Genomic DNA, 115,343 nt, shown 5'->3' with positions numbered 1-115,343 from the left:
GCGTCGTGGCGGTTGAACGCGCCGAGGAAGGCCTCCACTACCTGTCTGGGTTCCAACGGCTCCCCTTTCGTGATCGGTCAGGGGCACCGAGTCGGGCCCCCGGTCAGCACCGCGAGGCTAACCCTCCGCGGGGCGGCGTGCGGGCCGATGGACGGTCTCCGCTCACGGGGCGCCGGCCAGCGACCGCCGCCCCGCGGTCTGATGGCCCTAGCCTCTCCGGACCGCACCCACCCGCACCCGGGAGGCACCGGTTGCCACTGCCGCCGTTCCAGCTCGAGAGGTTCTTCGCTCGCTGGGAGTTCGCCGTCGACCACGTCCTGTGTGCCTCCGATGTCGAGGGCGTCCTCCAGCGCGAGCTGCTCGAGCTCCTCGACGACGAGACACGCACGCTGTGGCAGCAGCTCACCCTGGGTTACACGCAGAGCGCCGGCCATCCCTTGCTGCGGGAGGCCATCGCGGGCCTCTACGACACCCTCCCCGCTGACTCGGTACTGACGTTCGCCGGTGCGCAGGAGGCGATCCTCGCACTCGGGACTGTGCTCGTCGGCCCCGGTGACCACGTGGTCGCGATGGCCCCCGTCTACCAGTCCCTGTACGAGGTGCCCCGCAGCGTCGGCGCGGACCTGTCGTTCGTCCGTCTGGAGCACGACCGCGGCTGGGAGCTCTCGCCGGAGATGCTCGAGTCCGCGGTGAGTCCCCGGACGCGCCTCATCATCCTCAACTACCCGCACAGCCCGACCGGCTCGCATCCTGACGTCGAGACCTTCCACCGCCTCATCGACGTCGCGCGCAGGACGCACGCGTACCTGATCTCGGACGAGGTCTACCGCTTCTTGGCGCACGACCCGGCGAGCGAGCTGCCCGCCGCGGCGGACCTCTACGACCGCGCCATCAGTATCGGGGTGATGTCCAAGGCGTTCGGGCTCGCGGGGCTGAGGATCGGGTGGATGGCATCGCCCGACCGCGACGTGCTCGACCGTGCCGCCGGGTTCAAGGACTACACGACCATCTGCTCGAGCGCCCCGAGCGAGATCCTGGCGATCGGCGCCCTGCGCGCCCGCGAGCACCTCCTCGGACGCTCCCACCGGATCATCGGGACCAACCTCGAGCTGCTCGACGAGTTCTTCGCTGCCTGGCCCGACGTGTTCGAGTGGATCCGTCCCCGCGCCGGAACGACGGCGTTCCCGCGGCTGCACTACTCGGTGCCCATCCACCGGTTCATCGAGGAGCTCATCAGGGAGACCGGCGTGCTGTTGCTCCCCGGCGAGCTGTTCGACCACCCCGGCAACCACTTCCGCCTCGGCTTCGGCCGGACCGACCTACCCGAGGCGCTCGAGAAGCTCGATGGCTTCGCGCGGCTGTGGCTCACCTCGACCGAGCGGCACCGCTGACGCCGCCTCCGCCGGCAACCCCACGCCCCACGGCGGACCGACGACCCCCTTCGTGGAGAGTTGTGCTCACCAGTGAGGCCAGGTCTCCACGGAGCGGGGCGCGACGCCGTCAGCACCAGCCCTGTACCTGCAACAGCAACCGTCGGGGGCGCGCCTGGTCGAGCTCGATGAACATGATGCGCTGCCAGGTCCCGAGGACCAGCCCTCCGTCGATCACCGGTACGTGCTCGGACGACGCCCCGATGAGCATCGCCTTGATGTGAGCGTGGCCGTTGACGGGCTCGGTGTCAGGATCGAGCAGGTTCTCGGTGCGGATGGCGAAGTCGTCGTGGCGGTAGTACGCATCCGGCGGCGCCAGCCGCTCCATGAAGATGCGGAAGTCCTCAAGGAAGCACGTCTCGCGCTCGTTGATCGCGACCGCGCAGGTCGTGTGGGGCGTGTACACCACGAGCGTGCCGTGCTCGATGCCCGAGTCGGCCACCAGTGCCCGTGCCTCGTCGGTGACGTCGACCACGTGGAACGCACGCTCGGTCTCGACCGAGATGGTGGCCCGCGCCATCACCGGCGTCATGCCCGTCAGCTCGACGGTGCCCTCGAAGCGGACGTCGGTCGGTGTCGAGCAGAAGGCGTCACGCGCCGACCCCAGACGGGTGAGGGGTTCCGTGGCGAGATCGGTGAGTGGTGTCATGCCTCCCCCCGGGAGGGGGGAGGGGCCGGCGTTGCCGGCCTGGGGGGTGAGGCCTGGTAGGTCATGGGTCCTCCACGGGGCGCGCACGTGAGCGGACGGGGCGTCGGGACGTCGAGGTCGCGCGGGACGGACAGGGTACCGGAGGCCGTGGGCGTGCTCGGCGATGGCGGCTGTGGCCGTTCAGCCGGTCGCGGGGTCCGCGAGCGTGCGGCGGATCAGCTCGTTCGTCAGACGCGGGTCGGCCTGTCCGCGGGTGGCCTTCATGACCGCTCCGACGATCGCCCCGATGGCCTTGTCGTTGCCCTCCCGGATCGACGCGACCGCGTCGGGGTTGTCGGCGATGGCCTGGTCGACGATGGCCTGCAGCTCGCCCTCGTCGGAGACCTGCTCGAGCCCCTGTTCCGCCGCGACCACCTTGGGGCTCTTGTCCCCCCGTGCGTCGAAGACGCCCTCGAGGACCTGCTTGGCGAGCTTGTTGGACAGCGTGCCGTCCTCGATCAGCGCGACCAGCTCGGCGACGTGGGCGCCGGACAGCCCCGACGTCGCGGGCTCGACGTCGCGGGCGTTGAGGTTGGCCGTCACCTCCCCCGCGAGCCAGTTCGCGGTCGTCGCGGGCGGGGCACCGGCCGCGACCGCATCGTCGTACCAGGGCAACAGGTCGGTTCCGACGATGGTGGCGGCCTGCGGGGCGGGCACGCCGTCATCGACCAGCCGCGCGCGTGCGAGGGCTGGGAGCTCGGGCAGGGACCCGCGCAGTTCCTCGACGTGGTCGGGCGAGGTCGTGATCTCGATCAGGTCGGGGTCGGGGAAGTAGCGGTAGTCGGTCACGGTCTCCTTGCGGCGCAGCGTCTCGGTGACGCCCCGCCCCTCGTCCCAGTGACGGGTCTCCTGCACGACCGTGCCGCCGTCCTCGAGCAGCTCGACCTGGCGTTGCGCCTCGAACGTGATGGCGCGACCGAGGGAGCGGACCGAGTTGAGGTTCTTGATCTCGGCGCGGGTGCCGAGTCCCTCGCCGACACGGTTGACCGACACGTTGGCGTCGCACCGCATCGATCCTTCCTCGAGGCGGCCGTCGGAGACGCCGAGCGCCCGCACGATGCCCTGGAGCTCGCGCAGGTACGCCTGCGCCGTCTCGGGATCGTGGATGTCGGGACGGGAGACGATCTCGAGCAGCGGGATGCCGGCGCGGTTGTAGTCGATCAGGGAACGGTCGGCACCGTGGATGCGGCCGGTCACGCCGACGTGCAGTGACTTGCCCGTGTCCTCCTCCATGTGCAGGCGCTCGATGCGGACGTGTCGCGGTTGGCCGTCCACCTCGAGGTCGAGGGAGCCGTCGCTGCACAGCGGGATGTCGTACTGGCTGATCTGGTAGTTCTTCGGCATGTCGGGGTAGAAGTAGTTCTTGCGGTGGAAGCGGCACGAGTCGATGATCGTGCAGTTCAGCGCGAGACCGAGACGGCGCGCCGCCTCGATCGCCGCCCCGTTCACGACCGGCAGGCTGCCGGGCTGACCGGTGCACACGGGGCAGACGTTGGTGTTGGGCTCGGCACGGAAGTCGGTGCTGCAGCCGCAGAACATCTTGGTGCGCGTCGTCGTGACCTCGACGTGCACCTCGAGGCCGACGACGAGCTCCCAGCCCTCGGGGACGATCGGAGTCATGCCTCCCCCCTTCGGGGGGAGGGGCCGGCGTTGCCGGCCTGGGGGGTAGAAGAACAGGCCTTCACGCGACCACCTCCTCGACCGCACGGTCCCCGCGGGGCGTGGGGTCGAAGCCCAGGTCCTGCTCGAACGCCCACGCGACGCGGTACATCACGGCCTCGCCGAGCAGCGGCGCCATGATCTGCAAGCCCACCGGCAGACCAGCGTCGTCGAGGCCGGCGGGGACCGACATGCCGGGGACACCGGCGAGGTTCGCCGACACCGTCGCGACGTCGTTGAGGTACATGGCCAGCGGGTCCTGCGTCTTCGCCCCGAGCTCGAACGCGGCGCTCGGCGAGGTCGGTGACACCAGTACGTCCGCCTGCTCGAACGCGGTGGCGAAGTCCCGTCCGATCAGCGTGCGTACCTTCGAGGCCTGCAGGTAGTAGGCGTCGTAGTAGCCCGCCGAGAGCGCGTAGGTCCCGATCATGATGCGACGCTTGACCTCCGCCCCGAACCCCGCTGCGCGGGTCGCGGCGTTCATCTCCTCTGTGGTGGCAGCATCGACCCGCAGCCCGTACCGGACGCCGTCGTAGCGGGCCAGGTTGGAGGATGCCTCCGACGGGGCGATGAGGTAGTACGCGGGCAGCCCGTAGGGGGCGTGCGGGAGGGACACCTCGACCAGCTCCGCACCCAGTCGCTCGAAGCGTCCGAGCGCCTCGGAAAACCGCTGCTCCACGCCTGGCTCATAGCCCTCGCCCTGGAGTTCCGTCACCACGCCGATGCGGAGGCCGTCCACTCCGTCACGCAGACCTCCCAGCAGATCGGGGACGGGCTCGGGGATGGACGTGGAGTCGCGGGGGTCGTGCCCGCCGACCGCGAGATGCAGTCGCGCCGCGTCCTCGACGCTCCGCGCGATCGGCCCGGCCTGGTCGAGGCTGGAGGCGAAGGCGATCAGCCCGTAGCGGGACACCTGCCCGTAGGTCGGCTTCACGCCGACGAGCCCCGTCAGCGCCGCGGGCTGGCGGATCGAGCCGCCGGTGTCCGTCCCCAGTGCCAGCGGCGCCATCATGGCGGCGACCGACGCCACCGATCCGGAGGACGACCCGCCCGGCACCCGCGTGAGATCCCAGGGGTTGCGGGTCGGGCCGTACGCGGAGTTCTCGCCGGACGAGCCCATGGCGAACTCGTCCATGTTGGTCTTGCCGAGCGGGATCAGCCCGGCGGCGCGGGCCCGCTCCACGACCGTCGCGTCGTAGGGCGGGATCCAGCCCTCGAGGATGCGTGAGCCACAGGTCGTCGGGATGCCCCGGGTGACCATGACGTCCTTGACCGCCAGCGGCACGCCCGCGAAGGGGAGCAGCTCCTCCCCGGCCGCCTGTCTGCGGTCGACGTCGCGGGCCTCCTCGATGGCAGGTTCTGCGGTGACGTGCAGGAACGCGTGGACGTCGTCCTCGGTCGCGGCGCTCGGGTCCCCATCGATCCGCGCGATGCGGTCGAGGTGGGCCTCGACGACCTCGACGGCTGACACCTCGCCGGCGGCGATGAGCGCGGCCAGGTCCGTCGCGGATCGCGTGACGAGGCTCACTAAGCCTCCTCCGCGACGATCCGCGGCACCGCGAACCGGTCCTCCTCGACCTCGGGGGCCGGAGCGAGAACCGCTGTGCGGTCCAGTGACGGGACCGGGTCGTCGTTGCGTTCCACGTCACGCAGGGGGTAGGCGTGCACGGTCGGTGGCACGTCCCCGGCCGCGACCTCGCCGACCTGCTCGGCGTACTGCAGGATCGCCGACAGCTCAGGGGCGAGGCGGTCGATCTCGTCGTCGACGAGCGCCAGACGCGCGAGCATCGCGACGTGACGGACCTCGTCCGCGGACAGCGACACGGTTCCTCCGGGCGGGGGTGGGCCGCGGAGGTTAGTGCGCCGGGAGTGTCATGCCTCCCCCCTTGAGGGGGGAGGGGCCGGCGTTGCCGGCGTGGGGGGTGAGGCTCGATCGGGGTCATGCCTCCCCCCTTGAGGGGGGAGGGGCCGGCGTTGCCGGCCTTGGGGGGGTGAGGCTCGAGCGGGGTCATGCCTCCCCCCTTGAGGGGGGAGGGGCCGGCGTTGCCGGCGTGGGGGGTGAGGCTCGAGCGGTCGCCTGACCGTCACGACGCGACCAGAGGATGAGCGGGCGAGCGAGGGGCCCGACCCCGTGGAGGAGCCGGGCCCGTTTCCGCGCTGCGTCCCGTCAGCGCGGAGGGATGGTCTGCGCGACGAGGCGGCCGTCCTCCATCTGCTGATCGGCCGGCTCGATCTCCTGGCGCAACTCCGCCGCGCGGGCACGCAGCTCGTGGCGCCGGTCGCGCAACATCGCCGCTTCCTCGCGATCGTCGGAGCCGAGGTCCTCGAGCCGCGTGTCGATCTCGCCGAGCTCGCGCACGATCTCGCTCAACTCGCTCACGTCGTTCCTCCTGCGCGGGGCACGGACGGCCTCGACGCTGGCTCCACGATGACGCAGCGTCGGGGCGTCCGCTGGCGGGTCTCCCGGTCGGAGGACGGGAGGAGTCTGGCCGAGGACCGGCGACCGGGGCCCGTCGTACGGGGCGGCCGAGACGATGCGTGAACGGCGGTCCCGCGCTCAGATACCCGGGGGCCGCTCCCGGGCGGTGATCGCCTCCGCCTCCTCGGGCGGCTCAGGAGGGTGGAAGGCGAGGTCCAAGCCCACCCAGAGCGTCTTGGAGACGGGGTAGAAGACGACCGGGAAGGTGGCGTTCAGGAGCAAGCCGCCGATCAGGAGGCCGGTCCACGGTACGTCCGGCCAGGTGAGGACCATCCCGAGGACGAAGAACGCTCCGAACAGCGCCTCGGTGACCGCGATGTTGATCGCCATCGCCCCGAGCCAGTAGCCCTCCTCGCGGTCGTAGCGGTGCCCGCAGTGCGGGCAGCGCTCGCGCATGGCGAAGAAGCCCGTGAACACGTCCCCGCTGCCGCAGTTCGGACAGCGCCGGAGCAAGCCTCGCGTGAGCAGGCGCACGCGGCCGGGTCGCTGCGGTCGCGCTGCCACCTCGGTCACGTCCCCTTCCAGCGCCCGTCGGCGACGACCGTGCCCGGCGCGATCTCGTCGGCCGCCCACGAGTAGGCGGCCGCCCAGCCGGTCGCGCCGTCCTCGCGCGTGACCCGGACCGAGACCCGGCGGAACAGATCGGGTTCGTCCTCGATCTCGTCGACCCGACGGTACAGCTCGTGGGCCGACGCCGCGTCGCGCGGCCGCAGGACGTAGCCGTGGACGTGTTCCTCGCTGCGTCCCGCCTCGAACCGGGCTGCCGGCCAGCCGTAGAACGTGGCGCGGAGCCACCCCGGCGTCGAGGCCTCCCCGAGGACGTCCACGAGGTCGCGGATGCTGTCCCACCGGCTCATGCGCGGCTTGAGGGTTCCGTAGACGAACAGGTCGAGGTCGTCCAGCGGTGTCGGCGGCCAGACGGACCGGACTGCTCCGGCGAGGGGCACCCCGTGACGGACCGGCGCCCCGGTATCGAGCCGCGCGACCGCGTCGGCCTGCGTGAGTGGGGGCCAGGTCAACTCCTCGTCGGCCTCGTCGAGCAGCACCCGGGTGAGGTCCGTGGGTCCGTACGCGAGCGCCTCGGGCAGCAGGAACCGTCCGGCCAGCGCAACGTGGCCCACCCGGCCGATGTCGTAGTTGCCGCCCCGGCCCTCGCTGCGATCGACGGTCGGCACGTCCGCGGGGTGCACACCCAGGACCCAGGCGTCGAGCACGCTGCCGGGTGAACTCGCCAGCGTCAGGGGAACGGCGCCCGTACTCGTCGAGCGACGGGCCTCCCACACGAGGCGCCACTGGTACAGCCGGGCCGGCAGCAGCAGCGCGCCCCGCAGGTCGAGCACCTTGTCGACGAGCCGGTCGGGACTGGCGTTGGCGCCGTAGGCGACGATCCAGCGCACGTCGTCGGTGGCGAGGACCTCCGCCCCCTGTGCCGCGTCCGGGGCGCTGACTGGGCGTGAGGTGTGGCCGTCGACGCGCACGGGCCACTCATGGCCCTGGTAGACGAGCACGGGTCCGTCGGGGCGACGCCCCGGGTAGGTTGCCGGATCGAACCGGCTCACGGCAGTTCACCCGTCTCCAGGAGCCTGACGAGCTGGGGCTCGTCGAGGACCGGCACGCCGAGGTCGCGCGCCTTGTCCAGCTTCGAGCCGGCGTTCTCGCCCACGATGACCGCGGTGGTCCTGCTCGAGACGCTGCCGGTGACCTTCGCTCCCCGTGCCTCGAGCGCGGCCTTTGCCTCGTCACGGGAGTAGCCCTCGAGCGTCCCGGTCACGACGAGCGTCATGCCCGCCAGTGCGTCGTTCGTCTCGACCCGCTCGGCCCGGGTGTTCACGCCGAGCTGCTCGAGGTCGGCGAGCAGCTGGCGGTTGCGATCGGTGGCGACGTAGTTCGCGATGGCCTCGGCGATGGTCGGGCCGATGCCATCGACCGCGGCGAGCTCGTCCTCGCTGGCCGTCACGATGGCGTCGAGCGAGCCGAAGTGCCGAGCCAGGAGCTTGGCCACGGTCGGTCCGACGTGACGGATGTTCAGCGCGACCAGCAGCCGGTCGAGCGGACGCCCCTTCGCCTCCTCGATCGAGGTCAGGAGGTTGTCGACCGACCTCTCCCCCCAGCCCTCCAACGCGAGCAGGTCCTCGCGGTGCTCGGCGAGTCGGAACACGTCCGCGAGGTCGGCAACGAGGCCCTCGTCGAGCAGCAGCTTGACGGTCTTCTCACCCAGCCCCTCGATGTCCAGCGCCCCGCGGCCGGCGAGGTGGGTGAGCGATTCGAACAGCCGGTTGGGGCAGTCGACGTTCTCGCAGAAGTGGTGAGCCTCGCCCTCGGGTCGGACCAGCGTGCTGCCGCAGAACGGGCACTCGGCGGGCATGTGCCACGGCTCGGCTCCGGCGTGGCGCTTGGAAGCGACCGGGCCGACGACCTCGGGGATCACGTCACCAGCGCGGCGGACCATCACGGTGTCGCCGACGCGCACGTCCTTGGCGTGGACCTGGGTCTCGTTGTGCAAGGTCGCGTAGGTGACGGTCACTCCGCTGACGACGACGGGTTCGAGGACGGCGTAGGGCGTCACCTTGCCCGTCCGTCCGACGTTCACCTCGATCGCCTGCAGGCGCGTCTCCTTCTCGATCGGCGCCATCTTGTAGGCGAGCGCCCAGCGTGGGGCGCGGGCCGTGGTTCCCAGCCTCGCCCGTTGCTCGAGATCGTCGACCTTGATGACGACGCCATCGATCTCGTAGCCCGGGTCGTGGCGGTGTTCGGTCCAGTGCGTGATGTAGCCCCAGACATCGTCGACGTCGTCAGCGAGCTTGGTCTGCTGGGGCGTGGGAAGTCCCACGGACCGCATCCAGGCGAACGCCTCGGACTGGGTCGCGAAGCCCGTCCCCTCCAGCGCCCCCAGGCCGTGGCACCACACCGCCAGGGGACGCCGCCGGGTCACCTGCGGGTCCTTCTGTCGCAGCGCCCCGGACGCGGCGTTGCGGGGGTTCATGAACGCAGCCTCGCCGCGCTCGATGCGCTCCTCGTTGAGTCGTTCGAAGTCGTCCAGCGGGTAGTAGACCTCGCCCCGCACCTCGATCACCTCGGGCGGGGCGTCGGTGTCGAGCCGGTACGGGACGTTGCCGATCGTCATGACCTGGGGCGTGACCTCCTCGCCGACGACCCCGTTCCCCCGCGTCGCTGCGACCGCCAGGACCCCCCGCCGGTAGGTCATCGAGATGGCGACGCCGTCGATCTTCAGCTCGCACAGCAGCCGCGGCATCTTCCCGTCGAGGCCGCGGCTGATCCGTTCCGCCCAGGCATCGAGCTCCTCGCGGCTGAACGCGTTGTCGAGCGACAGCATCGGCTCGAGGTGGGTGTAGGGCGGGAACGCGGTGTCGCGGGGCGCACCCACGAGCTGCGACGGCGAGTCGGGCGTGACCAGCTCGGGGTAGGCGTCCTCGATGGCCTGCAGCTCACGCAACCGCTCGTCGTACTCGGCGTCCGGCATCGCCGGGTCGGAGAGCACGTAGTAGCGGTAGTTGGCGTCCCGCAGCTCCCTGGCCAGCTCGTCGTGCCGCACGCGCGCCTCCGCGAGCGAACTCGGGACGTCGGACAACGAGACGACCTCCGGTCGAGAGGCCCCGATCGTAACGACGCCCCCTGACCGAACTTGAACGGCCGGGGGCACCAGGGTGCACCCAGGTATCCAGGTTCCGAGGAAGTGCGCGTCAGGCGACGGGGAGCTGCGGCGCGCGGTCCGCGGTGCCGATGACACCCCCGCCGAGGCACTCGTCGCCGTGGTAGAGGACGGCGGCCTGTCCGATCGCCACGCCGTACAGCGGCTCATCGACCTCGACGCGGTGGCCGTCAAGACAGGCCGGGACCGGCCTGCCGTGGGCGCGGATCTGGACCGTCAGACCGCCCGTGCCGTCCGTGGGCGGGGCGCCGGAGATCCAGTGGAGGTCGTCGAGTTCGAGCCAGTGGCACGCGAGTGCTTCGCGCGCCCCGACCACCACCCGTCGCTGCCGGGCGTCGAGGTCGACGACGAAGCGTCGCTCGTGATCACCGAGGCCGAGGCCGCGGCGCTGGCCGATCGTGTAGCGCCAGACGCCTCGGTGCTGGCCCAGCACGCGACCGTCGAGGTCGACGATGTCGCCTGGGGCGTCGGAGACACGGCCCTCGAGGTAGCCGGCGGTGTCGCCCGCGGGGATGAAGCAGACGTCGTAGGACTCCGGCTTGGTCGCCGTCCGCAGCCCGCGCTCCCGCGCCATGGACCGCACCTCGACCTTCGTGTACGCCCCGACGGGGAACCGGCTGTGGCGCAGCTGCTCCTGGGATGCGCGGTACAGCACGTAGGTCTGGTCCTTGCGGCGATCCGTGGGGCGCCGGAGCGACACGCGTCCCCGGTTCTCGGTCAGGGCCACGTGGTGGCCGGTCGCGAGCACGTCGAAGCCGAGGGTGCGGGCCCGCTCGAGCAGCGCGGCGTACTTCACGCGGTCGTTGCAGGTGATGCAGGGGTTGGGAGTGCGCCCCGCCGCGTACTCGGTGGCGAAGGGGGCTTGCACCTCACGCCGGAACACGTCGGACAGGTCCCAGACGTAGAAGTCGACGCCGAGGACCTGCGCCACGCGACGGGCGTCCTGGGCGTCATCGAGGGTGCAGCAGCCCTGTCCGGGAACCTGCTCGGCGAGGTCGACGTCGGCGAGCTTGAGGTGCACGCCGGTGACGTCGTGACCCTCGTCGACGAGGAGCGCAGCCGCGAGCGACGAGTCGACCCCTCCGCTCATGGCGACGAGCACGCGGGCCATCAGGTCACCGCCTCGCCGGCACGGAGCTTCGCGATGATCTCGGGCACCAGCGCCGTGGCGCGCTCGACCTCCTCATCGGTCGTGGTCCATCCCAGCGACAGCCGCAGTGCCGCATCGCCGTCGACCCCGGCGGCCTCCAGCACGTGGCTGGCCCGCGCCGAACCCGACGAGCACGCCGCCCCGCCCGATGCCCGCACACCCGCCTGGTCGAGCGCGAACGTGAGGGCTTCGCCCTCCACACCGTCGATGGACAGGTGCAGGTGCGATGCCAGACGGCGGGCCGGGTCGGCGGGACCGTTCCGGCGCACCCCGTGGAGCGTCGTCAACACGGCGGACAGCCGATCGGTCCACCCCGGCAGCCGCGACGCCAGCTCCGCGCGGTCCAACGTCGCCGCTTCAACCGCGGCGGCACAGGCGGCATCGAGCGCGGCCGCGAACGTCCCGGAACGCACGCCCCGGTCCTGACCCCCGCCGTGCGCGATCGGGACGATCGGCACACCGCGTCGCAGGTAGGCGACGCCGACCCCCTGCGGGCCGCCGAACTTGTGCGCCGACAGCGCCAGCGCGTCGACGCGGAGGTGACCGAGGTCCACCGGTAGCGTCGCGAACGCCTGCACGGCATCGGTGTGGAGCGCAGCCGGGTGATCGGCGAGCGCGTCAGCGAGCGTCGCGACGTCGTTCACCGCGCCGAGCTCGTTGTTGGCGGTCATCACCGAGACCACGGCGGTGTCGTCGCGGACGGCGTCGAGGATCGCGTCGACGGGCACGGTGCCGTCGGCGTCAGGGGCGACCCAGGTCACGGTGAACGCCTGCGCGTCGGCCAGCCACGACGCCGCGTCACGGACCGCAGGGTGCTCGACGGCGGACACGACCAGGTGGCGCCGCCCGGACTCGGCACCGGCCCACGCGAGACCCTTCACGGCGAGGTTGTCCGCCTCGGTGCCGCCCGAGGTGAACACGATGTCGTGGGGGTGCGCGCCAAGCGCAGTGGCGACCCGCTCGCGTGCCTCTTCGACGGCGACGCGGGCACGCCGTCCCGCGGCGTGCGACGACGAGGCGTTGCCGACGACCGCACCGTCCTCGCCGAGCCACGACCGCAACGCCGCCCGCGCCTCGGGGCGCAGCGGCGTGCTCGCCGCGTGATCCAGGTACACCTCCACCTTCGGCGACGGCGCATCCGCGCCGTCGATCCTGGCCCCGCGGTCCGGAGGGTTACGAACGATGTCAGCCACGGTCAGCCACGCTCGATCCGGAAGATGGTGCTGACGTTCATGACGTAGAGCTCGCCGTCCGCACCGATGCCGAACGAGCGGGGCGAGCCGACGGCGGCGAGGTCCGCGGTCCAGTCGGTGACCTGGGCCGCGCTGCCGGACTGCGACCGCAGGCTGCCGATCATCCCGCTGCACAGATCGCCGAACAGGAAGTGGCCACGCAGCTCCCCGATGGCGCTGCCGCGGTAGACCTCCCCGCCGATGATGGCGCACTGTCCACCGCTGCGTGCGTACTCGTGGATCGGGCCCGTCAGCGCCTCCTCGCCGGGGCACTTCGTCGACCCGGGTCCCGCGTGCTCGCCCTCACGGCAGGGCCAGCCGTAGTTGATGCCGCCGATGCCGGGAGGCAGCAGGTCGACCTCCTCCCAGCCTCCCTGACCGACATCGGCGATGAACGTCTCGCCCGTGACGGGATCGGAACCGGCCCGGAAGGGGTTGCGCAGGCCCAGCGCCCAGATGCGGTCGTCGCCGTTGCGTCCGACGAAGGGGTTGTCGGACGGGGCGGCTGCGACACCCGGCGTGGCGACGTCGAGCCGCAGCACCGATCCGGGCAGCGTCGTGATGTCCTGGCCGTTGTCGAACGTGTCGTTGCTTCCGCCCTCGTCGCCGAGGAACAGGTACAGCATGCGGTCAGGACCGAACGTCAGGGTGCCTCCGTTGTGGTTGGGCGCCCGCTGGTCGACCCGGAGCAGCTCACGGCGGGAGCCGGGATCGGCACGGGTGCCGTCGCTCGAGGCGCGGTACTCGGCGAGGATCGTGTCGCCGTCGCCAGAGTGGCTGTGGTGGACGAAGACGCGCGGGTCGGAGGGGTAGTCGGGGTGGAACGCGACCCCCAGCAGACCGCGCTCACCGTCGGTGCGGGTGGGGACCTCGAGGAACGGCACGGCGGCCTTCGTGCCGCCGTCGGCCAGCCAGATGCGACCCATGGTCTGCTCGCCGTCGACGGAACGGCCGCGCTCGAACACGAACGTGTGCTCGTCGGCGACGAGCAGCCCGAGTGGGTCGGAGAACACGCCGGCAGTGGCCCACACGGCCGCACGCAGCGTCAGTCCATCGAGGCCGTTAACACGCGCGGTGACCTGGTCGGCGGTCGCCCTCGGGATGGCCCGAGTGCCCCCGGTCAGGGTCAGCTGCGTGATGCTGTCACGACGGGTCCAGAGCACCTCGGCGGTGGCTCGCGCGCGATCGAGATCGTCGGGGTGCACGAGCAGCAGCACACCACCGCGGGCGACGGCGGCGGGCGCGGCCCCGAGGCTGTCGGGGAAGTCGAGGCCGGTCGACAGCAGCGCGACGTCGAGATCAGCGCCCAGGTTCGCTGCCTGCTGTGCGAGGAGCCGCGCGGTGTCGTAACGGTCCGCACCTCCGATGCGGTCGCGCGAGACGCCGGAACCGAGCTGATCCTGTGTGCTGGACGGGATCGCCGCAGGGCCGCCCACGACCGTCACCCGGGACGCTCCGAGATCCTCGATGGCCTGGTTGGTCGCCTCAGGCACCCGGTCGCGCTCGGTGAGCAGCACAGGTCGGTGGCCGTACCCCGCGAGCACGCCAGCCACGAGCGCGTCGGGCCAGGCTCGTGACTCCGACTCCGGGTGGCGCCCGAGCGCGACGAGGACGTGGTCACCGGCATCTGCGTCACCTGCGGCGCGCCACCGCCTCGCTGCCTCGTCCGCAGCCAGCGCTGCGGTCGCGAAGCGATCGTCACCGCCCAAGCGCACCACGTCGTGGTCCCGTTCGAGCGCAGCCTGCACGTCAGGGCCCTGCGCGGCGTCGCCGCCCATGAGGTAGACGGTGTCCACCCCGAGGCGGTCGAGCTCCCGCTCGACCCGGCCGTCGAGCCGATCGCGTTCGTTGAGCAGGACCGGGCCTCGGGCGGCAGCGGCGAGGGGCGCCGCAGCCAGTGCGTCGGCGAAGGTCCAGGCGTCGGCGACGACGGCCACGCTGGCGACGTCGAAGCTCGTGCGTGACAGCTCGACCGCCGTCTCGATCCGGTCCTCGCCGGCGACCCGCTCGACCTCCACAGCCGCGGATGTCGGCGTCGCCAGCAGCGGTAGGAGTCCCACCGCGAGGACCGTCAGGATGGCGAAGGTCCGCCTCGTCATCCGCGCATCCTCAGCCGTCCCACGCGGCGTCCCAGGCTCAGGGCCGCCTCCAGCTGCCGCGCTTGGCCGGGGACCAGGTGCTTGCTACCGAACCTCAACGCGCCCTCCTCGAACCACGCCCACCGGTGGTCGTCGAGGGTGTCGGCGGTCTTGGCTCCGGCGTCCACGAACGGGGTGCACGGCAGCAGACGCACCTCCCATCGCGCTTCGCGGGCGCGGTAGCACAGGTCCGCGTCCTCCCAGTACAGGAAGAAGGACTCATCGAAGCCGTCGAGCTGCTCGAAGCACTCACGCCGCACGAGCATCGTCCCGCTCATGACGTGGCCCTCGACGCGCATGTCGTCCACGACGGTGGACGCGTCCGAGGTCGAGACGCGAGGACGCAGCATCCCGCCAGCCGCGGCGCGGAGGCGGGCCGCGTCGAGTCCCGCCGCGAAGGTCAAGGCCCGCCGGATCGAGGTGGGTCCCCAGGCCGAGGGGATCCGGGTCCCATCGGTCCCGACCACGGGACCGGTCGCGATACCCACTGCGGGGCGGTCGTCGAGCTCGCGCGTCAGCTCGGTGAGCGAGGGACCGGAGATGCGGACGTCGGGGTGGAGGAAGGCCACGTACTCGCAGTCGCGGTCGAACAGGTGCCGTGCCCCGACGTTGGCAGCTGTAGAGAACCCCTTGTTGGCGGCGAGCGCCACCACCTCGTGGTCGCGCCCGTCGGGGGGACCATCGGGGCTGGCGTCGTCGACGATGACGACCGGAGCATCGGGCTCGTGCTCGGCGAGCCCGCGCAGCAGCTTGGGCAGCACGCGCGCCGACCCGTAGGTGACGACGCACACACCCGTACGCCCCGCCTGCACCACCACCTCCTGCGCGTCCGTCCGCGAGGCACGACGCTACCTGGAAGCTCGCGCCACCGCAGCGCACGGCTCGTGTCGGCCGGGACGCCGATCAGCGCAGATCGGCGAACACGCTCCCCGCCGTCTGAGCGTTGCGCTGCACCGCTGCGGCGTCCGCCCCAGCCAGGGTCACGGGCACGCCGACGGCGGCTTCGAGCCGCTCCTCGAGCGCCGCGGAGACGGTCTCGTCGAGGGGGGGTGCGGCCTCGACGAGGACCTGATCGGTCTTCCGGCGACCCTTCGGTGGACGCACCTCGGTCCGCCACGCCGTGATGCCGGGCTCGACACCGAGCACGACCGCAGCGCCACGCAGATCCGCTCGGAAGACACCATCCTCCGTGGTGATCGCCGGTTCCCACGCGCCTTCGATGACCTCGCCGCTGACCCGGGGGACGGTCCGTCCGCAGCCAGGGCAGGCGGCGTCCGTCACGCCCGACACGTACGCGCCGGTCTGGTACCGGACGAGGACGGTGCCGTGCCAGCCGACGTTGGTGAGCGTCAGGTCGCCGTCCTCGCGCGCGGGACGGCCGGAGGAGGGATCGATGACCTCGACGAACTCCAGATCAGGGTAGGTGTGCAGGCCGTTGTCCGCGGAGCACTCGGCCCACAGAGCGCGTGCGCCGGATGGACCCCACAGCGCGAGGACGCGCAGGCCGCGAGCGGTGCCGGCAGCGAGCCAGGCCTCCTCGATCCTGGCGCGCTGGTCCGCCTGCGGTGGCGGCCCGAGCAGCAGGAGTGTGCGGACGGTGCTGAGGTCGACCCCGTGTTCGATCATCGCGGCGGCGAGCGAGATCGCCTCCGCGACAGGCACCGCCACCGCGGTCGCCGGAACCTGGCCGAAGCTCTCGCTCACGGTGTCGGCAGGCTCGCCGCTCCCGCGGGGATGCAGAGCGAGCAGCGACGCACCCAGCGCGAGGTGGTAGGTGCCCCAGAACGCCAAGGTGGGGCTAGCCGGGACCGCAGAGACCACGTAGTCGTCCTCGCTCAGGCCGAGCACGGCGGCGGCCCGTGCCCCGGCGAGGTGCAACCGATCGAGGTCGGAGCGGCTGTAGGCGAGGGTGAGCAAGCCGTCCCGGCCCGTCCGCTGGAGGTGGATGGGCTTGTACTCCTCGAGCAGCGCGCGGCGTTTGCCCTCGGCGCCGGCGGACCGGATGCGCTCCGCGATCGAGCGCAGGACGTCGCCCGAGGCGCGTGCCTTGACCTGGTCCTCGCTCGGTCGCAGGACCAGGTCAGGTCCTCCGGGACCGCCCGCGTGCACGACCTCCGCCTCGCGTGCCGTCGGCAGACGCGTGAGGTCCTCGACCTCCTCGATGCTCGCCACGTCCACGTCGTGGACCCGGAACCACTCGGCCCAGAAGCGACTGGCCGCGGCGACCTCGGGTAGCCAGGTCCGCAGCTTCTCTCCGGCGATGCGCGCGCGGTCGCCCGACGTCCTGCGATCCCACGGCGCCACCATCGTCAGTCGCCCTTGCGCTTCTTGATCTCCTCGATCAAGGCGGGGACGACCTTGTACAGGTCACCGACGACGCCGAAGTCCGCGATGGAGAAGATCGGGGCGTCAGGGTCCTTGTTGATGGGGACGATGTTCTGCGCCGTCTGCATCCCGGCCCGGTGCTGGATCGCGCCGGAGATACCACAGCCGATGTACAGGGACGGCGAGATGGTGCGCCCCGTCTGACCGATCTGGAAGCGGTGCGGGTACCAACCGGCGTCGGTGGCGGCGCGGGACGCACCGACCCCGGCACCGATCGTGTCGGCGAGCTCCTCCATCAACCTGAAGCCCTCCTCCTCGCCCAGGCCGCGGCCACCCGCGACGACGGTGGCGGCTTCGGCGATGTCGGGGCGCTCCCCCGAGACCTGCTTCTCGACCGAGACCACCTTGGTCTTGGTCGCGTCCTCGGACAGCGACACATCGAGGCTGACGACCTCGGGCGCGCCCCCATCGCCCTCCTCGGCGGCGACGGCGTTCGTGTTCAGGCCGAACAGCTGCAGCTTGCCCTCGGCGACCTTGGCCTTGCTGATCATGTCGCCGCCGAAGACCTCCTTCGTGCCGAGGATCCGGCCGCCTTCGACCTCGACGTCGGAGCAGTCGGTGATGATCCCGCCGTCGCAGCGGATGGCGAGGCGCGACGCCACGTCCTTGGTGTGGTTGGTCGACGCGAACAGGATCCCGGCGACGTCGCCGTCCTCGACGATCTTCTGCAGCGCCTCGACCTGGGGCAGGGTGACGTAGCCGTGGGCATCCTCGGAATCCCAGTGGTACAGCTTCTGGGCGCCGAAGCGGCCCAGGGTCTCGGCGTGATCGCCGGCACCGGGTCCGAGCCACACCGCGGCGATCGTGTCCCCGGTCTCGGCCGCGAGCCTGCGGGCCGCGGTCAGTAGCTGCAGCGACACCTTGCGAGGCTTGCCGGCGCCGTGGTCGATGAGGACCAGCAGTTCGCTCATCCGTCTTCCTCGTCTGTCGTTCCGGTCGGGATGTGGCCGCGGATCAGATGAACTTCTTCTCCTGGAGCCAGTCGGCGAGCGCACTGGCTCCGACGCTGCCGCTGCCGTCGTCCTCGACGATGGTCCCCGCCTCCTTCGGAGGCCGCGGCTGCGCGTCCTGGATCTGTGCGGCGGCGTTGGCGAGACCGACCTCGGAGGGATCGACGCCGATGTCGGCGAGCGACTTGGTGTCCAGAGGCTTGGACTTGGCCGCCATGATCCCCTTGAACGACGGGTACCGGGGCTCGTTGATGGCTTCCACGACCGAGACGATGGCTGGCAGCGAGCTCTCGACGACGTCCCAGCCCTCCTCGTGCTCACGGTGGACCGTCACCGTCTCGCCGTCGATCTCGATGTGCCGCGCGAAGGTCAGCGCCTGGCGGTTGAGCAACTCCGCCACCGCGGCAGGGACGATGCAGGTGCGAGCATCCGTGGACTGGCTACCGAAGATCACGAGGTCGGCGTCCAGGTCCTCGAGCGCCTTGGCGAGGATGCGGGCGATGCCCAGCGCGTCGGAACCGTGGACGCCCTCGTCGGTGACCTGCACGGCCGCATCGAGCCCGTAGCTGAGCGCCTTGCGGACCGTCGCCTGCGCCGCTTCGGGTCCGATGCAGAGGGCGACGATCTCGTCGGCCTTGCCGGCTTCCTTCAGCTGCAGCGCGGTCTCGATCGACCACTCGTCGAGCGGGTTCAGGACCGCCTCGACCGACTCGCGGTCGCTGGTCATGTCGTCGCTGAGCTTCTTCTCTCCAGCGGTGTCCGGGACGCGCTTGACGGGGACCACGATCTTCATCGGGACGTTTCCCTTCCTGGGTGCGACGCCGCGCCGGGCATCGGCGACAGGGACGGTGCCGCGGTGACGTCGTGTCGCCTGGCCGGCGACCGCGCCCCGGCAGGTCTGGCGAGCGTAACCGTGCGCTGCAGGCGCCTAGCCCCGGCCGGATGGCCGGTCCGGGAGGGCTTGGTACCGGGCGGTCCGACGCCGAGTCAAGTTGACACCAACGTCAACCGGGCCACGGGGCCCCCTCGCCCCTACGCTTCGCGGCCGTGACGTCACCGCCCCGCCCCCCACTCGCGCTCACCGGCGAGCGCACGCTCCCGGGCATCCCCGACGAGCGCTACTGGTTCGAGCGTCACCTCGTCGCGTACAACCTCGCCGGACGCGACGTCGCCGGCGAGCGTGTGCTCGATGCGGGCTGTGGCGAGGGCTACGGCCTGGCCCACCTGGTCGAGGCCGGCGCCGCCGCCGTCATCGGCGTGGATCTCGAGCCTGCAGTGATCGATCACATCGAGGCCACCTACGCGGCGGATCCCCGGATCGAGGTGCTGCAGGCCGACCTCGGAGCGCTGCCGCTCGAGGACGGCAGTGTCGACCGGGTGGTGTCGTTCCAGGTCATCGAGCACGTCCACGACGTCCCCGCCTACCTCGCCGAGCTGCGCCGCGTGACCTCCCCGGGGGGCCAAGTGCACATCGCGACCCCGAACCGGCTGACCTTCACGCCGGGGTCGGACACGCCGGTCAACCCCTTCCACGTGCGCGAGTTCACCGCCGACGAGCTGGCGGACGAGCTGCGCAGCGCCGGGTTGGAGGTGGATGCGGTCCTCGGGGTCCACCACGGGCGCCGGCTGCGTGCGCTCGAGCGGCTGGCGCGCCGTCCGCTCACGGACGTCCTCACTGCCGGCGAGCCGCCGAGCTGGCCTCGGTGGATCCGCGCGGCCGTGCACCGCGTGCGCCACACCTGGTTCGAGGTGCGCCGCGACGACCCCGAGACGAGCCTCGACCTCATCGCCGTGGCCCGGCCGGCGCCATGAGAGGCGAGGTCGCGTTCGTCCTGCACACCCACCTACCCCACCTGCGTGGCCACGGGGTCTGGCCCGTCGGCGAGGAGTGGTTGTTCCAGGCGTGGGGCGGGGCGTGGCTGCGGGTCACGCAGGTCCTGCTGCGGCTCGCCGAGCGCGGGCACCGGGATGTCCTGACGCTGGGCGTCTCGCCGCTGACCGCGTGGCAGCTGGCCGACCAGCGACTGCGTAACGACCTCGGCACCTGGCTGACGATCCAGATGTGGCGCGCTGAGGAGCAGCGGAGCCTGCCGATCGTGCCGGACCGGCACGTCCGCGAGCTCGGCAGCTACTACTGGCGCCACTACGCCGACCTGCTGCGCACCCACGAGGAGGTCGAAGCGGCCGGTGGGCTGCTCGCGGTGTGGGCCGACCTCGACTCACGCGGCGTCATCGAACTGCTAGGAGGGCCCGCGACCCACCCCTACCTGCCGCTGGTGCGCGATTCCGGCATCATCGACCGCCAGCTCGCCTGCGGCCTGGACGCCCACGAGGCCTGGACGGGGCGGCGACCCCGCGGGATCTGGGCGCCCGAGTGCGCCTACCGGCCGCGGGGCGCCGTCGCGGACGCGACCGCCGTCCCCACCGAGGTGGACGAGCACGGCACGCCGGAGCTACCCAGGACCGGGCCGGAGCGGGCTGGACTCGAGGAGCACTACGCGCGCCACGGCATCGACCATTTCCTCGTCGACGCCCCGACCCTCGTGCGGGCCGCCAGCGGCCCCGACCGCGACTGGACCTCGCGCCCCGCCGTCCCCGATCCGGCGGCCGGAGATCCCTACGAGGTGGTCCACGATGGGGTGCTGGTGGGCGACAGCGACGTCGCGGTGTTCGCGCGCGATCTGTCCGTCGCCTACCACGTGTGGTCGCCGACGGCCGGATACCCCGGCGACGAGTGGTACCGCGACTTCCACGCGCACGGCAGCTTCGGCGTGCACCCGTCCTGGCGGGTGACCGACAAGCGGCTGCCACCGGACGCCAAGGCGGTGTACCTGCCGGAGCGTGCCGTCGCGCGGGCTGCGCGCGATGCCGACCACCTCCACGGGGTCCTGCGCGAGGTGCTCGACCCGCGTCCCGGCGGCCTGGTCGTCGCCGCCTACGACACCGAGCTGTTCGGTCACTGGTGGTTCGAGGGCCCGCTGTGGCTGCAGCTGCTCCTGGAGCGCGTCGCCGATGACCCGGCGGTGACGACCACGACGCTGGCGAGGCGTCTGGAGCGTCGCCCGCCGACGCGCCGGCTCGACCTCCCCGAGTCCTCCTGGGGCTACGCCAAGGGCCACGCGAGCTGGGTGACGCCCGAGACCCGGTGGATCTGGGACGAGATCGCCCGTGCCGACGCACGCTGGAAGGTGTCGGGACCGGGGGGGGAAGCACGGGTGGCCGCACAGGCCGCCCGCGAGCTCGAGCTACTCCGCTGCAGCGACTGGCCATTCATGATCACACGCGGCAAGTCACCGGACTACGCGCGCGACCGTGTGCGCGGTCACGCGGCACGGTTCCACGCGCTGTGCGATCGACTGGAGGGCGGCGCGGAGGCGATCACCGATGGCGAGCTGGCACGGTTCGAGGAACTCGACCCCTATCCCGACGACGTGGGCTCTCTCGTAGCGGTTGCCGCGGAGGCATCGGACGTGAGAGGCTCCTGACCGTGCGCGTCCTGGTGCTGTCGTGGGAGTACCCGCCACGGGTCGTCGGCGGGTTGGGCCGGCACGTCTTCCAGCTGACCCGTGCGCTCGCCGGTCTCGGACACGACGTCCACGCGGTCACGCGCGAGCACCCCGACGCTCCGTCCGAGGAGAACGTCGGCGGGGTTCAGGTCACCCGTGTGAGCGAAGGCCCACCGGTCGTGCCCTTCGACCACCTGATCCCATGGGTGTTGGCGTTCAACAACACCGTGCAGGCCGCGGCCCACCGCGTCATGGAGCAGCACCGCTTCGACGTCGTGCACGCTCACGACTGGCTCGTCGCCTACGCGGCCGCCGGCCTCAAGGGCGCCGAGGACGTGCCGCTGGTCACGACGATCCACGCGACCGAGTACGGCCGTCACCAGGGTTACCTCCCCGGGCCGATGAACAAGCTGATCCACCAGGTCGAGTGGTGGCTGACGTACGAGGCACGCCGCGTCATCACGTGCTCGCGCTACATGCGTGACCAGGTCCGCGACATCTTCCTCCTGCCGTCGGAGAAGGTCGACGTCATCCCCAACGCGGTGAGCGTCGACGACTTCGCGGTCCCGGCCTCGGAGGTCGAAGCGTTCCGGCGCGAGGTGACGCCACGGGGCGAGAAGATGGTGCTGTTCGCGGGGCGCCTGGAGTACGAGAAGGGTGTGCAGACCGTCCTGCACGCCATGGAGCGCCTACTCGACGAGGTCGGACCGGTGCGCTTCTTCGTCGCCGGCGTGGGCACGTACTCGGACGAGCTCAAGCAGCTCGTCACCGAGCTCGACCTCGACGACCACGTCACCTTCACGGGCTTCCTCGAGGACCACGACCTGCGCCTGCACTACGCCGCCGCCGACGTCGCGGTCGCCCCGAGCATCTACGAGCCGTTCGGACTGGTGGCGGTCGAGTCGCTGGCCTGCGGCACGCCCGTCGTGGTCGGGGACACCGGCGGGCTGCGCGAGATCGTGGCGGACGGGAGCGGCCTGCGGTTCCCTCCGGGCGATCCCGAGGGACTGGCGGACTGCATCATCGAGATCCTCACCGACGAGGTGCTGGCCGCCGAGCTCATCGCACGCGGACGTGCACGCATCCGCGAGCGCTTCGACTGGCGGGCTGTCGCGGCCCGCACCGTCGAGGTGTACGGCCGTGCCATCGAGGAGGAGCGCGCGCTGTCCGGCGGTCGGGACGCGCGGCCGCCGCTGCGCCGGATCCTGCACGGCTCCGCGCTGCTCGACCTCGACGGCGCCGCCGGCTGACCTCCCCCGCCCCGCCGGCGTGGGGCGCAAGGTTGAACCGCTGAACCTGTACGTCCGGTTCAACGGTGCAACCTTCCGTCGGGCGGCCGTGCGTCGCGGCTCGTAGGGTGCTGGTGGCCGATCGGGAGGCATGTCGTGCAAATCGGAACCGAGGTCGGCCCGGGCATCTACGTGCTCGGGGCGGAGGTCGTGAACTACCACGTCCTCGAGGACGAGGGGCGGCTCACCGTGATCGATGCTGGAGGCGGGCGCCACTACGGTCAGCTCCGGGGCTTCCTCGACCGTCAGGGCTGGCCGCTCGACGCGCTCGAGGTGGTGCTGCTCACCCACACCCACTCGGATCACATCGGCTTCGCCGAGCAAGCACGGGCGGACGCCGGGGCGCGGGTGATGGTGCACGAGGCAGATGCGGTCATCGCGACCGGCGGGGACGACGGCCGCTCCAACGAGACTGGCGTCACCGGCTACCTGCGCCACCCCGCCGCGTGGAAGACCATCTTCACGTTGCTGCTAGCCGGAGGGGCGAAGATCGTGCCCGTCGCCGAGGTCGCAACGTTCGCCGACGGCGAGGTGCTCGACGTGCCGGGGCGCCCGCAGGTGGTGCACGCCCCGGGCCACACCCTCGGCAACTCCACGTTGCACGTCGCCGACCGCGGGGTGCTCTTCTCGGGCGATGCGCTGGTGACGTGGAACCCGCTCACGGGACGCGATGGCCCGCAGATCATGCCCGCCGCCTTCAACGAGTCGAGCGAGCAGGCCCTGGCGTCGCTCGACCGCCTGGAGGCACTCGACGCCGAGATCGTGCTCCCCGGCCACGGGCCGCCGTGGGGCGGCGGCATCGCGACCGCCGTCGACCGCGCGAGGTCCGCGGGGCGCTCCTGACCCGTCTCGCCGTCCGTGTCCCGCTTCCTGGTGCCGATACGCAACGGGACCGGCACACCGACCGCCTCATCGGCGGCGGCACCCCGTCCGTGTGTAGCTGCGCTCGGTCATGACCGAGCCGAGCTACACACCAACCGTCCCGGGCTCAGCGCCACCACCGCAGCAGCAGGTTGATCACCACGGTCAGCACGATCGACGCCACGATCATCGACACGATCGGCACGTACACCCTCGTCCGCTCCCCCTCGATGCGGACGTCACCCGGCAACCGCCCGAACCACGACAACGCCCCCACCCAGATCAGCGCACCGATGACGACCACCGCGACCCCGATCGCGATGACCGCCAGACCCACGTTCCGGTTCACGAGCTAGAGCGTACGGGGCGCAAGACGAAGGGCCGGCCCTGGGGCCGGCCCCACGTCGGTACTGAGTGGTGTTGCTGAGCGGGCCTCTAGTCGACGACGACGTCCTGAACCTGCTCGTCGTTCTTCATCTTCACCGGCTCGATGATCATCGTCCGCCTTCCGACGACCCCGGTGGCGTCGCCGTCGTTGACGTTGATCTCGGTGTACGTGGCGTAGAGCTTCACCGTGTGGATCCCCTTACCTGCGTTGAGCTGGACCCAGTTGAACGCGTTGGCCGCGCGGGTCTCCATGTAGGTGCGGATGGTCGCGTCCTGGTCATCGAACAGCGTGGTCTCGCGTTCGTACTCGCGGTCGCAGAACACGACGTTGCCGTCGTCCCCGGTGCCGGGCTCGGTCGGGTGCTCGGACGACTGGGTGACGCCGATCGGTTGCTCTGCACCGCCGTCTGTCGAGATAGTCAGGTGGTACCGAAGCTGTCCCTCCGCGGAACTCGTCTCGTTACCCATCGTCGTGACCTCGGTGATGATGGAGCACTCCGACGAGACGTGCAGCAATAGATCGGAGGTCGTTGAGGTCCGGAAGGTCTCCTCGAGGAGCAGCGCGGCGTCACCCGGAGCTACGAACGTGAGGTTGTCGATGCCCGCGCTCGCCACGACCTTGTCGGCGGGTTGGTGGGTGGCATCGGCTTCGCCGGTGAAGTAGGGGACCAGCAGGGCGGTGAGTAGGGCAAGGTAGATGGCGGGGCGCACGAAGCGGCGTGCGCGATCGATTGCATCAGTCATGGGTGGTTCGCTCCCTCTCAGGGTCTCAGGTCGGCTGTCGCCGAGGACGGGGACGGGACCTCTCTCTCCCGCGCGGAGCTTCGCCGCCCCGCGCCCCGACTCCCCCCCGACACCCCGTCCGCCCGGACAGGGCGAGGAACCACCACGCCCCGCAACGCACGCATCACTGCACGTGCTCGACCATGTAGCGCCCCGACCGCCGTAGTCTGTGGGCGTGCCTCGGTTCCTCAAGCGCCTGATCCGGCGCATGATCGTCGTCGGCGGAAGCGCGCTGCTCGCCGCGGGGCTGCTGCTCGCCTTCTTCGCGTGGCTGGCGTTGCAGATCGACTGGCAGATCCCGGACGCCGCCGCGCTCAACAGCCCGTCGGTGCTGCTCGATCGCGACGGCGGGGTCATCGCTCGGTTCACCGGCGAGCAGGACCGACGGCTCGTGACGCTCGAGCAGGTCAGCGACGCGGCCATCGACGCGGTGATCGCCGCCGAGGACGAGCGCTTCTACGAGCACCGCGGCGTCGACCCGGCATCGCTCATCCGCGCGGTCGCTCGCAACGTGGTGACCGGGTCGATCGAGCAGGGCGGCTCGACCCTCACCCAGCAGTACGTGCGCAACGCGTTCCGCGTGGTCGGTCGCGAGCGCACCATCGTCCGCAAGGTCCGCGAGGCGGTCATCTCGATCCAGCTGGAGCGTCGCCACAGCAAGACCGAGATCCTGGAGAACTACCTCAACACGGTGTACTTCGGCGAGGGGGCGTACGGCATCGAGGCGGCGAGCCTGACCTTCTTCCGCAAGCCCGCGCGTCAGCTCGACGTCGCCGAGGCGGCGGCGCTCGCACAGGCGCTGCCCGCGCCTTCGTCCCGCAATCCCCGCGTCGATCCGGAAGGAGCGCGGGAACGACGCGACGCGGTGATCGACAAGATGGCCCGCCACGGGATGATCACGCCGAGCCAGGCTGAGCGTGCCAAGGCGTCGCCTCTGCAGACCCAGCCGCGTCAGCCCTCCGAGTTCCGCTACCCGTACTTCGTCGAGTACGTGCGCAAGCAGCTCGCCCAGAACTACGGCCCCCAGGCGGTGCTGACCGGCGGCCTGCAGGTCACCACGACCATCGATCCCCAGATCCAGCGCATCGTCGACGAGGCGGTCGCGCAGGAGCTGCCTCCGCAGGAAGGCGAGAACGCCGACATCGAAGCGGGTGTGGTGGTCATCGATCCCCGCAACGGCGACATCCTCGCCATCCACGGCGGTCGCAACTTCATCGAGAACCAACTCGACCTCGCGACCCAGGGGCGACGACAGAACGGCTCGGCCTTCAAGCCGTTCGGTTTCGTCGCCGCGTTGGAGGAGGGGGTCGACCCTGACGAGCGCTACCGCGCCCCGGGGTCGATCCGCATCCGGTCGGAGGACTGCGAGGGCGCTGATCCCGCCGCCCCGACCATCGCTGTCAGCGGAGGCCCCGGCGGGAGCCTGCGCCTGCGCGATGGGCTCAGCCGCTCGGTCAACACCGTCTTCATCCAAGTCGGGTGCGAGGTCGGACCGCAGCGCATCGTCGACACCGCAGCACGGATGGGCGTGCGCAACGAGGTCACCCCCAACCCGGCCGTGGCCATCGGCGGACCGGCGTTCGGGGCGTCGGTGCTCGACATGGCCTCCTCCTTCGCCACCCTCGCCAACGATGGCGTGTACTGCCCGGCGCGTTCGATCCGTGATGTCCGCGACCAGAACGGCCTCGAGCTCGATCTGCCGGTCGAGGTGACGGTCGTGCCCGACATGCCGACGCACCCGCGCCCCTACACGGAGGAGGAGCGCGAGTCACGCCCCGACGAGCTGCGGGACCGGGATACGACGCGGTGCTTCGGGGCGGTGGACCCGGACATCACCCGCACGACCACCCAGGCGCTCGAACGTGTGGTCGCCGAGACGACCGGACGGCGAGCCAACATCGGTCGGCCGCAGGCGGGCAAGACGGGCACCGGCAACGACGAGCGTGACGCATGGTTCGTGGGCTACACGCCCGACATCGCCATCGCGGTCTGGGTCGGGCACCGGTTCTCGAACGAGCCGCTGCGCAACGTCGAGGGTTTCCGGCGGGTCCAGGGCGGCACCATCCCGGCGCTGATCTGGAAGGCCGCAGCCGAGCGCATCCTCGAGGGTGTCCCCCACACCGACTTCCTCGAACCCGGGGAGCTCGCGATCGAAGAGGGGCGTCGCCCAGGTCCGGTCTCGACGGTCGAACCGCAACCCACCGAGAGCTCGACCGAGTCCGAGGAGCCGTCACCGACACCTACCGAGACCGAGGAACCCTCGCCGACACCTACCGAGACCGAGGAACCCTCGCCCACGCCGTCACCGCGACCGTCGTGCCTGCCGCTGTTGCCTGGCTGCCCCGGGGCGGCGGGCAGCGGGCCACCCTGACATCAGGTCGGCCCTCCTCGACGTCAACCCTCCTCAGTCGGCTGCTCGGTGCCGAGCTGCTCGGGTCCGCAGCGCAGCAGCTGCTCGCAGAGCACGGCGATGGATACTGCCGTCTGCCCCTCGGGCGTCTCACCGAACGGCTGGTACGTCGCGGTGACGATGGCCACGATCCTGCCATCGAGGTCGACCAGCGGGCCGCCCAGCACGAACGCCGGTGGGAGCAGGTCCGTCAGCAACGCACGGGGCTCGACCGCCGCGACGGTGGCCGCGATCTCGGTGGTGGCGCCCGTGTCCGTGAGCGCAACGGCGAACAGCCGATCGCCCACGGCGACCGGTTCGGCTTGGGGTCGCCACTCCGACACGGTGGGCTGTCCTGCGTCGGCGCGGATCAGGGCGATGTCGAGGGTCGTGTCCCAGCTATGGACCTCACCGGCGATGACGCGGCCGTCGAGCGTCAGCTCGACGTCGGGTGCGACGCCGTTGGGGCCGTTGGGGTCCGTGACGAGGCTGAACGTGGTCACGAAGAACGTGGTGGCTCCGTCCCGAACGACCGCGAAGCCGGTCCCCGTTCGGACCGGGCGCGGGGGCGGTGGCGGTGGCGGCTCGGAGGTGCTCGTTTCGGTGGGCGAAGGCTCACCCTCGCCCGGCGGCTCGGTCGGGTCCTGCATCACCGCACCCTGTGCCTCGCCCTCGTCCGCAGGCGGAGGCGGCGAAGACTGGTCCTGCGTCGTCGGCTCGGGGGCGGGGATCGGTGCGAGGATGGCCCTGAGCGACACGATGCCGACCGCGGCCGCGTCGTCGATGGGTGCGCCCCGAGCCAGCGCGTCGCGGACCGCGTCGAGCTGCTCGGTGATCTCGTCGACCGCGTCGGCGCGAGCTTCCTCGACCTCCTCCACCGCGGTGTCGAGGCGCGCCGCGGTGTCCCGGATCTCGGTACGCAGGCCAGCGACCTGCTGGCTGTAGTAGACGACGGTCAACGCCCCGGCGAGGATGGCACCGACGAACCCGACCCCGATGAACAGGGGCAGTACCCACCAACCGAGCCGGCTCTCGCTTCCGAAGATGCGGTCACGCCACGACGTCACCCGGTCGCCCCGCGCCGACGCATGACGAGCCCCAGGACGGGGAACAGTAGCGCGCCGATGATGGTGGTACGGAGCAGGTCGTAGTCGCGGACGAGCGCCGCACCAGCACCAACGAGAGCTCCCGCATCGAGCAACACGAAGGGGATCAGACGTGCCCGGGGGCCCCCGCGCAGACGTGGCACGACGACCGCCGCCAGGGTCGCGCCGATCAGCAGGAGGACGACCCCGAGGGCCAGCATCAGGCCTCCAGAGGGTCGCCGGGGATCGGTCGCTGCTCACCTACGAGTGCGGCGGCTTCCTCCACGCTCATGCCTTTCGGGAGCCGGGACTTCACGACTCGGGCCGGGACACCGACCGCGATGGAGAACGGAGGGATGTCCTTGTTGACGACGCAGTGGCTGGCGACGACCGAGCCCTGTCCGATGTCGACGCCCCGAAGGACGGACGCCTTCTCGCCGATCCACACGTCCGGACCGATGCGCACCGGTGAGGCGACGATGCCCTGGTCCTTGATGGGCAGGTCGAGGCGGTCGTAGCGGTGGTCGAAGTCGACGACGTAGATCCAGTCCGCGAGGATCGACGCGTACCCGATCTCGATGTCCAGGTACGTGTTGATCACGTTGTCGCGCCCCATGACCACCTTGGCGCCGAGCGTGAGCTGGCCCTCGTGGGCTCGAAGCTTGTTGTCGTTGCCGATCCAGCACCACGGACCGAGCACGATGCGGCCATGGCCTGGGCGGGCGTGGAACTCGACCCGCTTGCCGGTGAAGACCATCCCGAGGAAGTCCACGCGGTGACCGCGAACGGACGCCCGCAGCTTGTGCTGGATGAAGCGTCGGTACAACGCGAGGTGCTCGGGGGTGTACATGCGGCGACGGACCGCGAACCGGATCGCCTCACGCCACCCCCAGCGCGGGTAGCGCAGCCGCAGCGGAACCTGGCGCAGCGTCTCGGCGGCGTCGGGGCGCGGCGGCACGAGGTCGACGGTCTCGTCGTCCGCGAGCAGCGCGGCGCGACGCAGGCCCTCGCGCGCGATCTCGACCCGGGTCGCAGCTTCGGCGTGGTGACCCAGCGCCTCGCGTGCGAGGTCGTCGATGTCGGAGGGGACGCGATCGGCCACGTCAGGCCGCCCCACCAGGCTTCCGCGCGTGCAGGATGAGGTTGTAGAAGAACCGGTCCGGGACGACGCGTGCGAAGACGTGGTCGTCGAGGAACGACAGCGCGAGGTAGGTGCGGTAGTTGAACATCGCCCAGCCCATGCCCAGCGCCCCCGGGCGGGCGGACGCCTCGATCGTGCGCGCGGTCCAGCCCATCCAGTTACCGGTGAGCTCCTCGGTCACGACCTCGACACCATCGAAGCCGACGCCACGCGCCATGTTCTCGACGTCCTCGGGGCGGAAGGTGTGCAGGTCGACCTCGTCCTCCAGCGCGGCGACGGCGGCATCGGTGTCGTCTCGCTCGTCCCGGGTGTCGGGGCGGCGCAGGTCCTTGAGGAACGGCAGCCGGGTGACGGTCCGGAAGGTCTTGTAGGCGCCACGCTTGAACACGGTCGCGATGCGATCGCCCCAGAGGGTCGGCTCGCCGGCGACGATCAGCTCGCCGCCCGGCTTCAGTACGCGGAACATCTCCCCGATGGCCTTGTCGGGCTCGGGGAGGTGGTGGAGGAACGCGTGTCCGATCACGAGGTCGAACTCGTCGTCGGGGTAGGGCAGCGACTCGGCATCACCCTGCTTGGTGGTGACACGCAAGCCAGCGGTCGCAGCGTTGCGTTGGCACACCGCCAACATCCCGGTGGAGATGTCGGTCGCGTGGATGTCGTCCCCGATGGCACCGCCCTGCCACAGGTTGATCAGGAAGAAGCCGGTGCCGGCGCCGATCTCGAGCACCTTGTCGAAGGTCCGGCCCTCGGGGATGACCTTGCGGAAGCGTGCGATGGCGTAGTCGATGCAGCGCTGGTCGTACGAGATGGAGAACTTGTCGTCGTAGTTGGACGCCTCCCAGTCGTGGTAGGCCTCCTGCTTCTGCTTGATGTCCATCTCGGCGACGCTCACAGCGGTCTCCTCGGTCGCGGCCTGGGGGCGGCTACTTGCCGGTGAACTCGGCCTTGCCCGGACCGTCGGCGATGAAGCTGTCGATGCCGATCCGAGCGTCGGCGGTCGTGAAGCACTCGGCGAACATCGACCGCTCGAGGCGTAGTCCCTGATCGAGCGGCATCTCGGTCCCGTCCTCGATCGCCCGCTTAGCGAGGCGCAGCGCGTAGGGACCCCTGGCGTACTCGGCAGCCTTCTCGACCGCAGCGTCGTACACGTCATCAGCGGGATGGATGGCGTCGGCCAGCCCGATCGCGAGGGCCTCGGTGGCGTCGACCATGCGGCCGCTGAAGACGAGCTCCTTGGCGCAACTGAGCCCGATGAGCCGGGGCAACCGCTGCGTGCCACCGGCACCAGGGATGATGCCCAGCAGGATCTCGGGCTGACCCAGCTTGGCGTTGTCGGCCACGAAGCGGAAGTCGCAGGCCAGACTGAGTTCGCAGCCGCCACCGAGCGCGTAACCGTTGATCGCGGCGATGGTGATCTTGGGTAGCCGCGCCAGCTGGTCGAGCGCCCGCTGGAGGTTGTTGCCGACGGTCGAGTTCACGTCCTGGTAGGTCCAGTTGGGGAACTCCTTCACGTCCGCGCCCGCCGCGAAGATCTTGGGACCACCCCAGACCACGACCGCCCCGACGTCGTCGTTCACGGCGGCCTCGGCGGTCACTTCCATGAGCTCGACGAAGACCTGCGACCCGAGCGCGTTCATCGGCGGTCGTTCGATGCGGATCGTGCCTACGCGTCGGTCGGTGTCCACCTCGAGACGGACGAACTCCCCCACTGGGCGCTCCTGTCTGCGGTCGAGCTGTCGGCAGGGTAATCCGAAGCTTGAACCGCTGAACCTGTTCAGCCGGTTCAGCGGTTCAAGCTCGCGCGCATGGGGGCGCAGACACGGCACGTCGTCCGCCTGCAGGGGGTCGCTTCGGGAGGTGGCCGCTCGGGATCGGCGACGGCGTGTGCCTCCGCCAGCTCCTCGGGCAGCCCAGCACGATCCGTGCGGAGCCGCTCGCGTGTGACCCAGCCCAGCTGCCAGCCACCGCGACGGGCCTGGGTCCAACGCGTGCGGTCCGTGTTGAACGACCGTCCTCCGCTGCGAGAGCGCGGGCTATCGCACTCCCACGCGAACCAGACGGGCGGGAACGGAACGTCGAGGTGTATCACCCGTCCGTCCGGGCACCGGAACGGGAACGGCGACGGGTACGGGGAGAAGCTCGCCGCTCGTGCGAGTTGTCGCGTGTCCAACTCCAGCAACGAGTCAGCCTGATCGAGGGTCAGCGCATCGCGCGCATGGCGGAGTGTGGCGCGACCGGGGGCTCGCCCGCACCGGTCGAGAACGGCGTCGAGTTCAGACAGCTCGGCCTTCTCGCGTTGGAGCGCGTTGACGACCACTTCGAGGACGCCACGGCCCCGCTCGCGCCGACCGAGATGAAGGAGGGCCAGGGCCACGATGGCGCAGGAGAGCCCATCGACTTCGATCCGGTCGGAGGTGAGGAGGGTGGTCGAACGCACGACATCGTCGACGCCCACGAGCGTCGGCTTCTTCCGATCGGCGGGCACCGCGAGTTGAAGCGCCGACGGAGTCTCGTCGATGACCCCGTGCAGGTACAACGCGGTCCGCCCCGTTGCGAGCACCGGCTTTCAACCTTCCGAGGTCAGCGTGAGGTGGTCATGAGGTCGCGGAGGTCCGGCAGATCCGGTTCGGGCAGCCAGGGTCCGGCGAGGGCTCGCTCGAGCAGCGGGGCGCTGTCGGCTCCCCGCCAGACCCGACCGACCAGCCGCCCCACGGCGCCCGGCGCCCCGATGCCCACGTCGTCGAGGTAGGTCGCAACCGTCATCGTCCGCGGACCGGCCAGACCGAGGACGACGTGGCCCTGGTGTGCGCTGCTACGGAGATCGTCGAGGAACGCTAACGCGGCGGCGACATCGGCCACGTCGAGGGGGGCGATGCGTCGACCCAGCGCGTCGGGTCCGGGACGCACGGCCGCGAGGGCATCGCGGAGCGGGACGCTGTCGATCAACGACGTCCGCACGACGACCGACGGCAGGGGCGCGTCGCCGAGCAGCACCTCGACCTCCCCAAGGGCCCGGCGGTACGGATCGTCGCTGTCCCGGGCGGCACCGGGCGACGACAGCGACAGCAACCGACGCACGCCCGCCCCGATGGCCGCCGTCACCACGACCGCCGCCTCGTCCACGATCGCGGCCGAGCTCGGGGCGAGGAGTCCGGTCCCCAGGTGCACGACCGTGTGGACCTGCTCCATCGCGGCCTCGAGGTGACCCTCGTCGAGAGCGTCCCCGGTGGCGACGACCACACCGGCCGCTCGGAGCGCCCCCACGTCCACCGGTCCGGAGCAGTAGGCCCGGACCTGCCCGCCGGTGGAGACGATCTCCGCGACGACGCGCTGGCCGAGTTCGGTGTGCGCAGAGGTGACGAGGACGGGCATAGCGGTCGAGTCTACGGAGAAGCCGATGCGCTTCCGCGACCGACGCGACCGGAGGGACGGCTTACGCTCCAGCCACGACCACCCGGTTCCGGCCCGCCTCCTTCGCGTGGTACAGCGCCTGGTCAGCTCGCCGTACCAGCTCGTCTGGTCCCTCCGACGACGAGACGGCGACCCCCAGGCTAGCGGTCACACGGATGACGGCCCCGTCGACCACGACCGATCGCTCCGCGACCAGCGCCCCGATGCGCTCGGCCACACGGCAGGCCGGGCCCTCGTCGGTCTCCGGCAGGAGCACGGCCATCTCCTCCCCACCCCACCGACCCACACGGTCGATGGCGCGGACCGCGGACGTCACCTGTTCGGCGACCGCCCGCAGCACGGCGTCTCCGGCGGGATGTCCGTGGGTGTCGTTGACGCGCTTGAAGTGATCGATGTCGAGCAGCAGCAGTGCCGTGAGGTGGCCGTAGCGGTGAGAGCGTTCGAGCTCGGTCGTCAGCTCCTCGGTGAACGCGCGCCGGTTCAGCAGCCCCGTGAGGCCATCGTGACTCGCGACACCCTGGAGCTCACGACGGTGCTGCTCGACCCGCGCAGCCATCGCGTTGAAGGCACGCGCCACGGGCACGAGATCGCCGTGGAGTCCCTCGTCGAGGATGCGGCCGTCGAAGCGGCCCGCCTCGATGGCCGCCGCCGCGTCGACGACACGTCCGAGGCCGCGGCGCAGGTCGCGCACCAACCAGACCAGCGACCACACGCCGACAGCGGTCGCGAGGGCAAGCGTCACGATCAGCAGCGCCCTCATGGTCGCCGCGGTGCCTTCGGCGTCCTCGGCCACGTCCACCACCGCGTTGGTCGCGGCGTCCGTGATCGCGGACAGGTCGCTGCGGACGGCCGCCAGCGAGGTGCTGAAGGTCGCGAGCAGACCGGTCCGCGCCTGAGCCTCGGGTGGCAGGACGAACGCCGGTCCGGCGACCGTGTCGCGCACGAAAGACCACGACTCCCAGGCGGTGTCGAGCCGCGCGCTCGTGAGCGACGACCGATCGGACCGCAACGGGGCGAAGGCCGCGTCAACCCGCCCCGCATGCGCCACGAACGCCTCCCGGTCGTGGTCGGCACCGCTGGCGAACCAGCGGTCGAGCAGGACCGCCGCCTCGCCGAGCTCGTCGGTGAGGTCGAGGACAGGCGCGATCCTGGTCCCAACCTCGTCACGGATGCTGGAGGTGAAGTGGGCGGTCCGTGTCAGCGCAGCCGTCAGCGCCACCGCGACGAGCACGACGGGGATGAGCGTGACGGCACCGGCGACCACGACCCGCCCCGCGGTCGTCACGGCACCGGGACGTCGCCATCGGAACAGCCGACCGCGCAACCGTGCGAGGTCGCGTGCCAGGGTCCGGGGTCGGGCATCGGTGGAGGTCGACACGACGCGAGTATCACCGCCGCGCGTCCACGGTCCGCGGAACCGCCGCGCGCTCAGCCGCCCGGACCCGCACCCGCCGCCTAGAAGAGGAACGGGTCCGGGGTATCGAGACAGCCGGTCGCGAGCACACGAAGACCGAGTTCGCTGCCGTCACCGAACACGAACGCCGGCGGCTCGGCATCCCCGGCGAGCAGGACCGGGAACATGATCTCGCGGACGTCGCCGACATGGTCGAGCCCGAGCATATGGCCCATCTCGTGCACGATCACGTCGCCCCAGGTGCCGCCGGGCCCGTAGCCGGACGGCAGCGTGTCGCTGGCGTTCAGCGCCAGACCGCCGGTCACGTAGACCCCCTCCGGACCGTAGGCGGACCCACCCAACCCCGTGGGACCGAGGTTCGGTGTCCAGCCCACGAGCACGGGCGCCCACCGGTTGCCGTACCGGTCCGGCTGCACCAGCGGACGGCCCCCGGCGTTCACCGGCTCGTCGGTCTCACCTTCGTAGACGAAGTCGAGACCTGAGACGGCCGAGATCCGGGCGAACCCCTCCTTGACGTCCTCGAGTCCGTTCGCCGGAGCGTGATCGGGGTTGAAGACCCAAGGGATCGGCGAGCACGGGTCGTAGCGGACCGGGTCACCGTTCTGGGTGAGGTTCAGGAACGCGTGGTCGGTTCCCCCGGCGCGTGCGAGATCCGACTCGACGTCCGGCGTGACGACGGACTCGCCGCCGAGCAGCACGACCCTGCGGGCATCGAGGCGCGCGATCTGCAGGCGCACCTGCTCCGGGACGCGCTGGCTCGTGACGAGCAGCAGGGGGCCTCCCGTGACGGCAGCCAGCGCCCCGCCCGCCAACGCGTCGGGGAAGTTCGCGCCCGTGGCCAGGAACGTGGTCCCCTCGAACGGCCGATCGCGGGGACTGAACGGCGCCTCGAAGGTGTCGTCGGCCACGGCCGCTGCCGTCCCGATGCGATCGTCTCCGGCGAGGCGCTTCGGCGCCGAGCCGATGATGCCCGCCACCTCTGATACCACGTCGTCCGAGACCGCTGCCTTGCCACCGAGCACGATCACCTCACCTGGTCGGAGCCGCTTGAGTTCGACTCGGGTCGGGTTCGGCAGCGACTCACGCCTCGTCAGGAGCACCGGCGCCCCCCGGACACCGGCTGTGGCCCCACCCGCGAGCGCGTCCGGGAAGTTCTCCCCGGTGGCGAGGTAGACGACCTCGGCCCCATCCGGGAACGCTGCCGACGAGGTCTTCGCGGCGGTCTCGTAGCGATCGCCGCCCGCGATGCGGGTGACGGCCCCGTCGGTGTACGCCGCCAGGAAGTCGAAGACCGTCCTCGACACGGCCACCTCCCCGCCGAGGACGACGATCGCCCCCGGTCGCAGCCGGGTCAGCTCGGTCGCCGTCGCCTCGGGGATCTCGCCCTGGCGGACGAGCAGGATGGGTCGGCGCGTGCGACCAGCCACCGGCGAGACCGACAGCGCGTCGGGGAAGTCCAGACCGGTGGCGACGTAGACCAGGTCCACACCCGGCGCGAACGCATCGGCGCTGATCGCGGCTGCGGTGAGGTAGCGATCGCCGCCCCACAGTCGGTCCACCAGGTGCTCCGCAGCCTCGGGGCAACCGGACGCCGCGTCGACGCGGAGGTCGTCGCGGAAGGCGAGCACCACAACACGACCGTCCTCCCGCGTGACCGCGACGAGCGGGGCGATGCTGTCGCCCCGGAACGCGACGGCACCGGGTGCGGCGACCGGCTGGTCGAACCTCTCGGAGGCGGTCGGAGATCCCGCTAGCACGGTGTCGTTGGGAACGCCGTCGAACGTCCGGAAGGTGGCGACGCCGACGCCATGCGACAGCGGACCCGATCCCTGGAGCAGGTGCGTCCGACCGGATACCGCCAGCACCCGCCCGGTGGCGGCCAGGCCGCCGCCCTCGAGCGGCTGGCCACGGGGGGCGACGACGACCATGCCTCCGTCCCCGAACGAGGCCTCGGCCTGCAGGTCGGGGTCGTAGCCGAACAGGCGCGTCTCGGGCACCTCTTCGACGAACGTCGTCACGCCGAAGGTCACGGGTCCGGACGCCTGAGCGGCTCCGAACGCGACGTCGTCTCCGCCCAGATCCCGGATGCGCAGACCCCCGGGCAACGGCGTGCCATCGCCCTCCCACCCCGCGAGGAACCAGTCGCGTTCGCCGACAGCGCCGGTCGAGCCGGTCACGATGATGCGGCTGTCGAACACCACCACGAGGTCGGCCACGGTCGGTGCCGCGGTCTCGGCGGTCGCCCAGCCGTCATCGTCGAACGCCGGTTCCAACGCGCCGTCCGTGGTCAGACTGGCCACGAGCACCTCGCCATCGCGGGTACCTGCGACGACCGGGGCGCTACCGAAGACGGCTCCGATCGCCGCGCCGCGCTCGTCACCACCGAGGTCGTGGCGCACGATGCCGTCGTCATCGAAGCTCGTATCGCGGGCGCCGTCCGCTCGGAACCGCGCCACCGCGACGTCGCCCTCGTCGTCGCTGTCCACGATCGCCCCGACGACGAGCAACGTGCCATCGCCGACCTCGTGCAGTCCCCCCACGACGGCGCGTTCGCCGCTCGCCAGGGTGCCGAACGGGCGCGCGAGGAGACCGTCCGAGTTGCCGAGGTCGGTGTCAGACTCTCCGGTCGCCGTCAGCGCGACCAGGACGTCGCCGGAGGTACGCGCCACCGCCAGCACCGTGGACCCGTCGGGACGGGTGAGCACATCGACGACCGTGCCCGTGGTGTCGAGGACGATCTGGCCGCACGAGCCGTAGGGCTCGGAGAACAAGGCAGCGGAGCCTACCGGTGCGTAGCCCCGTGCCGCATCGACCCGGGTCTCGGCCGCGACCGGGACCACCCCCACGAGGACGAGGCCCACGGTGACGAGCGCCGCGAGGCCGGGCGCGAGGCGAGACGAGGTTCGAGCGCGCATGCAGCCCTCCACGGACCCTGTGGAGCACCCCACGCCCCATCGGTGCGCGGAGGCTACCCACGCGCCCCCCGCACGGTCGCGGGTTCGTCAGATCCGCGGAGCCTCGGAGTACTCCCCGAACACGTCCTGGAGCGCTCGGGAGATCTCGCCGACGGTGCACTCCGCCCGGACCGCGTCCATGATCACCGGGACGAGGTTGTCGTCCGAGGCAGCCGCTCGGCGCAGGTCCTCGAGGGCCGCAGCCGCGGCTGCGGCGTCGCGGGCAGCCCGGGCTTCGGTCAGACGCGCCTTCTGCTCACGCTCCACCTCGTGGCTGATACGCAGGATCTCGAGCTCGGGTTCGTCCGTTTCGACGTACTTGTTCATGCCGACGATGTTGAACCGGCCCTTCTCGACCCGGTTCTGGAAGTCGAAGGAGGCGTCAGCGATCTCGGACATGAACCAGCCGTCCTCGATGCCGCGCAGCATCCCGTCGAGGATGGTGCCGTCGGGGGACATCTGCTCGATGCGCCGGAAGTAGTCCTCGGCCTGCCGTTCGATCTCGTCGGTGAGGGCCTCGACGAACCACGACCCACCGAGGGGGTCTATGACGTTGGTGACGCCGGTCTCCTCGGCGATGATCTGCTGCGTGCGCAGCGCCACCCGAGCGGCGTGCTCGGATGGCAGTGCCAGCACCTCGTCCAACGCGTTCGTGTGCAGCGACTGGGTGCCCCCCAGGACGCCGGCCAGCGCCTCGATCGCGGTGCGGACGATGTTGTTGTCGGGTTGCTGCGCGGTCAGCGACACCCCGGCGGTCTGGGTGTGGAAGCGCATGAGCATCGCCTTCTCGGCGGTCGCCCCGTAGCGCTCCTTGAGCCAACGGGCCCAGATGCGTCGTCCCGCTCGGAACTTGGCGATCTCCTCGAAGAAGTCGATGTGCGCGTCGAAGAAGAAGCTGAACCTGGGCACGAACTCGTCGGGGTGCAGACCCCGCTGCTGCCCCAGCTCGACGTAGGCGAACCCATCCGCGAGCGTGAACGCCAGCTCCTGTACCGCGGTGGAGCCGGCCTCGCGGATGTGGTAGCCGCTTATCGAGACCGGGTGGTAACGGGGCACCTCCCGGGTGCAGAACTCGATCAGATCACCGATCAGGCGCAGGTGCGGTCGGGGCGGGAACAGCCACTCCTTCTGCGCGATGTACTCCTTGAGGATGTCGGTCTGCAGCGTCCCGGCGAGCTCCTCGAGCTTCCAACCCTGTCGCTCCGCCGCGACCGCGTACATGCAGAACAGCGTGACCGCCGGTGCGTTGATCGTCATCGAGGTGGTGATCTCGCCCAGCGGCAGGTCATGGAACACCGTCTCCATGTCGTGGACCGTGTCCACGGCCACACCGCAGTGCCCCACCTCGCCCAGCGATCGCGGATCGTCGGAGTCCAGGCCCATCAGCGTCGGCATGTCGAAGGCGACCGACAGCCCGTGCTGCCCCGCGTCGACGAGGTCGTGGAACCGCCGGTTGGTCTCGGCCGGGTCGGCGAAGCCCGCGAACTGGCGGATCGTCCACGGCCGGGTCCGGTACATCGAGGGGTACACCCCACGCGTGTAGGGGTACTCGCCGGGGTAGCCGATGCGGTCGAGGTCGAGGTCGACGTTGTGAGGCCCGTAGAGCGGCTCGAGCGGGATGCCACTCATGGTCGTGAAGTCCGCATCCAGCTTGGGTGCGGCATCGAAACGCTCCCGCCAGGCCTCGTAGCGCTCGCGCCAGGACTCGCCCACCTCGGACCTCCACTCGATCTCCTGCAGAGTACCGGTGGGCGCCACGGGGCTTCCGGGCGACCGGCGGAGAAGTTTTCCCTCGCGCTCACCCACGCCACTACCTTCGGGGCGCCTCCGGCCGTCGGGGGTGACCCGAGCCAAGGGGCTTCCATGTTCCGCACGTCCCGCGTCACCGCGGTGTTCATCGCCGGCGCCATCGCGCTCACGGCCTGCGGCGGTGATGACGCCGAGGCCGACTCCTGCGACGAGGTCGTCGACGAGACGCTCGCCCTGATCCAGAGGGCGATCGACGAGGCGAACGAGATGTCGGAGGCGGAGCTCACCGCCGGAGAGGAGCCGGCGTTCGTCGCCGAACTCGAGACGGAGGGGGCGGAGCTCGAGGAGCGGGCCGAGGAACTCGACTGCGACGAGCAGCAGGTCATCGAACGGCTCGACGAGATCGACGTCGAGGAGGGCTCGGTCGGGGAGCTGATCCTCGACCAGATCCGCTCCGAGGGTCTCGGCTAGGGACACGACGTCAGCCGAGGAGGTGGCCGTGACGGTCACCTCCTCGTCGCACCGACTACGGCGCGTCCGGACCCAGCGCGGCCAACAGTTCGTCCGCGGCCGTGTAGGGGTCGAGGTCGCGGGCGGCGACCTTCGTCGCCAGGGACTCGATCAGCGGATCGTCCGCCCCGCCGATGGACGCGAAGCTGCCGCGGATCCGTTCGAGGGCGATCTCGCGCACGATGTAGGCGGCGCGGTGACGCTGCCGCTCCGCCAACACGCCGGACGACTCGAGGTGCACGTGATGCTGCTCGAGCGCGTCGACCAGCTCAGGGATGCCCTCGCCGCGGACCGCGACGGTGCGCAGGATGGGCGGCCACCAGCCGTCGACGGCACCGGTCTCGTGGCCCATCTCGACCATGCCGCTCAGCTCTGCTTCGAGCTTGCCCGCCCCGCTGTGGTCGGCTTTGTTCACCACGAACACGTCGGCGACCTCGAGGATCCCGGCCTTCGCCGCCTGGATGCTGTCGCCCATGCCGGGAGCGAGCGCGACGACGGTGGTATCCGAGGTCTGCGCCACCTCCACCTCCGACTGGCCCACCCCGACGGTCTCGATGATCACGACGTCGAAGCCCGCCGCGTCGAGGACGAGCGCCGCCTGGGGCGTGGCGAAGCTCAGGCCCCCGAGGTGGCCGCGCGCCGCCATGGAGCGGATGAAGACCCCGGCGTCGGCGTGGTGGCCCTGCATCCGGACGCGGTCGCCCAGCAACGCCCCGCCCGTGAACGGCGAGGACGGATCCACGGCGATCACCCCGACGGTGCGGTCGCGGCTGCGCAGCTCAGCGGCGACCGCGTTCGTGAGCGTCGACTTCCCCACGCCCGGCGACCCCGTGATGCCGATGGTGCGCGCCCGTCCGGTCCGCGGGTACAACGCCTCCACGATGCCGCGCAGCGACTCGGGCGTGCCGTCCTCGACGAGGGTCAGCAGGCGTGCGACGGAGCGCCGGTCGCGTGACTCGAGCCCGGCGACGAGCTGATCGACGTCGCTCAGCCCGTGACCTCCACGATGAGCGCGTCGCCCTGACCGCCGCCGCCGCACAGCGCCGCGGCACCCGTACCGCCACCTCGACGGCGCAGCTCGTTGATCAGCGAGACCGTGAGGCGGGCACCGGTGCAGCCGATCGGGTGGCCGAGCGCCACCGCCCCGCCGTTGACGTTGACCTTGTCCTCGTCGAGACCGAGGTCGTCGGTCGCCGCGATGGCCACGGACGCGAACGCCTCGTTGATCTCGTATAGGTCGAACCCAGCGGGATCCGCCCCGATCTTGTCGGCCGCTCGCTTGATGGCGGCCGACGGCTGCAGGTGCAGCGACGGGTCCGGGCCCGCCACCGTGCCCCAGCTCTTGATCGTCGCGAGCGCCGCGAGCCCGAGCTCGTCGGCCTTCTCGCGACTCGTCAGGACGAGCGCAGCACCGCCGTCGCTGATCTGTGACGCGTTCCCGGCGGTGATCGTGCCTTCCTTGACGAAGACGGGGCGCAGACCACCGAGCTGATCGGCGGTGGTGCCGGGGCGTATGCCCTCGTCCTGCTCGATGACCTCGGGGTCGCCCTTGCGCTGGGGCACCTCGACGGCGACGACCTCGTCGTCGAACCCACCTTCCTTCCACGCCGTGGCGGCACGCTCGTGGGAACGGGCTGACCACTCGTCCTGGCGGGCGCGGCTGATGTCGAAGCGCTCGGCCTGGTAGTTGTCGGTGGCCTCGCCCATGGCGCACATGTCGAAGGCGCACGTCAGCCCGTCGTACTGCATGACGTCGACGAGCCTCCCGTCGCCGAGGCGGTAGCCGAAGCGCGCCTTGTCGAGCACGTAGGGGGCGGTCGTCATCGACTCCATCCCTCCGGCCACGACGAGGTCGAAGTCGCCGAGGCGGATGAGCCCGTCGGCGCGAGCGACCGCCGTCATGCCGGACAGGCAGACCTTGTTCACCGTCTCCGACGCGACCCCCATGGGGATGCCGCCGTTGACCGCGGCCTGACGGGAGGTGATCTGTCCCTGACCGGCCTGGAGAACGTGCCCCATCACCACGTAGCCCACCTGTTCACCCTCGACGCCCGCGCGCTCGAGTGCGGCGCGGATGGCGTGGCCGCCGAGGTCCATGGCGTTGAGGCTGGAGAAACCTCCGCCGAACTTGCCGATCGGGGTGCGGGCGTAGCCGACGACGACGGTCTCGGTCACGGGACTGGTCTCCTGGTGAGGCGTGTGGTCATGGTAGGCCCCGCCCCGAGCCCCTCGCGAACGCGCTCAGGCGGTGTGCGCCGCCACCACGGCGGCCACCGCACGTTCGACGTCGTCGTCGTCGGTGACCCAGTCCGAGACCGAGATGCGCATGAGCGCCTCCTCCCTCCACGTGGTCCCCGAGAAGAAGACCTCGCCGTCGGCCTGGATCCGCTCGATCACCGCCCGCGTGTGACCGTCGTCGTCCTGGCCGGTGGGATCGCGGAAGCGCACCAGCACCTGGTTGAGCACCACGTCGTTGCGGATCTCGATGCCGTCCGTCGCCGCGAGGTCGCGCGCGAGCCTGCTGGCGTGGCGGCAGCAGCTCTCGACCACGTCCGCGACGCCGGAGCGACCCAGCGCCAACAGCACGGCGTACGTGGCGACGCCCCGGGCTCGACGGGAGAACTCGGGCCCCCAGTCGAGGGGGTCACGTTCGTCTCCGGTTCCCTGGATGAGGTAGCTGGCCCTCGTCGTCGTCGCGCCGCGGTGCGCGTCGGGGTGGCGGGTGAACGCGTAGCCGCTGTCGTAGGGCACGTTCAACCACTTGTGGCCGTCGGTGCTCCACGAGTCCGCACGGTCGGCACCCGCCGTGAGGTGGCGGGTGGTCGGACTCACCGCGGCCCACAACCCGAACGCGCCGTCGACGTGCAACCAGGCGGGGTTCCCGCGCTCGCGGTGAGCGTCGACAGCGTCGGCGACGGCGGGCAACGGGTCGAAGGCACCGCTGTTCACGTTGCCCGCTTGCGCGGCGACGATGGTGGGGCCGCTCACTCCCCGCAGCACCTCGTCCAGCGCGGAGGCATCCACCCTGCCCTGTTCATCGGCGGCGGCCGTCAGCAACCGCCCCGCACCCAGACCGAGGTAGCGCAGGGAGCGATCGATCGTGGTGTGCCGCTCCTCGCCGGCGACTACGGAGACGTGCGGGGCGTCCTGGAGGCCGTCGCGCTCGACGTCCCAACCCGCCTCCGCGAGCACGTGATGACGGGCCGCTGCGAGGCAGGTCCAGTTGGCCATCTGCCCTCCGGTGACGAAGCCGACGCTGGCCTCCGGCGGCAGCTCCATCAGCTCCACGAGCCATCGCCCCGCCACCTCCTCGGCAACCGACACACCGGGGGTGGGCGCGTACAGGCCGGCGTTCTGATCCCACGCCGTCACCAGCCACTCCGCGCCGAGGCCGGCGGGGTGGGTGCCCCCGATGACGAAGCCGAAGAAGCGGCCCGCGTTCATGGCCGTCACGTGCGGAGCGATGCGGCGCGCCACCTCGGCCACCACGTCCGCAGGGTCCTGCGGCTCCTCAGGCAGCGGCCCGTCGAGATCCGCGTGGACCTCCTCGGGCGTCGACGGGGGCAGGATCCGCCGCTCCGGCAGCGACGCGAGGTACTCGCCTGCCGCCTCGTAGGCGACCCTCGTGACCTCGGTCCAGTCCACGTGTCGCACCCGTCCATCCTCCTGTCTCGGGGAGGATGCCCCAAGGGGCTGGGCAGCTGGGGACGTGGCGCGGCACCATGCTCCTGACCAGCCGCTGGAGGACACGTGGACGTCACCCGTATCGACCAGATCGCGATCGCGGTCGACGATCTCGACGAAGCTCTCGAGTTCTACCGACGCGCGTTCGGCCTCGTGCCCGAGTATCGCGAGGTCGTCGAGTCCGACGGCGTCGAGGAGGCGATGCTCAAGGTCGGCGACACCTACATCCAGCTGCTCCAGGCGACACGGGAGGACAGTCCGATCGCTCGCTTCATCGCCCGTTCCGGACCGGGGCTGCACCACCTCGGGTTCGGCGTGCGTTCCGTGGCCGGGGCGCTGGAGCACCTGCGTGAGGAGGGCGTCCGGCTGATCGACGAGGATCCTCGCCCCGGGGGTGGCGGGCACACCGTCGCGTTCGTGCACCCGAAGGGCACCGGTGGTGTCCTGGTCGAGCTCGTCGAGGACGAGGCCTGACGCGGCGTTGGTAGCCTGGCGTCGACCGACCGGGAGAGGGTGTGACCGTCGCGGACACCGATCGCACGTGGAGCGACGCCGACCTCGCCTCTGCGGTTCGTGACCACTTCCGGATCGAGCTCGTCGCGACGGGTCACCTCGCCGGTCGCGGTCGGGTCCACGTCACGGATCGGGGGATCATGGTCGGGGTCGGTCACCGGTCCGTCTTGAACCGAGCCACGGCGCTCGACCTCCAGCAGTTCGATCTCACGATGTCCGAGGTGAGCGGGTTCTTCGGTCCGTTCGACCACACACTGTGGATCGAATCGCTCATCGAAGCGGACGACACGGCAGCGTTGATGCGGGAGCGTGGGTACATCGCGCTCCCGACGATCCACGGCATGGCGACGACGACGCTGCCCGACCACGTGGCGCACGATGCCGAAGGCGCCCACCACGCGGATCTGATCGCCGATCCCACGCTGGCCGCGAACATCGCTGCCGTGTCGGTGACGGGGTTCGGTCTGGGTACCGATGACCAGCTGCTGTTCGAGGATCTCGCCCGAGCCGTGCTGCGCCACGCGCGGCCGTGGGACCACGGGGCCATCTACGGCGTGTACGGAGCTGGGGAAGGGCTCGTCGCCGTCGGCTCGTTGCTCTGCACGACGGATGCGGCCGGGATAAGTGGTCTGGCGACCCTCCCCGGGCATCGCCACGCCGGCTACGCCACGGCCATCACTCTGCGTGCGCTCCACGATGCGGCTGCGCTCGGCTACGACGTCGGGGTCACTTTGGCGACGCCCGACAGCGAACCGACGATGCGGACGCTCGGGTTCCGACCGGTGATCGACTACCACGTCTACCGGTGGACGGGCCCGTGAGCTTCTCCGACCGCATCCGCGCGTGGTTCAAGGGCGAGAGCAAGGGCCGCTCGCCCGGTCCGTCGAGCGCGCCGCCCTCCAAGATCTCCACGAAGGACCTCGAGGAGTTCCTCCGGACCCGCAACGGGGTCGAGGGCTACATGGAGCCGCGGACGGCCATCTACTCGACCACGCTGCTGCTGGTCGCCGGTGATGGGGAGTACCTGCGCCGTCCGGTGCGCGACCGCGACCAGGCGGACGAGCTGTGCACGAAGCACAACGTGCCGCTCTACGACGCTGCCATCGTCGGCTACCCCCAACGTATGCGCGACTTCGACCGCGGCATCAGGCGTGACGAGATCACGCTCGACGACCTCCCACCCTGGCCCGGGGACGACGGTCCCAACGAGCCGCCGGCGGCAGCCGGCGAAGACTGACCCACCACTAGCTGAGGTTGCCCGTGCAGATCCCCTCGACCATGCGCGCCGCACGTCTGCACCGCTCCCGCGTCGAAGGGGGCGACGACGTCCGCATCGACGAGGTGCCGGTTCCCGAGCCCGGTCACGGTGAGGTCCTGGTGCGCATCGCCGCCTGCGGCGTGTGTGCGAGCGACCTCCACGTCGTGCAGGGTGTGACGCCCCACGGCCCGTCACTGCCCCAGACCCTGGGGCACGAACCGGCTGGCATCATCGCGGCCCTCGGCGACGACGTCTCCGATTGGTCACCCGGAGACCGGGTGGCCTTCCTCATGGCACGCCCCTGCGGCACCTGCAGCTACTGCGAGGTCGGTCGTCACGCCATCTGCCCGAACCTGTCGATCCCCGGCATCGACGCCGACGGTGCGCAGGCCGAGTACGCGGCGGTCGGGGCGGACTACCTCGTCCCCGTCCCCCCGGAGGTACCTCTGGCGCACGCCGCGATCCTCACCGACGCGGTCGCCACGCCATACCACGCGCTGAAGCGTGGCGGTGTGGGTGAGGGGGTCGTGTGCGCCATCTTCGGACTCGGCGGCCTCGGGATGCACGCCGTGCAGCTCGCGAAGCTCTCGGGGTGCACCGTCATCGGCGTGGACGTCGACCCCGTCAACCTCGAGCGGGCCACCGCGTGGGGCGCCGACGAGGTGATCGACGCGTCCGACGGCAAGCCGGCGAAGGCCATCCGCCAGCTGACCGGCGGGGTGGACCGCTCGTTCGAGTTCGTCGGGAAGAACGAGACCGTGGACCAGGCGGTGAAGTGCCTGAAGCCGGGTGGACGCGCCACCGTCGTGGGCCTGACCCCCGAGCCGCTCCACCTGCTGCCGGAGGCGCTGTTCGTGGCGCAGGAGCTCGAACTGGTCGGCTCGTTCGGCTCGACCCCGCAGGACCTCGGCGAGCTGATGGACCTGATCGAGGCCGGACGGCTCGATCTGACCCGCTCCATCACGCACGAGTTCGACATCGAGGACTTCCCGCGGGCGCTCGAGATCCTCGAGAACCGCGACGAGCACCCCATCCGGATGATCATCACTTACGACGGGGCATGAGCCGAACCCGTGACAGAGGCACGACTCCCGAATACGTTCCCCGACAGCCTTCGGGAGGTGTGCGTTGAGCGGCTACGAGCTGTGGAAGTTCCTCCACATCGTCGGGGCGATCGTCTGGCTCGGCGCTGGCGTGACGCTCTACCTGCAGTTCGCCTACCTCGGGATGCAGCGTGATAGCGCCGGGCTGTTGAAGATGACGCGGATGGCGAGCTGGATGGGGCCGCGCCTGTTCGCGCCGGCGGCGATCGCCACGCTCGTGTTCGGCATCATCATGGTCCTCACCGAGGACGGTCTAGCGTTCAGCGATCCGTTCATCACCATCGGCTTCGCGGGGATCATCGCTTCGCTGATCATCGGCAACGGCCTCACCGAGTCGAGGGCCAAGCGCTACCTCGAGATAGCCGAGGAGGAAGGCCCCGACGCGCCCGCGCTCGCCGCCATCGGCCAGCAGATCGGGACCTACAGCCTCGTCGACCTGATCGTGCTCTTCTTCGTCGTGTGGGCGATGGTCGCCCAACCGAGGTGGTGGGGCTGACCCTCACCCGCTCACACGCTGGGTGACCTGCTGGTTCAGCCGTCGCAACAGTTCCTGCACCTCGGCCACGTCCTCGGGGTCCGCGCCGGGGAAGCGGTGGCTGACCTCACGCACGGCCCAGCCGTCGTCGGGCTGCTGCTCCAGGGTCACGACACCCTCGATTCGGCCGACGTCCGTGATGGCCTGGTAGCCCACCAGCGACTCGGGCGTCACCGGTTCAGGGACCGTGCGCTCGGAACCGAGGATGGTCAGCGCTGCCCCCGTCCCCGCCACGTCGGCGAGCGCGTCCGCGATGGCGTCAAGGTCCCGCTCGAAGACGACGGCGCGGTACTCCGGGGTGGTCAGCGCGTACGCCGCTCCCCCCTCGCCTTGCAGCAACGCAGTCAGGAAGCGCTCGGCCACCTGCTCCTCAGGGCGCGGCCCACGGGTGAGCGAGAACGCGATGACCGCGACCACGGCGACGAGCGTGGCCGCCCCCGTCGCGAGCGCGACCCGGACGAGCCGTCGAGCCCGACGGGGGCGGGGCGGGCGGAGCGCCACCGATCACGACTCGTGGATGGCCACCGATCGGATCACCTTGTCCTCGACCGGCCGATCACGGCCGTCGGTGTCGGTCGTGGCGATGGCATCGACCGCGTCCATCCCCGACGTCACCTCGCCGAACACCGAGTAGTTCGGGGGCAGGCCTCCGTCACGGTGCATGATGAAGAACTGTGACCCGTTGGTGTTCGGGCCCGCGTTGGCCATCGCCACCGTGCCCCGGGAGTAGCCGCGGTCCCGAGCGGCATCGAGCTCGTCGGCGAACCGGTAGCCCGGCCCCCCCGTGCCCGTGCCCGTCGGGTCGCCGCCCTGGATCATGAAGCCTGCGATGACGCGGTGGAAGATGACGCCGTCGTAGAACCCCTCGCGCGCCAGGAACGTGAAGTTGTTGACGGTGGCGGGGCTCTCCGACGCGAACAGGTCGAGCTCGATGTCCCCTTCGGAGGTCGAGATCGTGGCGCGGTAGGACTTCTCGGGATCGATCTGCATCTCGGGCGGGGCGTCGTAGCTAGCCACGTGCGTACCTCTCGTCGGGTGTGCGGGGGAGCTCAGCTCTCGGTGATCGTGACGTCGGTGATCCACACCGGCGCCTCGACCTCGCCGTTCGGGCCGGCGGGCATGGCCGCGATGCGGTCGACGACCTCGATGCCTTCGGTGACCCGACCGAACACGGTGTGGGTCGTCAGGTGCGAAGCGTCGTCGTGGACGATGAAGAACTGCGATCCGTTCGTGTTGGGTCCCGAGTTCGCCATCGCGAGGTTGCCGCGCGCGAACCCGTACTTGGCCACCGTACCTAGCTCGTCCTCGAAGCTGTAGCCCGGCCCGCCCGTGCCCGTGCCCGTCGGGTCACCCCCCTGGATCATGAAGCCCCAGATGGTGCGGTGGAACGGAACCGCGTCGTAGAAGTCGTTCTCGGCCAGGAACACGAGGTTGTTCACCGCGAGCGGAGCGTCGGCGGCGAACAGCTCGAGCGTGATGTCGCCACAGGTCGTCGCGATGGTGGCGTGGTACGTGGCGGACTGGTCGATGCTCATGTCGGGTGGGGCGTCCCAGGTCGGCCTCTCGGCATCGGCACCCTCGGGGCGCGTGGTGTCGCAGGGTTCGAGCGACTCGCGGGCCGGTGGTGGCGGGAGCGCCTCGAGATCGGCCGGCGTTGCGGTTGCCACGGGATCGTCGGCTGGTGCGGTGGCGGCCGGATCATCCGGCGTCTCGGTGGCGAAGGGGTCGTCCGTGGCGACGATCTCGGGATCGGGGACGTCATCACCACCGCCGGCCACCAGCGCCACGACCGTGCCGCCGACGAGCAGGAACACCAGCGTGATAGCCACGGCGCGGGTGCGTCGCCGGCGCGCGCCCATGCGCTCCGCCTCACGCTTCGCGCGGGCTCGTTCGATCTGCCGTCGGTGACTCTTCTTGCTCACGTGCTCCCCGAACCTCGAGCGGACGCGGAAGGGTAGTTCAGTCCTTCATGCCGGACAGGACCATGAGCGCCAGGAACCCGTCATCGGTCCCCGGCCACGCATCGCGCACGACGTCGTAGCCGGCCGTGTGGACGAGGTAGCGGAGAGCCCGCATGACGAGGTAGACGTCGTCGAGGCTGCCCACGACCGGCAGGAAGTCGGGCACGACGTCGATGGGACTGAGGGCGTAGGCCGCGGCGCCCGCAGCCACCGCCTTGCCGTGCCACGGCACACGAGGGTCGCGCATCAGCCGTACGAGCAGGCGGGCGATGTCCGGCAGCAGCCTGGCGAGCTCGCGGAGGTTGTTGGTCACGTGTACACGTAGAAACCGCGGCCGGCCTTCCGCCCGAGGAACCCCGACTCCACCATGTACCGCAGCAACGGGGCGGCGGTGAAGGAGGGCTCCCGGAACTCCTCGTGGAGACGCTCGATGATGGCGAGCGTCACGTCGAGACCGACGATGTCCATGAGCTCGAAGGGCCCCATGGGGTGCGCACAGCCGAGCTTCATCGCGGTGTCGATCTGCTCTGCGGTGGCGTAGTGGCTGCTGAGCATCTTGACCGCGTCGTTGAGGTAGGGGAACAGCAGTGCGTTCACGATGAACCCGGCCCGGTCACCGCAGAGCACGCCGACCTTGCCGACGTGGTCGACGAAGGCGCGGCAGGCCTCGACGACCTCGGGATCAGTGCGAACCGTCGGGACGATCTCGACCAACTTCATCACGGCCGCGGGGTTGAAGAAGTGCAGACCGATCACGCGGTCGGGCTGGTCGGTCGCCATCGCGCACTCGATGACGGGCAGGCTCGAGGTCGTCGACGCCAGCACGGTGTCATCGGAGACGACATCGGTGATCTGAGCGAACAGGTCACGCTTGATATCCAGTTCCTCAGCGACGGCTTCGATGACGATGTCGGCGTCCGCGAGGTCCTCGAAGCTGTCGGTCGCGCGGATGTGGGACAGGGCCTCGACCATGTCCTCCTCGGACAGCCGCCCCTTCTCCACCATGCGCTGCATCGACTTCGCGACCGCAGCTGCGACCCGCTCGGCCTTCTCCTTGGAGCGCCCCCGCACGATGATGTCGTAGCCGGCCTTGGCACAGACCTCGGTGATGCCCTTCGCCATGGTCCCGGTGCCCACGACGCCGACGGTGGTCCACCCCGAGATCGGATCGGCGCTGGGTGTCGGCCGTGCCGACTCGTCGTCGACGACCTTGCCGGACCCGGGCTCGTCGTAGGTGTAGAAGCCGCGCCCCGACTTGCGTCCGCGGAACCCCGCGGCCACGAACTGGCTGATGATCGGACTCGGGGCGAAGCGGGTCTCACCGAACTGACGGTGGATCGCGTTCATGATGCCGAGCATGGTGTCGAGACCGACCAGGTCCGCGAGCGCGATCGGACCCATGGGGTGACCGGTCCCGAAGCGCATGGCTGCGTCCACGTCCTCCTTGGTCGCGTAGCCCGACTCCACCATGCCGATCGCCTGGTTTATGTAGGGGAACAGCAGCTGGTTGGCGATGAACCCCGCGCGATCGCCGACGGCGACGGGGGTCTTGCCGATCGTGTCGGCGAACTGCCGCGCCTTGGCGACGACCTCGTCGTCGGTGACGACCGTGCGGACGAGTTCGATGAGCTCCATGACCGGGGCGGGATTGAAGAAGTGGAAGCCCAGCACCCGGTTGGGACGGCGCGCGTGCACGGCGATGTCGATGACCGGCAGCGAGCTGGTGTTGGTCGCGATGATGGCGTCGTCCGGGGCGTGCGTGTCGATCTGCTCGAACACTTTCTGCTTGAGGGCGAGCTCCTCCGGCACCGCCTCCACGATCAGATCGCGATCGGACAGGGCGGCGTAGTCGGTCGAACCCGTGATGCGCGCGAGGATCCGCTCCTTCTCCGCCTCCTCGAGCTTCCCACGGTTCACGTGGCGGTCGAGCGAGCCGACGATGCGGGCCCTGCCTCGTTCGACCGCGCCGTCGTCGACCTCGACGAACACGACGTCGTGACCGTTGCGGGCGACGATCTCGCAGATCCCTGATCCCATGGTGCCGCACCCGACGACGCCGACCTTCGTGATGCGATCGGGGGGAGCCTCGGGGATCGTCTCGGTCTCGGAGAGCGTGTCGATGTCCGCCACAGGCATCGCCTTCCCTGTCTCGAAGGAGCCACGAGCCTAGAGCGGACGGCGATGCACCAACGAACGCGCCGGGACGGGACCGATCGTGATGTCACGTCGTCCGCTCGGGCCAACGAAGTGATGTCACCAACCCATGTGGTGCTCGGGGTCAGCCGGTGAGGGCTTCGACGGGGACGAAGGTGAGGGCGATGACCGCCCCGTTGAAGGACGCGTGGCCCACGATCGGCACGACGAGCGAGCCGGTGCGGTGGAACGCCCCGGCGAACCACACCCCCAGCACGGTCAGGGCCGCGATCGGCAGGAAGCCGGCGGGGCGGTACTCGCCGGTCGAGCTGACGATGAACTCGAGGTGGATGAACCCGAAAACCAGCGCCGAGATGACCATCCCGGGCCACACGCCGATGCGGTGGCGCAGGGTCTGGAAGAGGATGCCGCGGAACACCAGCTCCTCTAGGACGGGAGCGATGAAAACGGCGACGATGACCCCGAGCACCGTCGCGAGACCCCCCTGGGACGCCTGTTCGAGCGCCTCCTGGGTCGGCACCTCGAGCGGACCCAGCAGCTGCCCCAGCAGTGTCAAGGTGAACACGACGAGCACGACGCCGGTGACCCCGACGCCGGTACCCGTCCAGATGAACCGGCGCTCCGGGCGGACCGGACCGAGGAGCCGCCAGGACCACGCCTCGCGTCGGCGCAACCACAGGTACACGCCACCCAGCGTCATGAGCTGGACGGCGATCGCGGTACCGAGGAAGCCCAGCGTGCTCTCGAAGTCCACGCCCGCCCCGCCGACGACGATGCCCACGATGATCTGGGCGATCAGGACCCACGCCACCATCGCCACCGCGTCGCCTGGGCCCCAGGGGACGGGGAACGCCTCGGGCGGATCCGGCGCGTCGTGGCGCCAGCCGTCCGACCGCGGTGGCCAGGGCGGATCGGTGGGTAGCTCAGTCACGGCGGCGACCCAGGGGCCACACAGCGGCGGCGAACGCCCCGCCCGCAAGGCCGAGCAACCCCGTGAGCACCACGTTCGGGACACCGCCCGACGTTGGGGGCCGGGGCGGGCGGGCATCCAAGAGGGATGCGATGGACGCACTGGCCTGCAGCGTCCGCACTTCGATGTCGATCGGCTCTCCCCCGGTGACGGACTCCTCGTCGGTCGCCGTCAAGACCACCTGGTAGCGGCCCGCGGCGACCGGAAGGCCGTCGGTGTCGTCGAGCGACCAGCTCGCCTCGTGACGACCGGCCTCGACGATCCCGAGGTCACGCTCGAGGACCACCGTGCCCTCGGCATCGACCACCGACAGCCGCAGCTCGGTGGCCTTGTTGACGACCGTCTCCAGCGTCACGACCTCGACCTCGGTGGGTTCGGTTCGGGTCGTCTCGGTGGGCGAGACGACGAGCGGCGCACCGTAACCGGCGGGTGCCTGCAGGCCGATGGAGCGGTCGTCCCGCAGCACGACCTCCCAACTGCCGAGCGCGCGGTCGGTGATGACCGCATCCCCGGCGAGGACCCGGAACGGCCCGTCGGCGCTCACCCGGAACGACTCGCCACTGGACGACTTGGCGTCGAGCCCCACCCGCATGCGGTTCGGCAGGTCCGGCGGCGACGCGGTCACCTCGACGCCCGTGTAGTAGTGGCGGAGGATCTCGCGGTAGTTCGCACCCTGCTCGGCGAGGCCGTTGGCGCCCCACTGGCTCATGCCGACGCCGTGACCCCAACCGCGGCCGGAGATGATGAGCTCGTCCTCGGTGAGCTCGAAGCTGACACGCGACGACGGCAGCGCGGCTGGCAGCTGGCGACCGTCGGGGCGATCGCTGGGGTACTTGTTCGGGAAGGCCTCCGGAGCCTGCTCCGAGACGAACGCCCGGAACGCGGATGCGCTGACCTCCGCCACCTGACCGCTCTGACCCGTGACCCGCACGACGTCGGTCCGTCCGGTCTGCTGAGCCGGCACGAGCTCGATCGCCGCGACCGGGACGGCCGTCGAGAGTGTCTCGCCCTCCGACAACAGCGTGTCGAAGTCGGCACGGTCGAACCGGACCTCCCACTCGTGCAACGGCGACACCTCGTCCGCAGGGTCCTCGACCGCCTTGAGGTAGGGGCGGGGGCCTTCGCTCGGGAAGACGTGCTCGTTGTTCCGCGTCGAACCTCCTGAGGTGGAGAAGTACCGCGCCAGGATCGGCTCTCTCTCGTGCAGGATGACCTCGCCGGTGGTGGCCTCTACCGCCTGCCGCCAGCGATCACCGATGACCGGTGTCTCGACCACCTCGCGCCCCGCGAACACCTGGCACGCCGTCGAGGGGCAGATGTCGTAGCCACGAGCGGCGAACGTGCCGAGGTGCATCTGGTACCAGGCGTAGGTCCGGGCCGCCACCGCCTGCGCCTTCAACGCCTCGACGGGCCAGCGTGCCGGCATCTCGGCGATGCCCATGACGTACTCGTCGATGGTGACGTCGTTGATGAGCACCAGCTCTCCGTCCGGTGCGAGTCGGGCGACGAGCGTGTCGACGTACCGTCCGACGTCCTCGACCTCGAAGGTCACGCCCGCAGCCGCCTCGAATCTCAGCGGCACGCCGTACGCCCCGAGTGCCTCCTGCGCCGACGCCGTGCCTGGCAGCATCCCGGTGGCCGCGACCAGCGCGACGAGCAGGATCAGGCCGCGGCGCCGATCACGCACCGTCAGCCGAGCGTCGTTCGATGTCGGCACCCAGAGCACGGAGCTTGTCGACGAAGGCGGTGTAGCCGCGGTCGATGTGGAACACGTCGACGACCGTGGTCTCCCCGTCGGCGACGAGCCCCGCCATGACCGAGGCCGCTCCGGCACGCACGTCGAGCGCACGCACGGTGGTGCCCCGGAGCGGTCTGGGTCCCCGGATGATGGCGTGGTGGCCGTCGATCTCGACATCGGCTCCGAACTTGCGCAGCTCGTCGACGAAGGCGAAGCGTGACTCGAAGACGTTCTCGGTGCACATGCTGGTGCCGTGTGCCTGCGAGAGCAGCACCATCATCATCGCCTGCAGATCGGTGGGGAACCCCGGGTACGGCAGGGTCACGAAATCGGTGGGCCGGACGTCGTCGGCCTTGACGGTCAGCGTGCCATCGCCCCGCTCGAGGTGGATGCCCGCCGCCTCGAGCTTCATCAGCGGCAGGTGGAGGTCGTCGGCGGCGACGCGGTGGAGCGTCACGACGCCGCCGGTCACCGCCGCCATCATCGCGAAGGTCCCGGTCTCGATCCGGTCCGGGCACGTGGCGTGCGTGACGGGGCTGAGCTGCTCGACGCCCTCGATGGTCAGCGTCGCCGTCCCGATGTCCGCGATCCGGGCACCCATGGCGACGAGCATGTGGCACAGGTCCTGGATCTCGGGCTCCCGTGCGACGTTGTCGAGGTGGGTGGTCCCATCGGCGAGCACAGCGGCCATGACGAGGTTCTCGGTCGCACCGACGCTGGGGAAGTCGAGGGTGAAGTCGGCTCCCCGGAGCTGCGAGGCGCGCACGTCGATATGATCGGGCGCCTCGTCGATCGTCGCGCCCATCTCGGCGAGCCCGCGCAGGTGGATGTCGATGCTCCGCGCCCCGATGCGGTCACCGCCGGGCATGGCGATGCGCGCGCGGCCGGCGCGGGCGACCAGCGGTCCGAGGCACGAGATCGATGCGCGGATGCTCGTGACCGCCTCGCTGGGCGGCTCGTGGTGCACCTCGGCAGGGACGTCGATGACGATCCGACCCTCGGCGGTGGTATCCACGTTGGCACCTACGCCCCGGATGACCTCGCACATGACCGGGATGTCGGCGATGCCGGGGACGTTCGTGATGATCGTCCGACCCTCGGCGAGGAGCGCGGCGGCGAGCAGCTTGAGCGCCGAGTTCTTCGCGCCTTGGACGGTCACGTCGCCACGCAGGCTCGCACCACCACGCACGACGAACACATCGTCGTGCTCGAGACCGGGGTGGACAGGTGCTGACATCCGCGCGAGTGTACGACCGCGGTCACGTGCGGCCATCACACCTGAGCGGCTGACGGCTCCGACCGGTCGGTCACGGGTCACCTCACTCGCGAGCGACCGAGACCCTGGTCTCCGCACGCCGGAGCTCGTCGCGCGACTCCCGATCGTCCTCCCGTCCCAGGCGCTGCTCCAGCTCGCGCACGCGCGCCTCCTCGGCCGTCAGGTCCACATCCGTGGACAGATCGGCCATGTCCGCGAGCACGATGAGGCCCGTGTCGGGACGGAAGTAGAGGAACCCCCGATGGACGGCGACGCGGGTCACGGTGCCGTCCTCCTGCTTGATCTTCACCGGCGCGATGTCGAGCGCGAGCAGCGCCGGCTGGTGCCCCGGAAGGATCCCGATCTCGCCGTCGAGCGAGCGCGCGTAGACCTCGGACGCCTCACCCGACCACAGGGAACGTTCCGCGGAGACCACCTCGACGTGGAACGTCGCCATCAGGAGGCCAGTTCCTTGGCCTTGCGGCGGACGTCGTCCACGCCGGCCGTGTAAGTGAAGGCCTGCTCCGGCAGGTCGTCGAGCTCACCCTCCACGAGCGCCTTGAAGGACGCGATGGTCTCGTCCACCGGCACGTAGACGCCGGGCTGGCCGGTGAACTGCTCCGCCACGTTGAAGTTCTGGCTGAAGAAGTTCCTCGCCTTCCGCGCCCGGGCGACGATGACCTTGTCCTCCTCGGACAGCTCGTCGATACCCAGGATGGCGATGATGTCCTGCAGGTCCTTGTAGCGCTGCAGGATCTCCTGCACGCTGGTGGCCACGTCGTAGTGCTCCTGGCCTACGACCTGCGGGTCCAGGATCCGCGAGGTCGAGTCGAGCGGGTCGACCGCCGGGTAGATACCCAGGGCGGCGATCTCGCGGGACAGCACCGTCTGCGCGTCGAGGTGCGCGAAGGTCGTGTGCGGGGCGGGGTCGGTGATGTCGTCGGCCGGCACGTAAACCGCCTGCAGCGACGTGATGGAGCGGCCCTTCGTCGACGTGATGCGTTCCTGGAGCTGCCCCATCTCGTTGGCCAGCGTCGGCTGGTAACCGACGGCCGAGGGCATGCGGCCGAGCAGCGTCGAGACCTCGGAGCCGGCCTGCACGAAGCGGAAGATGTTGTCGATGAACAGCAGGACGTCCTGGTGCATCTCGTCGCGGAAGTACTCGGCCATCGTCAACGCCGATAGCGCCACCCGCAGCCGGACGCCGGGCGGCTCGTCCATCTGACCGAACACCAGCGCGGTCTTGTCGAGCACGCCCGCCTCGCGCATCTCGAGGAACAGGTCGTTGCCCTCACGCGTGCGCTCCCCGACGCCCGCGAACACCGACACGCCGCCGTGCTCCTCGGCGACGCGGGAGATCATCTCCTGGATGACGACGGTCTTGCCGACACCGGCGCCACCGAACATCCCGATCTTGCCGCCCTCGACGTAGGGCTCGATCAAGTCGATGACCTTGATGCCGGTCTCGAACATCTTCGCCTGCGGTTCGAGCTCGTGGAACGGCGGTGAAGGGCGGTGGATCGGCCAGCGGTCCTCGGCCTGGAAGTCGGCGCGCTCATCCTCGGGCAGGTCGAGGGGTTCGCCGAGCACGTTGTAGATGTGGCCGAGCGTCGAGGGGCCGACCGGCACCGTGATCGGGCCGCCGGTGTCCACGACCTCGGCCCCCCGCACGACGCCGTCGGTCGGCTGCATGCAGATGGCCCGGACCCGGCGATCACCGATGTGCTGGGCGACCTCGGCGGTCAGCGTGACCTGCTCTCCCTCCACGTCGCGCTCGAAGGTCAGCGCGTTGTAGATATCGGGCAGGTCTCCGGGGGGGAACTCGACGTCCACGACCGGGCCGATGACGCGGACGATCCGTCCGGTGTCGCTCTGGGCCATCACGGTGCTCCTTCTCCTCTGTGCTACCGCTTCGCTGCTTGAGCACTTCTGTCTGTGCTACCGCTTCGCTGCTTGAGCACTTCTCTCTGTGACTACGAGCGTTGGCCGAGGGCCTCGGCGCCGCCGACGATCTCGGCGATCTCGGTGGTGATCTGGTCCTGACGTGCCTGGTTCATCACGCGCGACAGCGACTCGATGACGTCGTCGGCGTTCTCGGTCGCCGAGTGCATGGCGCGCTGTCGTGATGCGTGCTCGGACGCGGACGACTCGAGCAGACCGTTGAACACGATCGCCTCGACGTACCGCGGCACGAGGAACTCGAGGATGCTGTCGGGGCCGGGCTCGAACATGAACTCCGGCGGGATCTCGGTCCCACCTTCGAACTCCTCGGGGCGCACCGGCAACAGCTCCAAGTGGGTCGGTTCCTGCAGGAACGCGGTTTTGAAGTCGGTGTACGCGTAGTAGACGCGATCGAGCTTCTCCGACGCGTACCCGTGCATGAGCTCCTCGGCGATCGGTTGGGCGTCCGCGTAGCCCGGCTGATCGGTGATGCCGGTCCAGGTGCGTTCCGGCCGGTATCCGCGGAACTGGAAGTAGGTGATGCCCTTGCGGCCGATCAGGTAGAGCTTGACGTTGCGGCCGCGTTCCTCCTCGCGCCGCATGATGTTCTCGGCACGGCGCAGGATGTTGGTGTTGTAGGCGCCCGCAAGGCCGCGGTCGGAGGTCACGACCACCAGGCCGACGTTGCGTACCTCCTCGTGCTCGCGGACCATCGGGTGGTCCTTGACCTCGTTGCTAACCGCGAGCCCCTTGATGACGTCGTGCACCATCTCGGCGTAGGGAGCGGCCGCTCTCACCCGCTGCTGCGCTTTGACGATCCGCGACGCGGCGATCAGCTCCATGGCACGCGTGATCTTCTGCGTGTTCTTCACAGAACGGATGCGTCGCCGCAGGATGCGGATCTGCGCGCTTCCGGGCACGGTTCAGCCTCCTCGGGTCAGGCCGGCGGCTGCGCGTCGGTGTCGGACACGGGGCCGGCATCGTCACCACTGGTGTCGCCCTCTTCTTCGTCATCGCGCGCGTCCGCGTCGACGTCCTCGCGGGCGGCCATCGCCTCCCACCCCACGTTCGTCTCCTCCTGCGGGGCGCTGACCTCCTCCGATGGTTCGAAGGTGGACTTGAAGTCGTCGACCGCGGATTCGAGCTCGGCCTCGAGCTCGTCGGTCAGCTTCTCGGTGCGGAGCCGCTCGAGCAGCGCCCCGTGGCGTGACCGCGTGTACTCGCGCAGCTCGCTCTCGAAGCGCTTGACGTCGGCGACGGGCACGTCATCGAGCTTGCCGTTGGTCACCGACCAGATGATGACGACCTGGTCCTGGACCGGCAGCGGGTCGTACTGCGGCTGCTTGAGCACCTCCACGACACGCAGACCGCGAGCGATCTGGCGTTGGCTCGCCTGGTCGAGGTCGGAGCCGAACTGTGCGAACGCCTCGAGTTCGCGGTACTGCGCCAGCTCCAGACGCACGGTCCCCGCGACCGCCTTCATCGCGGGGCGCTGGGCCGCGCCACCCACGCGGGAGACCGAGATCCCGGCGTTCATGGCGGGCCGGACACCCTGGTAGAACAGGTCGGTCTCAAGGAAGATCTGTCCGTCGGTGATCGAGATGACGTTGGTCGGGATGTAGGCCGAGACGTCGTTGGCCTTGGTCTCGACGAGCGGCAACGCGGTCATCGACCCGCCGCCGAGCTCGTCCGACAGCTTCGCGGCGCGCTCGAGCAGACGGCTGTGGAGGTAGAACACGTCGCCGGGGTACGCCTCCCGTCCGGGAGGACGCCGCAGCAACAGCGACAGCTGGCGGTAGGCGTCGGCCTGCTTGGACAGGTCGTCGTAGATGATCAGCGCGTGCTCACCCCGGTACATCCAGTTGGCGCCGATGGCCGCACCCGAGTACGGGGCGACGAACTGGAACGCCGCAGGCGACGATGCCGGGGCGTTGACCACGGTCGTGTACTCCATCGCCCCGTTGCGCTCGAGCGTCTCGACGACCTGCGCGACGGTGGAACCCTTCTGGCCCACGGCGACGTAGATGCACTTGACCGCCTCGGGGGAACCCCACAGCTGTCTCTGGTTGATGATCGTGTCGACGGCGATCGCGGTCTTGCCCGTCTGGCGGTCGCCGATGATCAGCTCGCGCTGCCCGCGACCGATCGGCGTCATGACGTCGATGACCTTGATCCCCGTCTGCAGCGGCTCCTTCACCGGCTGACGATCGACGACGCCGGGGGCCTGCACCTCCAGTGGACGCTGGCCGTCGATGCGGGAGTTGTCCAGGGGACCCTTGCCATCGACAGGCCGACCGAGCGGATCGACCACACGGCCCAGCATCGCGTCGCCGACGGGGACCGAAAGCACCCGTTCGGTGCGCTTGACGAGCTGGCCCTCCTGGACGGTCTCGGGATCCGCCATGATGACGGCACCGATCTCGTCCTCGTCGAGGTTCATCGCGATGCCGAACACGCCCTTGCCGAAGTCGAGCAGCTCGTTGGCCATCGTCCCGGGCAGCCCCGCGACGGTGGCGATGCCGTCGCCGGTGTCGAGCACACGTCCCACCTGCTCCTGTGCGACCTCGGGTGTGTAGCCCTCGAGCATCGACTTCAGGGCCGAGGAGACGTCCTCGGGGCGGATCGTCAGGTCTGCCATCGTTGGTTCCTCGTTAGCTGCCCAGTCGGGCACGGATGTCGGAGAGACGCTTCGCCACGGAGCCGTCGATCACCGTGTCACCGACGCGAGCGCGGACGCCGCCGATCACATCCGGATCCACGAACACCTTGAGTTCGAGCTTCTTGCCCGTGGCCTGCTCCAGCGCCTTGCGTAGTGCGTCCTGTTGCTTCTGGGTCAACGGCACGGCCACGTGGACCTCGGCGAGCTCCTGCTCGCGTGCTGCGGCGGCTTGCTGGGCCACCGCCCTGGCGATCTCGCCGAGGTGACCGACGCGCCCCGCCCCGATGAGCAGCGACAGGGCACTGCGCGTGGCGGGGTGGGCCGCCTTCAGCAGGTCGGACTCCACGAGCTCCAGCCGACGCCCGACCGGCAGGTGGATGTCGGTCAGCTTCTCGCGCAGCTCACGGTTGTCGTCGAGCGCGCGGGCGAGCTCGAGCAGCTCGTCCTCGACGGTGTCCAGGGCCTTCTCGGCCTCGGCCACCGCGACGACTGCCGCCGCGTACGCCCGGTTGCGCTGGTCTGCCATCTATCGGTCCCTGTTCCGGTCGGTCAGTTCTTGCCCGAGATGTTCTGGATGTAGGAGTCCACCAGCTGCTGGTGGCTCTTCTTGTCCAGCTCCTTCTCGACGATGCGGCCAGCTAGATCCACCGACATGCTCGCCACCTCGGCGCGCAGCTCCTGCAGCGCCCGGTCACGCTCGGCCGAGATCTCCGACTGCGCCCGCTGGACGATGGCCTGAGCCTCGGACTCGGCCTTCGCGACGATGTCGCGCCGGAGCGACTCCGCCGTCGACTTCGCCTCCTCGATGATGCGGTTGGACTGAGACTTGGCGTCCTGCAGCTGGGCCTCGTACCGCGACTTGATGTCGTCGGCCTCACGCAGCCGTGACTCCGACTCCTCGAGTTGTCCCTGGATCGCCGACCGCCGCTCCTCGAGAACATCGTTGAGCTTGGGGAACGCGACCTGCGACAGGAGCCAGAACAGGATCCCGAACGCGATGGCGCCCCAGACCAGCTCGGCGGGCGCGGGCAGGATGACGTCGAGACCGCTGCGCTCCTCAGCGCCACCCTCGACGGCGAGGAAGAGCGTCGTCGCGAACGCGTTCATGGTGTCTCCTTCTGCCTACAGGGGCCTGTCTCGATCAGCCGACGATGAAGACCAGAACGAAGCCGAACAGCGCGAGCGCCTCGACGAACGCGATGCCTAGGAACATGGTCGTGCGGACCATCCCAGCAGCCTCCGGCTGTCGCGCCATCGATTCGATGGCCTTCCCGACGAGGAACCCGATACCGATGCCGGGACCGATGGCGCCGAGGCCGTACACCAGGCCTTGACCGATCGCGATGATGTCGCCTTCCATCTTTTCTCTCCTTCTGAGGCGCCTTGTAGGGGCGCGGTTGCTCGATCCCGCCGGTCGCGACGGGGTTCGGGGTTCAGTGCTCGGGGTGCAACGCGCCCCCGATGTACACGGCCGTCAGGATCGTGAAGATGTACGCCTGCAGGACTCCCACGAGCAGCTCGAACGCCACGAGCAGCGGGCCCATGGCGAAGGCGACGATGCCGATCGGCGCCCCCTTCAGGTTGAACGACAGTTCGTTGACGTCGAACAGGAACGCGTTGGTGGCGATGAAGATCACCGCCAGGATGATGTGCCCCGCCATCATGTTGGCGAAGAGACGAACGGCCAGCGTGAGCGGCCGCACGATGAACACCGAGACGATCTCGATCGGGACGTACAGCGGTAGCACCCACCACGGCACACCGCTGGGGATGGCCACGTTCTTGAAGTAGCGCAGTCCCTGCTCCCTGATCCCCACCAGGATGAAGATGGTCCACGACACGAAGGCGAAGAACGCTGGCAGCGCCATCCGTGACGTCGTGGGGAAATTCACCCCGGGCAGGATCTCGTACAGGTTCTGGAACCAGATGAAGAGGAACAACGCGGTGAGGAACGGGACGAACCGCAACCCCGCCGGCCCCACGACCTCCATGACGATGTTCTCGCGGATGAACTGGACGATGGATTCCATGACCAGCTGGAACTTCGTGGGGACCAACCGGGGCTTGCGGAAGGCCACGACCATCAGCGTGCTGATGATCGCCACCGAGATGAAGATCAGCATGGCGGTGCGGTTGAACTCCAGCGGCACCGGGCCGATGCGCCAGCCCTCGGACCACCAGAACGCCGGCCACTCGAACAGCTCCTCGAGTTCCGGAACGTGGAAGCCGCCGCCCTCGGCAGCCAGCACGAGCGAGTTCACGCGCGTCCCTTCTCGTTCATCTGGTTTGTCCTACCGCTTCGCTGCTTGAGGATCGACGAGCCACCAGAAACTGGATCGCCGGCTCACGAGGCGGACCTCGGCGACCAACACGACCACGGTGGCCACGACCGTGGTGATGGCGAGTACGGGCCCGTCGATCGCCTCGATCGGTCGCAGCAGGACCAGGGCGATGGCGAGGACGACGAGCTTGAGGAAGAACCCCCCGAGAGCGACGGCCTGCAGCACAGAGAGGCTGATCCGGCCGGCCCAGGCCAGGGCTCGCCCAGTGAGGTAGAAGTTGCCGACGACGAAGACGACCGCGGCCAAGGCCGTGAGCGCTCCTGCTGCGCCCCGCACAGGGAAGACGGTGAGCACGGCGAGCACGGCGAGCGCCAGACCAACGGGCAGGGCAGCCCGTGCCATGGTGACCTCGTCGTTGTGCACGTGGGACCCCGTTGTCCGTGGTCGGTGGCGCTGCTACCGCGCGCGGTGGCGGGCTGGAGCTGCGGCCGAGGCCGCGATCGTCGGTCTGCGTGTGCTCTACAGTCGTTCGCGTTCCGCGTCGGCGGCCCGACCCTGCTCCGCTGCTCGGAGGAACAGCAGGTACGTCCCGAGGCCGAAGCCGAGCGTGAAACCGGCGACCATGGCCCAGGGGGCGACACCCAGCCACCGGTCGATCAGCCAGCCGATGCCGCCCCACACGAAGGTCGCGGTGAGCAACTCGACGGTCATGATCCAGCCGGCGTCGAGGTCACGCCAGACCTGCTGCCTCGAGCCCTGATCCATGGCGGGCGGGAGGCTAGCAGTGCCCGATGGGGCCTACCAAAGCCGCGCAGCCGAGCGCGCGCTGCGCTCACCCCGAACGACGGCGCACCACCGGATCCGCATCCGGCACGGTCTCGTCCCGTGCCCTCCGCACCCCCGCCGCGGTGACGAGCGCCCCGACCGCGACGGCTCCGGCCGTCACCCAGCCGACGACCGGCGTGGGAAGCAGCGAGAACCCAACCGCCGCGAACGCCATGACCGCCGACCAGTAGTACAGGACCAGGACGGCCCTGCGGTGGCTGTGCCCGAACGCGATGAGCACGTGGTGCAGGTGGCCGCGGTCGGCCTGCATCAGCGGGCGCCGGGACAACGCGCGGCGCAGGACCGCGAAGAGGGTGTCGAGGAAGGGCACCGCGAGGACGAGGACCGGGATCAACAGGGGGATCGACCCGGCGAAGTCGGTGTAGCTCGGGGCGGTGGTCCGACCCACGTAGGAAACGCCGGCTGACGCCAGCAGCAGCCCGAGGATCATCGAGCCCGTGTCGCCCATGAAGATCCGGGCTGGATGGAAGTTGAACACGAGGAACCCGAGGCAGATGCCGGTCAGGGCCGCGGCAACGACCGGCGCTGAGGTCGGGACCGACTCGGTGATGCCGGTGCCGCCGGATGCGTGAGCGAACGCGAAGAACGCTGCCGCCGCGATCGCCACCACGCCGGCCGCGAGGCCATCGAGGCCGTCGATGAGGTTGACCGCGTTGACCATGGCCACGATCAGCAGGACGGTCAGGGGGAAGCCGAGGTCGGGCGATAGGGCCACGACGTCGAGTCCCGGCACCCAGACGTAGACGATCTGGACACCGAAGAGGATCGGCGGCACCGCCGCGATGATCTGGCCAGCGAGCTTGACCGGTGCCGAGAGTCCACGCAGGTCGTCGATGATGCCGAGGGCGGCGATCAGCAGGACGCCGATGAGCAGCCCCATCGGCTCCGACGTCGTTCCGAACACGTCCCGCAGCCCGTCGAGCTGCGAGCCGACCCCGAGAGCGGCTGCGAAGCCGGCCAGCATGGCCAGGCCGCCCAGGAGCGGGGTGGGTCGGTCGTGGACCTTCCGGGCCGTCGGTCGGTCGACCGCATCCACCCTCCAGGCGACGCGGGAGGCGAGAGGTGTCGCCACCATGGTCACGCCGACCGCGACTGCGAACACGACCAGGAACGGTGTCACCCGGTCGTCTCGCCCAACCGGAGACCGGGTGCCGGGAAGCTGCGCGTGAGTTCGAGGACCTCGCCCCGCACCCGCGTGACGGTGTCCTCGTCCTCACGCTTGGCGGCCTCGACGACCTCGTCGATCCACCCCGCGAGCGTCCGCATCTCGTCGGTGCCCATCCCCCGACTCGTCACGGCGGGCGTCCCGAGCCGGATGCCGGAGGGATCGAAGGGCTTGCGCGGGTCGAAGGGGACGGTGTTGTAGTTGCACACGATCCCGGCCCGGTCGAGGGCCTGCGCCGCCGGCTTGCCACCGATGCCCTTGTCGGTCAGATCGGCGAGGATCAGGTGGTTGTCGCTGCCTCCCGAGACGAGCACGAACCCGCCCTCGAGCAGGCCATCCGCCAGGGCCTTCGAGTTCGCGACGATCGCGTGCGCGTAGTCGCGGAACTCCGCCGTGGCCGCCTCCTTCAGCGCGACCGCGATCGCCGCGGTGGTGTGGTTGTGGGGGCCTCCCTGCAGACCGGGGAAGACCGCGCGATCGAGCGGCTTGGCGTGCTCCTCGTCCGACAGCAACATCGCCCCGCGCGGGCCACGCAGCGTCTTGTGGGTCGTCGTCGAGATGACGGGCGCGTGCCCGACCGGGCTCGGGTGCGCGCCGCCGGCGATGAGCCCCGCGATGTGGGCGATGTCGGCGACGAGGAGGGCATCGACCTCGGCGGCGATCTCGGCGAAGGCAGCGAAGTCGATGGTCCGGGGGATGGCCGTGCCGCCGCAGAAGATGACCTTGGGGCGTTCGCGCTTGGCGACGTCGCGGACCTCGTCGAAGTCGATGCGGCCGCTCTCGCGGGAGACGCCGTAGCTGACCGCGTTGAACCACCGACCCGTGATCGACACGCTCCACCCGTGCGTGAGGTGGCCGCCGTGTGGCAGCGACATGCCCATCACGGTGTCCCCGGGCTCGAGGAACGCGAGGTAGACGGCGAGGTTCGCCGGTGACCCCGAGTAGGGCTGCACGTTCGCGTGCGCGACCCCGAACAGCGACCTCGCGCGCTCGATGGCGAGCGATTCGACCTGGTCGATGACGGCCTGGCCCTCGTAGTAGCGCTTGCCGGGGTAGCCCTCGGAGTACTTGTTCGTGAGCACGGAGCCGGTGGCTTCGAGCACCGCCTGCGACACGTAGTTCTCGGAGGGGATGAGCCGGAGCGACTCGTCCTCACGGCGGTTCTCCGCCTCGATGAGCGCCGCGATGTCCGGGTCGAAGTCACGCAGAGTCACATCGGACACGAGAGCGAGGCTCCTCACGAGGTCGGCGTCGCCAGCCTACTTCAGCCCTGGCCGAGTCCGGAGTGACCGAACACCGCGGCGGCGATCGTGGCGACGGTGCGCTCGATCTCGAGGGCGGCTGTGCGGTAGCCATCGCGCGGTCCACCGTAGGGATCGGCGACATCGTCGTGACGGGTCCGCGTCCGTCGGTCGCGCGCGTCATGAGCGTGGCTGACGTACCAGCGCACGCGGTCGCGGGGCGCGAGGTCCCCGGGCGGATCGGGAGCACGCTGGGTGAGCCGGGCGAACTCCTTCAGGGTGAAGATCCGTCCGGCCGCCTCCGGCGCCAACGAGATCAGCCGGTCGCGGTGGGATGCCGTCGCGGTCAGCAGCAGGTCGGCAGAGCGGACGTCGACCTCCCCGATCCTCGCTCCGCGGTGGTGGCTCAGATCGAGTCCCCTGGCCGCTGCCTCGGCGAGCATCGCCTCGACCGCCGGTTCCCCCTCGAGGCCGTGCACGCCGGCGCTCCGGACGGTCACGGGTGCATCGTCGCCCAGCCGTCGCCGCACCTCGTTCTCGAGCAGCACCATCGCGAAGGGGCTCCGCGCGATGTTGCCGGTGCAGATGACGACGATCTGGACCGCGTCGTCGGTCACGCCTCCCCCCTGGAGGGGGGAGGGGCCGGCGTTGCCGGCCTGGGGGGTGAGGCCTGATCGGTCACGCCTCCCCCCTGGAGGGGGGAGGGGCCGGCGTTGCCGGCCTGGGGGGTGAGGCCTGATCGGTCACGCGGGCTCCGCATCGTCGAGATCGTCGGTCGCGACGTCCGCCCGTGCGATGGGTGCGACGTCCTGCGGTCCGAGCTCGCCCGTGGCGACGGCGAGGACCTCGCTCTCGGGAACCGCGCCCTCGCGGAGGATCGCGGGCTCGGTCCGGGTGAGATCCACGATCGTCGAGGGACGTACGGTCCGACGTGGTCCGTCGTCGAGGTAGACCGCGACGCTCTCACCCAGTCCACGCTGCGCGGTCGCGACATCGGTCGCCGGCGGCTGGCCGGACAGGTTCGCGCTGGTCACGGCCAGCGGGCCGACAGCCCGGATCACGTCGAGGCACAGCTCGTCCAGAGGCATCCGGATGGCGACCGTGCCGTCGGTGTCGCCGAGGTCCCAGGAGAGGTTGGGGTCCGCGCGGACGACGATCGTCAGCGGGCCGGGCCAGTACGCCGCCATGATCCGTTCGACGACCTCCGGGACCGCGGTGACGAGGCCGTTGACCTGCTTGGGGCTGCGGACCAGCACCGGAAGTGGCAGGTTCCGGCCGCGCTGCTTGGCTGCGAAGACCGCCCGGGTGCCCTCCGCGGAGAAGGCATCCGCGGCCAGGCCGTAGACGGTATCCGTAGGCAGCACGACGAGTTCGCCACGCCGAAGCGCCTCGGCGGCGATCCGGACCACCTCATCGCGGTCGTGACCGGTCGCGTCCAGTACCTCGCTCAACAGGTCCTCCTGGCGACGAGGACACGCTCTCGCCCAGACAGGTCCGGGTGCACCTCGACCTCGCCCATGCCGACGGCACGTGCGCGCTCCGCCGCCTCGGCGCCGCGACCGTGGGCGATCTCGAGGACGACCGCGCCACCGGGCCGTAGCCACGTCGAAGCGAGCTCGAGCAGCTCGATGACGAGCTCGTAGCCGTCCGGACCCGCGGCGAGCGCGGCAGGGGGGTCGTGCAGTCGTACCTCGGGATCGAGGGCGTCGAGCTCGGCGACGCCGAGGTACGGCGGGTTGGACACGAGCAGGTCGAGGTGACCCTCCAGCTCGGGGTCCACGCCCTCGAGCAGGTGCCCGAGGACGACCTCGGCCTCCGACCCCGATCCGAAGTCCGTGCGCAGTGAGGCGACGTTGTGTCGGCACAGCGCCACCGCGTCCGCGGAGCTGTCGGTGGCCACAACCCGCACACCGTCGAGTTCGGTGGCGAGGCAGACGGCGATCGCCCCGCTCCCGGTGCAGGCGTCGACCGCGGTACGGGTCGATCCGGCCGCCGACGCGAGCAGCTCGATTGCGTGGCCGGTGACGATCTCGGTCTCGGGGCGCGGCACGAACACACCTGGCCGCACGCTGAGCTGCACGTGACGGAACCCCGTGGAGCCGATCAGGTGCTGCAACGGAACCCGCCGACAGCGCTGTTCGACGAGCGCCGCCAGCCGGGCCGCCGCCTGGACCGGCACCGGCCGTGATGACCGCAGCGCCTCTCGGCCGAGGACGTGTTGGGCGAGCCAGCGCGCATCGGCATCAGGCGAGGGCACCCCTGCGGCCGCGAGCGCGACACGGTGGCGGGAGAGCAGATCCTGCAGGCTCGGACCGGCGGAGGTCGGCCGCGTGACACCGGCGTTCACCCGACCTCCTCCGTCTGCAGGTGCAGCATGCGTTCGGCCGCCTGGAGTCCCTCGATGAGGTCATCGATCTCACCCATCATCACCCGTGGGAGGTTCGAGATGGTGAGCCCGATGCGGTGATCGGTGACCCGGTCCTGGGGGAAGTTGTAGGTCCGGATCTTCTCGCTGCGGTCGCCGGTACCGATCTGGCCCTTGCGGGTGTCGGCGCGCTCCTGAGCCTGGCGATCCTGCTCGATCTGGAGCAGACGGGAGCGCAGGATGCGCATCGCCTTGTCGCGGTTCTGGTGCTGGCTCTTCTCGTCCTGGCAGCTCACGACGAGACCGGTGGGGAGGTGGGTGATCCGAACGGCGGAGTCGGTGGTGTTCACCGACTGTCCACCCGGACCGGATGAGCGGTACACGTCGATACGGAGGTCGCCTGGGTCGACCTCGAGGTCGACCTCCTCGGCGGCGGGCAGGACGGCGACCGTCGCGGTGGAGGTATGGATCCGACCCTGGGATTCGGTCTTCGGGACCCGTTGCACGCGGTGGACGCCGGATTCGTGCTTGAGCCGGCTGTAGGCGCCACGACCCTTCACCTCGAACACCGCGTCCTTGATCCCTCCGATGTCCTGCTGGCTCAGGGACAGCACCTCGGTCTTCCATCCGTGCGCGTCGGCGTAGCGCTGGTACATCTCGACCAGCTCACCGGCGAACAGGCCGGCCTCGTCACCACCGGTGCCTGCCCGGACCTCGACGATGACGTCCTTCTCGTCGTTGGGGTCCTTGGGCAGGAGCAGCTCGCGCAGCCGTCCCTCGAGCTGACTCTGGCGCCGTGCGAGCTGGCGTGCTTCCTGAGCCATGAGATCGGCGTCGTCGCCGGAGTACTCGTCCGCCAGCTCGCGTGCGGTGGCGAGGTCGTCGGTCACCTGGCGGTACTCGTTGTAGGCGGTGACGATCTCGTTCAGCTCGGCGTGCTTCTTGGCCAGCTCGGCGTACCGGCCCTGGTCAGCGAGGACCTCGGGGTCGGAGAGCTGGCGCTCGAGCTCGCCGTGGGCGCGCTCGATCTCATCGAGACGGTCGAACATGGGCGCAGGGTACGCGTCAGCGCCGGAGCGGCCCTCAGGCGCTCTCGGGTGCGAGCAGGTCGTCCGCGTCCGGGGGCAGTGGCTCCGCCAGATCGTCCTCCCCCATCACCAGCTTGCTGTCCAGCGTGTCCGGCGGGATGCGTCCCTCGAGGTGCTCGTTGGGCACCACGAACTCGAAGGCCCGGATCGCGACCTCGATCATGTCGGGCGTGGGCTCCTTCGTAGTGAGCAGCTGCAGCCACAGTCCGGGCTTCATCAGGCCACGGATGATGAGGTTGTCGCCGTAGCGCGCCCCGAGCCTCAGCCCCTCGTAAGCCAGTCCCGCGATGACGGGAAGGAGCACGACCCGCAGCCCAACGTGGTAGCCGATCTTGCCGATGACGTTGGTGTCCGGGGCAGGGATGACGGCGCCGACCAGCGTGTAGACGACCAGCGCCAGCAGCATCACCATGATCAGGAAGTTGGTGCCGCAGCGCACGTGGAGGGTGGAGTAGCGGTTGACGCTATCGGGATCGAGCGGTTCGCCGTGCTCCCAGGCGGCGATGGTCTTGTGCTCCGCGCCGTGGTACTGGAACACGCGGCGGATGTCGGCGATGAAGCTGATCGCGTACAGGTAGGCGAGGAATATCGCGATGCGCGCGAGCGACTCGACGAGGTGGAACCACGCACCGTCACCCAGCCCTTCGCCGCCGATCAGCTTGGTGCCGGCCGAGGGCAGCACGATGAAGATGCCCACGAAGACCAGGAGCGCGACCGCCATCGACGCGCCCATCGCACCAGTCGGCAGGTCCTGCTGCTCCTCGTCCTCGAGGGCCTGGTTCGCCGAGATGCCCAGTGCCTTCATCCCGATCGTGAGCGCGTCGCCGAGCGCATACACGCCCCGCAGCATCGGCTTCTTGAAGGCGGGGAAGCGCTCGGGGAAGTCGCTGACCGCGTGCCGCTCGAGGTAGATGCCGCCGTCGGGCCGGCGCACGGCGACCGCCCAGCGGTCAGCGCCGCGCATCATCACCCCTTCGATGATGGCCTGGCCCCCGTAGTAGTGGGGGGCCATCTCGAGTGGGTCGAGCTCGCGCTCCGCTGATCCGTGGCCGTTGGCGTGCGTTGTCGACACTTCGTGTTCCCGATCGGGGCAGCAGATCTGGCGGATGGTACTGCCATGGCGTCGGCCGCGATCGAGGTGAGCTGCGCGGAGCTCACCGGAGCGTGCGTCAGGGGGATGGCTCCGAGAGCGGTGACGACTCGGCTACCGCCGTCGACTCCACCGTGGGCGACGGCTCCGACGTGGGCGACGGCTCCGACGTGGGCGACGGCTCCGTGGGCGAGGGTTCGGTGGTCGGATCCGGCTCCGGACTCGTGGGCTCCGTTGGCACCGGATCCGCCGTCGTGGGCGCGGTCGGGCTCGTGACGGTCGGCGGAGCTGCAGGTTCGTCCGCAGGCTCCGCCTCGGGCGCGGGAGCCGGCGCCTCGGGGGGAGGTCGGCCCGGCGGCTCCTGGAAGACGCGGTCGGGGACCCCGACCGACGTCCCGCCCTCCTCGAGGATGCCGTGGAGCGTCCCGGACGTCTCCAGGTAGCGCCCGCCGAGGAAGCCGGTCAGGATCACCGCGACCACGACGGGGTAGAGCAGGATCCGGTACATGGGTCGCTCACCTGTCCACGTAGCCGAGGGCGCGCATCGCGAGCACGTAGTTCGGGAGGACCTTCTCCGGCAGCGGCGGCCGCTCGAAGTGACCCAACACCCACGTCGGGGCGGCCGGTCGCGCCGGGGACCCGCCGACCGCGGCCGGCGCCGGGGCGGCGTGGAAGCGCCCGAAGGCCTCCATGACGATCAGGCGGGTCATGGGCCAGAGCAGGACCGTGTTCACAACGCCCCAGAACATCGCCACGCCGCTCCACACGTCCAGCGGAGCGACGAAGGGTGCTGCGACGACGGCACCGACGGTGATCACGAGGGCCAGGACCGTCACCCAAGCCACCGCAGGTGGACCCTGCCGCTCGGCCGCGCCGGTCGCGCTGAACCCCGTCTCGCGCCCCAGGAACGCCGCGATCGCCGCCTTGACGTAGATCGGGAACGCCCCGAACGTGAACTGCATGTGGCGGAGGCCGAACTCGCCCTGCAGCTCGCGCCGCAGGTTGTACAGCGTCACGAGCACGTGGGGGATGTAGAAGACGAAGAACGTCGTGGCTCCGCTCGCGAACGGACCCTCGCGAGCCAGCAGAGCGAACAGGGGCAGTGACAGGTAGATCAGAGTGATGACCCCGATGAAGTAGTAGGTCGTGCTGAACAGGTACTGCAACCGCTGCAACGGCCGCAGCCCGAGCTTCAGCGGGGCGCCGGACAACAGCAGAGAGATCGACCCGTGCGCCCAGCGAAGCTGCTGAGTGAGGTACTGGCGGACGGTCGGAGGGCCCTCACCCTCGGCGAGCACGAACGGGAAGTACACCGTGGACCAGCCGTCGCGATGCAGGTGCAGGCTGGTGGCGACGTCCTCGGTGACGGTGGTCTGGTCGAACCCGCCGACCTGCTCGAGTGCGGCGCGCCGGATGATGGCGTTGGTCCCGCAGAGGAACGCCGCGCCGAGGCCGTACTTGCCGCGCTTGATCGGGCCGTAGAAGACCTCCTGCTGGTTCCACGCCCCGCGAGCCACGGGGTTCCAGACCGCGTTGCCGTAGCACTGCGGACTCTGGACGAGAGCGACGTCGGGGTCCTCGAAGTACCCCACGAGGTGGTAGAGGAAGTCGCGTCGCGCGACGTGATCGGCGTCGAACACCACGACGAGGTCGCCATCGGTACGGGCCATCGCGTGGTTGAGGTTGCCGGCCTTGGCGCCCCCGGAGGACTCGCGGGGGATGTACTCGGCGCCGAGCTCGACCGCGAGCTGGCGCACCTCGTCGCGAACCGCGTCGTCAAGGACGTACGTGCGGTGCGATCCGTCCATCCCCACCGCCGCGGTGACCGTTCGCCGCAGGACGTCGAGCGGTTCGCCGTAGGTGGGGACGAACACGTCGATGGAGAACCACGTTTCCCCCGGCGGCGGCAGCTCCACTCCCGCCTTCCAGATCGACTGCCACAGACCGACGAGGTGGCCGACCGTGAACGCCTCGGCGACCGCGAGGGCGACGAACAGCCACGGGTTGCCGACGTGACCACCGACCGACCACCACCCGAGGTACGCGGCGGTGAACAGGACGTTGAGGAGGATGAGCAGACGCGCCCCGAACCTCCCGGGCCAAGGCTCCTCGTGGACCCGACCCGCGGTCGGGTGCTCGCCCGTCGTGACGCTGTCCGCCGCTCGACGCGGGCCGCGGAAGCGCCGGTGCTGCTCGAGGAGACGTTCGAGCGTCTCGTCACCGGGGTCGGTGGCGACCGGAGCCGCCGCCGGCAACCTCTCGGTGGCGTCGCCGGCGGGCCCGTCCGACGCCGGTGGGGCGGGGTCCCGAGGACGGTGTGCGGTGAACGATCCGGACGACTTGTCGGGGTGGATCGGCGTCGTGTCTCGACTCATGGGCGGCACCTTCGTGCGCGCCTTCGCCGGCTGCGTCGGACGACCCTGGCACGTCGGACAGGTCCATCGAGAGGGAGGACCGTGGGGACAGGTCCAGATCAGTGCGGGTCCAGCAGGTCGGTGGTGAGCAGCACGCGCCCGAGCGCCACCCACGCGGCCCCGTAGTAGGAGGGCCGCTCCTCGTCCAGAGCGGCGGCGGCATCCAGGACGTCGTGGACGGCACCGTCGTCGCCGGCGGCACGTGCGGCCGCTGCGGCCGCCACGAGAGCCACTGGATGTGGCGCCTCGCCGAGGGGGCTGCCGTCGAGGGCGTAGACGTCGACGAGACCCTGGCGAACCCGCTGCTCGAGGAACGGCCACAGCCGGGCCGCGAGGTCGGACCCGGGACCGTCGCGATCCGCCGCGAGGCGGATGGGAACCCGGACCGCCTCGTAGCCGTAGCGGGGAGGGCCGTCGTCGCCCGGCACCGGCGCAGCCGTGACGACATCGGCGGTCGCCTCGGCCCAGTCCGGAGGCAGCGCCGCGGGGGGCGCCATCAGGTGATCGAGGAGCTCGAACGAGTCGGCGCGCAGCGCATCCCAGATCGGGTCGCCCGACGCGGCACCGAGGGCATCGAAAGCCAGGGGCGACACGTAGCTGGGGTTGAACACGACCGGCTCGGCACCGCGCGCCCACGGCCCGGGCAGCAGGAGGTGACGGTCCCCGACCCGTTGGATCTCGTGCGCCGCGATCGCGCTGGCTAGCTCCACCGCTGCGGCCGAGAACGCGGGTTCGCCGAACCGGTCCCCCGCCAGCACCAGCGCGTGCGCTGCATCGAGATCGGCGTCGGTAGCTGCATCGTCGTCCACCACACCCCCGTCGTTCCAGTGTGCCGCGAGGAGTCCGTCCGGACCCACGAGGTTGGCGCGGGTCCAGTCCCACACCGTGCGGAACATCCGCTCGTCCTCCACCGCGACGGCCAAGAGCAGCGCGTAAGCTTGGCCCTCACTGACGGTGTCACCACCCTGGTCGTGGCGTACGACGCGACCGTCGTCGGCGACGTAGCGGTCCAGGAAGGCGCGGGCGGCGGCGAGCGCCGCAGCCGCCCCGGCGTCCTCGTCCGCGTCATCGGCGTCGTGGATATCATCGGCGTCATCGACGTCACCCGCGTTGGCGTCATCGGACTCGTCGACCTCGCCGACGTCGTCTACCTCCTCGGGCATCGACATGTTCCGATCACCACGCGTGGCCGTGAACACGACCGCGGCGGCCACGGCGATCAGGGTCAACGCGGTGATGACCGTCGTTCTCCGGGTCACGGGTCGCCGTTCGCACAGGCAGGGGGCAGAGGTGACCCCACGGCCATGACCCACGCCAGGGCCGACCCTGGCCGGACGATCGTGGGGCGTCAGCCGTCCACGGCGGCGGCGATGTCGGCAGCGACGGCCGGTGCGACCGCGAGTTCACCACCCACGACGAGCGGGGTGTGGGTGAACCGGTCGCGGTGGTCGCCCAACCACGCCACCTGCGACGCGTCCGTCTGGCTGGGTACGAGCAGCAACGTCCCGCCCAGACGCGCCGCGAGAGCGCCTGCGCTGAGCCCGTCCGGGAACGCGGTCCCGGTCGCGATCAGCAGCGGACTGGGAGCGTCGCCTCGGAGGGCGAGTTCGCGCCGCACGACCTCGAGGCTCGTGTCGTACCGTGTGGCGCCGGCCAGCCGTTCGACGTCGTAGCCGGCCGAGCGGAGGTCGTCGTCGACCCCCGCTGGGATCGTCGCGGTCCCACCCACGACGATGACGTGCTCGATGTCGAGATCGTCGAGTGTCTCGCGGGTCGCCGGCGGCACCGTGTCACCCGCGACGAGGACGGGCCACGCCGCGCCGCTGCGGGCTCGCCCGGCCGCGAGACCCGAAGCGGCCAGTGCGTCCGCCCACGCCCGGGTCGGCTCGGTCGGGAACGACCCGCGCACGAGCAGCGCCGTGCGGCCGGCGTCCGGGACCGCGCGGGCCGCGGCAGCGGCGGTCTCGACCCGTGTTGCGCCTGCGAGACGGTCGATCCTGGTCACGCCGGCCGCCTCGAGGTCAGCGACGACCTGGCGTCCGAGTGCACGCTCCCCGCCCATGACGACCGCCCGCTCCACCCCGAGTTCGCGGACGAGCATCGCGACCTCGTGAGCGAGTCCGTCCGTCGGCGTGAGGACGAGCGGGGCGTCGAGGCTCCCGGCGACGACCGTCCCTGCGAGGGCGTCCGACGGGTCGTCGCTGCGGGCAACCACGATCGCCTCGGCCGCCAACCAGCCGCGGCGGGCGGCCGCGACGGCGGTCGCGACGCGGTCGGGTCCAGCGATGCGCTCGACGTTGTGCCGGCCACAGACGATCGAGTAACCGCGGGCGCGGGCATCGGTCACCTCGGCCTCGTACCCGTGCGCGTACTTCCCGGAGTTGTCGCGGTCGAAGTAGTGGTGGGCCTCGTAGCGGATCGCCCCGGCGGGGTCGTCGATCCAGGCGTCGTCGTGAACGGCGTCCCAGCGCTGGGCGCCGCTCCACTCGTAGCCTCCGACGAGGACCGTGGTCGTCCGGTCCACCTGCCGGATCGCCGTGACGGCTGCCTGCGCCGCCTGCTCCCACACCTCCGCCGGAGACCGCCCGCCGATCGACGGCAGGCCGACCGGCTCGTTCATCAGGCCGTAGCCGACGACTCCAGCCGTACCGATGAAGTGCGTGGCGAGCCGACGCCAGAGGTCGGCGAACTCGTCGATGCTGAGGGCGTCGGAGCCGATCGGGGTGCGCACGCCGCGACTGCCGTCCCACCTCCAGTAGGCGCCGTAGTTGTGCACGTCGAGCACGACGTGGAGCCCGGCGTCGGTCGCGCGGTCGACGGCTGCGCGCAACTGCCCCATCTCCTCCGGGTCGAGGGGACCACCGAGCTCTGGTTGGACGCGCTCCCACCGGAAGGGGAGCCGCACGACCTCGATCCCCCGGGTCGCGAGGTAGTGGAAGGTCGCGCTGCTGTCGTAGTGGTGGGATGTGCCGTACGTGCCTGGCGTGTGGTTCGAGAAGGCACTGGTGGCATCGAGTGGCCCCGGGGTACCGAACTCCCCACCAGCGCTGTTCACTCCTCGGAGCACACCACTGGAACCGAGGTGGCTCTCAACCACCCGCGCCTGGGTGTTGGGCTGCGAGACGGGCCCCGAGCCGTCCGCCTCGTACACCGCCAGTGGGTAGTCGCCCCACCACTCACCGGTCGCCCACGCCATCACCCATAGGTCGGCTGCATCGGCATCGCGGTACCAGGCGTCAGCGAGCGCGTTCCAACGGTCGGCAGCACCCCCCTCGTCGTCGGGCCAACCGACCTCGCCGATCACACCCTCGACGTCGTGGGCCTCGAGCCACCTCGTGAACACCCCGAGTTCGGACTGGACCCGGGTCGTCAGCTCGTCGGTACACGAGGGGTCCGCCCCGACGGCGGTAGGAGCCGCGAGCACGGCGAGCACCACCACCGGCGACAACCACCTGGACGTGCGCACAGCCGCTCCCTGGCGGATGGGGCGTGCCCCATGGACCTTCGTCGGGTAGGCGACGCGCGGCCGGTGACCTTCGCCGCGTGACCACACCGCCGCACCCCCGGAGGGTACGTACCGTGGCTGACATCGCTCTCGGCGTCGCAGCCGATAGGCCCCTGTCCCCAGCGGAGGATGACGAGATGACATCGATCACCGCGGTGCCACTCGACTCCAGATCGATCGACCCCTTCCACGCGTTGCTGTCCGACGATGAGCAGGCGCAGGTCGAGCGGAGCCTCGCGCGCACGGCCGCCGATCTCTCCGGCCGGACCTTGTGGCACGTGAACTCGACCGCTGAGGGGGGCGGTGTGGCCGAGATGCTCAGCACCCTGGTGCCGTACCTGCGTGGCGGTGGCATCGACGCGCGCTGGGCGGTGATCGAGGGGACGGACGCGTTCTTCGACATCACCAAGCGCATCCACAACCTCCTGCACGGTGCCCGTGCCGAACGTCCCAGCGCGGCCGAGATGGACCTGTACGCCGAGGTGATGGCGCACAACGGCGAAGACCTCGCGGATCGGGTCGGACCGGGAGATGTCGTGGTGTTCCACGATCCCCAGACCGCGGGTCTCATCCCGCTGGTACGAGCCTTCGGGGCGCGAGTGGTGTGGCAGTGCCACGTGGGTTGCGACGAGCCGAACCGCCACACCCGCGCCGCCTGGGACCTGCTGCGGCCGGCGGTCCGCCACTCGGAGCGCTTCGTCCTGACACGTCCCGACTACCTGTGGGACGGACTCGACGCGGACCGGCTGCGGATCGTGCCGCCGACGATCGACGCCTTCTCTCCCAAGAACCAGGAGCTGTCGCCGGAGACGACCGACTCGATCCTCGCTGCTGCGGGTCTGGGGTCGGACGGCTCGTCGCACGCCCCGACGTTCGAGCGGGTCGACGGCTCCGTCGGTCGGGTGCGTCACCGCGTGCGCTGCCACGGTGGACATCCGGCCCTGCGCGGGGACGCGAAGGTCGCCACGCAGATCTCGCGGTGGGACCGGCTGAAGGACCCCGTCGGCCTCGTCCGCATGGCCGCCGACCACCTGCGTGCACGTGCCGATGTCGACCTGATCCTCGCTGGCCCCGAGATCGGGACCGTCACCGACGACCCGGAGAGCGCGGGCGTGTACGCGGACTGCTGCACCGCCTGGGACGCGCTCGAACCATCCCTACGGGAGCGGGTTCACCTCGTGCAGGTACCGATGGCGGACGACGACGAGAACTCGGCCATCGTCAACGCGCTGCAACGCCGATCGGACGTCGTGATCCAGAAGAGCCTCGTCGAAGGCTTCGGGCTCACCGTGGCCGAGGCGATGTGGAAGCGCCGGCCGGTCGTGGCCAGTGCGGTCGGCGGGATACAGGACCAGATCGAGCACGGCCGCAGCGGTCTCGTCGTCGAGGATCCGCACGACCTGGCCGGCGTGGCCACGGCGGTGCTGAGCCTGCTCGACGATCCGACCGCCGCCGAGCAGCTCGGAACCGAGGCACGCGAGCGCGTCCGCACGTATTTCCTCGCTCCACGCCAGCTCCAGCAGTGGTGCGAGCTGGCCAGCGAGCTCGCCCCTGCGGCCTCCGCGGCGTAGCTCGGACTCAGCGCCCCACGTCGCGGCGGAGCCGTCCGGTCGTCAGCAGCAACGCGAGTCCGACGACCGCCACGCCGCCACCGGTCGCGGGGAGCGGGGCGCGTGCCGGCGGGCTGCTCGGTGCCGGGGCGGGGGGAGCCGGCGTCCCCCCTGTCACCAGGCTGGCACCCACGACCGGCAGGCGGAGGGCGGAAGGCGCATCGGTGGTCGAGCTGACCGTCAGCACGTCGGCCAGGCGCTCGTTGTAGAAGGCCGTGTCCGTCGAGGCGAGAACCAGGCGCAGACGGTGGCCCTCCTCGAACCGCCAGCTCGTACCGACCAGTCGCAACGTCACCGGTTCGGTGAGCGCCTCGGTGGGGATCCGCGCCGGAGCGACCTGCCGGCGCAGGAGCGTCGCCGTCCCGTCAGGCGCCACGTCGTAGAGCTTGGCGAACAGCCTGGCGTCACGGAGCGCGTTGCCGTGGCTGAGGTGGAGGTCCACGAAGGGGATCCCCACGAGATCGAGCGGTGCCTGGAGAGGTTCGGTGTCGAAAGCGAGGTGCTGGCCCTCGATCTCCTGCGGTGGCCGGTCGCCGGTGTCCCCAGGTGAGGAGAAGTTCGGCAGCTCGGAGTACGCGGCCGGTGTTCCGCCCGGCGGGTTGAGGAAGGTGCCGCTCCCACCGGTCATGGGCTCGCCGACCTCGACGAGGCGACCCGCGACCGGATCGAGCACGAGCTCGAGGTCATCCCCGGGCGGGATCCCGTCCGAGGTGCCGTATGCGGGGGCTGCCGTGCCGCCGGTCTCGGCGACGTCGTAGTCCACCCAGTCACGGAAGTACGCGAACGCCGGGCCGGTGTCGACCGAGGCATCGCCACGGACGTGGCGCTGCATCCAGGCGAGCATCCGCCGCGCCAGGTACGTCTGCGCGAACTCGGCCTGACGTTCCGGCGAGTCGTCGAACTGGCCGGTGTACGGCTCACCGTCACCGGGTGCGCCGTTGTGCCCGCCGTGCCCCGACGAGTGCCAGATCACGGCGACGGGCACGCCCCGGCTCTGCAGGTCGAGGAGAACGGGCACCGTCTCGTTGGGCGTGAACAGGGTGTCGGGCAGACCCTGCGGCAACAGGGTCGGGGTGGTGAGCTGGCCGAGCTCGGGCGCGAGGCTCGAGTCGGCCACCAGTGCGCGGTCCTCCTCCGAGGCGTCACCGGTCGTCGACAGACGCGCGAACGTCTCGCAGATGCCGGGGATCCAGGCGCTGCACGGGGTCGCGGTCGGGTAGGTCTGCTGGCGCGTCACGGGATCGCAGCCACCACCACCCATCGCCGGTTGGGCGGTGCCGAGCGCGAAGAAGAGCGAGGTCCAGGCCTGCTTGAAGACCCCCTGCTCGTACCCGTCCACCGCGTACGGGGCGTCGGCGTCGCGCACCCAGTTGTTGGGGTTGAGCGCGTACGCCAGGTCCGTCCACGTGCGTCCAGGCGCGATCGCGTCGATCCGCGCATCCGCGATCGCGGTGTGGCCTTGCAGCCCCCCACCGTAGGAGCCGCCGACCATGCCGACCTTCGGGTCCCCCGGCGCCTCGGTGGCGACGACGTCCAGGCTGGCGAGGTGGTCGATCATCGCGCGGGCGTTCTTGTTGTCGTAGGTGCGCGAGTCGAGGCCGATGCAACCGGTCGACGCGCCGAAGCCCTGGGGTGTGAAGGTCATCGCGATGTAGCCATGCGAGGCGAAGTACGCCGCGAGGGTGACCATCTCGGCGGCATCCTTGCTGTTGCCGAAACCCGGCGCGATCAGCATGGCGGGCATGGGCGACGCGGGGCTGGCGTCATCGGGCAGCCACAGCGACGCATCGAGCGTCACGGGGATGTCGTCGTCCGGGCCGGTCAGCGTCTCGATCTGCAAGTCGGAGACGGTCCAAGTGTGCGAACCCACGCCAGCTGGCGCCTGACCGTCACCCGCTGCGGACGACGGCGCGGCCGCCGCGGACGGCGCCAGCGCCAGGGAGGCAGCGGCGAGCGCCACGGCGAGCGCCGTGCACACGGTGATGCCCGACGAGACGGATCTGGACACGGTGCGCTCCGGGAGCTGGCGCCGTCGATGCCTACTTCTTCTTGGCCTTGGCTTCCTCGGCGGCCTGAAGGCGGCGCTGGAAGCGGTCGACGCGGCCACCCGTGTCGACCAGCTTCTGCTTGCCGGTGTAGAACGGGTGGCACTGGCTGCACAGCTCGACGTGGATCTCGTCGGTGGTGGCCCGGGTCTCGAACCGGTTCCCGCACGAGCAGGTCACGGTGGCCTTGACGTACTCTGGGTGGATGCCCTGACGCATGGTGTTCCTCCAGGGGTATGGGCGGCTCGGGGAGCCGGGTCAGACGTTGAGGTTGGACTTGGCGATCATCTGTAGGAACTGATCGTTGTTCCGGGTCGCCTTGATCTTGTCGATGAGCAGCTCGAGCGCGGCGCCGCCCTCGAGGGAAGCGACGACGCGACGCAGCTTCCACACGGCATCGAGGTCGTCCTTCTCGAGCAGCAGCTCCTCCTTCCGCGTGCCGCTGGCGGCGACGTCGATAGCCGGGAAGATGCGCTTCTGCTCGAGCTTGCGATCGAGGCGCAGCTCCATGTTCCCGGTGCCCTTGAACTCCTCGAAGATGACCTCGTCCATCTTCGAGCCGGTTTCGACGAGCGCGGTCGCGATGATCGTCAGCGAGCCACCCTCCTCGATGTTGCGAGCTGCGCCGAAGAACCGCTTGGGGGGGTAGAGCGCGGCGGAGTCGATACCACCCGAGAGGATCCGACCCGACGCGGGCGCGGCCAGGTTGTACGCGCGTCCGAGTCGGGTGATCGAGTCCAGCAGGATCACCACATCCCTACCGCGCTCGACGAGTCGCTTGGCACGCTCGATGCAGAGCTCGGCGACCTGAGTGTGGTCATCGGCCGGCCGGTCGAAGGTGGAGGCGATGACCTCACCCTTGGTCGAACGCTGGAAGTCGGTGACCTCCTCGGGACGCTCGTCGACCAGCAGCACCATCAGGTGCGTCTCGGGGCTGTTGGTCTCGATGGCGTGGGCCAGCTGCTTCAGGATCGTGGTCTTCCCAGCCTTCGGTGGAGACACGATCAGCCCGCGCTGCCCCTTGCCGATGGGCGACATCATGTCGACCAACCGCATCGAGACGGGTGAAGCGTCCTCGGTCTCGAGCAGGAAACGCTCCCTGGGGAACAGCGGCGTCAGCTTGTTGAAGTCGACGCGCTTGCCACCGCCGTCCTTGGCTTCATCGCCCTCGATCTGGTCGACGCGGGCGAGGGCCGGGAACTTGTCGCTGTTCTTGTTGCGGCGGATCGGGCCCTTGATCAGGTCACCGCGCCGCAGGTTGTAGCGTCGCACGAAGCTCTGGCTCACGTAGACGTCGCGGTCACCGGCGAGGTAGCCGGTCACGCGGAGGAAGCCGTACCCCTCGGGCAGCAGATCGAGCACGCCCTCGCGGACCTCGGCGTCGCTCAGGTCCTCCTGCTGCTGTTGCTGACCGCCGCCCTTGCTGCGGTTGCGGTTGCGCTTGTTGCGGTTGCGCTTGTTGCGGTTGCGGTTGCCGCCGTCGTCATCACTGGGGTTGCCGCCGTCGTCATCACCACGGTTGCCGCCGTCGTCGTCACCGCGGTTGGTGTCGTCGTCCCCACCGTTGCCGCCGTCGTCATGCTCGCTGCGGCCGTCGTCGTCATCGTCGTCGCTGTCCGCGTCGTCGTCACCCTTGCCGCCCCGTGAGCGTGTGCGCTCCCGCTGCACGTCGTCACCGGCGTCGTCGTCGCCTTCGCCGTGCGAGCCGTCGTCCCGCTTCGACTCGGCCTCGTCCTTGCCCTTGCGGTCCGACGACGTGTCGGTGTCGCGGTCCTCGGAGTCCTTCTTGCCGTTGCCCTTGGCCTTGCCGTTGCTGCTGCCGCCACCGGAGTCGATGATGAGATCGACGAGATCGGCCTTCTTGAGGCGCTGGTAGCCCTTGAGCTCCATCGCCGCGGCGATCTCGCGCAGCTCGACGAGCGCCTTGCGTTCGAGGCCGGTTCGATCCATCACGTTCACCTTCGTCGTCCAGGCACCCGGCTCGGATGCCGTCTCTCAGGAGTGCAGGGAGTCCTGGTAGGTCCTCCAGTCCGCCAGGAACTGGTCGAGTCCCTTGTCCGTCAGGGGGTGCTTGACCATCTGGTGGAACACCTTGGCCGGCATCGTGGCGATGTCCGCGCCCACGAGCGCCGCGTCAACGACGTGCATGGGGTGGCGCAACGACGCGGCCAGAACCTCGGTCTCGTACCCCTGCACCCGGAAGATCTCGCAGATACGCGCTAACAGGTCCATGCCGTCGCTGGAGATGTCATCGAGACGCCCCAGGAACGGGGAGACGTACGAAGCCCCGGCCTTGGCAGCAAGGATGGCCTGCGTGGGCGAGAAACACAACGTCACGTTGGTGCGGATCTGTTCCCCGGCGAGGATCTTGACCGCTGCGAGACCCGCCGGGATGAGCGGGATCTTCACCACCACGTTCGAGGCGATGGCGGCGAGCTTGCGGGCTTCGTCGACCATCGACTCGGTCTCGGTGGAGACCACCTCGGCCGACACGTCACCGGTGACCTCGGCGCAGATCTCCTTGATCATAGACGCGAAGTCCTTGCCCTCACGCGCCGCGAGGGTGGGGTTGGTGGTCACGCCGTCGAGCACACCCCACGCGTTGATCTCGCTGATCTCGCTGATGTTGGCGGTATCCAGGAAGAGCTTCACCCTGCTCCCTTCGATCTTCCTCGTCACGCGGTTGGCGCACGAGCCCCGCACCTTCCCCCGACCCAGTGCCGGCAGACCCGGACGACGGGGGAACGGGGTTCGTCGAGCACGCTCATCCCGCGACCGGTCGGGGAAGGAAGACCGGTCCCGCGAGGTGTCCGCAGAGCGACGTGGAGGAGGTGTCTACACGAGTCCTACACGAGGGTGCGGAGATCAGAGATCCCGCTGGACGCGGGGGCTCTGCGCGGTCGACGGGTCAACTATATCGTCTCGGCACGCGTCTGCACGTACCTACGGTGAGAACGACGATCCCGAGCCTCAGGCGGTGGTCGCTCCGCTCAGGTCCCAATCGAGCATCACGAGCTCGAACCCGTGACGGCGGGCGAGCGTGGCGATCGGCTCGGTCGGCGTCGGGCGCGTCACCGCGGCACCGACCGCGGGCCCGGCTCCCGACAGCCAGCTGTGGTGTCCCTCGGCCCGCAGCTCGGAGACCAGAACTCCTGACGCAGCCATGACCTCGAGCCGACGCGGTTCGTGGAGGTGGTCCCCGGCCAATCGAGCGTCGACCGGCCAGGCGCCGATGAACGCCCCGAGGACGTGTCCGGCACGAGCGGCCTGGTCGGCCGCCGTCGCGAGCGCGACCTCGGTCGGCAAGACACTGCGTGCCGCCGCGGTGTTCTGGCGCTGCGCCGGTACGAAGAGCACGGGGCGCAGCCGGGCGTGCGGCTGCACCCGCCTCACGACCAGCGTCCCGTCCCCGGTCGACGCCGTCACGGTGACGCCACCGAGCAACGCCGGGACGACGTTGTCGGGGTGGCCCTCGATCCGGGTCGCCAACGCGACGAGGTCCCGATCCCCGACCGTCACGCCGCTGACCGCTCGGGCCAACACGAGGCCGGCCACGATCGCGGCCGACGACGACCCGAGTCCCCGCTCGAGGGGAACGCGGTTGTCCACACGCAGGCTGACGTCGGGGGGGGCCACACCGTACGCATCACAGAACGCCGCGAGGGATGCCCAGACGAGGTTGTCGTCCCCCGTGGCGACCTCGCCAGCGCCCTCTCCGACCGTCTCGACACGGGCGTCGGCTCGGGCCGTGACCTCGGCGACGAGGTGACGGGTCAGCGCGACACCGAAAGCGTCGTAGCCCGGGCCGAGGTTGGCGGAGGTCGCCGGCACGCGGACCCGGAGCGGTGGACGGTCCAACGATCCTCCGTGCATCGACACGACCCATGGTCGATCGGCACGCTATATCACGACGGGAACACGCATCCACGCGCGTTCCCGTCACCGCCATCGCAGCCAGGGCGCGCCAGCCCGACAGGAACACGCATCCACGCGTGTTTCCGTCACCCACCCGGTTCCGCGCCAAGCCCTCCAACGCACGACGATGGTCCGCGTAGGACCTGAGCGTTGGGAGCGCCCCGTGGCTCCTGGCGTCACGGCGTCTCACCTCGTCCGCTGTGCGCGGCGGTCGCGTGTACGTGCTCGAGCTCGTCGCGCCTGACGAGCAGCACGGTCTGCCAGTGCTCCAGCGCCAGAGACGTCACCCCCTCGTCCGCACACGTAGGCTCCACCGGCGTCGATGAGGGGGTCACGATGGCGAGCGGCACCGAGGACATGGACTCCAGGCTCCTGCCGACCGTGAGCGTCCGCGGCAGCGGCACCGTCCGGGCTGTACCCGACGAGGCACACCTGGTACTGGAACTGGCGGCCAGCGCTCGTTCGTCGGACGCGGCGCTCGAGGAGGTGACCCGCGACGTCGATGCGATCGTGGCACTGCTGGAGCGCAACGGCATCGGTGAGGACGACCGCGCCACGTCCATCCGGGTGCGCGAGGACCGCGAGCGTGACGGCACCCGCTGGTTGTCGAAGGGGCACCACGCGACGGCGCGCATCGACATCCGCACGTCGAACGCGGAGCCGCTCGGGACGGTCATCGCGGAAGCGGTCACGGCGACCGGCGCGGATGTGCAGGGACCACGGTGGACGCTGACGCCGGAACATCCCGCCTGGGCGGAGGCTTGCGCCAAGGCGGCGCGTGCGGCTCGGAGCCGCGCAGAGGCCTACGCCGACGGGTTGGGTCAGCGACTCGGGGAGGCACTCCGGGTAGTCGAGCCCGGCGTGAGCACGGTGTCGCCGATCGTGCCCGAGGAACCCCTGCGCCCCGCAGCAGCCCCCGCAGCGCGGATGCCCTTGCGCGGCGCCCCGCCGGGCGCAGCACCACAGCCCGCCCCCGAGCTCGATCTGCGCCCCGGCGCGCGCGACGTGCACGCCACCGTCGAGGTCACCTTCCACCTCGAACCCCGTGAGCCGTCGGAAGGTTGAACCGCTGAACCGGGAGGCCCGGTTCAAGGGTTCGACCTTCCCTCAGTCGCGGGATTCAGGCGAGGTCGAGGAGCTCCGCGGCAGCGTCGACGTCCACGGGGATCACCGGAGGCTGCGCCGCCCCAGCGACCGCCCAGTCGGGATCCTTCAGGCCGTGCCCGGTGAGGACGCACACGACGGTCTGACCAGCGTCGAGGTCACCGCCGGCGTGCAGCTTCTTCAGGCCGGCCGCGGAGGCGGCAGAGGCCAGCTCGCAGAAGACTCCCTCGCGAGCGAGCTCACGGTAGGCCTGCAGGATCTCGCGATCGGTGACGTCGCGGATCGACCCACCCGAGGCGTCGGCAGCCTCGACGGCGTGCTGCCACGACACCGGGTTGCCGATACGGATGGCCGTCGCGATGGTCTGGGGCTGCTCGACCGGCTCACCCCGCACGATCGGGTTGGCCCCGGCGGCCTGCCACCCACGCATGACCGGGAGGCGATCGATGATGCCGTCCCCGTGGTACTCGCGGTACCCGCGCCAGTACGCGGTGATGTTGCCGGCGTTGCCGACGGGCATCACGTGCACGTCCGGGGCACGACCGAGGAAGTCGCACACCTCCCACGCTCCGGAGCGCTGGCCGTCGATGCGGAACGGGTTGGTCGAGTTGACGAGCGTGACCGGGTACTTCTCGTCGAGCGTCTGGCAGATCTGCAGCGCCTGATCGAAGTTCCCATCGACCTGCAGCACGCGCGCGCCGTGGACCAGCGCCTGGGCGAGCTTGCCGAGGGCGATCTTGCCCTTGGGGACGATCACGCCGCACACCAGCCCCGCCTTGGCGGCGTACGCGGCCGCGGACGCCGAGGTGTTGCCGGTACTCGCACAGATGACCGCCTTCGCTCCGGCCTCGACCGCCTTGGTGATGGCGACGGTCATCCCGCGATCCTTGAACGATCCCGTGGGGTTGGCCCCGTCGAACTTGAGGTGGACTTCGCAGCCGGTCAACTGCGAGAGCCGCTCCGAGTGGATCAGCGGCGTACCGCCCTCGCGCAACGTGACGACGGGGGTGTCGGCAGCCACGGGCATGCGGTCGCGGTACTCCTCGATCACACCGCGCCACTGCCCGCTCACGTCGACAGCACCTCGGACTCCACACGGAGCACGCTCGCCACGGAGCGGACGCCGGCCGCAGCGGCCATCGCCTCGACCGTCGCCCGCAGCGCGCCCTCGGTGTTGCGGTGGGTGATGAGGACCAGCTGCGCCGTGTCACCGTGGCCCTCCTGCCACACCTGCGCGATGGACACCTCGTGGTCGCTGGTGATCGCCGCCACCGCCGCGAGGACGCCGGGTCGGTCGTCGACGTCGAGCAGGATGTAGTACTGGGTGGACAGGTCCTCGATGGGACGCAGCGGCTTGGCCTGGTGCGATACCTCGGTAGGGCCACGCGACGCCTGCAGCAGGTTGCGCACGACGTCGATGATGTCACCCACGACCGCGGATCCGGTCGGGAGCGACCCCGCGCCCCGCCCGTAGAACATCAGCTCGCCCGCCGCATCCGCCTGCACGAAGATGGCGTTGAAGCTCTCGCGCACCGCAGCCAGAGGATGGGTCTTCTGGACGAAGGTCGGGTGGACCCGCACGGCGACGGCGCCCTCGACCTCCGAAGCGATCGCGAGGAGCTTGATCACGTATCCGAGACGGTCGGCGACCCGGATGTCGGTGGCGGTGACCGCTTCGATGCCCTCGCGGTAGACCTCCTCCGCGTGGACGCGCGTGTCGAAGGCGAGCGACGCGAGGATGGCGCACTTGCTCGCGGCATCGTGACCTCCGACGTCGGCGGTCGGATCGGCCTCGGCGTACCCGAGTGCTTGCGCCTCGGCGAGGGCCTCGGGGTAGCCGACCCCCTCCTCGGTCATGCGCGTGAGGATGTAGTTGGTCGTGCCGTTGAGGATCCCCGCGACGCGGCGCACGCGGTCACCAGCGAGCGATTCCTTGAGGGGCTTGATGATGGGGATCGCGCCAGCGACCGCCGCCTCGTACATCAGGTCCACACCGGCGGCGTCGGCCGCGTCGAACAGCTCCGGTCCCTCGTGGGCCACGAGCTCCTTGTTGGCGGTGACGACCGGTTTCCCCAGCGCGAGCGCTCGGCGAACGAGGCGCCCCGCGGGGTCGCGGCCACCCATCACCTCGACGATGACGTCGACGTCCTCGGCGGCGACAACCGCATCAGCATCATCGGTGAACACGTCCGGGGGGAGCGGCAGGTCGCGGACCCGGCTGGCGTCGCGGACCGCGACGCGGGTGATCTCCAGCTTGGCCCCGGTCCGCGCGGCGATGTCATCCGCCCCGGCGTCGAGGATGCGCACGACGCCGCTTCCGACGGTGCCGCAGCCGAGCAGGCCGATGCGGATGATGCGGTCCACGTCTGCTCTCCGGAGGTCGCGCGCACAGAGGTGTCAGCCGAGCCTACCCAGGGGGGAACAGCTCTCCCGGTGGGAAACGGCCTTGCCGCGTCAGCGAAGCCACGTCCATCGAGATGGCGACGGTCCAGTGGATGAGCACGCCGCCCCAGATCGACCGCCACCGCATGGCGAGCGTGCCGAGGACGATCCCCGCGACGATCGCCGCCAGCGATTCCGACCAGGTCTTGCCGAAGTGCAGCATGCAGTAGGGAACGACCATGACGAAGATGGCCGCGTGCCCGAACGCGGGACGCAGTCCCTGCAGCAGGAAGCCCCGGAAGAAGAACTCGAGCCCCACGAACTGCAGCCCGTACACCAGCTCCCACGCGACCAGGTCGGTCCACGACCGGTGCGCGCTGTCGTAGAAGGGGTAGATGCGCTGGTAGTCGCCTGTGACCGACACCATGAGGATGGGCAGCCCCATCAGCACGAGCATCGCGAGGTACATCGGGAGGTGACGCTGGGTGCCGCGCCAGCCGAGGTTGTAGTCGCGGATCGGGGCGCGCGTCAGCGCGAGGTAGGCGAGCGGGATCGCGATGTACGCGAACGACGTGCCCAGCCCCCACTGGAGCTGGTCGGCCAGATCGAACCACGTGCTGTCCGGGTCGAGCGTCCGCTGGAGCGCGTCACCACGGGCGGGGAAACGCTGGAAGACGAGCGCGATGGCGGCGGCGACGAGCAGGCCGGACTCGAACGCCCCGAAGGGCCGGCGCTCCACGGTCTCGGCGTCGATGGCGGCCCACTGCCGCGGGAACCATCCCGCCCACGAGCGTGTCGGGGCGTCGGTCGTCACCGCCTCAGCCACGTGGCGTCGCTCGCTGCTTGACGACCATGAGGTGGCTGTGCGGCCGGAACCCGAGGCGTCGGTACAGGCTGGCTGCCGTCGTGTCCGGCTCTCCCACCTCGATGATGTTGCCGTCGCGGAAGTCGCGGCGTGATGGCGTCTCGATCAGCGCGTACCCGTCCCGCACCCGCACGATGGTCTCGGGCGGGAGCGCGACCTGTTCCGCGGCCAGTCCGATCATCCGCGCCACTCGTGCTGGAGCACGCTCATGATGACGAGGTCGTGCCACGCGCCATCGCGCCACACCTCGTCGCGTAGGCGACCCTCCTCGACGAACCCCGCCTTGCCGTAGCAGCCGAGTGCTACCGCCTGGTCGTCCTGCACACCGAGCCACACGCGGCGCAGGTTCAGCTGATCGAAGGCGTAGCGCACGACGGTGCGGACCGCGTCGGTGCCCAACCCCCGACCGCGGGAGTCGGGGTGGAGCTGGATGCCCAGCCGCGCGACCCGTGAGACCCGTTCGTGGCCTTCGAGCGTGACCGTACCCGCGACGCGGTCACGGTCGTGGGCGACGATCGCGAAGCGCACGAGCACGTCGGGACCGGGGTCGCGAACCCACGCCTCACCCTCGGTGCGGCTGACCGGCCCGGCGGCGTCGAGTCGCGCCGTGACGAGGACCTGCTCGTCGTTGCGGCTCTCGACCAGCCGGTCGAGGTCCTCGAGGGCGACCGCGCGAAGACGGACGCGCTCACCGGTCAGGACACCCCGCCCCGCCGTCACCCGAGCAGCTCCTCTCGGACGGCCTCCCACGCACCCTGCCGCAGGCTCATGTCGAGCACATCGTGGACCCCGCCGTCGCGGTAGCGCGCTTCGCGGCGGCGGACATCGACCTGGAACCCCAGCTTCCCGTACACCGCGATCGCCCGGGCGTTGCTGGCGCGCACGTCGAGCTTGACCTTGTGCAGGTCGTACTGGCGGAAGCCGTGGTCCACGAGCAACGCGATCGCCTCGGTGCCGTACCCCTGCCCCTGTGCCGACGAGAGGATGCTGATGCCGATCGCCGCGTGACGGTTCTTCGCGTCGTGGTCCTTCAGCACGCACTTGCCCACCGGGGACCCGTCGATGGTCTCCACCGCGTACAGCAGGCTGTCGGCGTGGCGCTCGAGGTAGGCGTCGAGGTCGGCTCCCGACCACGGTTCCGCGGGGCCGGCACGCGCCGTGAGGCCCCCGTCGGGGTCCTGCTCCAGCTCGAGCATCCAGGACCGATCATCGGCCCGGAGTCGACGCAGCCGCACCCGCCCGCCGCTCAGCGAGGTCACGACAACACCACGTCCCGGGCGACGACGTCATCGAGGGTCTCCCGCCGCAGGAGGGGACGCGCGCTCCCATCACGGACGAGGACGGCGGCGGGGCGCGGGAGACGGTTGTAGTTGGACGCCATGGACGCCGTGTACGCCCCGGTGGCGGCGACCGCGAGGAGGTCCCCCGGGACCACATCGCTCGGGAGCGGCACGTGGGCACGGACGAGGTCACCCGACTCGCAGTGCTTGCCGACCACCGCCGCAGCGCGCGCTTCCGCCCCCCCGGTGCGGTTCGCCAGCATGACTTCGTGCTCGGCCTGGTAGAGGGCGGGACGGATGTTGTCGCTCATCCCGCCGTCGACGCTGATCCAGCGGCTCAGGCCGGGCAGATCCTTGACCGTCCCGATCGTGTAGAGGGTGATCGTCGACGGGGCGACGATGGCCCGGCCGGGCTCGACGAACAGGGCGGGCGGGGGGAAGTCGTGAGCGGCGCACGCTGCCGTGACCGCTGCGAGGACGGTCTCGCCGTACCGCTCGATCGCGACGGGATGGTCCTCGTGCGTGTAGCGGATCGCCATGCCGCCGCCGAGGTTGAGCTCGCCGAGTGCGACGCCGTGTTCCTCGCGCCACCGCGCCATCAGTTCGATCGTCACCTCGGCGTTCGCGACGAACGGATCGGTGCCGAAGATCTGCGATCCGACGTGGGCGTGCACGCCTACCACGTGGACGTTCTCGAGACGGGACGCCACACGCACCGCCTCGTCAGCGAGACCCAGCGACAGCGTGAACCCGAACTTGGTGTCGTCGTGCCCGGTGCGCACGTACTCGTGTGTGTGCGCGTCGATGCCGGGAGTGATCCGCAACCAGCACGTGTAGCGGTGATCGCGCTGGGCGCCGAGCCGTTCGAGTCGGTCGAGCTCGTCGAAGCTGTCGATCACGACGCGGCCGACCTCGAGCTCGGCCGCGAGCGCCAGCTCCTCCTCGGACTTGTTGTTCCCGTGGAACACGACCCGGTCCATCGGCACCCCGGCGACCCGTGCCGTGTGCAGCTCGCCCGCGGACGCGACGTCGATCCACAGGCCCTCCTCGACCGCGATCTGCATGAGCCCCGCGGTCGGCCAGGCCTTGCTCGCGTAGCACACCCTCGCGCCGCTGAACGCCGTCACGTAGGCGGCGCAGCGCTCGCGGATGTCGTGCTCGTCGACGACCCACAGGGGTGTGCCGTACTCGGCGGCGAGATCGGTGACCGCGATCCCACCGACGCACAGGACACCGTCCTCGTCGCGGGACGCGGTCATCGGCCAGGGTGACGCGGTCACATCCGGTCCGGAGCGGAGACGCGCAGGATGGCCAGGGCGTTGCCCAGGACGCGCTTCGCGGCGACGGCCAGCCAGTACCGTGCCCGGGCGAGTCCCTCGTCCTCCTGCACGATGCGGCACTCGGTGTAGAAGCGGTGGAACGAGGACGCGAGGTCCTCGGCGTAACGAGCGACGCGCTGCGGGGCGCGCAGCTCGGCAGCCCCCGCGACGATCTCCGGGAGCATCGCCATGCCGCGCAGCAGCTCGACCTCCGCCGGGTGCGTCAGCCAGGACAGGTCAGCCGTGTCGGCGTCTCCCGGTCGGAAACCGCTGTCGTCGGCGTACCGGACCACCGACGCGATACGAGCATGCGCGTACTGGACGTAGTAGACCGGGTTGTCCATCGACTGCTGCGCGACCACGTCGAGATCGAAGTCGACGGCCGTGTCGAGGCTCTGGCGGAGGTAGACGTAGCGCGCGACGTCGGCCCCGACCTCCTCGACGACCTCGTCGAGGGTCACGAACTCGCCGGCACGCTTGCTCATCTTCACCGGCTCGCCACCGCGGAGCAGGTTGACGTTCTGGCCGATGCGGATCTCGAGGGCGTCGTCGGGCACGCCGAAGCAGCGCGCGAGGGCGCGCATCCTGCCCAGGTAGCCGTGATGATCGGCGCCCAAGACGTAGATCAACCGGTCGTAGCCGCGATCACGCTTGTCCATGAAGTAGGCGCAGTCCGCCGCGAAGTACGTCGGCCGGCCGTCCTGACGGACGAGCACCCGGTCCTTGTCGTCACCGAAGGCGGTGGTGCGCAGGAACCTCGCGCCGTCCTGTTCGTAGGTGTGGCCGGCAGCGGACAGTTCGGCGATGGCCGCCCCGATCTCGTCGCGTTCGTGCAGGGTCCGCTCCGAGAAGTAGACGTCGAAGTGCACCCCCATCCGGTGGAGGGTCTCGCGGATGTGTTCGAGCATCCGCTCGACCGCTGCCTCGGCTACGCGCGACACCGTCTCCTCGTCCGTGGAGGCGAACAACGCATCGCCGTGCTCCTCGCGCAGCTCCGAAGCGAGGTCCGCGACGTACCCGCCCTTGTAGTGATCCTCCCCGAGCGGGTCGCCACGGCCCGCGAGAAGCACCGACTCCCCGAACAGACGGATCTGCTCCCCGGCGTCGTTGACGTAGTACTCGCGGTCGACGTCGTTGCCGTCCGCCGCCAGCACCTCGGCGAGCGCATCACCGGCTGCCGCCCAGCGGCCGTGCCCCGCGTGCAGCGGCCCCGTCGGGTTCGCCGACACGAACTCGATGTTGATGCGCTCGGCGTCGTCGCGCTTGCGTCGACCGAAGGACTCCCCGTCGGCGAGGACCTGCCGGACGGCGTCCTCGAAGTAGCGAGGGGCGAAGCGGAAGTTGAGGAACCCGGGACCCGCGATCGTGACCTCGTCGACGACCTCGGGCGGGTCGAGGTGCTCGACCAGAGCGGTGGCGATGTCGCGCGGGGGGCGCCCCGCCTGCTTGGCCGACCGCAGCGCGATCGACGTCGCCCAGTCGCCGTGGTCGGGGTTCTTGGGCCGCTCGAAGTCGGTCTCGGCCTCGGGGAGCCCTGCCGCACGCTGCGCCGCGCGGATACGACCAGCCAGGTCGGCCAGGACGGGGTCCAGTTCCTCGGGGCGTGCCACGGTTCCTCCGGCAGCGAGCTGCGAGCGAGCCTACGGTCCCAGCGTCAGGACGTGGAACCGCACCGAACCGTCACGACCGCGTGAGTTCCTCGACCAGCTCGAGCAGGTCGATGGGGTCGAACGGCTTGGTGATGTAGGCCGCAGCGCCGAGGTCGTTGCCACGCTGGACATCCGCGTCCTGGGCCCGGGCCGACAGGAACACCACCGGGATGTTCTCGAGGGCCGGATCCTCCTTCATCGCCGCACACACCTGCCAGCCATCGAGCTTGGGCATCATGATGTCGAGGAGGACGATGGCGGGTCCGAACGCACGCACCTTCGCCAGTGCTTCCTCGCCGTCGCCGGCCAGCTCGACCTCGTAGCCCTCCATCTCGAGGTTGACCTGGAGCAAACGCTGGATGACCGGGTCGTCGTCAACCGCGAGGACCTTCGTTGCCACCGCCGTCGCCTCCCACGCTGCGCCCGAACGGTAGCGCCACGGGCACGGACGTGGGCGGAGCCATCACGGGGCCCGTGGTACCGTCTCGACCCGTGAGGTTGTGCTACCGCTTCGCTGCTTGAGCACTTCGTGAGGCTGTGCTACCGCTTCGCTGCTTGAGCACTCAGCGAGGCTGTGCTACCGCTTCGCTGCTTGAGCACTCTCGCGTGACAGGCCCCCGTAGCTCAGTGGATAGAGCACTGGTTTCCGGAACCAGGTGCCGCAGGTTCGATCCCTGCCGGGGGCGCCTCCTTCAGCGACGCCGCATCCGTGTCGTCGATGCAGACCCCACACCCATCCGCCGCCAACAGCGCGGTGTCGGCGGCTCGCATCGCTCGCGACCCGTACCCTCGATGGCTACGGGGCGGGACCGCCGGTCGGTCGTGCCTCTGGTATACACGGGGCGGGAGTGCAGCAGTCGAGAGGGATCGGTGAGACGACCAACGTGAGCGAACATCTCGGCGTACCCGACCGGTCCACCGTGGTCATCGCGGAGGACGAGCCCGACCTGCGCCAACTCATCCGCTTGCGGCTCCATCGTTCCGAACGCTTCGAGATCGTGGCCGAGGCCGGGAACGGCGTGCAAGCGATCGAGCTCGCCACCGAGCATCAGCCCGACGTGATGCTGCTCGACATCCGCATGCCCGAGATGGACGGACGCACCGCGCTGCCACGTATCGTCCGCGAAGCGCCCAAGACCATGGTCGTCATCCTCTCGGTGCTGCCGGCCAACGTCGAGAAGGAGCCCGCCCTCGCGCTGGGCGCGTTCGCCTACCTCGAGAAGCACATCCTCGACGGCCAGGAGCTACCCGATCACCTCATCGGCCTGCTCGGGGAGTTCCGCCGCGCTCTCGACGGCGAGGACCTGGTAGCGCCGATCCTGCGGCATCCGCCAGGGACACCGACGACGCCCTGATCAGCCGGTCCGCGGGAACGCGACCCCGAACTGCGCCCCGCCGTCAGCCGCGACCTCGTAGCGCAGCGTGCCGCGGTTCGCCCTGACCAGGCCGGCGACGATGGACAGCCCCAGACCCGCTCCCCTCGACTGCCCACTGCCGCGGACCGCCTGGGTGAAGGGCTCGAACAGGCTCGGGACGAACTCCTCCGGCACACCCTCGCCGTGATCGGTGACTGCGATCTCGACCCGCTCGTCGAGCGTCCCGACCGTGATCTCGTACGGTGGCGCCCCGTACTTCTGCGCGTTCGAGAGGAAGTTGATGAGGATCTGGATGAAGTGGTCGAGGTCGACACGGATACGGACGTCCTGAGGGCAACTCACCTCGACCTCTTCGATCTCCAGGTCCGCGACGACCTGCTCGACGGCTCCACGGACCGCCACGTCCGAAGGCGAGGAGCTGATCACGCCGGCCTGGATGCGTGAGAGGGTCAGTAGATCGCCGACCATGCGCGAGATCCGTCGCGCGTGACGGTTGATGGCGCGGACGTGCGCCAGCTTCTCGTCATCGTCGAGCTCGTCCCACTGGTCCTCGACCAGCGCCCCGAAGCCTCGGATCGTCACGAGCGGGGTCTGCAACTCGTGTGACACGATCGACACGAACTGGCTCTTGAGCTTGTCGGTCTGGAGCAGCTCCTCGTTGGCGCGGCGCAGCTCGTCCTCGGCACGCTGGCGCTCCCACACGCGTCCCAGCTGCGTGCCGATGTCGCCCATGACGGCGAGCAGCTCGGGATCGGGGTGGCTGACGTCCTCCGAGAAGAACTCGGCCACCGCGACGACCCGTTCCCCCGATCGGACGGGGAACGCGAACGCGCTGGCGACGCCGAGGTCCAGAACCGACTCGCGCCGGGGGAAGTCGGCGACGTCGAGGTCGGGCATCCAGACCGGTTCGCCGACCTCGAGGACCCGACCTGGCAACCCGCGACCGCGACGGAACGTGGTCCGGGACGTGACCTCCTGAAGGTTGCGGAAGGAGTCGCGGCGGGCGAACCACCAATCCGTCGGCAGCAACATGTCGGGATCGTCCTCGGAGACGAGGTAGGCGTGCCCGAGGGGCCATCCCGTCAGCCCGCACACCTCCTCGAGCGCCGTGCGCACCGCGGTCGACAGCTCGGCGGCCTCGTTCGCAGCCTTCGTGATCCGCTGACGCAGGGCGATGGTGGCCTGGAGCCGTTTGCGCGCGGTGATGTCCTGGATGAAGGCGTTGAACCGGTACCGGCCCTTGCTCCGGCTCGGCCAGATGGTGATCTCGGAGTCGAACTCGTGCTCCTCGCGGTGCAGCGCTGGCAGCTCCAGCCGCTTGAACAGGATGGGTCCCTCGCCGGTGCGCTTGAAGCGCTCCAGGCCCTCCCAGTGCTCATCGCGGAAGCGGTCCGGGATGACGACGTCGGCTACCGCGCGGCCGACGACCTCGGTCGCGGTCCACCCGAAGATCTCCTCGGCGCGCCGGTTCCAGTCGACGATGGCGCCGTTCTCGTCCATCCCGACGAACGCATCGTTGGCCGTGTCGAGCACCAGGCGCAGGGATTCCTCGGCTTCGCGCACGCTGCGGTTGGCACCACGCAGCTCCTCGAGCACGTCGAAGTGGTGCAGGCCCGCCGCCACGATCCGCGCGGCCACACCTAGACCAGCCGTGGGCCCGTCGCCGTTCAGGTGCGTCGCGCCGTGGAGCTCGAACAGCCCGCGGATGCTCCCCTCGGCATCGCGCAGCGGGACCAGGATCGCTCGCGGACTGCCGAACCGGGATGCGACCCCCGGATGGGTCGTGACCTCCAAGACGTCGCCCGGCTCGTCGCGGAGCTGCACGTACGGAGGCTCGTGCAGCGACAGCTCGAGGTCCAGGACCTGGGGCTCCCCTGACCGCACCGCACGGTCGATGACGAGGCGATCGCCGACGAGGTGGGCTCCGAAGCCGGTCGTCGCGCCGACGAGTGCCAGCACGTGGGACAGCGTGCCGTCGAGCAGCTCGCGAGGTTCCGCCGCGGCCCTGACCGCCTCGCCGATGCGCCCCAGCTCGTGCAGGACACGGTGCGGCTTGCCCCTGGGCTCCCCTGGCGACGGACCCCGAGGACGACCGGCACCCGGCCTTGGTCGTCCTGGTTGATCCATGCACCACGCCCCTACGCGACGGCAACGACGTCCGCTCGCCGCTGGCGATCACCCCTTCGCGCACGATTGGTAGCACCTCCGCCGCCTGGCCCTCCTGTCCGAACGTCCACGGAGCGTGTCGGCTCACACGCGCACGGCGAGCGTCCCCGTAGTCTCGGACCATGCGCGGGGCGGAGCGGTTGCAGAGGATCCTGCTCGGGATCGCGGTGGCGCTGCTAGCTGCTGCGCTCGCGGGCCTGACGGTCATCGCCGTCCGGGACGTGACCCGTGACGTCGCCGCTCCTCGCATCGCCGAGCGTGTCCGCACCGTCGAAGCGGCCGCGGTCAGCCTGGGTGAGACCTTCGCTCGGATGCGGACGCAGGCGACCGTGCTGACGCAGTCGGTCGGACCGTGGGGGACGGTGCCGGCGGGCGAGGTCGGACCGAGCCTCGATGCGGTCGCAAGCTTGACACCGGCGTTCGCGGAACGGTTCGTCGTGGACGAGACCGGTCGCGTCGTGGCCACCGCCGATGCCTCAGCGGCGTTCCTCAACCTCGCACGGCCCGGCCCGTACCTGCAGCAGGCGTTCCATGGCGATGCCGCGGCCTCGGGCATCACGCTCGACCCGCTGCTGCGCGTCCCGGTCATCTACGTCGCCGCCCCGGTGCGAGCCGACGACGCATCGCCAGCCGTGGTCGCCGTCGGCCTCGTCCGCCTCGACGCCGGGATCCTGACCGACCAGCTCGCCGCCATCCCGCTGCCGCCTGCGGCCCAGCTCGCGCTCGTGGACCCCGACTCTACGGTCGCGCGACCAGGTGGCGTGACGGAGATCGAACCAGCAGGACCGGAGCTGGCGGCGCCCGCCGTCCTCGGCCGGGCCGAGCGCGGATCCGTCGAGTTCGAGGGGATCGCCGGGGTAGCTGCCATCGCGGCCTACGCCCCCGTGGACGACGGCTGGTCGCTCGTCATGACGCAAGAGGCCGCCGCCTTCACGCCGTTCGCCGAGAGCACCCGCGCCGCGGGAGCCGCCCTGCCCGGCGCCGTCGCGCTCGCGGTGCTCCCCGTCGCGATCTACGTCGTGCTCGACCGACGTGCTCGCCGCGCTCGGCAACGCGAAAAGGACGCGAAGCGGGCGTTCCTCGCCGTCAGCGGCCACGAGCTGCGCACACCGGTGACGGTGATCAACGGCATGATCCAGACGCTGCTGGCACGGAAGGCCGAGATCGACCCGGCGTTGCTCGAACGTGCATTGCGGATGATGGACGTCCACGGCCGCCGCCTCCACCTCAACATCGAGCGCATCCTGTTCGTCGCGCAGCTCGAGACCGGCGGGGCGTTCCGGCTCTACACGCGGGACATCGACATCGTCCCCGTCATCGACCGGGCGGTCGAGCACGCCGCCGCGCTCTCGCCGGTGCACGACGTCACCATCGAGGTCGCCACACCGACGCTCATAGCCCGAGCCGACGCTACCGCGGTGGAACAGATCCTGGTCCAGCTGCTCGACAACGCCATCCGGTACTCGCCCGCGGAAGGCCCGATCCGCGTCTCGGCCGCCCCGGCGGGGCGGTGGATCCGGATCCTGGTCGAGGACGAGGGCATCGGGTTGCCCTCGGACACGTCGCGACTGTTCGAGCTGTTCACGCAGGGCGAGGCGGTCGACACGCGCGTTCGCGACGAGGGGGGGATCGGGCTGGGACTCGCGCTCGTCCGCACCCTCACCGAGGCGATGGACGGCCGGGTCCGCCTGGAACGTCGCGACCCTGGTACGCGCGCGGTGGTCGAGATCCCCGCGGCCGGATCGCAGCCCGGGGCCCATCCGGAGAGCTGATCGCCCCTCGAACGCACTAGCCCCCCCGACGAACCACCGCGAACCCGGGCGATCTCCCCGCGTTCCGCGACGCTGGCTCTACGGCGCGTCACGGTGTCGACCGGTGACTAGCCCGATCCGACCACGAGAAGTTGACACGACTTCGCCATTCCAACGCAGCGTCATCCCATAGATGCTCTCTGTACACGAAGCGAGGCCCGGCCGGGACGTCCGGGGAGCCCCAGACCTCGCCACCCCTCCAGGCAGGAGATGTGCGGATGAACACCAAGATCACCAAGCGAGCCATCATCGCCGCAGCCGGCATGCTCGTCCTCGCGAGCGGGGCGGCGCTGGGAGCTGACGGCGGCGAGGGGGACGCGACCATCTCGGCGACCGTCGACAACATCGGATCCCGGGCGGTGACGCTCGCGAGCGCGACGCCCATGACTTCCGTGTTGAGCAGCGGTCAACTCACGGGCACCTTGAGCGTGACGGTGGAGGAACTCACGCGTACGGGTACCAACCCCTGGTCGGTGCAGGCGGTGCTCGACGGAGCCCTGAGCGACGGTCTCACCAACACCATCGCGGCGAGCAACCTCGCGGTCGCACCCGGGTCGGTGATCCAGACCCTCGGCGGTGGGGCACCGGCCGCCGGCAGCGGTGGGGCCCTGGATGCCGGCAAGACGCTCTTCAGCGTCAGCGGTCAGGCCACGGACACGACCTACTCCGGGACCTACACGCAGACGAGCGGCCTCACGCTGACCGTTCCGACCGGGACCAAGACGGGCATCTACACCGGCAACGTCTCGGTCACGTTGGTTCAGTAGCTGGGAGACCGGCCGATATTGATGCCATGACCCTTCCACACAGCATCCGGACAGCCGTCGCGATAGCCGCGGCGGCTGCCCTGCTGTCACCCGGGCCCCTCCAGGGACAGGATCAGGAGGGCATCCCGTCGGTCGGTGTGGCGCCGGCGGACCCTGAGCCCGGAGATCCCAACGGTGGTCAGTGGTTCCTCCTCGACATCACCCAGGGAGCCACGGGGGTCGCGCGCGCACAGATCGTCAACCCGGCCGAGGTCTCGCAGACCGTCCGGCTGTACCTGCTCGACCTCACGTTCGCCCCCGACGGCACCCCCACGATGGAGGAGGGTGACCAGGCGGGGATAGGTGCCTGGGGGGCCTTCCGCAACCCCGAGATCACGATCCGGCCGGGTCAGACGGTCGTCGCTGAGTTCGTGATCGCGGTCCCGGCCGACGCCCCGCCCGGCGATCACGTCGGGGTGGTCGTGGCCGAGACGGTGGCCACCGGATTCGAGGGTGCCGACAGTGACGAGGGTGCACAGTTCGAGATCCGGCGGCGTGTCGCCACACGCGTGTACGTGACCGTTCCCGGCGACGCGACTCGGGCGTTCGAGATCGTCGCGGTGGACACCTCACTGGACAGCGGTCTGTTCCCCAGCACCGCTCTCGTCACCGTCACGATGCGCAACGACGGGCGGGTTCGACTGAGCCCGACCGTGACCATCGGCGGTGCCGCGGCCGACGGGCCGGATCCGTTCATGTCCGAGTCGGTCGAGGAGTGGTCGGCGTTCGTGTCGGTGCCGTGGTACGGCGGGCCCGTGACGATCCCGGTTGAAGCCGTGGACGACAGCGGGTTGACGCGACGCGTCAACGCGACGAAGTTCGTGATCCCGTGGGGACTGCTGATCGGCCTCGCCCTGGCGACCGCCGTCGGCTGGCGTATCAGGCACTGGTGGCGCACCCGCGGGAGCGGGCAGGCCGAGCTCAAGGCCGACATCGCACGGCTCGAACGGTTGATCACGCAACAGGCCGGAGGCGAGACCGAACCCACCGGCGTCCCCAACGTCGAGCCGCCGGCGGGCGACGAGATCACCGGGCTGAACGCGACGGTCGCGCGCGCTCGACGGGCTGACGACGATGCCGCGCTGGCTCGCGCCGCGCTCGCGCTCCACGCGAGCACCGACGACGCGCTCGACGTGCTGCTCGAGGCCCTCAGCCGCCACGACGGCAAGCACGTCCCGGCGCTGGTCGACGCCGTCGCCTCGTACGGCGCCGACGCCATCGCGGACAACCAGCGCACGTCGAGCCTCCCGGAGGGGCTCCGTGAGAGGATCGGGGCGCGCGTACTCGTCCTCGCCGGCTCGTCGGGCAACGGAGAGCACCGCGGCGAGGGTCGTGAGGCGGCCGGAACGGGTGGGCTCGGCGACGTCAAGGGACTCGGTCCCGCGAAGCGGCAGGCGCTGATGGATCGCTTCGATTCGGTCGAGGCGGTGCGATCGGCGAGCGTCGAGGAGCTCGCGGCGGTGAAGGGCATCGGCCCCAAGCTCGCCCAGGACATCCTCGACCACCTGCGCTGACCGCGCGCCGCCGCGGAACCCCACGACCACTAGCCTCGACGCGCACAGGGTCCCATCCCCAGGAGCTCCCGTGCGCGACCCCGTAGCGCAACGCGTCGACGTCACCGATCGCGCCATCTACCGCTTGACGACCGGCGTCGCGCACGACCCCGAAGAGGGTCCCCGCCGCCAACTCGACGACCGTGGTCGCGAGGTGGCACCCGATCTGCTCGCGCTGATCGGGGACACCCCTCTGGTGCGGCTCGACCGGATCTCGCGCAGCGTGCCACCGACGATCCTGGCCAAGTGCGAGTTCCTCAACCCGGGAGGATCGGTGAAGGACCGCATCGGCATCGCGATGATCGAGGCCGCCGAGGCGGCCGGACTGCTCGAGCCGGGCGGGATCATCGTGGAACCGACGTCGGGCAACACGGGCGTGGGGCTGGCGATCGCCGCGGCCCGGAAGGGCTACCGCTGCATCTTCGTCATGCCCGACAAGATGTCCCAGGAGAAGATCAGCCTCCTGCGGGCCTACGGGGCCGAGGTCGTCGTCTGCCCGACAGCGGTCGAACCGGAGTCGCCCGAGTCGTACTACTCGGTCGCGAACCGGCTGGGCGAGGAGACCCCCGGCGCGTTCCAGCTCAACCAGTACTTCGCCCAGGCCAACCCGCAATCGCACGTCTGGTCGACCGGACCCGAGCTGTGGCGCCAGACGAACGGGCTCATCGACGTGTTCGTGGCGGGGGTCGGGACCGGCGGCACGATCACGGGCGTCGGTCGCTACCTCAAGTCGCGCAAGCCGGACGTGCAGATCGTGGGCGCCGACCCCGAAGGGTCGATCTACTCGGGTGAGGTCCACACCTACCTGACCGAGGGGATCGGCGAGGACTTCTGGCCGGAGTCGTTCGACCCCGAGGTCGTCGACCGCTACGTCCGGGTCAGCGACCGCGATTCGTTCCTGACCGCCCGGCGTGTCACGCGCGAGGAGGGGATGCTCGTCGGCGGTTCGTGCGGGACCGCGGTCCACGCCGCCCTCGAGGTGGCCCGCGACCTGCCGGTGGACGCGACCGTCGTGGTGCTGCTCCCCGACAGCGGACGCAACTACCTGTCGAAGCTCTACGACGACAACTGGATGGCCGAGCACGGCTTCCTCGAGCGCACCGGAGGCACGGCCCACGTGAGCGAGGCGCTGCGCGGGAAAGGCGGCGAGCTTCCCGGACTCGTGCACTGCCACGGGTTCGAGACGGTCGCCCAGGCGATCGCGCTGCTGAAGGAGTTCGGGGTGAGCCAGATGCCGGTGCTCAAGGAGGACGTCCACGAGCCCGAGCTCGGACAGATCATCGGCTCCATCCGCGAGAACTCGTTGCTCGACACCGTGCTGTCCGATCCCGGCGCGATGCAGAAGAAGGTGGTCGAGGTGATGCAGCCGCCGCTGCCGGTCGCGGATGTGGGCGAGCCCCTCGACGACGTGTTCAGCGATCTCGCCGCGGGCAGTCCCGCGGTGGTGGTGGCCGACGGCAACCGCGCGATCGGCGTGCTGACCCGGGCCGACCTCCTGACGTTCCTGGCGGGGCGGCGATGAGCGACGAGCGCGGCTTCGCGACCCGGGCCATCCACGTCGGGCAGGCTCCCGATCCCACCACCGGGGCGGTCATCGTCCCGATCTACCAGACCTCGACCTACGCCCAGGCAGAGGTCGGTCAGCACCGCGGCTACGAGTACTCGCGTACCGGCAACCCGACACGCACGGCGCTCGAGACCTGCCTGGCGAGTCTCGAGGACGCCTCCGCCGCGGTCGCCTTCGCCTCGGGCATGGCGGCCGAGGACGCGGTGATGCGCCTGTTGTCCACCGGCGACCACCTGATCCTCGCCGACGACGTCTACGGGGGGACCTTCCGCCTCGCCGTCAGGGTCCTCGACCGGGTCGGCATCGAGGTGACCCCGGTCGACCTCACCGACCTCGACGCCGTCCGCGGTGCCTTCCGTCCGCGCACCCGGCTGGTGTGGTCGGAGACGCCATCGAACCCGCTGCTCAAGGTGCTCGACCTGGCGGCGCTCGCCGATCTCACGCACGAGCACGGTGCCCGGCTCGTGGTCGACAACACCTTCGCGACCCCCTACCTCCAGCGCCCGCTGGAGCTCGGAGCCGACATCGTCGTGCACTCGACGACGAAGTACCTCGGGGGGCACTCGGATGTGGTCGGCGGGGCCGTGTGCACCGACGAGGAGACCGCCGCCGAGCTCGCGTTCCTCCAGAACGCGGTCGGGGCGGTGCCCGGACCCTTCGACGTGTGGCTGACGCTGCGCGGGATCAAGACGCTGGCGCTACGCATGGAGGCGCACTGCGACAACGCCGAGCGCGTCGCGGCCTTCCTCGCCGAGCACCCTGCCGTGGACGAGGTCATCTACCCCGGCCTCGACCGCCACCCGGGGCACGAGCTGGCGGCGCGTCAGATGAGCCGCTTCGGTGGCATGGTGTCGTTCCGTGTGCGGGGCGGCGGCGACGTCGCACGCCGGGTCGCCGCGTCGACCGAGGTCTTCATCCTGGCGGAGTCGCTCGGTGGGGTCGAGAGCCTCATCGAGCACCCCGGCGTTATGACGCACGCATCGGTGAGTGGCACCGCCCTCGAGGTCCCCGAGGACCTCGTCCGGCTGTCCGTCGGGATCGAGGACGGCGACGATCTGCTCGCCGATCTCGACTACGCGCTGATCTTGGCGACGCCCCATCCGGGGCGTCGATAGAGCCGTCGAGGTCCATCCGCCGCCGAGAGCGCGGTCTCGGCGGCTCGGCTCGCAAGGGGACCCGTACCTGCCCCGAGGGCCGAGCGTTCGGCTCCTGTACCTTTTTTGGGGTCCTGGCCTGCGCTCGGAGGGAGTGTCGTGCGGCTCGCCGTCGCGGCGCTCATCTGGGGTCTGGCGGCCGCCGCGTGTGGACCGGTCGTCGAGCTCGACCCGCCGGATCTCGAAGCGGTACCAAGGCACGTCCCCGAGCAGACGTTCGTCTACGACGCCGATGGCGCACAGATCGCGGTCCTGCGTCAGGAGTTCCGCGAGCGCGCGGCGTTCGACGATCTCCCCGAGCACCTCGTCGACGCGGTCGTGACCGCGGAGGACCGCCGCTTCTGGATCCACGCCGGGGTCGACGCCCGCGCCATCGTCCGAGCGGCTCTCGCGAACCGTGCCAGCGGCGAGATCGCGCAGGGCGGATCCACGATCACGCAGCAGCTGGTCAAGAACGTCTACATGCCCGACGCCCCGCGGACCCCCAGCACCAAGTTCCGTGAGGCGCTGCTCGCCCGTCGGATCGAGGACGAGACCTCCAAGGAGCGCATCCTCGAGGACTACCTGAACACGGTCTACTTCGGCAACGGGGCGTACGGCGTCCAGGCCGCCGCGTTCACGTACTTCCGCGAGCCCATCGAGGACCTCGACCTCGCCGAGTCGGCGATGCTGGCTGCGCTCATCCGGTCCCCCGAGAGCCTGCAACCCGCACGCGACTCCGAGGGACTGCGGGCACGTCGCGACGACATCATCGACCGCATGGTCGACGGCGGCCTCGTCGACTCCGACGCCGCCGCGCGCGCCAAGGGCCAGCCCATCGTTGTGCTACCGCGGCCAGCCACCCCCGAGACCAGACACCCGCACTGGGTGGACTTCGTCGTGCGCGAGCTGCTGGAGGACCCCAGCTTCGGCGCGACCGAGTCCGAACGGGCGACGCGCCTCTTCGGCGGCGGATTGCGCGTCCACACCACGCTCCGCCCCGACGTCCTCGCCGTGGCCGAGACCGCACGCGACACGCACCTCCCAGACCCGACCGACCCCGAGGTGGGGATCGCCGTGGTCGTGCCCGACACCGGCGAGATCCTCGCGCTGGTCGGAGGTCGGGACTACGAGCACAGCCAGTTCGATCTGGCCACCCAGGCGCGGCGTCAGCCCGGCTCGACCTTCAAGACGTTCGTTCTCGCGGCGGCGCTGCAGTCGGGCTACCGCCCCGACTCACGCGTCAACGGCAACCAGACCACGCTCGACACCAGCAACGGCCCGTGGACGGTGCGCAACTTCTCACGGGTGTCGTACGGCGCCATCACGCTGCAGGAGGCGACGCGAGCCTCGGTCAACGCGGTCTTCGCGCGCCTCATCCTCGAGCTGGGGCCCGGCCGTGTGGCGACGCTCGCCCGAGCGATGGGGATCGAGTCCCCGATCAACGAGGACCCGCCGATCGCGATCGGGGGTCTCGACCACGGGGTGAGCCCGCTCGACATGGCGGCGGCGTACGCCACGCTGGCCAACCTGGGCGAGCGCGTGCCGGTCTCGCCCATCGATCGCATCGAGGACAGCGATGGGAAGGTCGTGTGGCGCCCCAACCGCGCCCGGGTCCAGGTGCTGGAGCCGTCGGCCGCGTTCGTCACGACCCAGATGCTGCGCACCGTCGTCGAGGACGGCACCGGGACGGCGGCACGGGTGCCGGGGTGGGAGGTCGCCGGTAAGACCGGGACCGTGGACGACCACACCGACGCCTGGTTCGTCGGCTACACGCCGACGATCTCGGTCGCGGTCTGGGTCGGCGATGCCGAGGAACGGGTGCCCCTCGTCAACGTGCGGGGCGTGGGGCGTGTCACCGGCGGTTCGATCCCGGCTCGTATCTGGCGCGACTTCGTGTCGTCGTACCTCACCGATCAGGATCCCGTGAGCTTCATGCTGCCCGAGGAGTACTACCAGATCGTGGCGATCGACCCGGTGACCGGGCTGCGATCGGCGCCGTGGTGCGCATCGGAGGAACGTGCGCTGCCTCGCGTACTCGTCCCGAAGGCGACGTGCCCGTCGCCGCCACCACCTCCTCCGCCACCACCGTCGCCACCACCACCGTGCCCCACGGCGACGCCGTCCCCGGCGCCCGCTCCCTCCCCGCGCGACTGCGTACCCGTTCGAGCGCCCACCGAGTCACCGCTCCCCGGCCCCACCGACGGCGCGGATGAACCTGAGGGCGCTGACGAGCCCGGGGACGAGCCAGCACCGGAGTCCGAGCCGGTCGAGCCAGCGCCCAAGTCCGACGAACCATCCACCTGAGCCACACCGGCTAACACCTGGCACGGTCGGGTCCTAGTGCCGTCCCACCACTAGCCTGACGCCTCGACGGCGAGGGAGCCGGTGGTGCGGGCGCTGCTCGTGTTCAACCCCAACGCGACGACGACGGACGAGCACGTCCGGGACGTCATCGCGTCGGCGCTCGCGTCCGAGGTCAAGCAGCTCGAGGTCCAGCCGACCAAGCAACGGGGTCAAGCGATCCACATCGCGGCGGGAGCGGTCCACGAGGGCTTCGACGTCGTCTTCGCACTCGGCGGTGACGGGACCGCCAACGAGGTCATCCAGGCGCTCGCCGGCACGACCGTGCGGCTCGGGGTGCTGCCGGGTGGCGGCACCAACGTGCTCGCCCGTGCGCTGGGGATCCCGCGGGACCCGGTGGAGGCGACCAGCTTCCTGCTGGCCAAGCTACGCGAGGGCACGTCACGCACGGTCAACCTCGGGCGTGCCGGCTCACGCTACTTCGCGTTCAACGCCGGCTACGGCTTCGACGCCTCGGTGGTCTCGCTGGTCGAGCGTCGGCCGCGGATCAAGCGGACCATCCGTCAGATGTCGTTCGTCGCCGCAGCGTTCCAGGAGTGGTTCCTCGGCGACGACCGGCGCCACCCCGCCGTCCACGTGGATCTCGGCACCGGTCAGCGCCGGGGGCCCTACCCCATCGCGATCGTGGGCAACGCCGACCCCTACACCTACCTCGGGCCCCGCCCCCTGCGCGCCACCCCGGATGCCCACTTCGAACGCGGCCTCGACCTGGTCGCGATCCGCGGGACCAGCACCGCCGCCCTCCTGGGCATCGTGGGTCGCACGTTCACGACCGCCACGCACCTGCGTCGGCCACAGGTGGATCACTGGCACGACCTGGCCAGCTTCCGCCTGCTCAGCGACCGGCCGCTGTCGCTGCAGGTCGACGGCGACTACGCCGGGGACCACGCTGGGGTCAGATTCCAGACCATCCCCGACGCCCTCCACGTGCTCGCCTGAAATTGGCGACGGCGCATCCGCGCCGTCGATGGGGCGTCGTGCCGCTCCCGCGGCCGAGAGCGCGGTCTCGGCCGCTCGGGACACACGGGAACCGTGCGGGAAGACCGTGAGACCGCTGTCGGCACGGCTCAACGTCAGAGCTGACGTGCACCTGCGCGCGCATGCCGCACGCGGAACGGACACATCCGGCCCGGATGCGAACGGTTGCAAGCGAACCCTTGCCCTCGCTGCGAGCGCTCGTTACAGTCACCCCAGAGCAAGAGAAATCCTTCACGAGCGGTCCGTCCCCCTCCCGACCGCGAGAACAGGAGCAGCGCAAAGTGGACTGGCGACGCGACGCAGCCTGCCGCGACGAGGATCCGGAGCTGTTCTTCCCCATCGGCACGACCGGGCCAGCCATCGACCAGGCCAACGCCGCCAAGCGCGTCTGTGCCCGGTGCGACGTGCGCGAGGAGTGCCTCGAGTTCGCCCTCGCCACCAACCAGGACGCCGGTGTCTGGGGCGGTCTGACCGAGGAGGAGCGCCGCTCGCTGCGCCGTCAGCGCCAGCGCCGGCGCCGCATCGCCTCCTAGTGGCCCACGGGCGGACCCGACTGACCGGCGGCGGCGAGCTCGAGCCGTCGACCGGCGCCTCCGAGCTCTACACGCCCGGGCTCGCGCTACCGCGCGAGCCGCACGTCACCGGTCCTTGGCGCCGTCGGCTGATCGTCTTCCTGGTGGTCGTGGTCGTGATCACCGGTGTGCTCGCCACCTACCGGCTGGTCACCGTGGGCCAGGACTTCGACCCGGCCCTGACCGACCAACCCGCTTCACCGCCCCCCGACCCCGGCGGCTGACCGGCGATCAACGCGGCAGCGGCAGCACCGCCTCGCACGTCGTCCCCGAGCCGTCCTCGCCGGGTCCCACCGACAGCTTCCCACCCAGCTCACTGTCGACGAGGGTAGTGGCGATCTGCAAGCCCAGGTTCGCGTCGGACTCGATGCGCCAACCCTCGGGCACGCCGACCCCGTCATCGCGGACACGCAGGACGAGGCTCGCCGGGCGGCGGTCGAGTTCGACGAAGACCGTGCCGCCGCGGTCAGGGAAGGCGTGTTCGACGCTGTTCTGGAGCAGTTCGGACAACACCAGCGCCAGCGGCGTCGCCACCTCCGCGGGGAGCTCGCCAGCTGCGCCGTCGAGGCGCATGTGCACGGGACGTTCGGGGTCGGTGAGCCCGACCGCGAGCATGTCCACGAGCCGGTGGGCGACCTTGTCGAACGACACCCGCTGACGGCTGTCCTGGCTCAGCGTCTCGTGCACCAGCGCGATCGACGAGATGCGCCGCACCGACTCGGCCAGGGCCTGCACCGCCTCGGGTGAGCCGAGCCGTCGCGACTGCAGCCGCAGCAGCGAGGCGACGGTCTGGAGGTTGTTCTTGACACGGTGGTGGATCTCGCGGATCGTGGCGTCCTTGTACAGCAGCAGCCGCTCGTGGCGGCGCAGCTCGGTGACCTCACGGATCAGCATCACACCGCCGAGCACCTCGTGTTGGCGAGTCAGCGGCAGCAGCCGCCGCAGCACCACCGCCCCGCGCGCCTCCACCTCCGACTCGAGCGGTTCACCGTCCGCGAGGGCCTCGAGGACGGCCTGGTCGTCGAGGTCGAAGTCGGCGAGGTTGCGACCGATGATGTTCTCGAGCACTCCGAGCCGCCGGTAGGCGCTGATCGCGTTGGGGCTCGCGTAGACCACGGTCCCCGCTCGGTCGACCCGCAGCAGACCGTCGCCCACACGGGGCGCGAGTTCACGCTCGGGGTCCTCGCCGGGGTAGGGGAAGGTGCCCTCGACCAGCATCTCCACCAGCTCGTCGGCGGTCTGCAGGTAGGTCAGCTCGAGCTGGCTCGGGGAGCGCACCATCGACAGGTTCGCCTCGCGCGTGACGACCGCGACGACCTCGTCCTCGAAGTGCAGCGGTATCGCTTCCTCCCGCACCGGGACACCCGACGACCAGTCCGGGTCGCCGTCTCGGACGATCTCGCCCTGTTCGAACGCACGCACGACGGCCGGGCGCTCCTCGGGTTCGAAGCGGCGCCCGACGAGGTCCTCGTGGTAGATCGTCTGCGCGGTGTAGGGCCGCATCTGGGCCGCGACGTGCAGGTCACGACCGTCCTCGTCGCGGAGCCACAGCAGCAGGTCGGCGAAGGCGAGATCGGCGAGGATCTGCCAGTCGGAGACGACCGTTTGGAGGTGGTCGACCGCTGCATCCGAGACCGCGCCGTGGAGCTCGGCGACCTCCTGCAGCGACGACACGCGTCAGCTCCCGAGGTGTTTCTGGAGCTGCTCGAGCGGGACGACCTCACGGATGCGCGCGAAGGCGCGCGCCTCGATCTCCTTCGCCTCCTTGAGGCTCAGGCCGACCTCGCGGGCGGTCTCGCCGATGGGGTGGGGGTGGCCGTCCACGAGCCCCATGCGGAACTCGATGACGCGTCGTTCCACCTCTGGGAGGCGGTCCAACACCTGCTTGAGCGGGCGTGCCAGGGCACGAGCGGGGTCGTCCTCCTCGGGGCGTGAACGCCGCTTCGCGGCACCACCGCGCCCCGACGCACCGGTACGCCGCTTCTGATCGGCCATCGCGTCACACCTCGGTCGGTCCGACGAGAGTAGTCCCCGCACGAGGTGAGTGGACCCGGGGGCGCCTGGCGTCGGAGGTCACCGGCCCCGCCACTGGGGGTCGCGCTTCTCGAAGAACGCCGTGATGCCCTCGACGACGTCCTCGGTCTGCACGTTGAGGTCGAGCATCCCCTGCAGGTACGCCATGGCCTCGCGGTGAGGCAGGTCACGAGCGGTGTAGAAGGAGCGCCGACCCAGGCGCTGAGCGACCGGGGCACCCCGCAGCAGCTCGGACACGACCGCGTCCACGGCGGGGTCGAGGTCGGCGCGCGGGACGGCGCGGTTGACCAGGCCCCACGCGACCGCCTCGTCGGCGCTGAGACGCCGTCCGGTCATCATCAGCTCCAAGGCGCGCTTGGGTCCGACGTGGTCCGCGATCGCACGCGAGATGACGTAGGGCCACAACCCGACGCGGACCTCGGGCGTGCCGAACTGCGCATCCTCCACGGCGACGAGCAGATCGCACAGCAGTGCGAGACCGAGACCACCCGCGAGCGCGTGACCGTTCACACGCCCGACGAGGGGACGATCCAACTCGGCGGCGGCGGTGAACAGCTGACGCAGCTTTGCGCGGCCCTCGTGCTGCGCCACGGCGCCCGCGTCGGGTGCGATGTCGCTCAGGTCGGCGCCCGCGCAGAAGGCGCGATCGCCGGCGCCGGTGAGCACGACGACGCGCACGGCGTCGTCCTGGCTCGCGGACCGGAACTCGCGCAACAGCCCGTCGAGCACCTCGCCGTTGAGCGAGTTGCGTTGGTCGGGGCGGTCGATGGTCAGGACCCGGACCGGTCCGTCGTCCTCACGCCGTAACGTCACGCGCCCCTCCAACTGAGCTGGGACCTCGGAGCGTAGGGGGCGACGTGGCAGGCTCCGCAGGACGAGGAGGTGGGTGGTTGCCGTTCACGGTCGTCGTGGTCGCGGGTGCGGTCCTCGTCGCCTACCTCCGAGGAGGACGGCTGCAGCGCATCGCCGACGCGGATCTGCGGGGCGTGTGGCTGCTCTTCGTCGGGTTGGTGCTGCAGATCACCGTCGACATCGCCTCCGCACGCGACGCCGTCAACGAGACGGTTGGCTACCTGGGCCTGCTCGCGAGTCAGCTGCTCGTGGTGGGGTGGGCGATCTGGAACTGGTGGCGGCCGGGCATGGCGCTGATCGTGATCGGGCTGTTGCTCAACGCGCTCGTGATCGGGGCGAACGGGGCGATGCCGGTGGATCTGGACGCCGTCGCGGAGCTAGGCGGCCAGGGGGTCCCGATGGGCAAGCACGAAGCGCTCGACGAGAGCACGCGGCTGGGGTTCCTGGGCGACGTCATCCCGCTGCCACCGCTGCGCACGATCATCTCCATCGGCGACATCGTGCTGGCGGCCGGCCTGGTGGCGCTGGTGCACCACCTGATGACCTTCCGCCCCGCGCCCGAACGCCGCGGAGGCGTCAGGCGAACAGGCCATGCTCGGACCGACGACGTGCCGGGTCAGACCTTCACAGCACGCCGCGACGGGAGAGGACGCGGTTGAGGGCCTGGATGACGACGGGGTCGTGCTCGTAAGCCATGCCGAGGTGGAGCCGCTCGAGCGCGTCCCACGGCTGCCGGCCCGGACCGCCGGGGTGGCTGTACTGGTCGTACTCACACGCGGTGCGCAGGATCCTGGCGGTCATCGGGACCGACGCGTCCTCGCCCTCGCGGCGCCGACGGTACGGGTCACGCTGGCGTTCGAGGATCGCGACCACCGCCGGCATGTTGCCGGCCTCGCGGACGACCGCCGCCCCGGCGGTGGCGATGTTCGCGCCGACAGCCTGCTCGCGGACGGCACCGAGTTCGTGCAGGTGGGCCGCCCGTTCGAGCGCGGCGACGTCCTCGTCCGCCAGCGCGAGCTCGCGACCGATCTCCATGGCGAGACGTCCAACCCGGATGCCGTGCCCCTCGGTCGTGGCGCCGACGAGCTCGGGCAGCCGGCTCATCGCCCGGACGGTCTGGTCGTAGGTCCGCTGGACGAGCGCGTGGCGTCGCAGGCCGGACCGGGCGGCCAGCAGTGGCAGCAGCATCAGCACGATCGCCCACGCCCCGAGGGCACCGTGGACCATGGCGGCCAGTCCGGCCGACGCTGCGAAGGCGACGAGCGCGGCCCAGCTCGACAGCAGCAGGCCGCGGTAGACGGGCAGGATGCGCACACGCTTGCCGACGGTCTCCTCGATCGCCTCCCAGTACGGCACCCCGACGACGAGCACGAGCGACACCGCAGCGAGGCCGACCACGTTGACCGCTTCGGTCGCGGCCGCCACGGTCGCCACAGTGACGGTCGGAGCCAGGAGAGCCGCGAGCGCGACGACACCGGGGAGGCTGACGCCGACCGACACGCGTCCGAGCAGGTCGAGGGGTCGGAGTTCCGCACCCGCACCGGCTCGCGCGACCGCCGCCAGTACCCACCCGCCGGCTGCGACCGCTGCCGTCGTGCCGGGGGGGTTGCCGAGCAGAGCGAACGTGGCGACGACGGCGGACGCGACGGGGATGGCGTGTCCTCGTAGCTTGTCGACCGTGATCATCTCGCCGAGCGCCGCGGCCGCGACGAACACTGCGAGGGAGCCGCGGGACGCGGACAGCGTCTCCGGACGCAGCAGCCAGGCGCACGCCAGTGCTGCGGTGACGACGGCGCCGACGAGGAAGCCCGACCAGGCGGAGCGGGCACCCATCAGCTCACCTCCCGATCGCGCTCGTCCCCGAGCACGATCAGCCGGTCTCCGGCCGGGGCCGCGCCGCTCGGTGCGATCGGGTGGGTCCCCGACACGTCCAGCGCCACCTCGTCGTCGTCGCGATCGTGTTCGAGGTGGGTGGTCGGCTCCCAGCCCATGCTCCGCGTCACCGACGCGAGCGCCTCCACGCCACGCGCGTCGAACTGGCTACCGGCACAGCGCCGGAGCTCCTCCAGCGCCGCTCCGACGGTCATGGCGGGGCGGTACGAGCGGGTCGAGGTCATCGCATCGAAGGCGTCGACGACGGTGACGATCCGCGCCGTCTCGGGGATGTCGCTGCCCGCGAGACCGTGCGGGTAGCCGCGGCCGTCCCACCGCTCGTGGTGGTGGCGGACCGCGTCGAGAGCGGGCGCGAGGAAGTCGACATCCGCGAGGATCTCGACGCCGACCGTGGGATGCACGCGGATGTGCTCGAACTCGGCATCGGTAAGCGGCCCGGGCTTGTTGAGCACCCCGGGATCAGTACCGACCTTGCCCACGTCGTGCAGCAGCGCCGCGTAGCGGATCTCGCGTCGGGCGTCGTAGTCGTAGCCCAGCTGACCCGCGACGGCTTCGGCGAGTTCGGCGACCCGCTCCGCGTGGCCCCGCGTGTACCCGTCCTTGACCTCGATCACCTTCACGAACGCGCGGACCAGGCGGTCGTAGGCGTCGGCCTCGCGCTGGAACCCCAGTAGCCCGTGCCGCGCCACGAGCGCGGGGATGAGGAGGAGAACGAGTGCCGGGGCGCCGATCTCGAGCAGGACGGTCGCCGCCAGGATCGACAGCCCGACGTCGACGAGGACGTTGAGACGCATCGCCGCGCTGAGGCTGCCGAGCGTGCTGCGCAGCGACTCGCCCGACGTGACCAGGATCACCAGGCCGATCAGCAGGTTGCTGACGAGGGTGTGGACCATCGCCATGACGACCACGGCACCGACGCCGGCGAGAGAGGTGACGACCCCGTCGTGCCAGGCCGCTCCGCCGAGCAGCTCGAACACGTGTCCCGCGACCAGAGCCGCGAGAGCCCACTGGCCGAGGTTGACGGCGGCGCGCTCGACGAAGCTGTGGGGCGAGCGCCGGAACGCGAGCGCGGCGACCGCGCCGGGCGCCGTGAGCACGCCGAGGGCGGGGCCACCCACCAGGATGGCGGTGAACGCCACCAGCGTGATCAGCGAGGCAGCGACATCCTGACGCACGCGCGCCGGGAGCAGCTCGACGAGGAAGGCGGCGAGCACGAAGCCCCCCGCTTGAACCGGGTCGACGATGCGAACGGCCCACGCGACGCTGGCGCCGCCGCCCACACCGAGCAGGACGAGCAGGAGCGTGAAGCGCGGGTCGCGGCGCACGAGCCTCCCTCTTGAAGGAAGCCGAGCGAGCGGTCTGCGGGTGGGTCGGTCTGACGCCGTTCAGGGGCTCAGCCCCAGGAGAAACCCGCGCCAGCGGACAGCACGAGGGCTGCCACAGCGGCGAGGGCGGAGAAGATCTTCTTCATGGTGTTCCTCCATCGAGATCGGGATCCTCTGGCCGTCGCCGCTAGTTGACAGCTCGCGGTCCGCTCCGCTCGATGGTGGTGCTGGTGGTGCCGTAAACCGGTCCGACCGAGGTCGGGACGGGGGACGTTCGGTCGATGTTCGTTCGATCAGGGTCGGCGTCGTACGTTGCCGACCTCCCCACACACCGCTCGCTCTGCAGTTGTCAGTAGTTGCTGTGCTTCTTGTTAACTTTCGGGATCTACTAGTGGAGCCGTATCGTTCTGTGGTGTCAAGAGGGGTTTCACCACGTGTGAGTCTCGTTGTTGCTTCGTGAGGTCAAGAGGGATCGGGTCTGGAGGCTCACGGAGCCTGAGCTGCCGCTGCGGTGATCCGTCCCATCCTCCCGTCTCGTCCACCATTGTCGCGCCCGGACGGGCCCTCGGCCATGGTCAGTCGTGACCATTCCGCTCCCCCAGATGGGCTAGTGCGGTCATCGGCCACGCGGCCGATGGCGTTGCTCGGACGGGTCAACGAGCGAGGCGCGGAGAAGTTACGCGGCCGGGCGAGAATCCGCTCGACCCTGCATCGGGTGCGCCGACCTGAGGGGGCCCACCGTTACGCTCGTCGAGGGGTCGCGACCGTCCGGCCCCGCGCGGGGAGCCACACGTGGACGCACCCGACAGCGATGCGAGGACGGGCCTGACGGCCGACGTCGACCTGCCGAGCGGCGAGGACGCTGACGTCGACCTGCACGACAGCGGTCAGCGTCACCTCATCGAGGCCGCGGTGAGCGAACTGCCAGGCGTGCTGGCGGCCCGCATCGTCCCCGGCTACGAGCGCTCGATCGACGAGCTGCACATCCTCGCCACCCTCGACAAGACGCCCAAGACGCTGGTCCGCGACGTGCAGTCGTTGCTGATGGCGAGGTTCGCCATCACCATCGACCACCGCGTCGTCAGCATCGTGCAGATGGAGGACAGCAGTGGCGTCGCACGTGCGCCCCGCGTGCTCATCCGCGAGGTCACGGCCTCGCAACAGGGCCTGGAATCGCTCGTCGACGTCAAGCTCGTGCTGGACGATCGGGAACTGACTGGACGGGCCCGCGGTCCGGCGTCCGCGGCGGGGCGGCGGCGCACCGCCGCACGAGCGACGCTCGAGGCGCTGCAGCCGCTGCTCAGCGGCAGCCGCGTGGTCGAGGTGGAGGGCGTGGCGGTGCAGCACATCCTGGGCCACACCGTCGCCCTGAGCTTCGTGCACATCCACACGGCGAAGGGTGCCGAGACCGTGTGCGGGAGCGCGCTGGTGCGCGCGGACGAGGCCGAGGCCGTGGCACGGTCGGTGCTCGACGCGGTGAACCGCGAGATCGACGAGGACTCCCCGACCGCTAGCGGCGGGTGACGTCACCCCTGCGCGATGATCCCCGCGGCCCGCAGATCGCTCAGCAGCGCGTCGGGGTTGGTCTCCATGATCACGGCCAGGGCACGCAGATCCTCACCGCGGACCGACAGCATCTGACGGTTGTAATCGCCCCGCTGGAGCTGGATGGACTCGCAGTAACGACGCAGGCCCGACCACCGGTCTGGATCACGCTCGACGGCGGCGAGGTCGAGGACGATCCCACGGCCACGTTCCACGGGCCGCGGCACGTCGTCGGTCGGGAGCACGTCGGCCGGTGACACGCTGTAGAACTCCGCCAGCTCGCACAGCCTCGACGCGCTGATGTTGCGATCGCCCCGCTCGTAGGAACCGACGACCGCGGCCTTCCACTTACCACGGGAGATGCGCTCCACATCCTGCAGCGACAGGCCCTGCTGGGTGCGTACCTGCCGCAGCCGAGCACCCACGTCCTCGGCGTACGATGACGCTTCCTCGACCATCTCGGTCCCGCCTCCTACCACCACCGCATCCACCCCCAGCCGGTGTCGTGCGTACCCGAGCGTAACGCTACGGACGGGTGCCCTGTCGGAGGTCCGCCGACCAGGCCAGGGTGGCAGCCAGGCCCTCCTCCAACGTGGTCCAGGGTTTCCAGCCGAGCCCGGAAGCGGCCTTCCGCGGGTCGATCGAGTTGTGTCGCAGCTCACCCGGCCGTTCGGGTGCGAAGACGGGCTCGCGGTCGTAGCCGGTGGCGGCCGCGAGGGCGCGGAACAGCGCCAGCACCGAGGTGCGCTCGGCGGTGCCGACGTTGAAACGCTCGTCGTCACCACGGTCCATCGCGAGGACGAGCGCGTGGACGACGTCGTCCACGTACACGAAATCGCGGGTCTGCTCGCCGTCCCCGAAGATCACGCACGGCTGCCCGCCGAACATGCGCTCGATGAAGATGGACACGACGCCCGCTTCCCCGGCGGGATCCTGCCGGGGGCCGTACACGTTGCTCAACGCCAGCGAGGTCCAGTGCATGCCGTACAGCGCCTGGTAGGTCCGCAGGTACTCCTCGGCGGAACGTTTGCTGGCCCCGTAGGGCGAGCGCGCCGGGGCGTCGGCGGTCTCGGGTAGCGGCAAGGCGGACTCCGGCGGCTCGCCGTAGATGCAGCCTCCTGACGTGGTGAAGATCACCTTGCGCACGCCGTACCGGCGCGCGGCCTCGAGGACCTCGATCGTGCCTATCACGTTGACGGCAGCGTCGTGCAGTGGGTCCTCGACGCTGCGGCGGACGTTCATCTGCGCCGCGAGGTGCAGGATCACCTCGGGGCGGTGCCGTTCCGCGACGCGGTCGAGGGCGCCCTTGGTGAGATCGAGGCGTTGGAACTCGAGGTTGCCACCGGCCGAGCGCCGCGCCTCGGCGAGGTTCTCGAGCTTGCCGGTGGAGAGGTCGTCGACCACGACGACCCGTCGACCCTCCGCGAGGAGCCGATCCACGAGGTGGGAACCGATGAAGCCGGCTCCGCCGGTCACGAGCACGCTCTGGGTGGACGCCACGTCAGAGCACGTCGTCGGAGGGAGTGACGTCGTCGAGACAGCCCCGTATCCGCTCGGCCAGACCGGCCGGCACCGACAGGTCGCCCTCCAGTCCGGCGCGGATCACCGTCCGGACGTGGCGCTCGAACTCGACGCGGTCACCGCACGGGGCGCAGGCGACCAGGTGCTCGGCGAGCTCGTCCACGCGTGAACGTTCGAGCTCGCCGTCGAGGAACAGCTGCAGCGACGCCAACGCCTCGCTGCAAGCGACATGTGGATCGGGTGAAGTCTGATCGGTCATGCCTCCCCCCTTGAGGGGGGAGGAGCCGGCGTTGCCGGCCTGGGGGGTGATGTCTGATCGGTCATGGCTGGTCCTCACCGTCGGCGGATGCGTCCTCGTCCCGGCGCACGAGTCCGCGCTCCTCGACGTACCCGGCCAACGCCTGCTGGAGCGCTTTCCTTCCTCGGTGTAGCCGTGACATCACGGTGCCGATGGGCGTGTCCATGATCTCGGCGATCTCCTTGTACGCGAAGCCCTCGACGTCCGCGAGGTAGACCGCCATGCGGAACTGGTCAGGCAGGCTCTCGAGCGCGTCGCGGACCTCGTCCGAGGTGATCTCGCGCAGGGCCTCGTACTCCGCCGACCTGCCCGCTCCCTGGACGCGGTCGTACAGCGAGAAGTCATCGATCTCG

The 115,343-nt window shown here is 70.4% G+C and carries 110 protein-coding genes and 1 tRNA gene (2 of these 111 cut by a window edge); 27 read left to right on the top strand and 84 right to left on the bottom strand.

Annotated features, from left to right (window positions below):
* Positions 1 to 56: the beginning of a nuclear transport factor 2 family protein gene (locus KY469_00740; GenBank protein MBW3661598.1), read on the bottom strand. 379 nt of this gene lie to the left of the window's left edge; 56 of the gene's 435 nt are visible here — the first part of the coding sequence; it begins with the start codon at positions 54 to 56; its stop codon lies off the left edge, out of view.
* Positions 57 to 251: 195 nt separating this feature from the next.
* On the opposite strand from KY469_00740, the gene KY469_00735 reads away from it, so the two are divergent.
* The gene (locus KY469_00735; GenBank protein ID MBW3661597.1) at positions 252 to 1,391 is read left to right on the top strand and encodes an aminotransferase class I/II-fold pyridoxal phosphate-dependent enzyme; all 1,140 of its coding nucleotides are present in this window, start codon (positions 252 to 254) and stop codon (positions 1,389 to 1,391) included.
* A gap of 109 nt (positions 1,392 to 1,500) precedes the next feature.
* On the opposite strand, the gene KY469_00730 is transcribed toward KY469_00735, so the two are convergent.
* From KY469_00730 to KY469_00660, 15 genes are all read right to left on the bottom strand, one after another.
* Positions 1,501 to 2,079 (bottom strand): secondary thiamine-phosphate synthase enzyme YjbQ, encoded by a 579-nt coding sequence (locus KY469_00730; protein MBW3661596.1) that lies wholly within the window; start codon positions 2,077 to 2,079, stop codon positions 1,501 to 1,503.
* A 180-nt stretch (positions 2,080 to 2,259) separates the two neighbouring features.
* The gene (gatB, locus tag KY469_00725; protein ID MBW3661595.1) at positions 2,260 to 3,738 is read right to left on the bottom strand and encodes an Asp-tRNA(Asn)/Glu-tRNA(Gln) amidotransferase subunit GatB; all 1,479 of its coding nucleotides are present in this window, start codon (positions 3,736 to 3,738) and stop codon (positions 2,260 to 2,262) included.
* A 61-nt stretch (positions 3,739 to 3,799) separates the two neighbouring features.
* Entirely contained in the window at positions 3,800 to 5,305 is a 1,506-nt protein-coding gene (gatA, locus tag KY469_00720; GenBank protein ID MBW3661594.1) for an Asp-tRNA(Asn)/Glu-tRNA(Gln) amidotransferase subunit GatA, read from the bottom strand.
* Positions 5,305 to 5,601 (bottom strand): Asp-tRNA(Asn)/Glu-tRNA(Gln) amidotransferase subunit GatC, encoded by a 297-nt coding sequence (gene gatC, locus KY469_00715; GenBank protein MBW3661593.1) that lies wholly within the window; start codon positions 5,599 to 5,601, stop codon positions 5,305 to 5,307. The genes gatA and gatC overlap by 1 nt, the downstream gene beginning before the upstream one ends.
* Before the next feature lie 343 nt (positions 5,602 to 5,944).
* Positions 5,945 to 6,157, bottom strand: a complete 213-nt coding sequence (locus KY469_00710) for a hypothetical protein (GenBank protein MBW3661592.1) — start codon at positions 6,155 to 6,157, stop codon at positions 5,945 to 5,947.
* A 177-nt stretch (positions 6,158 to 6,334) separates the two neighbouring features.
* Complete coding sequence (locus tag KY469_00705; GenBank protein ID MBW3661591.1) at positions 6,335 to 6,769, bottom strand: DUF983 domain-containing protein; 435 nt, start codon at positions 6,767 to 6,769, stop codon at positions 6,335 to 6,337.
* Positions 6,766 to 7,815 carry a gamma-glutamylcyclotransferase gene (locus KY469_00700; protein ID MBW3661590.1) on the bottom strand — a complete coding sequence of 350 codons (1,050 nt, stop codon included), beginning with the start codon at positions 7,813 to 7,815 and terminating at the stop codon, positions 6,766 to 6,768. Before KY469_00700 ends, KY469_00705 begins: the two co-directional genes overlap by 4 nt.
* A complete protein-coding gene (ligA, locus tag KY469_00695) occupies positions 7,812 to 9,809 on the bottom strand; it encodes an NAD-dependent DNA ligase LigA (protein ID MBW3661589.1) in 1,998 nt (665 codons plus the stop codon). Before ligA ends, KY469_00700 begins: the two co-directional genes overlap by 4 nt.
* Positions 9,810 to 9,957: 148 nt before the next feature.
* The gene (mnmA, locus tag KY469_00690; protein MBW3661588.1) at positions 9,958 to 11,037 is read right to left on the bottom strand and encodes a tRNA 2-thiouridine(34) synthase MnmA; all 1,080 of its coding nucleotides are present in this window, start codon (positions 11,035 to 11,037) and stop codon (positions 9,958 to 9,960) included.
* On the bottom strand, positions 11,037 to 12,227 hold the full coding sequence (locus tag KY469_00685) for a cysteine desulfurase (GenBank protein MBW3661587.1): 1,191 nt from the start codon (positions 12,225 to 12,227) through the stop codon (positions 11,037 to 11,039). Before KY469_00685 ends, mnmA begins: the two co-directional genes overlap by 1 nt.
* A 44-nt stretch (positions 12,228 to 12,271) precedes the next feature.
* Positions 12,272 to 14,407, bottom strand: coding sequence for a cell wall-binding repeat-containing protein (locus tag KY469_00680; GenBank protein MBW3661586.1), 2,136 nt, complete (start codon positions 14,405 to 14,407; stop codon positions 12,272 to 12,274).
* A complete protein-coding gene (locus KY469_00675; protein MBW3661585.1) occupies positions 14,404 to 15,258 on the bottom strand; it encodes a glycosyltransferase in 855 nt (284 codons plus the stop codon). The genes KY469_00680 and KY469_00675 overlap by 4 nt, the downstream gene beginning before the upstream one ends.
* Before the next feature lie 91 nt (positions 15,259 to 15,349).
* Positions 15,350 to 16,753 carry a hypothetical protein gene (locus KY469_00670; protein MBW3661584.1) on the bottom strand — a complete coding sequence of 468 codons (1,404 nt, stop codon included), beginning with the start codon at positions 16,751 to 16,753 and terminating at the stop codon, positions 15,350 to 15,352.
* Between the two features lie 2 nt (positions 16,754 to 16,755).
* Positions 16,756 to 17,742 (bottom strand): electron transfer flavoprotein subunit alpha/FixB family protein, encoded by a 987-nt coding sequence (locus KY469_00665; GenBank protein MBW3661583.1) that lies wholly within the window; start codon positions 17,740 to 17,742, stop codon positions 16,756 to 16,758.
* Between the two features lie 43 nt (positions 17,743 to 17,785).
* A complete protein-coding gene (locus tag KY469_00660) occupies positions 17,786 to 18,574 on the bottom strand; it encodes an electron transfer flavoprotein subunit beta/FixA family protein (protein MBW3661582.1) in 789 nt (262 codons plus the stop codon).
* A gap of 254 nt (positions 18,575 to 18,828) precedes the next feature.
* On the opposite strand from KY469_00660, the gene KY469_00655 reads away from it, so the two are divergent.
* The 4 genes from KY469_00655 (at position 18,829) to KY469_00640 (ending at position 23,419) form a co-directional block, all read left to right on the top strand.
* The gene (locus KY469_00655; GenBank protein MBW3661581.1) at positions 18,829 to 19,593 is read left to right on the top strand and encodes a class I SAM-dependent methyltransferase; all 765 of its coding nucleotides are present in this window, start codon (positions 18,829 to 18,831) and stop codon (positions 19,591 to 19,593) included.
* Entirely contained in the window at positions 19,590 to 21,266 is a 1,677-nt protein-coding gene (locus KY469_00650; protein ID MBW3661580.1) for a DUF1957 domain-containing protein, read from the top strand. Before KY469_00655 ends, KY469_00650 begins: the two co-directional genes overlap by 4 nt.
* 2 nt (positions 21,267 to 21,268) lie before the next feature.
* The gene (locus KY469_00645; protein MBW3661579.1) at positions 21,269 to 22,537 is read left to right on the top strand and encodes a glycosyltransferase family 4 protein; all 1,269 of its coding nucleotides are present in this window, start codon (positions 21,269 to 21,271) and stop codon (positions 22,535 to 22,537) included.
* Positions 22,538 to 22,672: 135 nt separating this feature from the next.
* Complete coding sequence (locus KY469_00640; GenBank protein MBW3661578.1) at positions 22,673 to 23,419, top strand: MBL fold metallo-hydrolase; 747 nt, start codon at positions 22,673 to 22,675, stop codon at positions 23,417 to 23,419.
* 145 nt (positions 23,420 to 23,564) lie between these two features.
* Here KY469_00640 and KY469_00635 read toward each other — a convergent pair whose 3' ends face one another.
* Together KY469_00635 and KY469_00630 are read right to left on the bottom strand one after the other, a co-directional pair.
* Entirely contained in the window at positions 23,565 to 23,786 is a 222-nt protein-coding gene (locus KY469_00635; protein ID MBW3661577.1) for a DUF2905 domain-containing protein, read from the bottom strand.
* Between the two features lie 86 nt (positions 23,787 to 23,872).
* Positions 23,873 to 24,568: a hypothetical protein gene (locus KY469_00630; GenBank protein ID MBW3661576.1), complete on the bottom strand. Its 696-nt coding sequence runs from the start codon at positions 24,566 to 24,568 to the stop codon at positions 23,873 to 23,875.
* Positions 24,569 to 24,782: 214 nt separating this feature from the next.
* Here KY469_00630 and KY469_00625 point away from each other — a divergent pair, with 214 nt between their 5' ends.
* Positions 24,783 to 26,978, top strand: a complete 2,196-nt coding sequence (locus KY469_00625; protein MBW3661575.1) for a penicillin-binding protein — start codon at positions 24,783 to 24,785, stop codon at positions 26,976 to 26,978.
* Positions 26,979 to 27,001: 23 nt separating this feature from the next.
* Here KY469_00625 and KY469_00620 read toward each other — a convergent pair whose 3' ends face one another.
* The 10 genes from KY469_00620 to KY469_00575 all read right to left on the bottom strand — a co-directional run bounded on the left by KY469_00620 (position 27,002) and on the right by KY469_00575 (position 38,630).
* The gene (locus KY469_00620; protein ID MBW3661574.1) at positions 27,002 to 28,063 is read right to left on the bottom strand and encodes a serine protease; all 1,062 of its coding nucleotides are present in this window, start codon (positions 28,061 to 28,063) and stop codon (positions 27,002 to 27,004) included.
* Positions 28,060 to 28,302, bottom strand: a complete 243-nt coding sequence (locus KY469_00615; protein MBW3661573.1) for a hypothetical protein — start codon at positions 28,300 to 28,302, stop codon at positions 28,060 to 28,062. Before KY469_00615 ends, KY469_00620 begins: the two co-directional genes overlap by 4 nt.
* A complete protein-coding gene (locus tag KY469_00610) occupies positions 28,302 to 29,183 on the bottom strand; it encodes an acyltransferase (protein ID MBW3661572.1) in 882 nt (293 codons plus the stop codon). The genes KY469_00615 and KY469_00610 overlap by 1 nt, the downstream gene beginning before the upstream one ends.
* Before the next feature lies 1 nt (position 29,184).
* Complete coding sequence (locus KY469_00605; GenBank protein ID MBW3661571.1) at positions 29,185 to 30,114, bottom strand: class I SAM-dependent methyltransferase; 930 nt, start codon at positions 30,112 to 30,114, stop codon at positions 29,185 to 29,187.
* Positions 30,115 to 30,145: 31 nt separating this feature from the next.
* Positions 30,146 to 30,931 (bottom strand): enoyl-CoA hydratase/isomerase family protein, encoded by a 786-nt coding sequence (locus KY469_00600; GenBank protein MBW3661570.1) that lies wholly within the window; start codon positions 30,929 to 30,931, stop codon positions 30,146 to 30,148.
* A gap of 74 nt (positions 30,932 to 31,005) precedes the next feature.
* Positions 31,006 to 31,782 carry a hypothetical protein gene (locus KY469_00595; GenBank protein ID MBW3661569.1) on the bottom strand — a complete coding sequence of 259 codons (777 nt, stop codon included), beginning with the start codon at positions 31,780 to 31,782 and terminating at the stop codon, positions 31,006 to 31,008.
* A gap of 20 nt (positions 31,783 to 31,802) precedes the next feature.
* The gene (locus tag KY469_00590; GenBank protein MBW3661568.1) at positions 31,803 to 32,594 is read right to left on the bottom strand and encodes an NAD(P)H-binding protein; all 792 of its coding nucleotides are present in this window, start codon (positions 32,592 to 32,594) and stop codon (positions 31,803 to 31,805) included.
* Between the two features lie 61 nt (positions 32,595 to 32,655).
* Complete coding sequence (locus KY469_00585) at positions 32,656 to 34,011, bottom strand: diguanylate cyclase (protein MBW3661567.1); 1,356 nt, start codon at positions 34,009 to 34,011, stop codon at positions 32,656 to 32,658.
* 77 nt (positions 34,012 to 34,088) lie between these two features.
* Positions 34,089 to 36,962, bottom strand: coding sequence for a cell wall-binding repeat-containing protein (locus KY469_00580; GenBank protein ID MBW3661566.1), 2,874 nt, complete (start codon positions 36,960 to 36,962; stop codon positions 34,089 to 34,091).
* A gap of 87 nt (positions 36,963 to 37,049) precedes the next feature.
* Complete coding sequence (locus KY469_00575; GenBank protein MBW3661565.1) at positions 37,050 to 38,630, bottom strand: methylmalonyl-CoA mutase; 1,581 nt, start codon at positions 38,628 to 38,630, stop codon at positions 37,050 to 37,052.
* A gap of 234 nt (positions 38,631 to 38,864) precedes the next feature.
* On the opposite strand from KY469_00575, the gene KY469_00570 reads away from it, so the two are divergent.
* Complete coding sequence (locus tag KY469_00570) at positions 38,865 to 39,221, top strand: hypothetical protein (protein ID MBW3661564.1); 357 nt, start codon at positions 38,865 to 38,867, stop codon at positions 39,219 to 39,221.
* Between the two features lie 55 nt (positions 39,222 to 39,276).
* Here KY469_00570 and meaB read toward each other — a convergent pair whose 3' ends face one another.
* From meaB to KY469_00555, 3 genes are all read right to left on the bottom strand, one after another.
* A complete protein-coding gene (gene meaB, locus KY469_00565) occupies positions 39,277 to 40,251 on the bottom strand; it encodes a methylmalonyl Co-A mutase-associated GTPase MeaB (GenBank protein ID MBW3661563.1) in 975 nt (324 codons plus the stop codon).
* Positions 40,248 to 41,435 carry an acetyl-CoA C-acetyltransferase gene (locus tag KY469_00560; GenBank protein MBW3661562.1) on the bottom strand — a complete coding sequence of 396 codons (1,188 nt, stop codon included), beginning with the start codon at positions 41,433 to 41,435 and terminating at the stop codon, positions 40,248 to 40,250. The genes meaB and KY469_00560 overlap by 4 nt, the downstream gene beginning before the upstream one ends.
* Positions 41,436 to 41,501: 66 nt before the next feature.
* Entirely contained in the window at positions 41,502 to 42,905 is a 1,404-nt protein-coding gene (locus KY469_00555) for an aspartate aminotransferase family protein (GenBank protein MBW3661561.1), read from the bottom strand.
* Between the two features lie 105 nt (positions 42,906 to 43,010).
* Here KY469_00555 and mce point away from each other — a divergent pair, with 105 nt between their 5' ends.
* The 5 genes from mce (at position 43,011) to KY469_00530 (ending at position 46,314) form a co-directional block, all read left to right on the top strand.
* Positions 43,011 to 43,418 (top strand): methylmalonyl-CoA epimerase, encoded by a 408-nt coding sequence (mce, locus tag KY469_00550; protein MBW3661560.1) that lies wholly within the window; start codon positions 43,011 to 43,013, stop codon positions 43,416 to 43,418.
* A 41-nt stretch (positions 43,419 to 43,459) separates the two neighbouring features.
* Positions 43,460 to 44,278 (top strand): hypothetical protein, encoded by an 819-nt coding sequence (locus tag KY469_00545; protein MBW3661559.1) that lies wholly within the window; start codon positions 43,460 to 43,462, stop codon positions 44,276 to 44,278.
* Positions 44,275 to 44,694, top strand: coding sequence for a hypothetical protein (locus KY469_00540; GenBank protein ID MBW3661558.1), 420 nt, complete (start codon positions 44,275 to 44,277; stop codon positions 44,692 to 44,694). The genes KY469_00545 and KY469_00540 overlap by 4 nt, the downstream gene beginning before the upstream one ends.
* Before the next feature lie 23 nt (positions 44,695 to 44,717).
* Positions 44,718 to 45,779, top strand: coding sequence for a zinc-binding dehydrogenase (locus tag KY469_00535; protein MBW3661557.1), 1,062 nt, complete (start codon positions 44,718 to 44,720; stop codon positions 45,777 to 45,779).
* A gap of 64 nt (positions 45,780 to 45,843) precedes the next feature.
* Positions 45,844 to 46,314 carry a DUF2269 domain-containing protein gene (locus tag KY469_00530; protein MBW3661556.1) on the top strand — a complete coding sequence of 157 codons (471 nt, stop codon included), beginning with the start codon at positions 45,844 to 45,846 and terminating at the stop codon, positions 46,312 to 46,314.
* Between the two features lie 3 nt (positions 46,315 to 46,317).
* Here the strand turns inward: KY469_00530 and KY469_00525 are convergent, their stop codons facing one another.
* The 29 genes from KY469_00525 to KY469_00385 all read right to left on the bottom strand — a co-directional run bounded on the left by KY469_00525 (position 46,318) and on the right by KY469_00385 (position 74,988).
* Entirely contained in the window at positions 46,318 to 46,854 is a 537-nt protein-coding gene (locus KY469_00525) for a hypothetical protein (GenBank protein MBW3661555.1), read from the bottom strand.
* 3 nt (positions 46,855 to 46,857) lie between these two features.
* Positions 46,858 to 47,343, bottom strand: coding sequence for a peptidylprolyl isomerase (locus KY469_00520; protein MBW3661554.1), 486 nt, complete (start codon positions 47,341 to 47,343; stop codon positions 46,858 to 46,860).
* Between the two features lie 59 nt (positions 47,344 to 47,402).
* Positions 47,403 to 47,888 carry a peptidylprolyl isomerase gene (locus KY469_00515; GenBank protein ID MBW3661553.1) on the bottom strand — a complete coding sequence of 162 codons (486 nt, stop codon included), beginning with the start codon at positions 47,886 to 47,888 and terminating at the stop codon, positions 47,403 to 47,405.
* Between the two features lie 424 nt (positions 47,889 to 48,312).
* Positions 48,313 to 48,561, bottom strand: coding sequence for a DUF1232 domain-containing protein (locus tag KY469_00510; GenBank protein MBW3661552.1), 249 nt, complete (start codon positions 48,559 to 48,561; stop codon positions 48,313 to 48,315).
* 62 nt (positions 48,562 to 48,623) lie between these two features.
* Complete coding sequence (locus KY469_00505) at positions 48,624 to 50,450, bottom strand: NAD(P)-binding domain-containing protein (GenBank protein ID MBW3661551.1); 1,827 nt, start codon at positions 50,448 to 50,450, stop codon at positions 48,624 to 48,626.
* A 142-nt stretch (positions 50,451 to 50,592) separates the two neighbouring features.
* Positions 50,593 to 51,399 carry a CPBP family intramembrane metalloprotease gene (locus KY469_00500; GenBank protein MBW3661550.1) on the bottom strand — a complete coding sequence of 269 codons (807 nt, stop codon included), beginning with the start codon at positions 51,397 to 51,399 and terminating at the stop codon, positions 50,593 to 50,595.
* Positions 51,392 to 53,125 carry a SpoIID/LytB domain-containing protein gene (locus KY469_00495; GenBank protein ID MBW3661549.1) on the bottom strand — a complete coding sequence of 578 codons (1,734 nt, stop codon included), beginning with the start codon at positions 53,123 to 53,125 and terminating at the stop codon, positions 51,392 to 51,394. The genes KY469_00500 and KY469_00495 overlap by 8 nt, the downstream gene beginning before the upstream one ends.
* Entirely contained in the window at positions 53,118 to 54,413 is a 1,296-nt protein-coding gene (gene murA / locus KY469_00490) for a UDP-N-acetylglucosamine 1-carboxyvinyltransferase (protein MBW3661548.1), read from the bottom strand. Before murA ends, KY469_00495 begins: the two co-directional genes overlap by 8 nt.
* Positions 54,414 to 54,495: 82 nt before the next feature.
* A complete protein-coding gene (locus KY469_00485) occupies positions 54,496 to 54,888 on the bottom strand; it encodes a F0F1 ATP synthase subunit epsilon (protein ID MBW3661547.1) in 393 nt (130 codons plus the stop codon).
* Positions 54,888 to 56,312 carry a F0F1 ATP synthase subunit beta gene (atpD, locus tag KY469_00480; protein ID MBW3661546.1) on the bottom strand — a complete coding sequence of 475 codons (1,425 nt, stop codon included), beginning with the start codon at positions 56,310 to 56,312 and terminating at the stop codon, positions 54,888 to 54,890. The genes KY469_00485 and atpD overlap by 1 nt, the downstream gene beginning before the upstream one ends.
* 92 nt (positions 56,313 to 56,404) lie before the next feature.
* Positions 56,405 to 57,292: a F0F1 ATP synthase subunit gamma gene (locus KY469_00475; protein MBW3661545.1), complete on the bottom strand. Its 888-nt coding sequence runs from the start codon at positions 57,290 to 57,292 to the stop codon at positions 56,405 to 56,407.
* A 17-nt stretch (positions 57,293 to 57,309) separates the two neighbouring features.
* Positions 57,310 to 59,010 (bottom strand): F0F1 ATP synthase subunit alpha, encoded by a 1,701-nt coding sequence (gene atpA, locus KY469_00470; GenBank protein MBW3661544.1) that lies wholly within the window; start codon positions 59,008 to 59,010, stop codon positions 57,310 to 57,312.
* Between the two features lie 13 nt (positions 59,011 to 59,023).
* On the bottom strand, positions 59,024 to 59,557 hold the full coding sequence (gene atpH / locus KY469_00465) for an ATP synthase F1 subunit delta (GenBank protein ID MBW3661543.1): 534 nt from the start codon (positions 59,555 to 59,557) through the stop codon (positions 59,024 to 59,026).
* Positions 59,558 to 59,580: 23 nt separating this feature from the next.
* Complete coding sequence (gene atpF, locus KY469_00460) at positions 59,581 to 60,138, bottom strand: F0F1 ATP synthase subunit B (GenBank protein ID MBW3661542.1); 558 nt, start codon at positions 60,136 to 60,138, stop codon at positions 59,581 to 59,583.
* A gap of 34 nt (positions 60,139 to 60,172) precedes the next feature.
* The gene (atpE, locus tag KY469_00455; GenBank protein MBW3661541.1) at positions 60,173 to 60,391 is read right to left on the bottom strand and encodes an ATP synthase F0 subunit C; all 219 of its coding nucleotides are present in this window, start codon (positions 60,389 to 60,391) and stop codon (positions 60,173 to 60,175) included.
* A 73-nt stretch (positions 60,392 to 60,464) separates the two neighbouring features.
* Positions 60,465 to 61,292, bottom strand: coding sequence for a F0F1 ATP synthase subunit A (gene atpB / locus KY469_00450; GenBank protein ID MBW3661540.1), 828 nt, complete (start codon positions 61,290 to 61,292; stop codon positions 60,465 to 60,467).
* A gap of 30 nt (positions 61,293 to 61,322) precedes the next feature.
* The gene (locus tag KY469_00445) at positions 61,323 to 61,715 is read right to left on the bottom strand and encodes a hypothetical protein (protein ID MBW3661539.1); all 393 of its coding nucleotides are present in this window, start codon (positions 61,713 to 61,715) and stop codon (positions 61,323 to 61,325) included.
* 117 nt (positions 61,716 to 61,832) lie between these two features.
* A complete protein-coding gene (locus KY469_00440) occupies positions 61,833 to 62,078 on the bottom strand; it encodes an AtpZ/AtpI family protein (protein ID MBW3661538.1) in 246 nt (81 codons plus the stop codon).
* A gap of 67 nt (positions 62,079 to 62,145) precedes the next feature.
* Positions 62,146 to 63,279, bottom strand: coding sequence for an undecaprenyl/decaprenyl-phosphate alpha-N-acetylglucosaminyl 1-phosphate transferase (locus tag KY469_00435; GenBank protein MBW3661537.1), 1,134 nt, complete (start codon positions 63,277 to 63,279; stop codon positions 62,146 to 62,148).
* The gene (locus KY469_00430) at positions 63,276 to 64,547 is read right to left on the bottom strand and encodes a serine hydroxymethyltransferase (protein MBW3661536.1); all 1,272 of its coding nucleotides are present in this window, start codon (positions 64,545 to 64,547) and stop codon (positions 63,276 to 63,278) included. The genes KY469_00435 and KY469_00430 overlap by 4 nt, the downstream gene beginning before the upstream one ends.
* 41 nt (positions 64,548 to 64,588) lie before the next feature.
* The gene (locus tag KY469_00425) at positions 64,589 to 65,182 is read right to left on the bottom strand and encodes a hypothetical protein (GenBank protein MBW3661535.1); all 594 of its coding nucleotides are present in this window, start codon (positions 65,180 to 65,182) and stop codon (positions 64,589 to 64,591) included.
* 126 nt (positions 65,183 to 65,308) lie between these two features.
* Positions 65,309 to 66,019, bottom strand: coding sequence for a threonylcarbamoyl-AMP synthase (locus KY469_00420; protein MBW3661534.1), 711 nt, complete (start codon positions 66,017 to 66,019; stop codon positions 65,309 to 65,311).
* Positions 66,013 to 66,912, bottom strand: a complete 900-nt coding sequence (prmC, locus tag KY469_00415) for a peptide chain release factor N(5)-glutamine methyltransferase (protein ID MBW3661533.1) — start codon at positions 66,910 to 66,912, stop codon at positions 66,013 to 66,015. Before prmC ends, KY469_00420 begins: the two co-directional genes overlap by 7 nt.
* Positions 66,909 to 67,979 (bottom strand): peptide chain release factor 1, encoded by a 1,071-nt coding sequence (gene prfA, locus KY469_00410; protein ID MBW3661532.1) that lies wholly within the window; start codon positions 67,977 to 67,979, stop codon positions 66,909 to 66,911. Before prfA ends, prmC begins: the two co-directional genes overlap by 4 nt.
* A 34-nt stretch (positions 67,980 to 68,013) precedes the next feature.
* Positions 68,014 to 69,030, bottom strand: a complete 1,017-nt coding sequence (locus tag KY469_00405; GenBank protein ID MBW3661531.1) for a DUF1385 domain-containing protein — start codon at positions 69,028 to 69,030, stop codon at positions 68,014 to 68,016.
* Positions 69,031 to 69,187: 157 nt separating this feature from the next.
* Positions 69,188 to 69,616: a hypothetical protein gene (locus KY469_00400; GenBank protein ID MBW3661530.1), complete on the bottom strand. Its 429-nt coding sequence runs from the start codon at positions 69,614 to 69,616 to the stop codon at positions 69,188 to 69,190.
* Positions 69,617 to 69,623: 7 nt separating this feature from the next.
* Positions 69,624 to 71,483 (bottom strand): glycosyltransferase, encoded by a 1,860-nt coding sequence (locus KY469_00395; protein ID MBW3661529.1) that lies wholly within the window; start codon positions 71,481 to 71,483, stop codon positions 69,624 to 69,626.
* A gap of 98 nt (positions 71,484 to 71,581) precedes the next feature.
* Complete coding sequence (locus KY469_00390) at positions 71,582 to 72,781, bottom strand: glycoside hydrolase (protein MBW3661528.1); 1,200 nt, start codon at positions 72,779 to 72,781, stop codon at positions 71,582 to 71,584.
* Positions 72,782 to 72,870: 89 nt separating this feature from the next.
* A complete protein-coding gene (locus tag KY469_00385; protein ID MBW3661527.1) occupies positions 72,871 to 74,988 on the bottom strand; it encodes a cell wall-binding repeat-containing protein in 2,118 nt (705 codons plus the stop codon).
* 176 nt (positions 74,989 to 75,164) lie between these two features.
* Between KY469_00385 and KY469_00380 the strand changes: the two genes are divergently transcribed.
* Positions 75,165 to 76,598, top strand: a complete 1,434-nt coding sequence (locus KY469_00380) for a glycosyltransferase (protein MBW3661526.1) — start codon at positions 75,165 to 75,167, stop codon at positions 76,596 to 76,598.
* A 7-nt stretch (positions 76,599 to 76,605) separates the two neighbouring features.
* Here KY469_00380 and KY469_00375 read toward each other — a convergent pair whose 3' ends face one another.
* The 5 genes from KY469_00375 to thrB form a co-directional block, all read right to left on the bottom strand.
* Positions 76,606 to 78,645, bottom strand: coding sequence for a hypothetical protein (locus KY469_00375; GenBank protein MBW3661525.1), 2,040 nt, complete (start codon positions 78,643 to 78,645; stop codon positions 76,606 to 76,608).
* Between the two features lie 31 nt (positions 78,646 to 78,676).
* The gene (gene rpmE, locus KY469_00370) at positions 78,677 to 78,901 is read right to left on the bottom strand and encodes a 50S ribosomal protein L31 (protein MBW3661524.1); all 225 of its coding nucleotides are present in this window, start codon (positions 78,899 to 78,901) and stop codon (positions 78,677 to 78,679) included.
* 39 nt (positions 78,902 to 78,940) lie between these two features.
* On the bottom strand, positions 78,941 to 80,632 hold the full coding sequence (rho, locus tag KY469_00365; protein MBW3661523.1) for a transcription termination factor Rho: 1,692 nt from the start codon (positions 80,630 to 80,632) through the stop codon (positions 78,941 to 78,943).
* A gap of 45 nt (positions 80,633 to 80,677) precedes the next feature.
* Positions 80,678 to 81,334 (bottom strand): fructose-6-phosphate aldolase, encoded by a 657-nt coding sequence (gene fsa, locus KY469_00360; protein ID MBW3661522.1) that lies wholly within the window; start codon positions 81,332 to 81,334, stop codon positions 80,678 to 80,680.
* A gap of 318 nt (positions 81,335 to 81,652) precedes the next feature.
* Positions 81,653 to 82,540, bottom strand: coding sequence for a homoserine kinase (gene thrB, locus KY469_00355; GenBank protein MBW3661521.1), 888 nt, complete (start codon positions 82,538 to 82,540; stop codon positions 81,653 to 81,655).
* Between the two features lie 393 nt (positions 82,541 to 82,933).
* Between thrB and KY469_00350 the strand changes: the two genes are divergently transcribed.
* A complete protein-coding gene (locus tag KY469_00350) occupies positions 82,934 to 83,662 on the top strand; it encodes an SIMPL domain-containing protein (GenBank protein MBW3661520.1) in 729 nt (242 codons plus the stop codon).
* Positions 83,663 to 83,717: 55 nt separating this feature from the next.
* On the opposite strand, the gene thrC is transcribed toward KY469_00350, so the two are convergent.
* From thrC to KY469_00305, 9 genes are all read right to left on the bottom strand, one after another.
* Complete coding sequence (gene thrC, locus KY469_00345) at positions 83,718 to 84,773, bottom strand: threonine synthase (protein MBW3661519.1); 1,056 nt, start codon at positions 84,771 to 84,773, stop codon at positions 83,718 to 83,720.
* Positions 84,770 to 86,053, bottom strand: a complete 1,284-nt coding sequence (locus KY469_00340; GenBank protein ID MBW3661518.1) for a homoserine dehydrogenase — start codon at positions 86,051 to 86,053, stop codon at positions 84,770 to 84,772. The genes thrC and KY469_00340 overlap by 4 nt, the downstream gene beginning before the upstream one ends.
* A gap of 55 nt (positions 86,054 to 86,108) precedes the next feature.
* Positions 86,109 to 86,552 carry a CPBP family intramembrane metalloprotease gene (locus KY469_00335; protein MBW3661517.1) on the bottom strand — a complete coding sequence of 148 codons (444 nt, stop codon included), beginning with the start codon at positions 86,550 to 86,552 and terminating at the stop codon, positions 86,109 to 86,111.
* Between the two features lie 349 nt (positions 86,553 to 86,901).
* Entirely contained in the window at positions 86,902 to 87,129 is a 228-nt protein-coding gene (locus tag KY469_00330) for a hypothetical protein (protein MBW3661516.1), read from the bottom strand.
* Positions 87,126 to 87,668 carry a GNAT family N-acetyltransferase gene (locus KY469_00325; GenBank protein MBW3661515.1) on the bottom strand — a complete coding sequence of 181 codons (543 nt, stop codon included), beginning with the start codon at positions 87,666 to 87,668 and terminating at the stop codon, positions 87,126 to 87,128. Before KY469_00325 ends, KY469_00330 begins: the two co-directional genes overlap by 4 nt.
* The gene (locus tag KY469_00320; GenBank protein MBW3661514.1) at positions 87,665 to 88,207 is read right to left on the bottom strand and encodes a GNAT family N-acetyltransferase; all 543 of its coding nucleotides are present in this window, start codon (positions 88,205 to 88,207) and stop codon (positions 87,665 to 87,667) included. Before KY469_00320 ends, KY469_00325 begins: the two co-directional genes overlap by 4 nt.
* Positions 88,204 to 89,487 (bottom strand): diaminopimelate decarboxylase, encoded by a 1,284-nt coding sequence (lysA, locus tag KY469_00315; protein ID MBW3661513.1) that lies wholly within the window; start codon positions 89,485 to 89,487, stop codon positions 88,204 to 88,206. Before lysA ends, KY469_00320 begins: the two co-directional genes overlap by 4 nt.
* A gap of 17 nt (positions 89,488 to 89,504) precedes the next feature.
* Positions 89,505 to 91,139 carry an arginine--tRNA ligase gene (gene argS / locus KY469_00310; GenBank protein MBW3661512.1) on the bottom strand — a complete coding sequence of 545 codons (1,635 nt, stop codon included), beginning with the start codon at positions 91,137 to 91,139 and terminating at the stop codon, positions 89,505 to 89,507.
* A gap of 88 nt (positions 91,140 to 91,227) precedes the next feature.
* Complete coding sequence (locus KY469_00305; protein ID MBW3661511.1) at positions 91,228 to 91,596, bottom strand: response regulator; 369 nt, start codon at positions 91,594 to 91,596, stop codon at positions 91,228 to 91,230.
* A gap of 213 nt (positions 91,597 to 91,809) precedes the next feature.
* Here KY469_00305 and KY469_00300 point away from each other — a divergent pair.
* Positions 91,810 to 91,882, top strand: a tRNA-Arg gene (locus KY469_00300).
* Positions 91,883 to 92,080: 198 nt separating this feature from the next.
* Complete coding sequence (locus KY469_00295) at positions 92,081 to 92,551, top strand: response regulator (protein ID MBW3661510.1); 471 nt, start codon at positions 92,081 to 92,083, stop codon at positions 92,549 to 92,551.
* Here the strand turns inward: KY469_00295 and KY469_00290 are convergent, their stop codons facing one another.
* Positions 92,552 to 94,699 (bottom strand): PAS domain S-box protein, encoded by a 2,148-nt coding sequence (locus KY469_00290; GenBank protein ID MBW3661509.1) that lies wholly within the window; start codon positions 94,697 to 94,699, stop codon positions 92,552 to 92,554.
* A gap of 179 nt (positions 94,700 to 94,878) precedes the next feature.
* Here KY469_00290 and KY469_00285 point away from each other — a divergent pair, with 179 nt between their 5' ends.
* The 9 genes from KY469_00285 to KY469_00245 all read left to right on the top strand — a co-directional run bounded on the left by KY469_00285 (position 94,879) and on the right by KY469_00245 (position 105,746).
* Entirely contained in the window at positions 94,879 to 96,510 is a 1,632-nt protein-coding gene (locus KY469_00285; protein MBW3661508.1) for a sensor histidine kinase, read from the top strand.
* Between the two features lie 257 nt (positions 96,511 to 96,767).
* A complete protein-coding gene (locus KY469_00280; GenBank protein ID MBW3661507.1) occupies positions 96,768 to 97,316 on the top strand; it encodes a hypothetical protein in 549 nt (182 codons plus the stop codon).
* 26 nt (positions 97,317 to 97,342) lie between these two features.
* On the top strand, positions 97,343 to 98,869 hold the full coding sequence (locus KY469_00275; protein MBW3661506.1) for a hypothetical protein: 1,527 nt from the start codon (positions 97,343 to 97,345) through the stop codon (positions 98,867 to 98,869).
* 193 nt (positions 98,870 to 99,062) lie between these two features.
* Positions 99,063 to 100,430: a cystathionine beta-synthase gene (locus KY469_00270; GenBank protein MBW3661505.1), complete on the top strand. Its 1,368-nt coding sequence runs from the start codon at positions 99,063 to 99,065 to the stop codon at positions 100,428 to 100,430.
* Complete coding sequence (locus KY469_00265; GenBank protein ID MBW3661504.1) at positions 100,427 to 101,590, top strand: cystathionine gamma-synthase; 1,164 nt, start codon at positions 100,427 to 100,429, stop codon at positions 101,588 to 101,590. The genes KY469_00270 and KY469_00265 overlap by 4 nt, the downstream gene beginning before the upstream one ends.
* A gap of 138 nt (positions 101,591 to 101,728) precedes the next feature.
* The gene (locus tag KY469_00260) at positions 101,729 to 103,915 is read left to right on the top strand and encodes a transglycosylase domain-containing protein (GenBank protein MBW3661503.1); all 2,187 of its coding nucleotides are present in this window, start codon (positions 101,729 to 101,731) and stop codon (positions 103,913 to 103,915) included.
* Between the two features lie 84 nt (positions 103,916 to 103,999).
* Positions 104,000 to 104,911, top strand: coding sequence for a diacylglycerol kinase family lipid kinase (locus KY469_00255; GenBank protein MBW3661502.1), 912 nt, complete (start codon positions 104,000 to 104,002; stop codon positions 104,909 to 104,911).
* Between the two features lie 320 nt (positions 104,912 to 105,231).
* The gene (locus tag KY469_00250; GenBank protein ID MBW3661501.1) at positions 105,232 to 105,483 is read left to right on the top strand and encodes a WhiB family transcriptional regulator; all 252 of its coding nucleotides are present in this window, start codon (positions 105,232 to 105,234) and stop codon (positions 105,481 to 105,483) included.
* Positions 105,483 to 105,746: a hypothetical protein gene (locus KY469_00245; protein ID MBW3661500.1), complete on the top strand. Its 264-nt coding sequence runs from the start codon at positions 105,483 to 105,485 to the stop codon at positions 105,744 to 105,746. Before KY469_00250 ends, KY469_00245 begins: the two co-directional genes overlap by 1 nt.
* 7 nt (positions 105,747 to 105,753) lie before the next feature.
* Here the strand turns inward: KY469_00245 and KY469_00240 are convergent, their stop codons facing one another.
* The 3 genes from KY469_00240 to KY469_00230 form a co-directional block, all read right to left on the bottom strand.
* The gene (locus tag KY469_00240; protein MBW3661499.1) at positions 105,754 to 107,196 is read right to left on the bottom strand and encodes a PAS domain-containing sensor histidine kinase; all 1,443 of its coding nucleotides are present in this window, start codon (positions 107,194 to 107,196) and stop codon (positions 105,754 to 105,756) included.
* Between the two features lie 3 nt (positions 107,197 to 107,199).
* Positions 107,200 to 107,517 (bottom strand): hypothetical protein, encoded by a 318-nt coding sequence (locus KY469_00235; GenBank protein MBW3661498.1) that lies wholly within the window; start codon positions 107,515 to 107,517, stop codon positions 107,200 to 107,202.
* A 78-nt stretch (positions 107,518 to 107,595) separates the two neighbouring features.
* Positions 107,596 to 108,330 (bottom strand): enoyl-CoA hydratase/isomerase family protein, encoded by a 735-nt coding sequence (locus tag KY469_00230; GenBank protein MBW3661497.1) that lies wholly within the window; start codon positions 108,328 to 108,330, stop codon positions 107,596 to 107,598.
* A gap of 116 nt (positions 108,331 to 108,446) precedes the next feature.
* Here KY469_00230 and KY469_00225 point away from each other — a divergent pair, with 116 nt between their 5' ends.
* Positions 108,447 to 109,067 carry a DUF5317 domain-containing protein gene (locus KY469_00225; protein ID MBW3661496.1) on the top strand — a complete coding sequence of 207 codons (621 nt, stop codon included), beginning with the start codon at positions 108,447 to 108,449 and terminating at the stop codon, positions 109,065 to 109,067.
* Here the strand turns inward: KY469_00225 and KY469_00220 are convergent.
* A complete protein-coding gene (locus KY469_00220; protein ID MBW3661495.1) occupies positions 109,033 to 110,241 on the bottom strand; it encodes an HD domain-containing protein in 1,209 nt (402 codons plus the stop codon). The two genes, KY469_00225 and KY469_00220, sit on opposite strands and share 35 nt — an antisense overlap.
* Positions 110,241 to 111,626 (bottom strand): HD-GYP domain-containing protein, encoded by a 1,386-nt coding sequence (locus KY469_00215; protein MBW3661494.1) that lies wholly within the window; start codon positions 111,624 to 111,626, stop codon positions 110,241 to 110,243. The genes KY469_00220 and KY469_00215 overlap by 1 nt, the downstream gene beginning before the upstream one ends.
* Before the next feature lie 792 nt (positions 111,627 to 112,418).
* Here KY469_00215 and KY469_00210 point away from each other — a divergent pair.
* Entirely contained in the window at positions 112,419 to 113,150 is a 732-nt protein-coding gene (locus KY469_00210; protein MBW3661493.1) for a hypothetical protein, read from the top strand.
* A 2-nt stretch (positions 113,151 to 113,152) separates the two neighbouring features.
* Here KY469_00210 and KY469_00205 read toward each other — a convergent pair whose 3' ends face one another.
* From KY469_00205 to KY469_00190, 4 genes are all read right to left on the bottom strand, one after another.
* Positions 113,153 to 113,629: a transcriptional regulator gene (locus KY469_00205; protein ID MBW3661492.1), complete on the bottom strand. Its 477-nt coding sequence runs from the start codon at positions 113,627 to 113,629 to the stop codon at positions 113,153 to 113,155.
* Positions 113,630 to 113,696: 67 nt separating this feature from the next.
* A complete protein-coding gene (locus KY469_00200) occupies positions 113,697 to 114,653 on the bottom strand; it encodes a GDP-mannose 4,6-dehydratase (GenBank protein ID MBW3661491.1) in 957 nt (318 codons plus the stop codon).
* Positions 114,654 to 114,672: 19 nt separating this feature from the next.
* Complete coding sequence (locus tag KY469_00195) at positions 114,673 to 114,951, bottom strand: zf-HC2 domain-containing protein (protein MBW3661490.1); 279 nt, start codon at positions 114,949 to 114,951, stop codon at positions 114,673 to 114,675.
* Between the two features lie 61 nt (positions 114,952 to 115,012).
* Positions 115,013 to 115,343: the final stretch of a sigma-70 family RNA polymerase sigma factor gene (locus KY469_00190; protein ID MBW3661489.1), read on the bottom strand. Its footprint extends 884 nt past the window's final position; the window shows 331 of its 1,215 coding nt (coding positions 885-1,215); its start codon lies beyond the right edge, outside the window; the stop codon is at positions 115,013 to 115,015.

The organism is Actinomycetota bacterium (genome assembly GCA_019347575.1).
Classification (GTDB): Bacteria; Actinomycetota; Nitriliruptoria; order Nitriliruptorales; family Nitriliruptoraceae; genus JAHWKY01.
This window is presented reverse-complemented; position numbering and strand designations above follow the sequence as displayed.

Excerpts from the sequence above, each read along its gene's own strand:
- KY469_00730 (MBW3661596.1), bottom strand. The coding sequence starts at position 2,079 with ATGACACCACTCACCGATCTCGCCACGGAACCCCTCACCCGTCTGGGG.
- gatB (MBW3661595.1), bottom strand. The coding sequence starts at position 3,738 with ATGACTCCGATCGTCCCCGAGGGCTGGGAGCTCGTCGTCGGCCTCGAG.
- mnmA (MBW3661588.1), bottom strand. The coding sequence starts at position 11,037 with ATGGCCCGCGTGCTCGTCGCCATGAGCGGAGGGGTCGACTCGTCGCTC.
- KY469_00680 (MBW3661586.1), bottom strand. The coding sequence starts at position 14,407 with ATGACGAGGCGGACCTTCGCCATCCTGACGGTCCTCGCGGTGGGACTC.
- KY469_00670 (MBW3661584.1), bottom strand. The coding sequence starts at position 16,753 with ATGGTGGCGCCGTGGGATCGCAGGACGTCGGGCGACCGCGCGCGCATC.
- KY469_00665 (MBW3661583.1), bottom strand. The coding sequence starts at position 17,742 with ATGAGCGAACTGCTGGTCCTCATCGACCACGGCGCCGGCAAGCCTCGC.
- KY469_00660 (MBW3661582.1), bottom strand. The coding sequence starts at position 18,574 with ATGAAGATCGTGGTCCCCGTCAAGCGCGTCCCGGACACCGCTGGAGAG.
- KY469_00650 (MBW3661580.1), top strand. The coding sequence starts at position 19,590 with ATGAGAGGCGAGGTCGCGTTCGTCCTGCACACCCACCTACCCCACCTG.
- KY469_00630 (MBW3661576.1), bottom strand. The coding sequence starts at position 24,568 with ATGACTGATGCAATCGATCGCGCACGCCGCTTCGTGCGCCCCGCCATC.
- KY469_00615 (MBW3661573.1), bottom strand. The coding sequence starts at position 28,302 with ATGCTGGCCCTCGGGGTCGTCCTCCTGCTGATCGGCGCGACCCTGGCG.
- KY469_00590 (MBW3661568.1), bottom strand. The coding sequence starts at position 32,594 with ATGCCCGTCCTCGTCACCTCTGCGCACACCGAACTCGGCCAGCGCGTC.
- KY469_00580 (MBW3661566.1), bottom strand. The coding sequence starts at position 36,962 with ATGCGCGCTCGAACCTCGTCTCGCCTCGCGCCCGGCCTCGCGGCGCTC.
- KY469_00575 (MBW3661565.1), bottom strand. The coding sequence starts at position 38,630 with ATGAGTGGCATCCCGCTCGAGCCGCTCTACGGGCCTCACAACGTCGAC.
- KY469_00570 (MBW3661564.1), top strand. The coding sequence starts at position 38,865 with ATGTTCCGCACGTCCCGCGTCACCGCGGTGTTCATCGCCGGCGCCATC.
- KY469_00520 (MBW3661554.1), bottom strand. The coding sequence starts at position 47,343 with ATGCAGATCGATCCCGAGAAGTCCTACCGCGCCACGATCTCGACCTCC.
- KY469_00515 (MBW3661553.1), bottom strand. The coding sequence starts at position 47,888 with ATGAGCATCGACCAGTCCGCCACGTACCACGCCACCATCGCGACGACC.
- KY469_00510 (MBW3661552.1), bottom strand. The coding sequence starts at position 48,561 with ATGCGCGACCCTCGTGTGCCGTGGCACGGCAAGGCGGTGGCTGCGGGC.
- KY469_00505 (MBW3661551.1), bottom strand. The coding sequence starts at position 50,450 with ATGCCTGTGGCGGACATCGACACGCTCTCCGAGACCGAGACGATCCCC.
- murA (MBW3661548.1), bottom strand. The coding sequence starts at position 54,413 with ATGTCAGCACCTGTCCACCCCGGTCTCGAGCACGACGATGTGTTCGTC.
- KY469_00485 (MBW3661547.1), bottom strand. The coding sequence starts at position 54,888 with ATGGCGACGTTCCACGTCGAGGTGGTCTCCGCGGAACGTTCCCTGTGG.
- atpD (MBW3661546.1), bottom strand. The coding sequence starts at position 56,312 with ATGGCCCAGAGCGACACCGGACGGATCGTCCGCGTCATCGGCCCGGTC.
- atpA (MBW3661544.1), bottom strand. The coding sequence starts at position 59,010 with ATGGCAGACCTGACGATCCGCCCCGAGGACGTCTCCTCGGCCCTGAAG.
- atpH (MBW3661543.1), bottom strand. The coding sequence starts at position 59,557 with ATGGCAGACCAGCGCAACCGGGCGTACGCGGCGGCAGTCGTCGCGGTG.
- atpF (MBW3661542.1), bottom strand. The coding sequence starts at position 60,138 with ATGAACGCGTTCGCGACGACGCTCTTCCTCGCCGTCGAGGGTGGCGCT.
- atpE (MBW3661541.1), bottom strand. The coding sequence starts at position 60,391 with ATGGAAGGCGACATCATCGCGATCGGTCAAGGCCTGGTGTACGGCCTC.
- KY469_00445 (MBW3661539.1), bottom strand. The coding sequence starts at position 61,715 with ATGGCACGGGCTGCCCTGCCCGTTGGTCTGGCGCTCGCCGTGCTCGCC.
- KY469_00440 (MBW3661538.1), bottom strand. The coding sequence starts at position 62,078 with ATGGATCAGGGCTCGAGGCAGCAGGTCTGGCGTGACCTCGACGCCGGC.
- prfA (MBW3661532.1), bottom strand. The coding sequence starts at position 67,979 with ATGTTCGACCGTCTCGATGAGATCGAGCGCGCCCACGGCGAGCTCGAG.
- KY469_00405 (MBW3661531.1), bottom strand. The coding sequence starts at position 69,030 with ATGGCCCCCCACTACTACGGGGGCCAGGCCATCATCGAAGGGGTGATG.
- KY469_00400 (MBW3661530.1), bottom strand. The coding sequence starts at position 69,616 with ATGTACCGGATCCTGCTCTACCCCGTCGTGGTCGCGGTGATCCTGACC.
- KY469_00395 (MBW3661529.1), bottom strand. The coding sequence starts at position 71,483 with ATGAGTCGAGACACGACGCCGATCCACCCCGACAAGTCGTCCGGATCG.
- KY469_00380 (MBW3661526.1), top strand. The coding sequence starts at position 75,165 with ATGACATCGATCACCGCGGTGCCACTCGACTCCAGATCGATCGACCCC.
- rpmE (MBW3661524.1), bottom strand. The coding sequence starts at position 78,901 with ATGCGTCAGGGCATCCACCCAGAGTACGTCAAGGCCACCGTGACCTGC.
- rho (MBW3661523.1), bottom strand. The coding sequence starts at position 80,632 with ATGGATCGAACCGGCCTCGAACGCAAGGCGCTCGTCGAGCTGCGCGAG.
- KY469_00350 (MBW3661520.1), top strand. The coding sequence starts at position 82,934 with ATGGCGAGCGGCACCGAGGACATGGACTCCAGGCTCCTGCCGACCGTG.
- KY469_00335 (MBW3661517.1), bottom strand. The coding sequence starts at position 86,552 with ATGTACCTCGCGATGCTCGTGCTGATGGGGCTGCCCATCCTCATGGTG.
- KY469_00330 (MBW3661516.1), bottom strand. The coding sequence starts at position 87,129 with ATGATCGGACTGGCCGCGGAACAGGTCGCGCTCCCGCCCGAGACCATC.
- lysA (MBW3661513.1), bottom strand. The coding sequence starts at position 89,487 with ATGACCGCGTCCCGCGACGAGGACGGTGTCCTGTGCGTCGGTGGGATC.
- KY469_00290 (MBW3661509.1), bottom strand. The coding sequence starts at position 94,699 with ATGGATCAACCAGGACGACCAAGGCCGGGTGCCGGTCGTCCTCGGGGT.
- KY469_00280 (MBW3661507.1), top strand. The coding sequence starts at position 96,768 with ATGAACACCAAGATCACCAAGCGAGCCATCATCGCCGCAGCCGGCATG.
- KY469_00275 (MBW3661506.1), top strand. The coding sequence starts at position 97,343 with ATGACCCTTCCACACAGCATCCGGACAGCCGTCGCGATAGCCGCGGCG.
- KY469_00265 (MBW3661504.1), top strand. The coding sequence starts at position 100,427 with ATGAGCGACGAGCGCGGCTTCGCGACCCGGGCCATCCACGTCGGGCAG.
- KY469_00235 (MBW3661498.1), bottom strand. The coding sequence starts at position 107,517 with ATGGCCGATCAGAAGCGGCGTACCGGTGCGTCGGGGCGCGGTGGTGCC.
- KY469_00220 (MBW3661495.1), bottom strand. The coding sequence starts at position 110,241 with ATGGGTGCCCGCTCCGCCTGGTCGGGCTTCCTCGTCGGCGCCGTCGTC.
- KY469_00205 (MBW3661492.1), bottom strand. The coding sequence starts at position 113,629 with ATGGTCGAGGAAGCGTCATCGTACGCCGAGGACGTGGGTGCTCGGCTG.
- KY469_00195 (MBW3661490.1), bottom strand. The coding sequence starts at position 114,951 with ATGACCGATCAGACTTCACCCGATCCACATGTCGCTTGCAGCGAGGCG.